The sequence below is a fragment of the Streptomyces sp. NBC_01549 genome, assembly GCF_026339955.1.
Classification (GTDB): Bacteria; Actinomycetota; Actinomycetes; order Streptomycetales; family Streptomycetaceae; genus Streptomyces.
The window spans coordinates 1,934,474-2,049,521 of sequence record NZ_JAPEPW010000002.1 but is presented as its reverse complement, the minus strand read 5'-3'; the positions used below and the strand labels follow the sequence as shown (position 1 = coordinate 2,049,521).

The window sequence follows — 115,048 nt, the reverse complement described above, 5'->3', positions numbered from 1 at the left end:
CGACCGGGATGATCTCCTTGTCCACGAAGTCGCGGACGGTGGAGAGGATCTCCTGCTGGACGTCGGTGAGACCGGCGGTCTGGGCGAGTCGCGCCATGGCTACTTCTCCGTCTTCTTTTCCGCAGGTGCGGTGAGCTCCGGGCGGCCGGGCTGCTCGCCGCCGCGCTCCTTGATGTACGTCTCGGTGGGGACCATGACCTTGCGGCGGAACACGCACACCAGCGTGCCGTCCTGCTTGTAGCCCTTGGTCTCGACGTAGACGATCCCGCGGTCGCTCTTCGACTTCGAGGGCGTCTTGTCGAGGACCGTGGTCTCGCCGTAGATCGTGTCGCCGTGGAAGGTCGGCGCCACGTGCTTCAGCGACTCGACCTCCAGGTTGGCGATGGCCTTCCCCGAGACGTCCGGGACGGACATGCCGAGCAGCAGCGAGTAGATGTAGTTGCCCACGACGACGTTCTTGCCGAAGTCCGTCGTCTTCTCCGCATAGTTCGAGTCCATGTGGAGGGGGTGGTGGTTCATGGTCAGGAGACAGAAGAGGTGGTCGTCGTACTCCGTGACCGTCTTTCCGGGCCAGTGCTTGTAGACCGCGCCGACCTCGAACTCCTCGTACGTGCGTCCGAACTGCATGCCGCTCAGGCCTCCGGGGCTTCGAACTTGCTGGTGCGCTGCATGCCGGCCGCCCGGCCCTTGCCCGAGATGACCAGGGCCATCTTGCGGCTGGCCTCGTCGATCATCTCGTCGCCGAGCATCGCGGAGCCCTTCTTGCCGCCCGCCTCGGACGTGTAGTACTCGTACGCGTCGAGGATGAGCTCCGCGTGGTCGAAGTCCTCCTGGGAGGGCGAGAAGATCTCGTTGGCCGCGGCGACCTGGTCCGGGTGCAGCACCCACTTGCCGTCGAAACCGAGGGCGGCGGCGCGCCGGGCGACCTCGCGGTAGCCCTCCTGGTTGCGGATCTGCAGGTAGGGGCCGTCGATCGCCTGGAGGTCGTGCGTACGGGCGGCCATCAGGATGCGCATCAGGATGTAGTGGTAGGCGTCCGCCGGGTAGCCCGGCGGCTGCTCGCCCACGACCAGCGACTTCATGTTGATGGAGGCCATGAAGTCGGCCGGGCCGAAGATGATGGTCTCTACACGCGGTGAGGCGGCCGCGATCTCGTCGACGTTGACGAGCCCCTTCGCGTTCTCGATCTGCGCCTCGATGCCGATCTTGCCGACCTCGAAGCCCATCGTCTTCTCGATCTGCGTCAGCAGCAGGTCGAGCGCGACGACCTGCTGGGCGTCCTGCACCTTCGGCAGCATGATGCAGTCGAGGTTCTGGCCGGCGCCCTCGACGACCGTGACGACATCGCGGTACGTCCAGTGCGTCGTCCAGTCGTTCACCCGTACGACCCGCGTCTTGCCGGTCCAGTCGCCCTCGTTCAGGAACTTCACGATGGTGTGCCGCGCCTCGGGCTTGGCGAGCGGGGCGCAGGCGTCCTCCAGGTCCAGGAAGACCTGGTCCGCGGGGAGGCCCTGGGCCTTCTCCAGGAAGCGGGGGTTCGAGCCGGGCACGGCCAGGCAGGAACGCCGCGGGCGAAGGCGGTTGACGGGCGTGGTCATGCGGGGACCTCCAGGGGGTCGAGCTTGTTCGCTTTCCGGATCTCGTCGACGATACGACCGATGATTCCGGTGATGTCGAAGTCCTTCGGTGTGAAGACCGCGGCCACTCCCGCGGCCCGCAGCTGTTCGGCGTCGGCGTTCGGGATGATCCCGCCGGCGATCACCGGGATGTCGGCCGCACCGGCCTCGCGCAGCCGTTCCAGCACGTCCGGTACCAACTGGGCGTGCGAGCCGGACAGGATGGACAGGCCGACGCCGTGCACGTCCTCGGCGACGGCCGCGTCCACGATCTGCTCGGGCGTGAGCCGGATGCCCTGGTACACCACCTCGAACCCGGCGTCGCGGGCTCGCACCGCTATCTGCTCGGCGCCGTTGGAGTGCCCGTCCAGGCCCGGCTTGCCCACCAGGAAGCGGAGCTTGCCGACGCCGAGTTCGCGGGCGGTCTCCTCGACCTTGCGGCGGACCAGTGCCAGCGCGGTGCCCTCCTCGGCGGTGACCGCGACGGGCGCGGACGAGACGCCGGTCGGGGCGCGGAACTCGCCGAACACCTCACGCAGGGCCTCGGACCACTCGCCGGTCGTGACCCCGGCGCGGGCGCACTCCAAGGTGGCTTCCATCAGATTGGCGTCGGTGGCGGCTGAGTCTCTCAGCCGCCCCAACGCCCTGCATCGCCGCGAGTGGTTGAACGGCGGCCCTTGCCGATCCCCGAAGGGCGCGGTCTTACACAAGCCTCCACAGGCGTCACTTTCCGCCTGCCCGGCGGTAGGTCCTTCAACTGCGTTGTCGGACAAGGCGAGTTTATCAGCGTTGCGGCGCCAATCATGCAGAGCCTGCACGACACGGGCCTCGACCGCCGGGTCGACGGTCTGGATCGCCGCGTCCAGGTCGGCGGTGAGCGGGTTCGGCTCGGTCGACTCGAAGATGTTGACGCCGACGATCTTCTCGGTGCCACCCTCGATCCGGGCCCGGCGCTCGGCGTGCGAGGAGACCAGCTGCGACTTCAGGTAACCCGACTCGACGGCGGCCATCGCCCCGCCCATCTCGTCGATCCGGTCCATCTCGGCGAGCGACTCCTCGACGAGCGCCGCGACCTTCGCCTCGATGACGTGCGAGCCCTCGAAGATGTCCTCGTACTCGAGCAGGTCGCTCTCGTGCGCCAGCACCTGCTGGATGCGCAACGACCACTGCTGGTCCCAGGGCCGGGGCAGCCCCAGCGCCTCGTTCCAGGCGGGCAGTTGCACGGCACGCGCGCGTGCGTCCTTCGACAGCGTCACGGCCAGCATTTCGAGGACGATCCGCTGGACGTTGTTCTCCGGCTGCGCCTCGGTCAGACCGAGGGAGTTGACCTGGACGCCGTACCGGAAGCGCCGCTGCTTGGCATCCTGGATGCCGTACCGCTCGCGCGTGACCTGGTCCCAGATCCGCCCGAAAGCCCGCATCTTGCACATCTCCTCGATGAACCGGACACCCGCGTTCACGAAGAAGGAGATGCGGGCGACGACGTCACCGAACTTCTCGGCGGGCACCTGCCCCGAGTCGCGGACGGCGTCCAGCACGGCGATGGCCGTCGACATCGCGTACGCGATCTCCTGGACCGGGGTCGCCCCCGCCTCCTGGAGGTGGTACGAGCAGATGTTGATCGGGTTCCACTTGGGGATGTGGGAGACCGTGTACGCGATCATGTCCGTCGTCAGCCGGAGCGAGGGCACTGGCGGGAAGACGTGCGTCCCGCGTGACAGGTACTCCTTGACGATGTCGTTCTGCGTCGTCCCCTGGAGCTTGGTGATGTCGGCGCCCTGCTCCTCGGCGACGACCTGGTAGAGCGCCAGCAGCCACATGGCGGTGGCGTTGATGGTCATCGAGGTGTTCATCTGCTCCAGGGGGATGTCCTGGAACAGCCGGCGCATGTCACCGAGGTGCGAGACCGGCACGCCGACCCGGCCGACCTCGCCGCGGGCGAGGATGTGGTCGGGGTCGTACCCGGTCTGCGTGGGCAGGTCGAAGGCCACGGAGAGGCCCGTCTGCCCCTTGGCGAGGTTGCGCCGGTACAGCTCGTTGGACGCCTCGGCCGTGGAGTGACCGGCGTACGTGCGCATGAGCCACGGCCGGTCCTTCTGACGCTGACGCTCTGTCATCTGGGGACCTCAGACGTTCCGGAAGCGGTTGATGGCGTCGATGTGCTGGGCGCGCTTCTCCTCGTCGCGCACGCCCAGGCCCTCGCGGGGCGCCAGCGCGAGCACGCCGACCTTGCCCTGGTGGAGGTTGCGGTGGACGTCGTATGCGGCCTGCCCGGTCTCCTCCAGGGAGTACACCTTGGAGAGCGTCGGGTGGATCTTGCCCTTGGCGACCAGCCGGTTGGCCTCCCAGGCCTCGCGGTAGTTGGCGAAGTGCGAGCCGATGATGCGCTTCAGGGACATCCACAGGTAGCGGTTGTCGTACTCGTGGTTGTAGCCCGAGGTCGAGGCGCAGGTGACGATGGTGCCGCCCTTGCGGGTGACGTAGACGGAGGCGCCGAAGGTCTCGCGGCCCGGGTGCTCGAAGACGATGTCGACGTCCTCGCCGCCGGTCAGCTCACGGATCCGCTTCCCGAACCGCTTCCACTCCTTCGGGTCCTGGTTGTGCTCGTCCTTCCAGAACTTGAAGTCCTCGGCGTTGCGGTCGATGATCGCCTCGGCGCCCATCGCCCGGCAGATGTCGGCCTTCTGCTCGCTGCTGACGACACAGATGGGGTTGGCGCCACCGGCGAGCGCGAACTGCGTGGCGTACGAGCCGAGTCCGCCGCTCGCGCCCCAGATGAGGACGTTGTCGCCCTGCTTCATGCCGGCGCCGTTCCTCGACACCAGCTGCCGGTACGCGGTGGAGTTCACGAGCCCCGGGGCGGCGGCCTCCTCCCACGACAGGTGGTCGGGCTTGGGCATCAGCTGGTTGGACTTGACGAGGGCTATCTCGGCGAGGCCGCCGAAGTTGGTCTCGAAGCCCCAGATGCGCTGCTCGGGGTCGAGCATCGTGTCGTTGTGTCCGTCGCTGGACTCCAGCTCGACGGACAGGCAGTGCGCGACGACCTCGTCACCGGGCTTCCAGGCGTTGACGCCGGGGCCGGTGCGCAGGACGACGCCCGCGAGGTCGGAACCGATGATGTGGTACGGCAGGTCGTGGCGCTTGGTGAGCTCGCTGAGCTTGCCGTAGCGCTCCAGGAAACCGAAGGTCGACAGCGGCTCGAAGATCGAGGTCCAGACCGAGTTGTAGTTGACGGAGGAGGCCATGACGGCCACCAGGGCCTCGCCCGGGCCGAGCTCCGGCACCGGCACGTCGTCCAGGTGGATCGACTTGCGGGGGTCCTTGTCGCGGGTGGTGAGCCCCGCGAACATCTCCGTCTCGTCCTTGTGCACGGTGATCGCGCGGTACGACTCGGGGAGCGGAAGAGCGGCGAAGTCGGCGGACGTGGCGGTCTGCGACTGAATCGCGTCCAGGATGTCCTTCACGGTATTGCCTCCGGCGATGAGCGTCTCGAGGGAAGACGCTGAGGGTTACGTCGGTGCTGCTGCTGGGAGTGAGGGGTGTGCCGTCGGTTCGGCGGAGGTGGTGGTGCGGTGGCAGCGCCGGGTTGGCGCAAAAGGTTGCCTGTGACGCAGGCGTCCGGGCGCGCTCGCCGTGGCTTGCGGGGACAGCCGGCGTACGAATGGTCTCTGCACGCCGGCCGCCCGGACAACATCAACGTATGGCACGCCGTGTCACCTCGCAAGGCACGGAGTGCCATGAGTTTCGCTCAGGTGAAATCTTTACGTAACACGTGAGCGATGATCGATCAGAACGACCGATGATCGATCAAAAAGCACTGGTCAGAGGCGGTACCGCGGGCCGTTCTGGGGGCCGGGACGGCGGGGTCGCGGGCCGGTGTCGGAGAACGTCCGGTGTCGGTGGCGCGACGTGAGGGTGCCGGTGTGGAGGTGTGGAAGGGGCGGAGAGTGTTCCCGTGTATGGCCGGCCGTCGTGCCGTCGCGATCAACTGCGGCACCCGCCGGCCCCGCGCCGTGCCGCGCGCCGAGAAGATCGGTCAACTCCACGCATCGCGGGAGGAGTTCGGCGGGAACCCGGGGCGCCCCGTGCGGCACCCTCGGAACGGGGCTCGGCCTCTCGGCCGGGAACAGAGGTACGAGGATGAGCGGCGGAGCCGCGGTTCCGTGGCGGAAGGCCCCTGCGGCCCGCGTTCTACGACCGTTCCCGCAGCGCCTGCTCGATGGTCCGCATCACCTGATCCAGGGGCGCGTCGACCCGGGCCACGGTCACCAGGACGTCACCCTCCGTGAAGGCGGACGCGGGCGTCGACCGGGGCGTGGTCTCCCGGCCGGCGCCGATCCCCGTCCCGAAGGTCTTGCGCACGATGGAGAAGGCGTGGTCCAGCTGCGCCTCGACGTCACCCTGACCCCCCGCCCGCAGCCAGCGCCGTAGGACATGGTTGTGCGCCGTGACCACGGCCGATGCGGCGACCTCCGCGAGCAGCGGATCGTCGTTCGCGTCGTCGTCGTGCGCGTGCTCGTCGAAGTGGCCGAGGAGATAGCGGGTGAAGAGCCGCTCGTAGCGGGCCACGGAGGCGATCTCGGCCTCCCGGAGCGTGGGTACCTCGCGGGTCAGCTTGTAGCGCGAGACGGAGATCTCGGGTTGGGCCGCGTACATCGTCATGACTTCCTTGATGCCGCGGCACACCGTGTCGAGCGGGTGCTCGTGCGCCGGCGCCGCGTTGAGGACCGCCTCCGCGCGGATCAGAGTGTCGTCGTGATCGGGGAAGATCGCCTCTTCCTTGGAGCGGAAGTGGCGGAAGAACGTGCGGCGGGCCACCCCGGCCCGGGCCGCGATCTCGTCGACGGTGGTCGCCTCGTACCCCTTGGTCGCGAACAGCTCCATGGCCGCGGCCGCCAGTTCTCGGCGCATCTTGAGCCGTTGGGCGGCGGCACGACTGCCCGCGGCGCTCTCCGGCGCGTCGGGCGTGGCTGGTGTACGTGAGGACTTGGCGGGCTGGGACATGACCCGAACGTACTGCATGTGCGCAGGAGAACGCGCATGTCCGGGGAACCCCCCGCCCTCGACGGGCGGGGGGCCTGCGGCCGGGCCGAGCAGTCCGCCCCAGTCGGCGGTGTCGTGCAGCCGGTCGCCGGGACGCTCAGCGGCGGGCATATTCGCGGAAGCCGCGGCCCGTCTTGCGGCCGAGGCAGCCCGCGGCCACCAGGTGCTCCAGGAGCGGCGCCGGGGCGAGACCCGGGTCGCGGAACTCGCGGTGCAGCACCTTCTCGATGGCGAGCGAGACGTCCAGACCGACGACGTCGAGGAGCTCGAACGGCCCCATCGGGTAGCCGCCGCCCAGCCTCATCGCGGCGTCGATGTCGTCCAGGGAGGCGTAGTGCTCCTGGACCATCTTGATCGCGTTGTTCAGGTACGGGAAGAGCAGCGCGTTCACGATGAAACCGGCCCGGTCCCCGCAGTCCACCGGGTGCTTGCGGATCTTCCCGCACAGCTCGCGGACCGTGGCGTGCACGTCGTCCGCGGTCAGGACGGTCCGGACCACCTCGACCAGCTTCATCGCCGGGGCCGGGTTGAAGAAGTGCATGCCGATCACGTCCTGGGGGCGTGAGGTGGCACGGGCGCAGGCGACGACGGGCAGCGAGGAGGTGGTCGTGGCGAGGATCGCGCCGGGCTTGCAGACCTTGTCGAACACCCCGAACAGCTGCTGCTTGACCTCCAGGTCCTCGGCCACCGCCTCCAGCGCGAGATCGACGTCGGCGAAGGCGTCGTAGGAGCCCGCCGGGACGACCAGGTCCAGGGTGCTCGCGGCGGCCTCGGCGGTCATCCGGCCCTTGTCGACCGAGCGGGCCAGGGACTTGCCGATGCGGGCCTTGGCGGCCTGTGCCTTCTCCTCGGTGCGGGCGGCGAGGACGACCTCGTACCCGGCCTTCGCGAAGACCTCGGCGATGCCGGAGGCCATGGTCCCGGAGCCCGCGACGCCGACGGAGCGGATCGTCCGGCCGGGGGCCTCGGGGCCGCCGGAGAGGGGAGTCAGCGCGTCCCGCACGACCGTCGCGCTGCCGGGCGCTTCGTAGGAGTAGAAGCCGCGCCCCGACTTGCGGCCGGTCAGGCCCGCCTCGCTGAGCTGCTTGAGGATGGGCGCGGGGGCGTGCAGCCGGTCGCGGGACTCGGCGTACATGGCCTCCAGGACCGTACGCGCGGTGTCGACGCCGATCAGGTCGAGCAGCGCGAGCGGGCCCATGGGCAGTCCGCAGCCGAGCTTCATCGCGGCGTCGATGTCCTCGCGGGAGGCGTACTTGGCCTCGTACATCGCGGCGGCCTGGTTGAGGTAGCCGAACAGCAGCCCGTCGGCGACGAAACCGGGCCGGTCGCCGACCGCGACGGGCTCCTTGCCGAGGTCGAGCGCGAGGTTGGTGACCGCGGAGACGGCCGTGGGTGCGGTGAGCACCGAGGAGACGACCTCGACCAGCTTCATCGCGGGCGCCGGGTTGAAGAAGTGCAGGCCGAGGACGCGCTCGGGGCGGGCCGAGTCGGCGGCCAGGCGCGTCACCGAGAGGGCGTTGGTGCCGGTGGCCAGGATGGTGTCCGGGCGCACGATGCCGTCCAGCGCGCGGAAGACCTGCTGCTTGATGTCGTACGACTCCGGGGTCACCTCGATGACCAGATCGGCGTCGGCGGCGGCCGCGAGGTCGGTGAAGGTGCGGAAGCGGGCCAGGGCGTCGGCGCGCTCCTGCTCGCTGAGGCGCTCGCGTCGCACACCGCGGGCGGTGGAGGCTTCGAGGGCGGAGACGGCCTGGGCGGCCGCGGCCTCACTGATGTCGATGCCGATGACCTCGCGGCCGGCCCGGACGAGGACCTCGGCGATGCCGGTGCCCATCGTGCCGAGGCCGACGACGGCAACGGTCTTGAGCGGGGACAGAGGGGTGTCGGACAGGGGAGTTGCCATCGCGGGACTCCAGGAAGAGGGTGACGACTGAGGAGCGCACGCAGGTACGCCCGAGAGGCGCACGGAGTGCGGAGAGTGCGGGTGTTGCCGGGCTGACGAGCGCACAGGCTCGGTGCCGTCCGAAGGGGGGTGCCCGTGAGGGCGCACCCGGGGAACGGTGAAGCCGACCGGCCCTGTCCCGGAGCCGTGTCGTACTGAGGTACCTGAGGTACCGAACCGACTGCTCTCACGGCGGCTGCGTCACCAGGCCACCGCAAGCAAGACACGAGTGGGTAACTCGCTCGTCTGAGCTTAACCCGCGGGTAACGAGCGCGCCAGCCCCCCCCCGACTTTGTGATGTACGTCCCGGACCCATAATGCCGCGCCTAGGCTCGGCGTTATGAACGAAGAGTTGCGATCACTCACGGAGCGTTTACGGAGCGAGGCCGGGGCGTCGTCGACGTACGAGCGGCTCGTGACGGCCGAGGACCCGGATGTGCTGGCGGCCGCGCTGACCGCGCCCGGACAGCCCTTGTGGGCGCGGGAGTTGGTCGCCTTCCGGCTCGGACTCGCCGGGGACCGGCGGGCCTTCGAGGCACTCGTCCTGTTGCTGAACCACCGCGACCCGCAGCGCTGCGCCTCCGCGGCGCACGCGCTCGCCCGGCTCGGCGATCCGCGCACGGCCCGCGCGGCGGCCGCGCTCGCCACCAACGAACTGCGCGTCGCCTACGCGCTCCATCCCGTCCGGCTCCTGGTCGAGCTGCGCGCCCCCGAGGCCGTACCGGCGCTGATCACCACCCTGGGGCGCAGGCTGCGCCCCCATGACCCCTACCGCAGAGTCGCCCTGGCCTGTGTGGAGGGGCTCGGGACCCTGGGCGACGTACGCGCGAGCCCCGTCCTGAACGAGGCGCTCGCCCATCCGGCACTCGCCGAGGCGGCGGTGCACGCGCTGGCCCGACTGCCCGGGTGACACGGCGGGCGGCCGACGGGTCGCCTCCCGCAGCGCCTCGTCGACCGTGCTCACCGTGCCGTCGCGCTCCAGACCGAGCCCTACGAGCCTAGTCCGCGGCGTCCACGCGGGAGCGGTCCGAACCGCAAAGATGTTCCCGCGTTACCGCCGCGCCCCGGTGCCGGGGCCCGGGTACGTGAGGGTGCGGGCGTACCGGACCTCGGGCACCGCGACACCGTCCACCTCGAACGGCTCCTCGGCGCCGTCGGGACCGAACCCGGCCCCTTCGTAGAACCGACGCGCCCTCGTGTTCCCCTTGAGCACCCACAGCAGCATCCGCGCGTGCCCCGTGGCGGTGCAGCGGGCGAGCGATTCCCTGAGGAGCGCGCGGCCCACTCCGGCCCCGACCCGCTCGGGATCGACGTAGATCGCGTACAACTCGGCCGAGCCCACGCCGTCGCCGCGGGCTTCGTCGTCCCGGTACGGGCCGTGACAGGCCCAGCCGACCACCTCGCCGTCCCGCTCCGCGACCAGATTCACGATCACTGCGCCGCCCCGGCCGAAACGCTCGCGCCGCCGGGCCGCGTCCTCAGCCACGCTGAGTGCGGCGAGGTAAGACGCGGGCATCAGCCCCCGGTACGCGGTCTGCCAGCCGCGGACACGGATCTCGGCCACCCGGTCGCAGTCCGAGAGGACCATCTCCCGGATCCGGACCGGGACCGCGCTCACTCGCCCACCACCGCGTACGCCTCGATCTCCATCAGGAACTCGGGGCGGATCAGCGCGGCGACCTGGACCGCCGACGCGGCCGGGAGGTGGTCCGCGCGTATGTGGGCGTCGCGGGCCGCGCGGACGGCCGGCATGTGGGCCATGTCCGTGACGAAGAAGGTGAGTTTGACGACGTCGTCGAAGGTCGCCCCGGCGGCGGCCAGACAGCGGCGCAGGTTCTCGAACACCTGGCGGGCCTGCGCCGCCGGGTCGCCCGCGCCGACGAGCTTGCCGTCCTCGTCCAGGGCGAGCTGCCCGGAGACCGCGACGAAGCGGCCCGTACCGAGGACGACATGCGAGTACGCGGCGGCGGGGGCGACCCCGTCGGGGGCGGGAATGCGGGTCAGCTCACTCATGCGTCCATGGTGGACCATGGGTCCGACAACGCCCCCGACGGGCCGTCAAGGCGTGCTCAGCCGCGGGAGCCGAGCAGCTTGTGCAGCGTCGCGCCTCCCGTGGCCGCACCGTCCGAGGCGGGGGACAACGCCGCCTTCGTGCTCTGCGGCTCCGGGTCCGGCAGCTTCTTGCACACCGCGTCGGCCACACCGCTGCCGTGCGGCACCTTGCCGTTGGTGAGATACGCCGCCAGGTACTTGTCCAGGCAGGCGTTCCCGCTCAGCGTGATGCCGTGGTTCCCGCCGCCCTGCTCGACCACCAGGCTGGAGCCGCGCAGTGCGTGATGGACCGTCACGCCCCCCTGATAGGGAGTGGCCGCGTCGTTCGTGGCCTGGAAGAGCAGCGTCGGCGGCAGCGCCTTGTTGGCGATGTTCACCGGCCGCAGAGTCTTCGTCGGCCAGAACGCGCACGGCGCGTTGTACCAGGCGTTGCTCCAGGCCATGAACGGCGCCTTGTCGTACACCGCCCAGTTGTCCTTGCGCCACTGGTTCCAGTCGCGCGGCCAGGACGCGTCACGGCACTGCACCGCGGTGTAGATGCTGTAGCCGTTGTCGCCGGAGGCGTCGATGGCGCCGAGGTTCTCGTAGGCCGCGACGAGCGGGGCCGTCTTCTTGTCGTTCACGTAGGCCGCGAACGCCTGGGCGAGGGAGGGCCAGTAGCCGTTGTAGTAGCCGCCCGGGATGAAGGTGTCCTCGAGTTCGGAGGCGCCCACCTTCTTGCCCGCGGGGTTCTTGGCGAGCGCCCCCCGCATGGCGTACCACTTGGCCTCGACCTTGGCCGGATCCGTGCCGAGCTTGTAGGTCGCGTCGTGCTTGGCGACCCACGCCATGAACGCCTGGTGGCGGTCGTTGAAGGCGTAGTCCTGGCCGATGTTGTCCTCGTACCAGACACCGCTCGGGTCGACGATGGAGTCGAGGACCAGCCGGCGTACGCGCTGCGGGTAGAGCTTCGCGTACACGGCGCCCAGGTAGGTGCCGTACGAGTAACCGAAGTAGTTGATCTTCTTGGCGCCGAGCGCGGCACGGATCGAGTCCATGTCCCGGACCGCGCTCACCGTGTCGATGTACGGCAGCAGGTCGGCGTACTTCTTGCCGCACGCCTTCACGAAGGACTTGGCGCGGTCGAGGTTGGCCTTCTCGATCGCGGGGGTGCTGGGCACGGAGTCCGGACGCACCGGGTTGAAGTACCCGGGCCTGCAGTCCAGCGCGGGCTTGCTGGCGCCGACACCGCGCGGGTCGAAGCCGATGACGTCGTACTGCGCCGCCACCGCCTTCGGCAGTGAGGAGGCGACGAAACCGGCCAGTGAGAGCCCGCTGCCGCCGGGACCGCCAGGGTTCACCAGCAGCGGTCCCTGGTACGTCTTCGCGGTGTGCGGGACGCGTGAGAGGGCGAGGGTGATCTGCCGGCCGTGGGGCTTGGAGTGGTTCAGCGGCACCTTCAGGGACGCGCATTGGAGCGTCGGATGGCTGCTGGTCCCGCACTTCTTCCAGGTGGGTTTCGCGGTGGTGAGGGTGGTGCGCGGTGCGGTCGCGGAACCGGCGCTCGCGTCGGCGGGGATCGAGGTGATCATCCCGGCCAGTACGGCGGCCGCCCCGCACAGAGCAGCTGCGCGTTTCTTCACAGAGCCTCCCGAGGACGGAGGATTTTGAGCCGTGCACGCCACGGCCTTCGCCGCATCGTCCCGGAAAGGGGCCTCGGAAGAACTCGTTCTGGAAAGTCTTGACCCAATTGAGCCGTGTGATGCGCCCGGATGCCGTCAGGAACGGTCTGGTCGACGGCCGTTCGCCGTGGTCAGAGCAGGGTGAGCTGGGTCGGTTGCGGCATGGCGGGCGCCATGGGCCCGTCGGGCTCGGCAGGTGCGGTGATCCTGCGGGGCATCCCCGCGCGCGTGGGACCGATGCCGTACTCCTGGGCCAGCTCGTGGACCTGACGGGTGATCCGGCGCTGGTACCACTTCGGGGCGTACGCGCCCTCCGCGTACAGCCGCTCGTAACGCCGTACGAGATACGGGTGGTGGTGCTCCAGCCAGGCCATGAACCACTCGCGGGCGCCGGGCCGCAGATGCAGCACGAGCGGGGTCACCGAGGTGGCCCCGGAGGCCGCTATCGCCCGTACGGTGTCCCGCAGTTGGGCCGGGCTGTCGCCGAGGAAGGGGATCACGGGGGCCATCAGGACCCCGCAGTCGATGCCGTGGTCCGTGAGGGTGCGCACGGCGTCGAGGCGGCGCTCCGGGGCCGGGGTGCCCGGCTCGACGGTGCGCCACAGCCGGGAGTCGGTGAAGCCCACGGACACCGAGATCCCGACGTCGGTGACCTCGGAGGCCTGCTTCAGGAGGTCGAGGTCGCGCAGGATCAGCGTGCCCTTCGTCAGGATCGAGAAGGGGTTCGCGTGGTCGCGCAGGGCCGCGATGATGCCGGGCATCAGCCGGTAGCGGCCCTCGGCCCGCTGGTAGCAGTCGACGTTGGTGCCCATCGCGATGTGCTCGCCCTGCCAGCGGCGCGAGCCGAGCTGGCGGCGCAGCAGCTCCGGCGCGTTGACCTTCACCACGATCTGGGAGTCGAAGTCGAGTCCCGTGTCGAGGTCCAGATAGCTGTGGGTCTTGCGCGCGAAGCAGTACACACACGCGTGTGTGCAGCCCCGATAGGGGTTGACCGTCCACTCGAAGGGCATGCGTGAGGCCCCCGGTACCCGGTTCACGATCGAGCGGGCCCGGATCTCGTGGAACGTGACACCACGGAACTCCGGGCTGTCGAACGTACGGGTGGTGACCGCGTCCGCGCCGAACAGCGCGGCGTCCCGGGCGCGGTCCCCGGCGGGGTCCGCTGTGAGGTTGTCCCAGCGCATGACGCCTCCTCGGTAGCACTGACCACAGAATAGAACACATGTTCCCTTGATCGTGCGACCCGGTTTTCCGCGCACGTCGGAGCACCCCTCCCGCGCCTCGGCGGGACCCCTTTCCGTGCCCCGTGGAGGCCCCGATTTGGGGGGTCGGGCCGCCTGGTGGTTGGCTTGCCGCACACCCCGAGTCACCAAGTGCTGGAGGAAGTGCAATGGCGCAGGTCGAGGCCACGACGGAGCGGGTCATCGCGGCGGACGCGGAGGCGGTGTTCGACGCCCTGGCCGACTACAGCGGCACGCGCGCGAAGCTGCTGCCCGAGCACTTCAGCGAGTACGAGGTGCGCGAGGGCGGCGACGGCGAGGGCACCCTCGTCCACTGGAAGCTCCAGGCCACCAGCAAGCGCGTGCGCGACTGCCTGCTCGAGGTCACCGAGCCCACCGACGGTGAGCTCGTCGAGAAGGACCGCAACTCCTCCATGGTCACCACCTGGCGGGTCACCCCGGCCGGCGAGGGCAAGTCCCGCGTCGTCGTCACCACCGTCTGGGACGGCGCGGGCGGCATCGGCGGCTTCTTCGAGAAGACCTTCGCGCCCAAGGGCCTCGGCAGGATCTACGACCTGGTGCTCGACAAGCTCGCCACCGAGACGCAGAAGTAGCCCGGGCACACGCCTCTTTGACGGCCGCTTGGCCCAAGAGGCAACTCTCCGGGGCGCGTTGCCACCCTCACCGGTTCGAGTGGAACTCCTCGCGACGCGGCGGTACGCCGTAACTCGTCGCGCTTGCTCACAGTTGTCGCGATAAGCGGGAATTGTGCGGTGGGCGCGACGAGGGGAGCGGTACGTGGGCGGGATCACTCTGGTGCAGGACGAGCCGGCTGCCGCGCCCCCGCGGCACTCCCCTCCACCCGCCCCCGGGACCGCACGGCTGAGCCCGCGTCGGGTGCGGCTGGTCTTCGTCGGGCTCATGTCCGCGCTGCTGCTCGCCGCCCTCGACCAGATGATCGTGGCCACCGCGCTCCCGAAGATCGTCGGTGAGCTGCACGGCCTGGACAGAATGTCCTGGGCGATCACCGCCTATCTGCTCACCTCCACCGTTGGACTCCCCGTCTACGGCAAGCTCGGCGACCTCTTCGGACGCAAGGGCGTCTTCCAGTTCGCGATCGTCGTCTTCGTGGCCGGTTCGGCATGCTCGGGGCGCGCCCAGAGCATGGACCAGCTGATCGCCTTCCGGGCGATCCAGGGCGTCGGTGCGGGCGGCCTCATGATCGGCGTACAGGCGATCATCGCGGACATCGTGCCGCCCCGCGAGCGCGGCCGCTTCATGGGCCTGATCGGTGCCGCCTTCGGCCTCGCCTCGGTCGCCGGGCCCCTCCTGGGCGGCTACTTCACCGACCACATCTCCTGGCGTTGGTGCTTCTACATCAACGTGCCCTTCGGCCTGCTCACCCTGGCCGTCGTCACCGTCGTGCTGAAGCTGCCCAGGCCGACCGCGCGCGGACGTGTGGACGTACTCGGTGTGCTGCTGCTGGCCGCCGCGTCGACCTGCCTCGTCCTGCTGACCAGCTGGGGCGGCACCGAGTACGCCTGGGGCTCACGGGTCATCATGGGGCTCGGCGCGGGCGCGCTCGTCGCGACCGTCCTCTTCTTCGTCGCCGAGCGCTTCGCCACCGAACCCCTCATCCCGCCACGGCTGTTCAGGGACGGCGTCTTCAACATCACCGCACTGGTGGGGCTCGTCATCGGCGTCGCCCTCTTCGGGGCGGCCAGTTATCTGCCGACCTTCCTGCAGATGGTCGACGGGGCCAGCGCCACCGAGTCCGGACTCCTGATGCTCCCCATGATGGGCGGCATCGTCGGCGCCTCCGTCGTCTGCGGACAGCTCATCAGCCGCACCGGCCGCTACAAGATCTATCCGGTCCTCGGCAGCGCCCTGTCGGCGCTCGGCATGTGGCTGCTGTCCCGGCTCGAAGTCGACACGCCCCGCCTGCAGTACAGCATCTGGATGGCCGTCCTCGGCGCGGGCATCGGCATGGTGATGCCGGTCCTGGTCCTCGCCGTGCAGAACTCCGTGCGCCCCGCCGACCTCGGCACCGCGACCAGCGCCAACAACTACTTCCGGCAGATCGGCGGCAGCGTCGGCGCCGCCATCTTCGGCACGCTGTTCGCCCACCGGCTCTCGGACGCGCTCGCCGACCGCCTGCCCGCGCACACGGGCACCGGCCTGCCGGACCCCGATTCCATCACCCCGCAACTCGTCCACTCCCTGCCCGGGGCCCTGCGCGACGACTACATCCGTGCCTACGCGGACGCCATGCCGCGGATCTTCCTCTACCTCGTCCCCGTGCTCGTCCTGGGCCTACTGATCGCCTGCTTCCTCAAGGAGAAACCGCTGGTGTCCCACAACGCCCCCACCGCCGACCCGGCAACCGCACCGGTGAACGCCCCGATCCCGCAGGCCCGTTCGTCCTACGCCGCGGGAATCCCCGTCTGCGGCACCGTGCAGCACCCCGACGGGACCGTCGTGCCGCGCGCCGCGCTCACCCTCATCGACATCGCCGGACAGCAGATCGGACGGGGCGCCAGCGGCGAGGACGGGCGGTACGCGCTGTCCACGCCCGGATCGGGGTCGTACGTCCTGATCGCCGCGGCCGGCGGCCACCAGCCGCAGGCCGTCTCGGTGACGATCGGCGAGCGCCCTGTGGAACTGGACGTCGTCCTCGGCGGCGCCGGACGCCTCGCCGGCAGCGTGCTGACCGCGGACGGCACTCCCGTGCGCGACGCCACCGTCACGCTCACCAACGTCCACGGGGAGGTCGTGGCCACCACCCGCAGCGGACGCGAAGGCGGCTATGTCATCACGGAGCTGGTGGCGGGCGAGTACACCCTCGCCGCCAGTGCGCCCGCGTTCCGCCCGGCCGCCCTCCCCGTCAGCGTGCAGGCCTCCCGCGAGACCCGCCAGGACGTAGAACTCGCGGGCGGCGCCGTCCTGCGCGGCACCGTGCGGGCAGGCGGCGGCCGACCCGTCGAGGACGCGCGTGTGACGCTCCTGGACGCCGCGGGCAACGTGGTGGACACACTCACCACCCGCGCGGACGGGACGTTCCGGTTCGTCGACCTCTCCTCCGGTGAGTACACCGTCATCGCGGCGGGCTACCCGCCAGTGGCCACCGTGCTCCAAGTGGCCGGTGGGGGGCGCACGGAGCGGGATCTGCAGCTCGGCCACGAAGACTGAACGGCCGCCGCGGGAACCTTCCCGGAGGCGGCCGTGCGCCGGAGCCGCCCCCTGGGAAGGTCAATTCCCGTATTGCCACACATCGCGACGGGCCGCAGCCGTACGGTAGTGAAGGCGGCACAGATCTTGCGGAGCCGTGGGGAGAAGGGGCCTCGGCCATGGAGAGCGGCACAGCAAGCGGCACGGAAAGTGGCACCGAAGTGGGCGCACCTCTCAGCCGCGGAGCTGGGAACGGCGTGGTGGAACACACCGACGCCGGACGTATCCCGCTGGCCGTGGTCGTCGTCGACCGCGACGGACTGGTGTCCCACTGGAGCACGGGCGCCCGGCGACAGTTCGGCGTACCCAAGGAGGACGCGGTGGGCCGCCCCGCCGTCGACCTGCTCCCCGTCGCCGGTGCGCTCCCCGAAGAGGACGAGACCGCGCCCTACGGGGCGTACGCGGCGTACGACGGACTCGGCCCAGGCCTGGAGTCCTCCATCGACGGACGGTTCTCCTACCCGGCCGCCGGGCGCGCCCGGCTCACCGTGCCCGAGCGGGATCGCGTGGACGTCCTGTGGTGGGCGTACCCGCTGATCGGCCCCGGACCGGAGCGGCTGCTCGTGCTCGCCGCCGACGCGGACGCGCTGCGCCACGAGGACGAAGAGCTGGCGATCGAGCGGATCGCGCCCGGCTTCGCGCTGCACACCGACTTCCCCGGCGCCGAGGAACTGGCCCGCAGACTGCCCGAGATCCTGCCCAGCATGAGCGTGGGCGAGGGTGCCCGTATCGTCTCCCAGGTACTCGAACTGGGTTACCCCGTCCTGGAGTTCAGCCAGAGCGACCGGGTCCCGGTGACTCCCGACTGGGGTGTGCCCCGGCGCGCCGAACGCAAGGCACGCCGTGAGCGCGCGGCGCGCGCGACGGCCATGGGCGAGCCCCTGCCGCAGGAGCTCCAGGACGAGGAGGGCGAGGACCTCGAGTACGTCGCCGTCCGCGAACGCCTGGAGTTCCTCAACGAGGTCAGCGGGCGCATAGGCACCTCGCTCGACCTCGCGCAGACGATCCTCGAAGTCAGCCGGGCCGTGGTGCCGCGCTTCACGGACGTGGCGGGCACCTATCTGCGCGAACAGGTCATCGCCGGTGAGGGCTTCCCCGACGGTGTGCCCGACACGACCACCATGTGGCACCGCGTCGCCATCGAGCACACCGACGAGCCGGGCCGCTGGGACGACGTCGTGCCGGTCGGCGAGGCCATGCCGTTCCCCGCGCACACACCGTTCTTCCAGTGCATGACCACCGGCGATCCCGTCCTCGTGCCGCGTATCAGCGAGCAGATGGGGCACATGATCGCCGCGCAGTTCGAGAAGCGCGACATCAGGCCGCTGATCACCAACCGCTCGATGCTGGTCGTGCCCCTGAAGGCCCGCAACGTGGTCCTCGGGTTCATGATCCTGCTGCGTCACCCCGAGCGCGTCGAGTTCAACGACATGGACCGGGTCACCGGCGCCGAACTCGCGGCCCGTGCGGGCCTCGTCCTCGACAACGCGCGCATGTACACCTACCAGGAGAGCGTCGCCGAGACCCTCCAGGACAGCATGCTGCCGCACATCGCGCCCCGCATGGCCGGCTGTGACATCGCCACCCGCTATCTGCCCGGCACCCTGTTGGGACGCGTCGGCGGCGACTGGTTCGACTCGGTGAAGCTGCCCGGCTCCCGCACCGCCCTCGTTGTCGGCGACGTGATGGGCCACGGCCTCAACTCCGCCGCGATGATGGGCCAGTTGCGTACGGCGGTACAGACGATGGCGGCGCTCGACCTGCCGCCCGCCCAACTCCTGCGCAGCCTCGACGATCTGGCCCAGCGGCTCGGCGAGCACTACCTCGCGACCTGTCTGTACGCGGTCTACGACCCCATCGCCGGCGAGCTGCGGATCGCCAACGCGGGCCACATCCCGCCCGTCCTGGTCCGTGCCGCGGACGGCCACAGCGAGCTGCTGGACCTGCCGACCGGCGCGCCCATCGGGGTCGGCGGCGTGCCCTTCGAGGCGGTACGTGTGCCGGTGGCGCCCGGCGACCGGCTCGTGATGTGCACCGACGGACTGGTCGAGGTGCGCGGCGAGGACATCGGCGTCGGCCTCGCCACGCTCTGCGAGTCCGCCGCCCACCCGGCCGCGTCCATGGACGACGCCTGCGACACGATCATCCGTGCCCTCAACACCCGCGGCGGCCGCAAGGACGACGTGGCGCTGCTGATGGCCCGGCTGGGCGGCATCGAACCCGAGGACGTCGCCGAGTGGCGGCTCTCACTCGACCCGGTCGAGGCCGGCCGGGCCCGCGCCGTGGTCCGCGAACAGCTCCACGACTGGGGCCTGGCCCGGCTGGCCGACCCCGCCGAGTCGATGGTCAGCGAGCTGGTGACCAACGCCGTACGGCACGCGCACAGCCGCCACATCGAACTGCGGCTCGTGCGCGGCGACACCCTGATGTGCGAGGTCGCCGACGACGACCACACCCTGCCGACGCTGCTCAGCGCGGGCCCCGACGACGAGTCCGGCCGGGGTCTGCGTGTCGTGAGCACGCTGGCCCGCGAGTGGGGCGCGAGCCGCACCAGCGCCGGCAAGACCGTGTGGTTCGAACTGACCCTGCCGAGGCGCCGACCCGGGGCGCGTATCGGCGTACACGGATCGAAATGAACCGCGCGGGAATGTGCCTCATGCTTGTCGCCGCACGCCGGGCGCGATAGACCGATCTCGCCCGCCACCCTCGGCGGGCCACGGTGGCGACCTGGGGAGCGGGCATGAGCGTGACACGTCGGTACAGGGAGGCCTGGGAGGGCTTCTGGCGCGAGGCTCCCGAGGAGCAGGGAGCCGTCTTCTGGGATGCGGACCCCGCACTGACCGCCGGCGTCCATCTCGCCCTCTTCGAGCCGTACCTGTCGGCTCACGATCTGCCGGTCGTGGACCTGGGCTGCGGCAACGGCACCCAGACCCGCTTTCTGGCCGACCGCTTCCGGCATGTGCTCGGCGCCGACCTCGCGCCCGCCGCGCTCGAGCACGCCCGTCTCGCCGATCCCGCGGGCCAGGCGACGTACCGGCTGCTCGACGCGGCCGAGAAGACCGAGGCACAGACCCTGCACGCGGAGCTGGGTGACGCCAACGTCTATATGCGGGGTGTGCTCCACCAGTGCGAGCCGGACGACCGCCAGCCGCTGGTGGACGGTCTCGCCACCCTGGTGGGGGAGCGCGGCCGGGTCTTTCTCGTGGAACTCTCCGAAGCCGCCCGGCCGGTCCTGATGGGCCTGGCCCAGAGCTCGGACGGACCGCCGGCCAAGCTGGCCCCCGTCTTCCGGCACGGCATCGCGCCCGGTGAGGTGTCCGACGACGCGGTCCCCGACTACCTTCGCGCAGCGGGCCTGACCGTCCTCGCGAGCGGTGAACTGCCGCTGGTGACCACCGAGTTCACGCCCGACGGCGGGCGGATCGAGCTGCCGTCGAAGTGGCTGGTGGCAGGGCGCACGGCCGGCTGAGCCAGGCGCGCGGGTACGGCGTCACCTGCCGGTCGGTGACGCCGTACCCCTTCACGGTGGCCGTTGGGTCAGTGGCCGGGCCAGCCGTCCAGGTGACGGTGGACCGCGACGGCGGGCGCGTCCGGGGCCTTCGGCGCGCCTGCCACCGCGTCGTGCAGGACGTCGGTGACCTCCGCGGCCAGTGAATCGACCTTCGTCTTGAGGTCGGTGGCCGGGATCTTGGACCGGGTCAGGTCGTCCAGCCTGCGGTGGATGTCGGTGAGCTTGCGCTGCGCGGTGGCGTCCAGGGTGAACGGACGGGCGGTGGACACCACGAACTGGTAGGCACCGGCGAGGGTTTGGCAGCCGTCGCAGTGCTCGTTGGCCGCGTCGCTGAGGTTCACCGCGTTCAGGTGGGTGTTCTGGCCCGCCAGCGTGACGATCTGGAAGGACAGCGCGACCGACCGGCAGTGCGCGTCGACCGAGCAGCCGACGGAGGCCGCGTTGGCCTGGTTGCGCACGCCCACGGCTTTCGCCGTGCCGAGCTGCCGCACGGTGAAAGAGTCCTTGACCTGGGTCGGATGCGCCCGGTCGGCGTGACTGAAGGTGTGGTCCTCCGCGACGGCATGCCGGGCGACGGCGCCCGCCGCCGCGGTCGCGGCCTGGGCCGGGACGGCGGTGGCGATACCGGCCGCGCCGGCCGCGAACAGGCCTATGCGCATGGCTCGTTGGGAGAGGCTCCGGCCGACTGGGCGAGGCTTGCGGTGCGTGTTCGGATGGGTACTCACATGGGTCTCCTGCGGTCGTGGTTCGTCGGGACGACGGCCACCGGGCGGTGATCGCCGAGGGCGGTCACGGGGTGGCCGGGCTCGGTGCGCCGGTCGCGCTGACGGATTCGGTCGGCGTCGGCGGATCCGTCGTGGGCGCCGGTGCGGACGACGGGGCGGACGGCGACGATGCGGGCGGCTCGGACGGACCGGCGGGCGGACCGGCCGAGGCGGAACCCGTCGTGCCCGGACCGCCGGCCGGTGTGGTGGGCTTCTTGGACGGGGAGGCGCCGGGTGACGTGGAGGCCGAGGCGTCCGGGCTTGGCGAGGACGACACGCTCGGCGTGGTGGTGGCCGTGGAGCCGGGGGACGCGGCACCGGACGGCTGGGCCGCCGAGGTGTCGGACGGGGACGTGTGCGGCCGGGGCACGCTGGCGTGCCGGGCGGGCGGCTCGGCCGTGGACACGCCGGGCTGGAGGATCGGCGCGATCGGCGGACGCTTCGGCAGCGGCTCCGGTGTCACACCGGACACCCACGCGTAGCTCAGCGTGCCGAGGCCCAGCAGTGCCAGCGCGCACAGCCCCACCCGTAGCGTGGGCTTGTCCGCCGTCGAGCGTTTCGCGGCGCGGAAGACCCGGCCGCCCAGCTTGAGCGACAGATAGATCACGCCGACCATCGGGCACAGCAGCATGAAGCAGCCGATGACGCCCATCAGGGCCGCGGCGACCTGACCGCCCGCGAAGGCGTCCCCGGTTCCCACGACCTGGTCGGTGAGCGAGCGGACCATCGTCGCGACGATCCGCGGCAGGTTCCACAGCGCGTACCCGAGCTCGCCGATCAGCAGCGGGACCATGGTGAGGACCCAGGTGGTGATGATGGTCCGGGACGACTTCTTGAGCCCGACGACCTCGGCGCGCGCCGCCTTGCCGCGCCGGCCCGGCACCGTGCTGAGCAGAATCGGTTTGATCTTGCCGTAGAGGTCCGGGACGCCGGCCAGGTCACCCAGGATGTAGTAGCCGTCCAGCCGGACGGCCGGCATCAGCTGCTCCAGGATCTCGAAGTGCCCGAGATAGACCGCGGCCAGGAAGAACTGCTGCCCGGTGGCGAAGTACGCGCCCGCCATCCCGAGCATGAACACGACGTTGAAGTACACCCCGCCCAGGTCGGTACGGAGCCGTCCGGCCCGGCCGATCCGGTAGATGTCCGTCACGTCGGTGTACATGGACGGCCAGATGAGGAAGAGTCCGCAGCCGATGCAGCCCGGCCGTGCGCCCCCGTATCTGCACGCCGAGGCGTGGCCGAACTCGTGGAAGACCAGCGAGGCCACGGTGAGCGCGAACACGACGAGCATCAGGAGCGGCTGGTCGAGGACCTGGAGCACGGGTTCCACCGCGCCGAAGAAGCCGAACAGCCAGACGTCCATGGCCACGGCCGCCGCCAGCATCAGCACGACCACCGTGGGGCGGTGCAGCCAGGCCAGCGAGCGGGCGATCCGGCCGGCCCTGCGCTCGTTGAAGATGATCCGGTGCCCCTTGAGGGCGAGGAGCAGGTCGGAGCGCGGCGCGGAGACCTCGTCCTCCCCCTTGCCCTCCGGCACGGTGACGCCGAGCGGGTCGAGTTTCTCCTCGACCAGGAAACGCACGTTGTCGGCGCTGAGCTCACGGCCGTAGCGGGCGCTGACCCGGTGCGAGATGGTCTCGATGTCGTTCACGCCGTCGATCGCGGAGGCGACCAGGTACAGCAGCCGTGACAGCTGCACGACCTGGCCGTCTCCGCGGCGCGCGATGTACTTCGGCTCGGTGAAACCCGAACCCTGGTACTCCCCGTGCAGTTTGAGCCCGGAGCTCAGCCGAGGCACCGGCAGCGCCTCGACGCCGGCGCCGAAGACCGGCAGGCTTCCCGTGGCGAACTGCTCGTAGGTGACCGGGATTCCTCCCGGTCCCGGCACCGGCGACCCGGTGTCGTACAGCAACGTGGGCCCGTCCCCCAGCGCCGTCATTTCTGGTCCTTCCCCCCCCAAGGGCGGACCGCGCCCGCCCCCGGGCGCGGTCCGCCGAACTGCCGTTGTGCGCGGCGGGTGTTACTGCGTGACGTTGATCGCCTGGTTGGCGCTGGACTCGGCCACCGACCAGCTGGAGTGGTCGTTCAGGGCGGCCGACTCGTTGTGGGCGCTGATGTTGGCGACGTGCTTGGTCACGTTGGTCGTACGGCCGAAGCTGAACTTCAGGCGGCCCAGGGCCTCGCGGCCGGGGAGCAGCTCGGCGGACTCGGACTGCAGCTCGTTCATGTCCATGCTCATGGGATGTCCTTTCGGGACGTGGTTCGTTGATGCGGGTGTGGTGATGGCACAGAGGCGGATGCGGGCGAGCATCCGGTGACGCGGAGGCGGGCGAGCCTCCGGTGCCGGTTACTGGTGGACGTTGATGGCCTGTGAGGCGCCCGAGGACGCGTCCGACCAGCTGGAGTGGTCGTTCAGGGCGGCCGACTGGTTGGAGGCGTCGATGTTGGCGACGTGCTTGGTCACGTTGACGGTCTTGCCGAAGCTGAACTTCAGCCGACCGAGGGCCTCGCGACCCGGCAGCAGCTCGGCGGTCTCGGTGTCGAGCTCACGGTTGTCCATCATGATCAATTCCCCCTCAGGGATGGGCATTTCCGATCGGACAGAGGCTGGTTCCCCCCAAGCTCTGTCCAATCTGGTCGGACGTGCTGTCCAACGAGATTGGACAGTAGTCGCCTCGAAGCTCGCCGCGCAAGCGGTTCGGGGAAAGACTTCTGGGGCCGGAGCGAAGCCCCCCGTAGAATCGATCCCGCTTGGAAGAGTTCCGCCCGGCGGCGAGCAGGAAGTGACCATCGGTGGCCAACGCACTGCAGCAGATCATCAGAGATCGCCTCGACCGCGAAGGCTGGTCCTACGGCGAGGTGGCACGTCGGGGCGGCATTCCGCGCTCCACGGTCCACCACCTGGCCACGGCCGAGCGGGTGGTGCGCATGCCCCAGCCCAGCACGCTCGAAGGACTGTCCAAGGGGCTTGGACTGTCGTTGGACACCGTGCGGAGGGCCGCCGCGGAGGCGTGCGGGATCCATGTCTACGCGGCCGACGCCCCGCCCGCCGAAGGCAGGCCCGGCACACCCGCCGACCCCGAGGTCGACCTGCTCATCGCCAGCGTCCAGCAACTCTCGGCCGACGACCGCCGCCATGTCGCCGCCCTGGTCGAATCCCTGCTGGGCCGCGACGCGCGACGCGGCTAGGACCTGCCGGGGAGTGATACCGGGTGGCGGTGGACAGTGGCCGTCGGTCCGTCGGTGAGGAGCGCAGGGGTTGCCCGGAGCCGGTGGGCACCGGCGCCGCCCGGCCGGTGCGATGCGTGGCGTGTGTCCGCGTCTACGGCGGTGGCTCGCATTCGGGTGATGGGGGACGGTGTGGTGCCGTAGGGCTGGGTGGACTTGGGTGGCGGTGGTGTTCCGTGGGTGTGCGTCGGATGTCGGATGGCCTCGTCAAGGGGACGCTGACCTCGGTTCGGTCCGTACGGTCGCTTCGCCGAAGGCGCCCTATGGGCTTTGGCCCCGGTCAACGGCCGTACGGCGAAGACGCCCGTCCGAGTGCTCCGGTTCCGCTTTCCGGGGTTCCCGGTAAAAGAATCCAGAACGGCCGAAACCCCCAAGATCCGCAGATAGTCTCTCGTTCTGCTCGGGGCACGTGAGCCGCACGACCCCTGTGTCACCCAGGGGGACATGTGCTGTTCGTGCACGGAGGACCCACCACCGCCGTGGTCCGGGGCAGTACGGGCGAGTCCGTCGTCCTCCTCTCCGGTGAGCTGCCCGACATACTGACCGAGAGTGCACTCGGCGAACTTCTCGACCTCGCGGCGGCCGTCCTCGACGAGGAGGAGCTGAAACTCTTCCGGCGCTGCCTCGACGCCCTCGTCCGGGGCGAGGGCGGTACCCCGCGCCGCATCGAACTCGACGGTGTCGTACTGACCGTTTTCGAGGACTGATCCGGACAGGCCTTGGTTCTCTGAGTCGCATGAGGTTCTGGAACGAGAACGCCACCCCGCGGATCACCGCTCGCGGCCGCGCCAAGACCACCGCCTTCTTCGACGGCCTGGAACCCTGACGAGGCCCGTCGGCGCCGGTCGGGGCGGGTCGGGCTGGTGACGTCCGTGGACGGCCTCCTGGCCCGGCCGTGCGTCGCCACGTAACGTGACACGACATGGAGACAGCCGCTGACCTGTGCCGGAAGGGTGTGTCGTGAAGATCCTCATCAGCGCCGACATGGAGGGCGCCACCGGGGTGACCTGGCCCGCCGACGTGTTGCCGGGGACACCGCAGTGGGAACGCTGCCGGTCGATGTTCACCTCGGACGTCAACGCCGCCGTCCTCGGCTTCTTCGACGGCGGGGCCGACCAGGTGCTGATCAACGAGGCCCACTGGTCCATGCGGAACCTGCTGCTGGAGCGGCTCGACGAGCGGGCCGAGCTGCTCATCGGACGGCACAAGACGCTGTCCATGGTGGAGGGCGTGCAGCACGGCGACATCGACGGGATCGCCTTCGTCGGCTACCACACGGGCGCCGGCACGGAGGGCGTCCTCGCACACACCTACCTCGCCAACTCCATCACCGGCGTGTGGGTGAACGACGTACGCGCCAGCGAGGGACTGCTCAACTCGCATGTCGTCGCCGAGTTCGGGGTACCCGTCGTGCTTGTCACCGGCGACGACCTGACCTGCGAGGACGCGCTCGGCTACGCACCCGAGGCACTCAAGGTCGCCGTCAAGGACCATGTGTCGCGGTACGCGGCGGTCTGCCGTACGCCCGCGAGGACCGCCGCCGACATCCGGGCCGCGGCCAAGGAGGCGGCCGCCCTGGCGGTACGTCAGGAACCGCTCGTGGGAGGCCCGTTCACCGTGGCGCTCGAATTCGACGCCGAGCACCTGTCGATGGCGGCCACCGTCGTGCCGGGCGTGCGGCGCATCGGAGAGCGGAAGGTGGCGTACACCAACGACACCATGTACGAGGGGATTCGCACCTTCAAGGCGGTCACCACGATCGTCTCGGCCGCGGTGGAGGAGCAGTATGGCTGACCAGAGGGTCACGAGCGAGCGGGCTGTGGAAGAACGGGCCATGGAAGAACGGGTCGTGGACGAGCGGGCGTTGCACGAGGTCGTACGGTTCACCTCCGACCTCATCCGTATCGACACCACCAATAGGGGCGGCGGCGACTGCCAGGAGCGCCCCGCCGCCGAGTACGCCGCCGCGCGGCTCGCGGAAGCGGGCCTCGAACCCACGCTGCTGGAGCGCACCAAGGGCCGTACGAACGTCGTCGCCCGGCTCGAAGGCACCGACCCGTCCGCCGACGCGCTGCTCGTCCACGGTCACCTCGACGTGGTGCCCGCGCAGGCCGACGACTGGAGCGTGCACCCGTTCTCCGGGGAGGTCCGCGACGGGGTTGTGTGGGGGCGCGGTGCGGTAGACATGAAGAACATGGACGCGATGATCCTTGCGGTCGTACGCCTGTGGGCGCGCCTCGGCGTCAGGCCCCGGCGCGACCTGGTGATCGCGTTCACGGCCGACGAGGAGGCGAGCGCGGAGGACGGCTCCGGGTTCCTCGCCGACCACCATCCGGGACTGTTCGAGGGCTGCACCGAGGGCATCAGCGAGTCCGGGGCGTTCACCTTCCACGACGGCGCGGGCCGGGAGCTGTACCCGATCGCGGCGGGGGAGCGCGGCACCGGCTGGCTCAAGCTCACCGCGCGCGGGCGGGCGGGCCACGGCTCCAAGGTGAACCGGGCGAACGCGGTGACCCGGCTGGCCGAGGCGATCGCCCGGATCGGCGCGTACGAATGGCCCCTCAGACTCACTCCGACGGTCAGCGCCGCCCTCACCGAACTCGCCACGCTGTACGGCGTCGACGCGGACCTGGACGACGTCGACGGGCTCCTCGACAAGCTCGGGCCCGCCGCGAAGCTCGTCGAGGCGACGGTCCGCAACAGCGCCAACCCGACCATGCTCAGCGCCGGTTACAAGGTCAACGTGATTCCGGGAGAGGCCGTCGCCCATGTGGACGGCCGCTATCTGCCGGGCGGCGAGGAGGAGTTCCGCACCACCCTCGACCGGCTCACCGGACCGGACGTGGAGTGGGAGTTCCACCACCACGAGGTCGCCCTCCAGTCGCCGTTGGACTCGCCGACGTACGCCAGGATGCGCGCCGCCGTCGAGGAGTTCGCGCCGGAGGGGCATGTGGTGCCGTACTGCATGTCGGGCGGCACGGACGCCAAGCAGTTCTCACGCCTCGGCATCACCGGTTACGGCTTCGCCCCGCTCAAGCTCCCCGAGGGCTTCGACTACCAGGCCCTCTTCCACGGTGTCGACGAACGCGTTCCCGTCGAGGCGCTGCACTTCGGCGTCCGCGTCCTCGACCGCTTCCTGCGCACGACCTAGAGAGGACAGGATGCAGAAGCTGCCGTACGGATCGTGGCCCTCGCCCATCAACGCGGCGCTCGCCGCCGCGCACGACGGGCACCCCGAGTTCGTCGGCTTCGTCGGCGACGAGGCGTGGTGGACCGAACCCCGGCCCGCGGAGGGCGGACGGCGCACGCTCGTACGCCGACGCGCCGACGGCACGGAGGAGCCGGTGCTGCCGGCCCCCTGGAACGTGCGCAGCCGGGTGATCGAGTACGGCGGACAGCCCTGGGCCGGCGAGATGCGCCCCGAGGGGCCGTTCGTCGTGTTCGTGAACTTCGCCGACCAGCGACTCTACGCGTACGAGCCCGACGCCCCGGACGCGCGGCCGCGCCCGCTGACCCCCGTGTCCCCGGTGGGCGGCGGACTGCGCTGGGTGGACCCGCGGTTGCGCTCCGAACGGGGCGAAGTGTGGTGCGTGCTGGAGGAGTTCACCGGGGACGGACCCACCGACGTACGACGGGTCGTGGCCGCGGTGCCGCTCGACGGGTCGGCGGCGCAGGACCGCGACGCGGTGCGCGAACTCACCGACGGCAGGCACCGGTTCGTCACCGGCCCCCGGCTCTCGCCCGACGGCGCGCAGGCGGCCTGGCTCGCCTGGGACCACCCGCGCATGCCCTGGGACGGCACCGAACTGATCCTCGCCGACGTCACCGAGCACGGCATCCTGCGCGGCGCGCGGTCCGTCGCGGGCGGACCTGAGGAGTCGATCGCCCAGGCGGACTGGACCTCCGACGGCACCCTCCTGTACGCCAGTGACCGCACCGGCTGGTGGAACCTCTACCGGCTCGGGGAGGACACGCCCGTCTGCCCCCGGGAGGAGGAGTTCGGCGGGCCGCTGTGGAAGATCGGGTACCGCTGGTTCGCGCCGCTGGAGAGCGGACTCGTCGCCGTCGTGCACGGCCGCGGCGCCACCGCCCTCGGGATAGTGGACCCGGAGACCGGCGAGGTCGTCGACGCGGCAGGCCCCTGGACCGAGTTCACCCCGACGCTCGACGCCCACGGCAGCCGGATCGTGGGCGTCGCCGCCAGCCCCCGCAGCGCCCACGAGGTCGTCGAGCTGGACGCCCGCACCGGCCGCGCCCGGGTGATCGGAGCCGGCCACGCCGACCCGGTGGACCCCGCGCACTACCCGGAGCCGCAGATCCGCACCTTCACCGGCCCCGCCGGGCGCGAGGTCCACGCCCACATCTACCCGCCGCACCACCCCGACCACGTGGCACCCGGCGACGAACTGCCGCCCTACGTCGTGTGGGCGCACGGCGGACCCACGGGCCGGGCGCCCCTCGTCCTCGACCTGGAGATCGCCTACTTCACCTCGCGCGGCATCGGCGTCGCCGAGGTCAACTACGGGGGATCGGCGGGACACGGGCGGGAGTACCGCAACCGGCTGCGCGAACAGTGGGGCATCGTCGACGTCGAGGACTGCGCGGCCGTCGCGCTCGCGCTCGCCGAGGAGGGCACCGCCGACCGGCAGCGGCTCGCCATCCGCGGCGGCAGCGCGGGCGGCTGGACCACCGCCGCCTCCCTGACCAGCACCGACGTCTACGCCTGCGGCACGATCCTCTATCCGGTCCTCGACCTCAGCGAATGGGGCTCGGGGGAGACCCACGACTTCGAGTCGCGGTACCTGGAGACGCTGATCGGCCCGCTCGCCGAGGTGCCGGGCCGGTACGTGGAACGCTCGCCCAGCGAGCGCGCCGACCGCATCACCGCGCCCTTCCTGCTCCTGCAGGGCCTGGACGACGTCATCTGTCCGCCCGCACAGTGCGAACGGTTCCTCGCCAGGCTGGCCCGGTCGACCGGGCGACGCGTACCGCACGCCTACCTCACCTTCGAGGGAGAAGGGCACGGATTCCGGCGGGCCGACACCATGGTGCGGGCCCTGGAGGCCGAACTCTCCCTGTACGCCCAGGTCTTCGGTCTGCATCCGCCCGGCGTCCCCACCCTGCACCTCACCGCCCTAGAAGAGCCCGTCACAGCGCCGACGGGATCCGCCCCACCGATCGTGGAGTCCACCCAGTGAAAGCCCTGACCCGTCCCACCCGTCTCGCCCCCGGGGCCCGCGTCGCCGTCGTCGCCCCCAGCGGGCCCGTGCCCGAGGAGCGGCTGGCGGCAGGCCTCGACATCCTGCGCGGCTGGGACCTCGACCCCGTCGTGGCACCGCATGTCCTGGACCGCCACCCCGAGTTCACCTACCTCGCGGGCACCGACGCCGACCGGGCCGCCGACCTCCAGACCGCCTGGTGCGACCCGGACGTGGCCGCGGTGCTGTGCGCCCGCGGCGGCTACGGCGCCCAACGCATGGTCGACCTCCTCGACTGGGACGCGATACGGGCCGCCGGGCCCAAGGTGTTCCTCGGCTTCAGCGACATCACGGCGCTGCACGAGGCGTTCGCGAACCGCGCGGGCCTGGTGACCCTGCACGGGCCCATGGTCGCGGCCGTCGACTTCATCAAGAACACGCGGGCACAGGAGCACCTCCGGGCGACCCTCTTCGAACCGGAGACGGTACGGGTGATCGAGTCCGGCGGGGGCGCGCCGCCTCTCGTACCCGGCCACGCCACGGGAGTTGTGCTCGGCGGCTGCCTGAGCCTGCTCGCAGCCGACCTGGGCACCCCGCACGCCCGGACCTCCGCGCGTGGCGGGCTGCTCTGCCTGGAGGACGTGGGCGAGGAGACGTACCGCCTGGACCGGGCGCTCACCCAACTCCTGCGGGCCGGCTGGCTGGACGGGGTCACCGGGGTCCTGCTCGGCTCCTGGGCGCGCTGCTCGCCGTACGAGCAAGTGCGCACGCTGCTCACCGACCGGCTCGCCAGGCTCGGGGTGCCGGTCGTCGAGGAGTTCGGATTCGGGCACGGTGAAGGTGCGTTGACGATCCCCTTCGGGGTACGGGCCGAACTCGACGCGGACGCCGGGACCCTGACGCTGGAGCAGCCGGCTCTTGTCTAGCGGCGCCGTCGCGTAGTGTGTCGGGATGCCTGAGAACGCCTCCGCCTATCTCGCCGAGGGCCCCCGCGTGGGCATCCGGCACTTCACCTACGAGGACGCCGCCGAGTTCACCGCGCGAGTCCGGGAGAGCAAGGCGCTGCACCAGCCCTGGCTCTTCCCGCCCGGCAGCGTCGACGCGTACGCCGCGTACGCGGGGCGGCTCATCGAGGACCGGACGAAGGCCGGGTTTTTGGTCTGCGAACGGGACAGCGGGGCCATCGCGGGCTTCATCAACATCAACAACATCGTCGAGGGCGGCTTCCTGTGCGGGGCGCTGGGCTACGGCGCCTTCGCACACGCCACGGGGCGCGGGCTCATGGCCGAGGGGCTGGGGCTCGTGGTCCGCCACGCCTTCGGGCCGATGGGGCTGCACCGGCTGGAGATCAACGTCCAGCCCCGGAACTCGGCCTCGATCGCCCTTGCCCGGCGCTGCGGGTTCCGGCTGGAGGGGTTCTCGCCGGACTTCATCTACATCGACGGGGCGTGGCGCGACCACGAGCGATGGGCGATCACCTCGGAGATGCTCCGCGCGAGCTGAACCTCCCTTCGAACACCAGCGTCGTCTTCCACCGATGCCGTCGTCGCCTTTGCGGAATCCTGACCGGATCCTGACGAGCGGACACCCTGGTCAGGTGGTCGATGTCGCTGTTCCATGGTCATCGTGACGACGATCCGACGTGACGTACTGACCCTGCCGGTAGCGGAGTTGGGCCAGGACAACCCGCTGCCACCCCTGCGGCCGCTCGACGAGACACACCGTGTCGACGACCGCGAAGACGCCCACCTGCCGCGCGACATGGCCCGCCAGATCCGCTACGAACCACTGCGCAGCATCCTGCCCGAGCGCATCCGGGACGGGTACGACAGACGGCGCGAGCAGCACGGGATCGACACGATCGTGATCGAGAACGACCGGCTGCGGGCGGTGGTGCTGCCGGGCTACGGCGGCAGGGTGGTCTCGCTGTTCCACAAGCCCTCACAGCGCGAACTCCTCTACCGCAACCCGGTGGTGCAGCCCGCCTGCTTCGCCCTCAACGGAGCCTGGATCTCCGGCGGCATCGAGTGGAACATCGGCGCGACCGGCCACACCACCCTGTCCTGCGCCCCCGTGCACGCCGCCCGCGTCCCCGCCCCCGACGGCTGGGGGCACCGCCCACGCCGTTCAGGCAGTGGGGGAGAGATGCTCCGCCTGTGGGAGTGGGAACGGCTGCGCGACCTGCCCTTCCAGGTCGACCTGTGGCTCCCGGACGGATCCGACTTCCTCCACGTCGGCGTCCGTGTCCGCAATCCGCACGAGAAGCCCGCGCCCCTGTACTGGTGGTCCAACATCGCCGTCCCCGAGGAACGCAGGGTGCTGGCTCCCGCGGACGAGGCCTGGCACTTCGGGTACGAGCGGCGGCTGCGGAAGGTGCCGGTACCCGAGCACGAGGGAGTGGACCGCACATATCCGCCGCGCGGCGTCTTCCCCGCCGACTACTTCTACGAGGTGCCCGACGGGCAGCGCCGCTGGATCGCCGCGCTCGACGACGCGGGCGACGGGCTCGTGCAGACGTCCACCGACGTGCTGCGCGGGCGCAAGCTGTTCGTCTGGGGCTCAGGTCCGGGCGGACGGCGCTGGCAGGAATGGCTCACCGAGCCCGGCACCGGCGGCTACTGCGAGATCCAGGCCGGGCTCGCCCGCACCCAGCTGGAGCACGTCCGGCTGGAGGCGGAGAGCGAGGTGTCCTGGCTGGAGGCGTACGGGCCGCTGGCGACGGATGCGGGGGCGGTGCACGGGGCGGACTGGGCGGTCGCGCGGGCCGAGGTGGAACGCGGGCTGTCGGGCGTTCTGCCTCGGGAGGACGTCGACACGGCGTACGAGGCGTGGTTGCCGCACGCCGACACCGAGCCCGGTGAGGTGCTGGCCGTCGGGTCCGGCTGGGGTGCGCTCGAAGTGCTGCGCACCTCCTACAAGCTGCCCGGGACGCCGTTCGAGGAGTCCACGCTCGGGGAGGCGCAGGCGCCCTGGGTGGAGCTCCTGCGGACCGGCGCCTTCCCGGAGCCGCGGCGGGTCGGGCCACCCGGCGAGAGTCTGGTCGCCCCGCACTGGCGGGACATGCTGGAGACCGCGCCCGCGAAACCGCTCACCGAGTACCACCTCGGCGTCGCGCAGTGGCACGCCGGGGACCTGGCGCAGGCCGTGCGCAGCTGGGAGCGGGCGCTCGAACTCGCCCCGTCGCTGTGGCCGTTGCTGCGGTGCCTGGCCGTCGCCGACCAGGAGGCCGGCAACCGGGAACGGGCCGCCGACCGGTACGCCGAGGCCTTCGACGACCTGTGTCAGGAGCGGCGTGACGACGGTCCGGCCTGGACCGCGGCGACGGCGGCGCTCGGGCGGGAGGCGGTGGGGGCGTTGCTCGCGGTGCGGCGTACCGGGGAGGCGCGGCGGGTCTGGGATCGGTTGCGACCCGGCACGCGTGCGCGTGGGCGGTTCCGTCTGCTTGAGGTGGAGTTGCTTCTCGGGGAGGGGGATCGGGACGGGGCGCGGGCCGTCTTCGACGAGGCGTTCGAAGTCGCTGACCTGCGGGAGGGGGCGGAGACCATCACCGCCCTGTGGGCCCGTCTGACGGACGAGCCACTCCCGCCCCACTACGACTTCCGCATGCGCGAAACCCCCAACTAGCTTTTCCTCGCCCCCGCCGCCCCTACCCGTCCCATCCGCACCTGGGGGCTCCGCCCCCAGCCCCCCTTCAGGGGCGCGGGGAACTGCGCGACAAGCCTCCACCGGCCCGCAGCCGAGCGATTCGGGGCGGGGCTGGTCAGTGTGATGTGGCTCCGCGGTCGACGTACTCGTACACGACCCCGTCCGGATGCATGGCGATCAGATTGCGCCCCGCCGGCGTCCCCACCGGCCCCGCCAGAATCCGCGCCCCCAGCTCAGTGAGCACCCGGTGCGCGTCCTCGACGTCCTTGACGGCGATGGTCGCGGAGACCTTCCGCAGGACCTCCAGATCGGCCTCGGGTCCACTCATGAGCAGGAAACAGCCCACCGCCGCCACCGACACACCGCCGCGCTCGAACCGCAGGGCCTGCCCACCCGCAAGTCTTTCGTAGAAGGGGACCGAAGCCTCCAGGTCGTCGACGCAGATCCGCAACGTGGCTCCCAGAATCTCCATGCGGACGAGCTTAGTTGGGCACGACGGTGGACGAGATCGTTTCGGACGTCTCCTCCGGACAGCCGAGTCACGCCCGGAGACGAGGGTGAAACACCGGAGCCCCGGGGTTTGGGTGCCCCGGCCAGGGGGACGCGGAAAGCCCCGTACGACGTACGAGCGACATCGCCGGAGGCGAACATGAGTCGACCCCGCAGCGTGATCGTCGGTGCCGGCTTCGCCGCGTACCGAACCGCTCGCACGCCGGCGCGGCCGCCCCGGCACGAGGCCGGCATCACCCTTCTCGATCCGACCGACTACTTTCCGTATCCGCCCCTGCTGCCCCAGGTCGCCGTCGGCGTCCTGGAACCACGCCGTGTCACCGTCTCGCTCTCTGGCACGCTGACGTACGATCGTTTCGTGCTGGCCGTCGGCGGCGTGAACAAGCTGCTGCCCGTGCCCGGTGTAGCCGAGTACGCGCACGGCTACCGTGGACTGCCCGAGGCGCTGTACCTCCGGGACCACGTGACCCGGCAGGTGGAGCCGGCCCCCACGTCCGACGACCCGAAGTGCTGGTACGCAAGCAGCCGCCGCGGGAGGGCGTACCGGGCCGTCCCGAGGTGTTCGCAACCGCGTCCGCGCCGCGGCCGACTGGCCGCTGGACACCGCATCGCCGGAACCCGAACGGGTCGCCGGTTCCCCGGTGTCTTCGCGAGCCGTCCGGAAGGAGAGACATGAATACCACCGTGAACCCCATGAAGACCCGTCACCTCACCGAACTGGCCCAGCAGTTGCGGGTCGACAGTGTGCGCGCTGCCGCCGCCGCGGGATCCGGGCACCCCACGTCCTCGATGTCCGCCGCCGACCTGATGGCGGTGCTCCTGGCCAAGCACATGCGCTACGACTTCGAGCGCCCCCAGCATCACGGCAATGACCGTTTCGTCCTCTCCAAGGGGCATGCCTCACCTCTCCTGTACGCCGCGTACCGGGCGGCCGGGGCCATCAGCGAGGCCGAACTGCTCACCTTCCGCAAGCTCGGCAGCCGGCTCGAAGGGCATCCGACACCCCGGCGGCTGCCGTGGGTCGAGACCGCCACCGGCTCGCTCGGCCAGGGGCTGCCCGTGGGGGTCGGTATCGCCCTGGCCGGCAAGCGGCTCGACCACACCGGCTATCGGGTGTGGGTGCTGTGCGGCGACAGCGAACTCGCCGAGGGGTCGGTCTGGGAGGGCGCCGAGTACGCCGGATACGAGCACCTCGACAACCTCGTCGCGATCATCGACGTCAACCGGCTGGGCCAGCGCGGCCCGACCCGGCACGGCCACGACCTGGACGCGTACGCGCGCCGCTTCCAGGCGTTCGGCTGGCACACCGTGGAGATCGACGGACACGACGTCGAGGCGATCGACCGCGCGTACGCCGAGGCCGAGTCCACCGCGGGACAGCCGACCGCGATCATCGCCCGCACCCTCAAGGGCAAGGGCGTCGAGTCCGTCCAGGACCGCGAGGGCCTGCACGGCAAGCCGCTGCCGGACGCCGAGGAGGCGATCACCGAACTCGGCGGAGTACGCAACCTGCACGTGGAGGTCCAACAGCCGCCTCCGGCAAGGGTGTTGCACGCCGTCCGCTCCGGCCACCTCGAACTGCCCCGCTACGACACCGGGGACAAGGCCGCCACCCGCGACGCCTACGGGCAGGCGCTCGCCGCGCTCGGCACCGCCCGCGGTGACGTCGTCGTCCTGGACGGCGAGGTGAGCGACTCCACCCGTGCCGAGTTCTTCGCCAAGGAACACCCCGACCGCTTCTTCGAGTGCTACATCGCCGAACAGCAACTCGTCGCGACCGCCGTCGGCATGGCCGCGCGCGACTGGGTGCCGTACGCCTCCACGTTCGCGGCGTTCCTCACCCGTGCCCACGACTTCATCCGGATGGCCGCGATCAGCGGCTCCGGCATCAACCTCGTCGGCTCGCACGCGGGCGTCTCGATCGGCCAGGACGGCCCCTCGCAGATGGCACTGGAGGATCTGGCGATGTTCCGGGCGCTGTACGGCACGACCGTGCTCTACCCGTGCGACGCCAACCAGACGGCGAAACTCGTCGCCACGATGGCGGACTGCGAGGGCATCCGCTATTTGCGCACCTCGCGCGGGGACACCCCGGTGATCTACAGCCCCACCGAGGAGTTCCCCGTCGGCGGCAGCAAGGTATTGCGCGCCGGTGACGAGGACCGGCTGACGCTCGTCGCCGCGGGCGTCACCGTCCACGAGGCGCTGGCCGCCGCGGAGTCGCTCGACCGCGAGGGCATCCAGGTCCGGGTCATCGACCTCTACTCGGTCAAGCCCGTCGACCTCCGCACCCTGCGTGAGGCCGCCGAACAGACCGGATGCCTCGTGACCGTCGAGGACCACCGTGAGGAGGGCGGCATCGGCGACGCGATCCTCGACGCGTTCCTCGACGGCCGCCCGGTGCCGCGGCTGGTCCGCCTCGCCGTCCGTACGATGCCGGGTTCGGCGACCCCCGCCGAGCAACTGCACGCCGCGGGCATCGACGCGGAGTCGATCGCGGCGGCGGCGCGGCTACTGGTGGAGACGGCGGTCGTGCGCTGAGCCGCACCCGCTGAATCCGATGCCGAATTCGAATGATTCTGAATTCGAAGCTGAATTCGAATTCGGCGTGCCGCGCAATGCTTGTGGTGCCTGTTAAATTCCTGCGGCCCGAGACCTGAAACCAGGTCTCGGGCCGCCTCCGTGAATTGCTTTACGGGAATGGCATCACCAGCGGTACCATCGGCCCCTGCTCCCCGAGGTGCTCGTACCGCGCACCAGGAATCCCAGCAGCCACAGGACAATTACCACCAGCGCCACCCACCAGAGCAGCTTCACTGCGAATCCGGCGCCGAAGAGAACCAGGGCCAGCAGTAGTACCAGAAGAATCGGAACCATAATGTGTACCTCCTGCTGTCCGTGTTTCCCGAAGCGGGCGGATCACGCTTCCTTTCGGCAGAGAATCTCTCCGTGCAGGACGGAGAACCAGCCGTCCTCCTGCCGCGCCCACTCCCGCCACGCCTCCGACACGGCCCGCAGCTGCGCGGCGGTCGCGTGTCCGCCCTCCGTGGCGCGGTCCGCGTACGCCGAGGCCAGCGTGCGGTCGGCCCACAGCCCGCCCCACCACTCCCGCTCGTCCTCGGTGGCGAAGGTCCAGGTGCCGGACGTCGCCGTGATGTCCTTGATCCCGGCCGCCAGTGCCCACGACTTGAGACGGCGGCCCGCCTCCGGTTCGCCCCCGTTGGCGCGGGCGACGCGCAGGTACAGGTCCTGCCAGTCGCGCAGGCCCGGTACCTCGGGATACCAGGGCATCGCCGAGTAGTCCGCGTCGCGGGCGGCGATGAAACCGCCCGGCTTGGTGACCCGGTACATCTCGCGCAGCGCCTGCACCGGGTCGCCCACGTGCTGCAGTACCTGATGGGCGTGGACCACGCAGAAGGTGTCGTCGGGGAAGTCCAGGGCGTGCACGTCCGCGACTCCGAACTCGACGTTGTCCAGGCCGCGTTCGGCGGCCACCGCGCGGGCCTGGTCCAGGATTCCCGGGGCGTGGTCGACGGCGGTGACATGGCCGTCGGGGGCCAGCTCCGCCAGGTCGGCGGTGATGGTGCCCGGTCCGCAGCCGATGTCCAGGATCTTCATGTGGGGCTTCAGCGAGTCGAGGAGGTAGGCGGCCGAGTTGGCGGCCGTGCGCCAGGTGTGCGAGCGCAGCACGGACTCGTGGTGGCCGTGTGTGTAGACGGCGGTCTCCTGCGACTTCGACATGACCGTTTCCCCTTCGCGTCGTCTCGTCGGTTGTGCATCACCGTACGCCCGCATGTCGAATGGTGAGACCCATGTCTTGCCATATGGACGGCCGTTGGGTGTTGAGAGGTGAGGGGTGGGTGTGGGTGTGGGTGTTGGGCGCTGATGGGGGGCGAGGCGTCTGGACGAGTCACGGTCGGTGGCGTGTCAGCAGGCCTCGTACGGCGTAGGCGGCGGCCGTGCCCAGGGCCGCGCCGGCGAGGACGTCGCTCGGGAAGTGGGCGCCGGTGTAGACGCGGGACAGGGCCACGGCGGAGGCGAGCGGTACCACCGCGGCGCCCCAGCCACGCGACTCCAGTGCCACGCCCGTGGCGAAGGCGGCGGCCGACGCGGAGTGGCCCGAGGGGAACGAGGTGGTGATCGGCTGCCGCTTGAGCCGGCGGGTCAGGGGGACCGGGGTGAGGGGTGGGCGGGGGCGGCGCACCGAGCGCTTGCCCACCGTGTTGATCGTGGCGGAGGCGAGGGTGAGCGAGGCGAGGCCGCTCGCGGCGGCTCGGCGGGCGTGGGGGGTGCGGCTCGCGGCCACGGCCGCGGCTGTGGCGAACCACAGGAGGCCGTGGTTCGCGCTGCGGCTCAGTCTGGGCAGGAGGGGGTCGCAGCCAGGCCAGTGGCGGGCCGCGACGGCTTCGAAGAGGCGGGAGTCGGCCGCGAGGAGGCGGTTTCGCAGGGCGTGGTGGTTCGGGAGTCGGGCGGTGAGGTCGATGTCCGGGGTGACGGTGTCCGGGGTGACGGTCATGAGCTCCCCGTACCCGCCGATCCGCCGTTTCCTCGTCCCCGCCGCCCCTACCCGTCCCATCTCGAACCTGGGGGCTCCACCCCCAGGCCCCCGCGTGGGTTTGTCGGCTGCGGGTGGGTGGGGGCTGGTCGCGCAGTTCCCCTCGCCCCTTAAAGGCCTCCACCGCGGCCCGCGTCACTCAGCCCGTCCGGCGTGTGAGGACGAGGCCGGGGGCTTGCTGGGGATATGCGTTTGCTCGTGGAGCCGGGTGGCCGGAGAATGCCTCCCCATGGGACATCTCGAAGCCGCGCATCTTGAGTACTACCTTCCCGACGGGAGGGCGCTGCTCGGCGATGTGTCGTTTCGGGTGGGGGAAGGGGCCGTCGTCGCGCTGGTGGGGCCCAACGGCGCGGGCAAGACCACGCTGCTGCGGCTGATCTCGGGGGAGCTGAAGCCGCACGGCGGCACCGTCACCGTGGGGGGCGGGCTGGGCGTGATGCGGCAGTTCGTGGGGTCCGTGAGAGACGACACGACGGTGCGGGAGCTGCTCGTCTCCGTGGCGCCGCCCCGCATAGAGGAGGCCGCCAAGGCCGTCGACGCGGCCGAGCACGCCATGATGACCGTGGACGACGAGGCCGCCCAGCTCCGCTACGCGCAGGCGCTCTCCGACTGGGCCGAGGTACGCGGCTACGAGTCCGAGACACTCTGGGACATGTGCACGATGGCCGCGCTCGGCGTCCCCTACGAGAAGGCGCAGTGGCGACTGGTGCGCACCCTCTCCGGAGGAGAGCAGAAGCGGCTGGTGCTGGAGGCGCTGCTGCGCGGCACCGACGAGGTCCTGCTCCTCGACGAGCCGGACAACTACCTCGACGTCCCGGGCAAGCGCTGGCTGGAGGAGCGGCTCAAGGAAACCCGCAAGACCGTGCTCTTCGTGTCCCACGACCGGGAGCTGCTGGCCCGCGCCGCCGAGAAGATCGTCAGTGTCGAGCCCAGCCCCACCGGCGCCGACGCATGGGTGCACGGCGGCGGCTTCGCGACCTACCACGAGGCGCGACAGGAGCGGTTCGCCCGGTTCGAGGAACTGCGCAGGCGCTGGGACGAGAAGCACGCCCAGCTGAAGAAACTCGTGCTGAATCTGCGGCAGGCGGCCTCCATCAGCCATGAGTTGGCGTCCCGGTACGCGGCGGCGCAGACCCGGCTGCGGAAGTTCGAGGAGGCCGGCCCGCCGCCGGAGCCGCCGCGCGAGCAGGACATCAAGATGCGTCTGCACGGCGGGCGTACCGGCGTACGGGCCATCACCTGCAAGGGACTTGAGCTCACCGGGCTGATGAACCCGTTCGACCTGGAGGTCTTCTACGGCGAGCGGGTCGCCGTGCTCGGCTCCAACGGCTCCGGCAAGTCGCACTTCCTGCGCCTGCTCGCCGGTGACACCGTCGCGCACACGGGCGAGTGGAAGCTCGGCGCGCGCGTCGTGGCCGGACACTTCGCCCAGACGCACGCCCACCCGGAGCTCCAAGGCCGCACGCTTCTCGACATCCTGTGGAGCGAGCACTCGCAGGACCGGGGCGCCGCCATGTCCCGGCTGCGCCGTTACGAGCTGACCGCCCAGGCCGAGCAGCGCTTCGAGAAGCTCTCCGGCGGCCAGCAGGCACGCTTCCAGATCCTGCTGCTGGAGCTGGAGGGCTCCACGGCCCTGCTGCTGGACGAGCCCACCGACAACCTTGACCTGGAGTCGGCCGAGGCTCTCCAGGAGGGACTGGAGGCGTACGAGGGGACGGTCCTCGCGGTCACCCACGACCGCTGGTTCGCACGCTCCTTCGACCGCTATCTGGTCTTCGGCTCGGACGGCAGGATCCGGGAGACGGCGGAGCCGGTGTGGGACGAGCGGCGCGTGGAGCGGGCCCGGTAGGACTCCGGTCCGGTAGGACTCGGTCCCGGTCCGGCTCCTGGTCCTGCTTGTCCGGTGCTTCCCGGAGGACCGGGGGCCCGGAAGTTCGTAGAGTGGAGGGAGGACGGCGAGATCCATGGCTCCCTCCTGGACGCCGCTCGGGCGCCGCGCACGGCAGCGCCTGCCCGGCGGATACCCGGACCGCGCCGCAGGACACGACGAGCGGGGTACCACCATGACCGGAGTCGACCCGGACCGGCTGGACGACCAGCAGCTGATGAAAGAGCTGCAGACGATCCACCGCACCCGCCACGACACACTGCTGCACGGTTCGAACGACGCTCTGCGGACGCACAACATGCGCATGGCGCAACTGGAGGGCGAGTACCTGCGCCGCCATCCGCGCCGCCCCATCGCCGCGGGCCGTACCCGAGACGGAGCCCGGGAGCGAGGCCTCGCGGCGGAGTGCTGAACGAGCGGCGGAGTGCTGAACGACGGGCCGGGTCGAACTCGCCCGGTCCGCCCACCCGTTGAGGACCACCCCCGCCGTCCCCGGTCCCCGCTGTCGCCGGTGAACCGAGGTGCGCCGGATGGTGCCGCGTCCCGCGAGGGCGGACACTCCGTCAGGCGGCCTGCCGGGCGAACACCTCCAGGAGCGCCTCGTCGAAGGCCTTGAGGTCGCCGGGCTTGCGGCTGGTGACCAGGGTGAGAACCGTCGAAGGACTCGGCCGACACCGAGCGGTGGTGCGCACGGCACGTGCGCTGTTCACGGTGTCCGCCGGGCGCGTACGACCGATTCGGCCAGCTCGTGCACCGTGGCGTAGCGCGCCTTGTGCGGGCGTCGCTGCACGGCCTCGACCAGGGGGTCGGGCGCGTGTTTGTCGCGCAGGGTGTCGGCCAGGTCGCGGGGACCCGCGGGGAAGGCGGTACGGGTCAGGAACCGGGCCAGTTCCAGGCGCACCGTCTTGATGGAGTCGGGCGCGCGGTTCGGCGCCACGGGGCCGCGCGCGATCTCCGGGTCGTCGTCGGCGGTCGGCTCCGGGTCGTGCCACTCCTCGGTGCGGGTGGGGTGACCCGACCTGAGCAGGCCCCGCAGTTCGTGTTTCATCTCTTCGTCCCGGTGGACGCTCAGCCGGTCGCTGCCTCGCTGCATGACTCCCTCCAGGGGATCGGGGATGGTGATCGCGTACCCATGGACCCGGGGTCGACACGTCCGTGGGAAATCGGCACGACGCGATCCACCGCCGGACGGCATGATGACGGCCGGAGAACCGGTTCTCCGAGGTCATGGGGGTGGAAGTGACGGGGATGTCGATCGAGGCGCTGGACGCGGTGCCGTGGGACCGGCTCGAGTCGGCACTGCCCCAGCACCCGGTCGAGGAGGTGCCTCGCGCGCTGCGGCGACTGGCGCTCGCGGGCGGGGCCGCGACGGAGGAGCACTGCTCCCCGCTGTACTGGTGCCTGGCCGCCGGCAACGGCCGGGTGCCCTCCGCGGCGACCGCCGCACTGCCCTTCGTGGTCGCGCTCGCCGCCGATCCGGGGCCGGGCGCGCGTGTCGACCTCGTAGGACTGCTGGTGTCCCTGAAGCGGGCGGCCAAGAGGGCCCGGCCGGACCTGGTGGACGAGGGATGGCACGCGGAGTGGAGACGTCACCGTGACACGGTCCTCGCGCTGCTCGGGGACCCGGACCCTGACGTGCGGCGGGAGGCCGTTCCCCTCGCGGACGGTGTCGTACCGCTCCTGGCGCGTTGGCGGGCCGAGACGGACCCGGCGATGCGGCTGCCGGTGCTGCTCAAGCTGGGCGAGACGGCGGGGGAGGAAGATGCCGGGGCGGTCGAGGAGGTGCGGACGGTGCTCGGCGGCGTCCTGCGTGACGGCGAGCCCGTCATGAAGGTCGCGGCCTTGATCTCCTGGGCACGGCTCGATCCGCAGGAGCCGGTCCGGCGGATCGACCTGCTGGTGGAGACACTCTCCGACCTCGCCGTACGGCCCAGGTTCGAGGAGATCTGGTACGTGTCGGACGTCGAGGAACCCTTCCCCCGCGAAGCGGTCGTCACCTGGGCCGCCGAGCTGTTCGACCACGACGCCCGGACGGCCGCCTCCTTCGTGGTCCGGCTGGCCGACGCGGCGGCCCGCACCGGGGACGCCAAGCTGTCCGAGGCCGTACTGGACGAGGCGTGGCGGCTGCTGGTGCTCAGGCCGTCCGCGGCGCCCGCGCTGCTGCCGGTGGCGGGCCGACTGCTGGACGACCCGGCCGACCCCGTGCGCCTGCGGGCGGCGCACCTCCTGGCGGTGCTCGGTCGAGAGTCGGCCCGGTACGCCGACCGGCTCGCCACGCTGATCGACGACGCGGGCGAAGACTCTTACCTGGAAGGGACCGTCGGTGACTACGCGCGCTGGGCGCTCACCCGGATCGGTGACCCGCGTGCGCTGCCGGGGCTCGTCGAGCGGCTCTACGAGCCCTATCGGGAGCACTACGGACGTGGCTACCGCATCAGCGACCCGCGACTTCCGGACGTCGACGCCGTGCTGGTTCCGCTGCGGGCGCACGCCGACGTCCTGCTGCCCGCACTGCGGGAGGTGATGCGGCACCACGCGGCGCACAACGGCGGCCACGGCCCGCTGACCGGCGCCTTCCTGAAGGTCCTGAAGGCGTGGGGGCCGGACGCGCTGCCCGCGCTGCCGGAGGTCGTGGCGCTGCTGGACGACGCGAGGGGCTCGCTGTCGACCGTCGAGGTGCTGGCGGCGATGGGGCCGGGCGCCGCGTCCGCCGAGCCCGCCCTGCGCGCCTGTAAGCCGCTCAACTGGCCGGGGCACCACTGGAACGCGGCGTGGGCCGCCTCGCACATGGGCGGGGACCGTACGGCGGCGCTGCGGCTCATCGGCGACGCGGTGCTGACCGAGGAGGGCCCTTACTACGGGCCCGTCCACCTGCTGGCCGACTTCGGTACCTCTGCCGCGCCGTACGCCGACCGGGTGCGGCACATCATGGAGGACACCCAGGGCCTTCGCCGGGCAGAGGCCGCGCTCGCCCTGTGGTCGGGCACGGGCGAGCCCAAGCCGAGCATCTCCGTTTTGGAGGAGTTCGTCCTGCCGATCGCCGACGGCGGCGAGGACTATGAGCTCTTCGGAGAGGCACTGCGGGCCCTGGTCCGGATCGGCACACTCACCCCGGCGACACGCGCCGCACTGCGGACGGTACGGGGCTTCGACGGTCGCCTGGCACGGGAACGGAACTACGAGGCCTTCCTCCAGGACGAGGAGCTGCGCGCCGCGATCGAGTACCTGCTCGCCCTTCCCTGAGCCCAACGCACCGACAGGCGCGGGTGGTTGCCCCAGTGTTTGCCTCGCACAGACCGGGGCAGGCGGAATTCAAGTGCTTCGGACAGGAGGCACGTCCGTGGGAGCGGGGAAGTCCTCGCCACGGGTGTGCCGTTCGACGCACCCGTGCGCTCCCTCGGTGACCGTCCAACCCAAGGCACCTGCAAGGGAGTTGCGACGCACCATGCGAAACCAAGTGAGCGCGAAACGCCATCCGCACGACGACGCCCCCGACACCACGGAGGCATTCCGCAGGCTCGCCTCGCTCCCTCCGGGCCGGCCGCACGACTCGCTCCGCGAGCAGATCGTCGAGGCCTGGCTGCCGATGGCCAACCGGCTCGCGGGCCGGTTCCGCAACCGCGGTGAGAGCCTGGAGGACCTGCGCCAGGTCGCGGCGCTCGGTCTGGTCAAGGCCGTGGACCGGTACGACCCCGAGCTCGGCAACGCCTTCGAGAGCTACGCCGTGCCGACCGTCACCGGCGAGATCAAACGGCACTTCCGCGACCACATGTGGACCCTGCACGTGCCGCGCCGCGTCCAGGACCTGCGCAACCGTGTGCGGTTCGCCGTCCAGGAACTCTCGGGGACCATCTCGGGCCGCAGGCCCACCGTCGCCGAGATCGCCGTGCACGCCCGGATGAGCGAGGAGGACGTCCGGGCCGGCCTGGAGGCCCTGGAGAGCTTCACCGCGCTCTCCCTGGACGCCGAGGTCTCCGGCAGCGACGACGGTTACTCGCTCGGCGACGTCCTCGGCTCGGCCGACCCCGCGCTCGACGTCGTCATCGACCGCGAGGCTGTCAAGCCCCGGCTGCGGGCCCTGCCCGAGCGTGAACGCACCATCCTCTACATGCGGTTCTTCGGCGACATGACGCAGAGCCGGATCGCCGACGAACTCGGCATCTCGCAGATGCACGTGTCGCGGCTGATCAGCCGGTGCTGCCACCGGCTGCGCGACCAGGTGATGCGCGACGCGGCGTAGCCCCTACCGGGGCGCGTTCATCGCCAGGGCCACATGGCGGGACATCATGTCCATCGCCTGCGCCTCCGCCAGCGAGAACGCCCGGCGGGCGCCGCTGCGGAACAGGGTCAGCACGCCCTGTACGGGTCCGGGCGCGGCGGTCAGGGGCACACACAGCAGCGATGTCACGTTCGCGCGTACGAGGATCGGGGCGCCCGAGGTGTCACGGCCGAAGGCGTCCGGATCCTCGGGGCGTACCCGCGGCGCCGTGGATCCGCCACGGACCGCCTCGACGACGAGCGGGCACGCGGCAGGGTCCTGCGAGGCCACCTCCCGTGCCGCCTCCGCACTGTCGGAGGGGGCGAGCACCGTCGTACGGGACAGCCGCGCCACCCCCGCCGCGTCGGCCACCACCCAGTCGGCGAACCGCCCGTGCAGCACCCCGGCCGCCCGCTCCAGCACCTCGGACGGATCACCGGCCCGGCCGCTGAGCAGTGCCGTGGTCATCGCGTCCACCAGGTCCATCAAGGCCGCGTGCCGGGTCGTCTCGGTCAGGTTCGGTACCGGGACCGGCACGCGCTCGTCGGACGGCACCCGGCTGCCCGCGGGCTGCAGTACGACGAGGACGGCGGTGCGGGGTTCGCCGCTGGGCCGCAGCGCGGCGAGCGTCGCCCGCACCGGCACCGCGGGCTGCTGCTGGAGGTGCACGGTGAGACTGCGGTCGCCCTCGCCTCGCGCCACCGCCGCCGCCTGGGAGCGGAACGCGGCACGGTCGGCGTGCGCGAGGAATCCGGTGAGCGGCCGGCCCGTCGCGTAGCCGGCCCGGACGCCGGTGAACGAGGTCGCCGCGAAGTTCAGCCTGCGCACCACCGTTTCGCGGTCCACCAGCGCGACGGGCACCGGCACCCGCTGGAAGAGCGCCTTGAGAAGCTGTTGCTCCTGGCGGTCGACCGAGGCGACGCCGGACGGGCCCGTCGAGGACAGACGCTCGTACCAGGGCCACAACTGGCCCGCCACATGGTCGAGTTCGAAGATCGCCGCGTCGAGCACCATCGGCAGGCTGTCGGCCGGTACCGAACGAGCTGCCTTGAGCTCCGCCACGCGGCGTACGAAATCCGCGAGTTCTTCACCGAATTCGTCCGTCTGCGCCATGCGATGAACGTAACCCGAAGGGTTGGTTCCAGGTGTGGCGGGGGTGTAACGCACCGCGCCCGTTTTTCGCGCGGGTGAGCGGGAAGGCGCGGAGGGAGGAGGGGTGAAACATGCCGGATTCGGGGCGACTTGGGCAACGTGGCCAAAACGACGGGCGCGGTCAAGGCGGTCAAGGCGGTCATGGCAGTCATGGCGGCCGAGGCGGCCAAGGCAGGCAAGACAGCCAGCTCGGGCACCTGGGCGCGCGGTCGCCGGAATCCACCCTTCCGGGAAGGCGGCTCTCGGAGCTCGCCGAGCAGGCCGCCCGCTGCACCACCGACTGCTGCGGCGCCAGTTGCATGGTTTCCGAGGGCGGCCCGGAACGCCCCGCCGCGGTGACCCACCCCGACCTCGCCGGACTCGTCTCGGTCCAGCTCCGCTCCGGCGACGGTCCCATCCCCGTCGCGCTGGAACGCGGCGAGCCCGTCGACTCGTCGGACCTGCTGAGCGAGGAGCGCTGGCCGGCGTACCGCGCGATGGCCCTCGACTCGGGAGTCCGCTCCAGCGTCACGATCCCCTTCCGGCGCTCCGGGCTGACCGTGACCCTCAGCCTCTACAGTTTCCGGCCCGGCGCCCTGGAGGACGCCCCGCACGGACCCGCCCGCGCGCTCGGCGACCTCGCCGTCACCTGCCTGGTCCGCGACCGCTCCTACCGGGCCGCGCTCACCGAGCTCGATCAGCTCGGCGCAGCGCTGCGCACCCGGCCCGTCGTCGACCAGGCGTGCGGGATCGTCATGCACGTACTGGGCTGCGACGCGGACGCGGCGTTCGGCGTACTGCGCCGCATCTCGCAGGCGACCCAGCGCAAACTCTCCGACGTCGCCTCGGCGGTCGTGGACAAGCGCGGACGCGGCCTGGAACGAGAGCTCGTCTCCCTGTCGGACTGACCCGGCCGGCCGAGCCCTCGCTGTCACCCGCTCGGGTGCCCGTGTCCCGCGAATGGTGTCCGGCCGCGCGCGCCCTGGGCGGGGGCGGGCTGTGATGAGGCGGGGGCGCGACGGCCGTGCCCCCTTCAGACAGTGTCTGTCCGAAGGAGCCCGTCCCATGCGCCGTACCGCCCCTGTCTTGTCCGCCACCGCCTTGGCCTGTGCCGCCCTGGGTGCGGTCGCTACGGCCGCGTCCGCGGATCCGGGCGCGGAGGTCGATCCCCGTTCCGTGGGCCCCGGCGGTCTGCTCTCCATCTCCGTCACCTGCGACGCGACCGGCGGCACCCCGCCCGAGTCCATCGACGCCCACTCCCAGGGCTTCGAGGGGGGAAAGGTCCAGCTGCACCGGGTCACCGGCGGCGACGCGAAGACGGGCGGCGCCGCCTCGTACCACGGGACGGCCCGGATCCCGTCCGGTGGGACTTCGGACAGTGGATCCGGTGTGGCCGGCGCGGTTGGTGCCGTCGGGGCAGGCGGGCAGTTCAACAGCGGGTCCGACGCCGGGGGCCGTGAGGGCGAATGGGGTGTCAACGGTGTCTGTCCCGTCGAGCCGGGCGGCACTGAGCGGCCCTGGAACGCCTCGTACACCGTGTCCCAGGGCGCCGGCATCGGGACCGGCACCGGCGTCGGGCGCGACACGGGGCGTGAGACGGGTGCGGCTCATGACGGTGGTTCGCCGCGCGAGACCGGCGCGGCTCATGACAGCGGTACGGGGCGCGAGACGGGCGCGGCTCCTGACATGGGCGTGGGTCATGACACGGGTGCGGCTCATGACGGTGGTTCGCCACGCGAGACCGGCGCGGCTCATGACAGCGGTACGGGGCGCGACACAGGTACGACTCACGACACGGCGACTCACGACACCGGCACAGGGCATGACACCGGCGCTGGGCGTGACACTGGCACAGGGCGTGACACCGGCACGGGGCGTGATACCGACGCCGGGCATGACAGCGGCGCCGGGCGTGACACCGGTGCGGACGACGACACCGTGGAGCGCCCCGCCGGTGCCCAGTACGGGGTGCAGGGTGGCGAGGGCGGCGCCTTCACCGACTCCGTCCCGGCCCTGATCATCGGCGGCGTCCTGATCGTGGGCGGGCTGGGCGCGGCCGTCCACCGCCTGCGCCAAAGGGGCTCCTCCGGCCGCTGACGCTGTGACGGGCGCATCCGGCCGGGCGCCCACGGCGGGGCGGGAGCCCGGGTAACGACAGGGCACGGCACTACGGACTGCACGGAGGCACGGATGCGGCGGACGGTACCGGAAGGGCACGGTCCGGTCCGCTACGGCCCGCCCCTTCCCGATCAGGGCCTGCCGGTACTGCCCGAACTGCGCGCCGTACTCGCCGACGCGGCGGGCCACGCCCATGCCGAGCCCTCCGGCGGCGGCCCCGCGCTCCTCGACGCGGCCTGCGGCTACTGGACCCGGCGGGGCCTGGCCGCCGACCGAGACCGGGTGGTCGCCGCCCCCGGCGCCCCCGCACTGCTCCTCGCGCTGACCGGCGCACTCGGCGGCGACGTCCTGGTGCCACGCCCCTGTGCCGCCTGGTGGGCACCACAGGTCCGCCTGCTGGGCCGGTCCGTGTTCCACGCGGCGACGCCCGCGGAGTGCGGCGGCCTGCCGGATCCGTACGCCCTTCTGGAGACCGTCCGCCGGGTCCGAGCCGAGGGCGGCGACCCGCGCCTGCTCGTGCTCTCCGTCGCCGACGATCCCACCGCGACCGTCGCACCCCCCGAGGTGGTGCACGAGACCGTGGAGGCCGCGGTGGGCGAGGGACTGCACGTGGTCAGCGACGAGACCTGGCGCGACACCCTGCACCGGCCGCACGACACCGTGCTGCTCAGCCCCGCCGAAATGCTCCCCGGCGAGGTCACCGTGGTCGCGGACCTCGCGGGTGCCTTCCTGCCGCAGGGCTGGCCGGCCGCTGTCGCCCGCTTCCCGGACACCGACGAGGGCCTTCGGCTGCGCGCCCGCGTCCTCGACGTGCTCACCGTGCTCGGCGCCCGGGTCGCCGAACCGGTCGCCGCGGCGGCCGCGTACGCGCTCGGCGAGCCGGACCCGGTCACCGAGCGGCTGACCGCCGCCGTACGCCTGCACGCGCGCGTGGCTCTCGCCGCGCACCGCGCGGTGGTCGGGTCGGGCGCTCTCGCGCGGCCGCCGCAGGCCGGCCGGCATCTGTACGTGGATCTCGGCCCGTTGAGCTCCGCGCTGACCGCCCTCGGTGTCGGGGACGCACAGGAACTGGAGGACTTCCTCACCGCCCGGCTCGGCATGCCCGCGCCGGGCGGCCACCGCTTCGGGGACGACCTCGAGGCGCTGCGCGTGCGGTTGGAGACCGGACCGCTGCTCGGTGCCACCGACGAGGAGCGGGCGGAATGCCTCAGTTCACCCTCGCCGTTGGAACTGCCGCAGACGCAACGCGCGTTGACCCTCCTGGGGTCGGCGTTCGACGATCTCCGTGACGACGCTCAGCGATGGGAGCCTCCTCGATGACGCAGCAGTCCCAGTCGACCACGAGCACGAGTACGTCCCCGAGCACGTCCATGTCCACGTCCCTGAGCACGTCCACGAGTACGCAGGACGCCGAGGAGCCGGCGTCCTCCATGGCCCCCACGGTGGGCCGTTCCTCACCTGTCGTTCCGCTCCGTCCGCTCGTCGAGCCCCCTCCTCTCGCCGAACCTCGTCCGCTCGGCGAGCGCCGTGTGTGGCCGCGGTCGTTCGTCGACCGGCTGACCGCGCCACTGCCGGGGCTGCGGGCCTTCGCGCGGTTCGCCCGCGAGGGGGCGCTGCGGCCGGGGCCCGAGGGGCTCACCGACATCCCACTGCTGCCCTTCGAACCGGGGCCGCTGCCGCGGGTGGGCGTCCGTACCGTCGCCGTCTCCTGGGCGGGGCACGCGAGTTGGGTGATCCGCATAGGCGGGCTCACCGTCCTCACCGACCCGGTCTGGTCCCGCAAGATCCTCGGCACCCCGGCCCGGATCACCCCCGTCGGCGTGGCCTGGAGCGCGCTGCCGAGCGTCGACGCGGTCGTCATCAGTCACAACCACTACGACCATCTGGACGCGCCGACGCTGCGCAGGCTCCCGCGGGACACACCGGTGTTCGTGCCGGCCGGACTCGGACGCTGGTTCCGGCGCCGCCGGTTCACCCGGGTCACCGAGCTGGACTGGTGGGAGGCGGTCGAACTCGACGGGGTGCGCTTCGACCTCGTCCCCGCCCACCACTGGTCCAAGCGCAGCCTCGCCGACACCTGCCGCACGCTGTGGGGCGGCTGGATGCTGACGGCGCCCGAAGGGCAGCGGGTGTACTTCGCGGGGGACACGGGGTACGGGCACTGGTTCACGGCCATCGGGCAGCGCTACCCGGGGATAGACCTGGCCCTGCTTCCCATCGGTGCGTACGACCCCCGGTGGTGGTTGAGCGACGTCCACTGTGACCCGGAAGAGGCTGTTCGAGCGGCCGTTGACCTGGGGGCTCGTCGAATGGCGCCGATGCACTGGGGGACGTTCGTGCTGTCCGCGGAACCGGTGCTGGAGCCGCTGACCCGGGTGAAGGTGGCCTGGGAGCGGACGGGGTTGGAGCGGGGAGACCTGTGGGATCTGGCGGTGGGGGGTTCTCGGGTTCTGGGGTGAGGGCGTTGGCGGGGTGCCCGCGGGTGGGTCGCGGTGGCTCGCGCCCACGCGGCGGAGCCGCGGATGCCCCCTCCGGGCGTCCCTTCCAGGACCGCTTCTATCGCGGCGCGGTTCTGCGCACCCTCCGCCACACTCCCGGCGCCGCACTGATCGCGAGTGTCAGGACGACCGCCGCCACCACGCCCTCCCACGGCTCGTCGAAGAGGGAGCCGCCGAGGATGCCGATGACCTGGTAGGTGGCCGCCCAGGCGAGGCAGGCGGGGATGTCGCCGCGGGCGAAGGTGCGCAGGGGCATCTTCGCCAGCAGACAGGCGAGCATCACCGGTATGCGGCCCGCCGGGACGAGGCGGGACAGGACGAGGACGGCGACGCCGTGGTCGTCCAGCTTCTCCTGGGCCTGGGCGAGACGGTCCTCTGGGGCGCGCACACGGATCGCCTCCAGCCAGCGCGAGCCGTTCTTGGAGCCCATGCCGCGCCGGCCGAGCCAGTAGAGCGCCACGTCTCCGAGGAACGCCGCGAACGAGCCCACCACGAAGACCAGCAGCAGCGAGAACGGCGCCGTCTGGTGGAAGGCCACCACGGCCGCCGAACTGACCAGCGCGCCGGTCGGCACCACGGGAACCAGCGCGCCGATCAGCACCAGGACGAACAGCGACGGATAGCCGATCGCCTGCTGTGTGCTCTCCGGTGTCACGGCCGCGCCCGCGGCGGCCAGGAACACGGTCGGGGCGCTGCTCTTGGCGGACAGGAATATCGCCGGGGCCGCGCCCATGGCGGTCAGAGGCGTCACCGTGCGACCTCCGGGCGCACGCTCTCGCCGTGCTCGAGCCGGTGCACCGCCACCTGGGGCGCATGCTCCCCAGCCAGGCGCACGAACTCCTCACCCGGCGCATGGAATTCATGGGGGCGCACGCTGTCCATGCCGATGGGCCAGTACGTGCCGTAGTGCACCGGCACCGCGCTCCTCGGCGCCAGCCGGGCCAGCGCCTCGGCGGCCCGCCCCGCGTCCAGATGTCCCTCCCCGAGGAAGGGGCCCCAGCCGCCGACCGGCAGCAGCGCCACGTCGACCGGTCCGACCTCCTCGGCCATCGACTCGAACAGCCCGGTGTCCCCGGCGAAATACGTCCGCGCCTCACCCTCCACCACGAAGCCCAGAGCGGGGGAGCGGTGCGGTCCGACCGGCAGCCGTCGGCCGTCGTGCCGCGCGGACACCGTACGTACCACCAGGTCACCGACCTCGGTCAGGTCCCCGGGCGCCACCTCGACGAACCGCAGATGGTCCAGCCTGCGCAGCGCCGGCACCACGCGGGGCGCGCCCTTCGGCACCAGCACCAGGGTGCCCGGCGCGAGCCTCTGCAACGAGGGCAGATGGAGATGGTCGGCGTGCAGATGCGAGACCAGCGCCACGTCCGCGACCGCCGCCTCGGGAGGGGGCGGCGCCCCGCGCCTGCGCCGCAGGTGCGCGAGCCGGCGCGCGAAGAGCGGATCGGTGAGGACGCGTGTGCCGGAGTCCTCCAGCGTGCAAGTGGCGTGCCCCCACCAGGTGATCTCCACCGGCACTTCTTTGCCTCCTCCGTGCGACTCCCCCCGAGCCTACGTGCAGGAGTAGGGTCGGCGGCGAAACCCGGAGGTGAGGGGGGACGCCATGGGACACGCGCGCAGCGCCTCCGCCGCGGCGACCACAGTCCGCGTCACGGCCATCGCGAGCCTGACGCCCCTGGAGGAGCTCGACGCGGACCCCTTCCTCGTGGACTCCCGCAGCCAGTACGCGATGTGCGCCCGCTGGGCCGCCGAGCGCGGTTACGTCGTCACCCGCGAGCTCCTCGTCCGCGGTCTGCGCCCCGACCACCGCACCTTGTGGGCGGACGTCGAGGCGGGCCTCGTCGACCTGTTCGTCGCGCCGAGCCGTCGTGTCCTGGAGCGCGCCCTCGCCTCCGTGGACGAGTTCACCGCCGAGTGCGCCCGCCGCGGCGTACGGATCGAGACGGTCGGGTGTGCGGAACCGTCGTACGACGCCCAGATGAAGGCCCGGGTCCACCGCCGCCTGTCGATGCCGACCGCCGGCTACGACGGCCGCTGAGGGGGACACCGGGGGCCGCTCGACCGTTGTGACAGGGTGGGAGCAGGCCTCGCGCACCGGGCGGGCCGGGACGTGAGGTGGACGGGGCGTGGGCGGAAGGCGTTGGCGGCGACTTCTCAGCGGAGTGTGGCGGAGTGTCGCGGTGTGGGCCGTGTCCACGGTCACCATGCTCGTCCTCGCCGGTGCGCTGCCCGACTTCCAGCTGGAGTCCAGCAACGGGGACAGTGCCACGCGGATCGCCGTCACCGCCGGGGTGGGCGCGGCCGTCTTCGGTCTGCTCTCCTCGCTCGTGTGGCCACTGCTCGTACGGGCACTGCTCCTGGTGCCCGCCCTCGTGCTCGGTCTGCTCGTCTTCTTCCTGAACGGGTCCCTGCTGCTGATAGCCCTGCGCATCAACCCCTCAGGGCAGGGCGAGGCCGCCCCGGAGACCGCCGTGGTCGTCGCCGCCGTGATGTCCGCGGTCGCCTCGGCCACCGGGGGTGCTCTCGCGGTCCGGGACGACGACGCCTACGGGCGCAGGCTCTACCGGCTCGCCGACCGGCGCCGCAGACGCGGTGACGGGCAGGTGGGGTCCTCGACCCCCGGTACCGTCTTCCTCCAACTCGACGGCGTGGGCCACGACGTGCTGGAGGAGGCGGTCGGCAAGGGGCTGATGCCCACCGTCGCGCGGTGGCTCGGCAGCCCGGTGAGCAGCGGCCGCCCCACCCACCGGCTCACGCCCTGGCGCACCGACTGGTCCAGCCAGACCGGCGCCAGCCAGCTCGGCATCCTGCACGGCAGCAACCACGACGTGCCGGCCTTCCGCTGGTACGAGAAGGACACGCACGAGGTCATGGTGTGCAACCGGCCCTCCAGCGCCGCCGAACTCCAGCGCCGTGCCATCGAGTACACCGGCGACGGGGGCCTGCTCACCGTCGACGGCGCCAGCCGCGGCAACCTCTTCAGCGGCGGCGCCGACCAGCTGGCCCTCGTACTGTCCATCGCCGCGCGAAGGGGTCGGGAGAACCGCTCCCGCTCGGGCTACTTCGCGTACTTCAGCGACCCCGCCAACGCCGTCCGTACGGCCATGTCCTTCGTCGCCGAGGTCCTGCGCGAGATGGGCCAGTCCACGTGGGCCCGGATGGAGAAGCGGCGGCCACGGGTCAAGCGTGGCGGGCTGTACCCCTTCGTACGCGCCTTCGCGACCGTCGTCGAGCGGGACGTCGTCGTCGCCGCGGTGATCGGCGACATGCTCGCCGGGCGCAACGCGGTCTACGCGGACCTGGTGGCGTACGACGAGGTGGCCCACCACTCCGGGCCGCGCAGCCGGGACGCCGAGAAGGTCCTGGAGCGCCTCGACCGCTCCCTCGCCCTGGTGGCCAAGGTCGCCGAGCACGCCCCGCGGCCCTACCGGATCGTGGTGCTGTCGGACCACGGCCAGAGCCCCGGCGAGACCTTCCTGACCCGCTACGGCCTCAGCCTCGGCAACCTGGTCCGGGCCGGCTGCGGCCTGCCCGTGCCGCGCAAGGTACAGCACACGCACAGCGGCACCGAGGCGCGGGCCGCGGTCCGGGCCGCGCTGCGCAGACCCGTCGAGGAGCGCGGCGAGCACCACCGTCCCTCGCGCCGCTCCGAGCCCATCGTGCTGGCCTCCGGCAACCTCGGCCTTGTCTCCTTCCCCGACGTGCCGCACCGGATGAGCCGGGAGGAGATAGACCGCCGTCACCCCGCGCTGCTGTCCACCCTCGCCAACCACCCAGGCGTCGGCTTCGTGCTGGTCCGCAGCGAGGAGTACGGCGGACTCGTGCTGGGTGCGAACGGCGCCGAGGTACCGGTCGACAAGCTCGACGACGCGCGGCCGGGCCCGCTCGCCGACTTCGGTCCCGGCGCCGCCGACGCCGTACGACGAACGCACTCCTTCCCGCACGTCGCCGACATCATGGTCAACTCCTCGTACGACCCGCAGGAGGGCGAAGTCCTCGCCTTCGAGGAGCAGATCGGTTCGCACGGCGGACTCGGCGGGGCCCAGGCACGTCCCTTCCTGCTGTCGCCCGTGGCCCTGTCCGCGCCGGTCGAGGACGACGCGGATCTCGTGGGCGCCGAGCAGGTGCACCGCGTGCTGCGGCGCTGGCTGCGCGAGTGCCACGGCCCGCAAGTACCGCTGGCGGCGCCCGCTGACGAGCGCGCCGCCTGAGCCACGGCCAGGTGGCCGGGCCCGCGCGACGGAAAATGGACCGCGCCCGGCAAGCCCCGCGCACACACAAATCGCATGGAGGACGGGCACCGGCGGGACACTTCCCGAGCCCCTTCGCGGCTGTGGTGCCCGGCCAGGCGGTCCCGGCGGACTGTCATTCTGGGTGAGTTGGGCACGGGTGTGATCGGATGGTGCGTACGGACCCCGAAAACGGGACCTCATCGAAGGGAATCATCGTGGCAACCACGCGCACCGCACACACCGTGTGGGAAGGCAACCTGCTCGAGGGCAGCGGCGTCGTCACCTTCGACTCCTCCGGCATCGGCCAGCAGCCGGTGACGTGGGCGTCGCGGGCGCAGGACGCGAACGGCAAGACCAGCCCCGAGGAGCTGATCGCCGCCGCCCACTCCAGCTGCTTCTCCATGGCGCTGTCGCACGCCCTCGCGGGCGCGGGCACCCCGCCCACCAAGCTCGTCACCAACGCCGACGTCACCTTCCAGCCCGGCGAGGGCATCACCGGAATCCACCTCACGGTGGAGGGCACGGTGCCGGGCCTCGACAACGACGGCTTCGTCGCGGCGGCCGAGGACGCGAAGAAGAACTGCCCGGTCAGCGCGGCGCTGACCGGCACGACGATCACCCTGACGGCCAAGCTGGCCTGACGTCCGGGAGCAGTACGGCGCCGCGGTCCCGCGTAGGGCCCGCGGCGCTGTCATGTCCGGGCCGCCCTGGCCCGGCCGCCCCCTTGGCCAGCGCGCCCCATTGACAAGAAAGCACTCAAGTTTTGTGCTTGAAGGTGGGCAGCGCCCTGGCGGAAGGGGACGGACATGGCACGTGCGGTCGGGATCGACCTCGGTACGACGAACTCGGTGGTGGCCCTCCTCGAAGGCGGCGACCCCACCGTCGTGACCAACGCGGAGGGCGCGCGCACCACCCCCTCCGTGGTGGCCTTCGCCAAGAACGGCGAGGTGCTCGTCGGCGACGTCGCCAAACGTCAGGCCGTGACGAACGTGGAGCGCACCGCGCGCTCGGTCAAACGCCACATGGGCGACGCGAGCTGGCGCTTCCCGGAGAAGGGCTCCGTCGACGGCACCCGCTACCGTGCCCAGGAGCTGTCGGCGCGCGTCCTGCAGAAGCTGAAGCGGGACGCGGAGGCCTACCTCGGCGAGGACGTCACGGACGCCGTGATCACCGTGCCCGCCTACTTCGACGACGCGCAACGCCAGGCCACCAAGGAGGCGGGCGAGATCGCGGGCCTGAAGGTCCTGCGGATCATCAACGAGCCGACGGCCGCCGCCCTCGCCTACGGCCTCGACCGGGGCGAGGAGCAGACCGTCCTCGTCTTCGACCTGGGCGGCGGCACCTTCGACGTCTCGCTCCTGGAGATCGGCGACGGCGTCATCGAGGTCAAGGCGACCAACGGCGACACCCGGCTCGGCGGCGACGACTGGGACCAGCGGATCGTCGAACACCTCGCGCAACGCTTCAAGGCCTCGCACGGCATCGATCTCGGCCACGACAAGATGGCGCTCCAGCGACTGCGCGAGAGCGCCGAGAAGGCCAAGATCGAACTGTCCAGCTCCTCCGAGACCACCGTCAACCTGCCCTACATCACCGCCACCGCCGACGGCCCCCTGCACCTCGAGGAGAAACTGACGCGCGCCCAGTTCCAGGAGCTGACCGCCGATCTGCTCGACCGCTGCAAGACCCCCTTCCACCAGGCGGTCAAGGACGCGGGCGTCAAGCTCGCGGCGATCGACCACGTCATCCTGGTCGGCGGCTCGACCCGGATGCCCGCCGTGACGGACCTGGTCAAGGAACTCACCGGAAAGGACCCGCACAAGGGCGTCAACCCGGACGAGGTCGTGGCGCTCGGCGCGGCCCTCCAGGCGGGTGTCATCCGGGGGGACGTGAAGGACGTCCTGCTCCTCGACGTCACCCCGCTGTCCCTCGGCATCGAGACCAAGGGCGGCATCATGACCAAGCTCATCGAGCGCAACACCACGATCCCGACCCGCCGTTCGGAGATCTTCACCACGGCCGTGGACAACCAGCCCTCGGTGGGCATCCAGGTCTACCAGGGCGAACGCGAGATCGCCGCGTACAACAAGAAGCTCGGCGTCTTCGACCTCACCGGGCTGCCTCCCGCGCCGCGCGGGGTGCCGCAGATCGAGGTCGCCTTCGACATCGACGCCAACGGGATCATGCACGTCTCCGCGAAGGACCTCGCCACCGGGCGCGAACAGAAGATGACCGTCACCGGCGGCTCCGCGCTCCCCAAGAACGACATCGACCGCATGATGCGTGAGGCCGAGCAGTACGCCGAGGAGGACCGCGCGCGCCGCGAGGGCGCCGAGACCCGCAACCAGGCCGAACAACTCGTCTACCAGACCGAGAAGTTCCTCCGCGAGAACGACGAGCGCATCCCCTCCGGGACGAAACCCGAGGTCGAGTCCGCCGTCGCCGACCTCAAGCGCCTCCTGGAGGACTCCGCCACCGACACCACCGCCCTGCGCACCGGCGTCGAGAAACTGGGCTCGGTGAGCCAGAAGATGGGCCAGGCCATGTACGCCCAGGCCCAGCAGACACCCGGCCAGGAGCCGGCCGCCGAGCACACCGCGGCGGAGGAGGACGGTGTGGTGGACGCCGAGATCGTGGACGACGAGAGGGAGACGAGGGGCGGCGCGGCGTAGCGGCCCTGAGCGGGAGCATTCCTGGAGCTCCTCCCTGGAGCCCCTCCCTTGGAGTTCCTGCTTGGGAACCCTCTCCGGGAATCCTCAGTAGGAGTCCCGGATCTCCCGCAGGATCTCCATGGTGCGCGGCACGGAGGCGGCATGGGCCGACATGTGGTCCAGAACCTCCAGGTGCGTGACCACCTCGGAGCGCGAGTCGAGGTAGACGGCACCGGTCAGATACTCGCTGTAGACCATGTCGGGCAGCTCCGGCTCCGCGAAGCGGAACAGCGCGAAGGAGGTGTACGTCCCCGGGTGCGGGCCGCTCGCGTACTCCGCGACCTGGACGGAGATGTCGTCGCTCTCCATCTCGCGCAGCAGCCGGTCGATCTGGTCCCGCATGACCTCGCCGCGTGTGCTCACCGGGCGCCGCAGCGCGGTCTCGTCCATGATCACCCAGAGGTGTGGCCGGTTCTCGCGCCCCAGCAGCAGCTTCTGCCGCGTCATACGCAGCGTCACATGCCGCTCGACGGCTTCGGGCCCCGCCTGGCCCACCGTTCCGGCCTCCAGCACGGCGCGCGCGTACTCCTCGGTCTGCAGCAGCCCGGGCACGAAGTGCGGCTCGTAGGAGCGGATCAGACGGGCGGCGCCCTCCAGGCTGACGTGCATGCTGAACCAGTCCGGCAGCACATCGTGGAACCGCTGCCACCAGCCCGGCTGGTTCGCCTCCTCGGCGAGCGCGACGAACGCGGCCACCTCGTCGTCGGCCACGCCGTACGTCGTCAGCAACACCTGGAGGTACGGGATCTTGAGGGCGACCTCGGCCATCTCCATCCGCCGCACCGTCGCCGGGGCGACACGCAGGACTCGCGCGGCCTCTTCCCGCTTCAGCCCGGTGGCCTCCCGCAATTCCTGCAGCCGCCGCCCGAGCACTACTTGCCCCACGGTGGGCGCAGCCCGCCGCTCACTCACGCCACGCCCTCCCCAAGCGCCGAAGCCCCTACTCAAACGGATCAGCGACGCTCCGTCAAGACACCAGTGACTGAAGGTATTTGACCGTCGCCGGGTCCGCGGGCAGAAACGTCTCGATGGCCAGCTCGGCGACGGTGACGTCCATGGGGGTGTTGAAGGTGGAGATGGAGGAGATGAACGACAGCACGCGCCCGCCGTGCTCGATCTGAAGGGGGAGCGCGAAATAGGGAACGGGCTCGAGTTCCTGGTCCTCGGCCGAGGAGATGGCCTTCGTCTCCGGTTCGGGTACTGGATAGGCCGCGACCTCCTCGTACAGCGCGCGCAGTGGCTCGGAGCGGTCCAGGGCGATCTGTCGTTCCATCTGCGCGAGCAGGTGGTCGCGCCACTCGCGGTGGTTGCGGATCCGAGGCGCCAGGCCCTCCGGGTGGAGGGTCAGCCGCATCGCGTTGAGCGGCGGCGTCAGCAGCGACTCGCCGACGCCCTCCAGGAGCATGGTGATGCCACGGTTGGCGGCGAGCACGGTGTACGTGGCGTCGACCACCAGCGCCGGGTAGGGCTCGTAGCCCTGGATCAGCCGCTCCATGCCCTGGCGCAGGGCGTCCATCGACGGATCGTCGAGCGAGGTCTCCGGGTAGTGGGGCGCGTAGCCGGCGGCCAGGAGCAGCGCGTTGCGTTCCCGTACGGGGACGTCGAGGTGTTCGGCCAGCCGCAGCACCATGTCCTCGCTCGGACGGGAGCGGCCGGTCTCGATGAAGCTGATATGGCGGGCCGAGGAGTCGGCACGCAGCGCCAGTTCCAGCTGGCTGACCCGACGCTGTTCGCGCCAGCCCCGCAGCAGCGGGCCGACGCCCTTGCCGGCAGGGTTGGTTGAGGGCCTGGTCGGACCGGACGCGACGATGGACATACGCCGACCGTAGCCGAGGAACGCCCCGCTTTCAGGGGCGCGGGGAGCCGCGCGGCCGGCCCCCCGCCCACCCGCAGTCGAAGAAACACCCCCGGGGGTCCGGGGGCGGAATCCCCAGGTTGAGGAGGGGGCGGGTAGGGGCGGCGGGGGCGAGGAACCCCTCGGGGCGCCGGAGAGCCCAGGTCGGGGGACTGTGGCAGGCTGAGGAACAGCCCCACGGCACCCCCCCGTACGAATGGAGTGAGGCCATGCCCGTCGAACCCCTGTCGCAGAAGGAGATCGAGGAACGGCTCGCGGAGCTGCCCGGCTGGTCGCTGGACGGCGACCACCTGGCCCGCTCCTATCACCTCCCCTCCCACTTCGCCGCGACCGCGATGGTCGTCCACATCGCCCAGGTACAGGAGGAGCTCGACCACCACTCCGACCTCACCCTCGGCTACAACACGATCTCCCTCACCGTGAACACCCACAGCATCGGCGGCGCCGTCACCGAGCTGGACCTCAAGCTCGCCCGCAGAGTGGAGGCACTCGCTCCGGGACATGGCGCACACTGATCCGCATGCTGGACTACGACAAGGAAGCCGAGGCGTACGACTCCACCAGGGGCGGTGAGCCCAGGGCCACCGCGGCCGCGGGCGCCGTACTCGGCCTCGTCCCCGACGGCGTACAGGACCTGCTCGACGTCGCCTGCGGCACCGGAATCGTCACGCGCCGGCTCACGGCCGCCCGCCCGGCACTCCGGGTGACGGGCGCGGACGCCGCGCACGGCATGGCCCGGATGGCGGCGGCGAGGCTCCCCGGCGCGGTGATCCAAGCCGACAGCCGCCGACTGCCCTTCCCCGATGCCTCGTTCGACGCCGTCACCAGCGTCTGGCTGCTCCATCTGGTCGACGGCGCAGAGGACGTCCGCGCCATCGTCGCCGAGTGCGCGCGGGTCCTGCGCCCTGGCGGGGTGTACGTCACCACCGTGGACAAGGCCGCCGCGCACGACGTGGGCAGTGACATAGACGCCGTACTCGCCGACCGTCCGCGCCGCCCCGCCCAGGACCGCGCCGAGGACGTCGCGGCGTACGCCGTGGAGCACGGGCTCACCCCGGCCGGGCGGGCCCGTTTCCGGGGCCACGGCCAGGGCCGCAGCCCGCGCAGCACGGTGGCGGACCTGCGCCGTGGCTGGTTCACCCGGATCGCCCCGGACGACCCGCTGGCCGAGCGTTTCGTCGCGCTGCTCGAAGCGCTGCCCGATCAGGAAGTCCCGCGCCCCGACCCGCGGTTCGCCCTCCGTGCGTTCAGGAAGATCCCCGCCGCGCGAACTCCATGACCCAGTTGGTCACCCATGTCCTCTCTCCGTCCACGGAGAAGGCCTGCTCCCAGCGGGCGGTGCTCGCGGAGATCCCCGACCACACGAACCGCACCCGCACGTCCTTCCCGTCGTGTGTGTCGTCACCGTGGAACTCACCGCGCCCGTCGGGCCCGAACCGCCCCACCACCGGCGGAAACAGCTTCCCGCTGCGGCTCGACGACCAGTTCAGTGACCACTCCAGGGCCGCGGGGTCGAAGAGCCGCAAGGTGAGGCCCTTCCATCCCTGACCGGGCACGGTCATCTCGTCGAGGTTCGCGGCCCCGTCGAACAGGCTCCAGCAGCGGCTCGTGGCCCCGAACTCCTCCCAGCCGCTGTCGGCGTCGAGGAAGTCGGTCAGACGCCTGTTGCGGACGTCCCACTCCCCGTGGAGGAAGTCGAAGTCGTGCGGGCTGCTCATGAGCGGTCTCCCGTCGTGCCCTCGGGGAGGGAGTCGGCAAGGTAGGCGTCGAGGTCGGGTGCGTCGGGCGTGAGCATGTGCCGCACCCAGGCGTCGCGTTCGTGCAGGATCGGCGGCAGCTCCCAGACGCAGCCGATCCAGGGGAGGTCGGGTGTCATGAAGTGCGTCGGATCCCGGTCCGGGCAGCCCAGGACCGGCTGGCCCGCCGACGCGCCCCGGAAGTGCAGGACGTTGTCCCACACCCAGCTGTACGCGTTGAGGTAGGCGCCGTCGTCGCCGCCTCGGTGCAGTACGACGAAGGTCGCGGGCGGCGTGCCGTCGGGCTCCGGCAGCAGCTTCGGCAGCATCGCGTACGCCGCCGCCTCGACGTCGGGCGCGATACCGGCCGGGTCCGCGGTGACGTGGTAGCGCTTGATCCGTCGCCCCGCCACCTCGATGGGCGGCGGCACGGTCAGCAGTTTCTCCCTGAAGTTGCGGGAGTTCGGGTCGTTCGGGTCGTTCGGGTCGTTCGAGGAGTTTGTGGAGTTCGGGAAGTTCGTCGAAGCCATGACGCGCACGCTAGGCCGACTTCACTGACACCCTATGTCAGTGAAGTCCAGCCGGCTCGTCTCGATCCTCCTGCTGCTCCAGACTCGTGGCCGGATGACCGCCGCCGACCTCGCCGAGGAGCTCGATGTCTCGGTACGCACGGTCTACCGGGACGTCGAGGCGCTGAGCGCGGCGGGCGTCCCGCTGTACGGCGACGCGGGGCACGCCGGCGGCTACCGCCTCCTCGACGGCTACCGCACCCGTCTCACCGGCTTCACGGAGGGGGAGGCCGAGGCCCTCTTCCTCGCCGGTGTCCCCGGCCCCGCCGCCGAGCTGGGCCTCGGCCCGGTCCTGGCCGCCGCGCAGCTGAAGGTGCGCGCCGCCCTCCCGCGCGAGCTGCGCGAGCACGCCGACCGGATCAGCGGCCGCTTCCACCTGGACGCCCCCGGCTGGTACGCGGACGCCGACGACATCCCGTACCTCCCCGCCGTCGCCGACGCCGTCTGGAACGCGCGGGTGCTGCACGTCCTGTACCGCCGCTGGCGCGAGCCCACCGATGTGCGGCGCCGCCTGGAGCCGTACGGTCTGGTTCTCAAGGCGGGCCGCTGGTATGTCGTCGCGGGCCCCGGGCCGCGCACGTTCCGCGTCGACCAGATCCTCGAACTAACCGCCACGGATGAGGAGTTCAGCCCACAGGAGACGTTCGACCTGGCCGCGTACTGGGCGTCGTACCAACGGGACTTCCACGACCGTCTGCACCGTGCCGAGGCCGTGATACGGGTGGCACCGGGAACTCGTCTCACCGGCCCGGCGGCCCAGGCCGCGGAGTCCAACGGTCGTACAGAGCACGACGGTTGGACCCGGGCCATCGTCCCCATCGAGTCCGTCGACCAGGCCCACGACGAGTTCCTGCGCCTGGGCGCGGCGATCGAGGTGCTGGAGCCCGCCGAGCTCCGGGACCGTATCGCGCGCACGGTGGCGGGAATGGCCCGCTTGTACGGGTAGAGAGCGCTTGCGAATGCTTGCCGAGGGACGGCAACCTCCCTGCCCGCGGCGGCAACTGAGGGAACAGAAGCAGTCTGTCCTCTCAGGAGGTAACCATCGTGCAGCACCCGCACAGGCAGCACCGCAGACGCGCCATCGGCTCGGTGCTAGCGGGATCGCGTCGCCCTGCGTGTAGACCGTGCCCGCGGCCGGGCTGGTCAGCACGGTGACCGGCGGCTGATGGGCGCCGGTGCAGGTGGTGCCGTTGATTGCGAAGGAGGCGGGCGCCGTGTTGGTGCCGCTGTAGGTGAACTGCGCGCCGGTGGAGACCGCGGCTCCGTCGCGGTCGTCCCGTTCCAGGAGGCGTTCTTCGCGGTGACCGTCCTGCCGGACTGCGACCAGGTGCCGTTCCAGCCGCTGGTCAGGGTCTGGTTGCCCGTGTGGTCGTACGTCAGGGTCCAGCCGTTGATCGGGTCCGTGCTCCGGTTGGTGAGCGTGAGATCCGTGGTGAAGCCGGAGTCCCAGTCATTGGTCTTGTAGTCGACACTGTACTGAACTCCGGGTACCTGAGCGAGAGTTGAATTATTCGCCAGCATCGTGAGGGGAAGTGCGAGGGCCGCCACCGCGGCGGTCTGCAGTCGCCGGGTGGTCCGGCGTCTCCTTCTGCAACTGGGGTGCATGTGCTGGTTCCTCCTTGCGGCTCGGAGAAGTGAGCGCGGAGCAGCAACAAGCGTCTCTAGAACTCTGTGTGTGCCTGTGGTTTCCGGGCTTTTCAGGCGCGGCGTGGCCGTGTGCGGTCGCTGTCCGGTGGTCCGAACCTCGGGGTGAGGGGGTGGACCTGGGTGGCGTGCAGGTGGTGGAAGCCGGTCCGCTCGGCGGCGCGGGTGCGCCGTCGACAGGTTCTGCGTGAGAGCCGCACCCGGCGGGCCGTGAGAAGGTCTTCCGGCCGGTGGGGTGCGGGTACTCCATGACCTGGCACCGGCCTGGATACGGCGGCTGGTGTCTGGGTGTCATGCCCCGCCGGACGCTGGACTGCCCCCGTGGTGGGGGTGGTGGCGGGGACCGTACGCACATCGGGCATACGGCGGGAAGTCGTGTGGCCCGGGGCTTGTCACGGGGCAGCAGACCGGGCACCTCGGTGCCGGGCGCTGCTCGGCCTGCTGGGGGTGGGGTGCCCCTTGCCCGGGGTGGTCTTCGGTCCACGTGGCCGGGGCGGGGCCTGCTCTGTGTGGCGCTGTCGGCGCAGGCGGCGGGTAGACTTCTTCGGGCGGCGGGCCGAAGCCACTGTGCCCTCCACCGTGGCGCGGATGGTCCGGGCGCCGGTGGCGCGGTCGGTGACGGTGTGGGCCTGGGCGAGCAGGCCGCGGGAGACGATCCGGCGGGCGGCGGCATGATCCCGGTCCATCGACAGCCCGCAGTCCGCGCAGTGTGCCCACTTCCAGCCGCGTTCGGTGAGCCGGTCGGGGGCGGGGTGGTGGGTGAGGGTGTTCAGGCAGCCGGGGCACAGTTTGGAGGTGCCCCGGGCCGGGACGGTGACCACCGCGATCCCCGCCCTCGCTCCCAGGTGCCGGATCGCCTCGGCCACCGTGCCGCGCACCTGCCCGGACAGGCGGGCGTTGCCCTTGCGGTGGCCGCGGGCTTCCAGGGTGGTCAGGTCTTCGAGGTAGATGATGTTCGCGCCGAGTGCTGCGGCCTGGTCGACGGCCCAGCGGGCCGCCGCCCAGGCCAGCGCGGCATTCAGCTGCCGGATCCGGGCACACACCCGCCCGTGCTCGACCTCCAGCACCCGGGCCCGGTCGAGGTGTTCGCCCCAGGCCGGGTGCGGGGAGCCGAGCCCGGCAGCCAGGGCTTGGTAGTGGTCGCGCTTGGCGGCGAGGTGCTCGCGATGGCCGCGCAGCCGGTGCAGGGCGGCACTGACCGTGGCGGCGTCGAAGACGAGGGGACGGCCATCGGTGACCACCCGGCGAGTCGGCCCTCTTCCGGTCAGGCGGCCCAGGGTTCCGGTGAGCAGGGTATTGACACCCCAGTCGAAACCCAGCCCCACCCGATGGCCAGTCGTTTTGGTGGCTGGGGCGGGCCGGGAGTGGGGCAGGTCGACGGCGATCCTTCTGGCCCGGGTGGGGCGCAGGGTCGGGGTGTGCAGCGCCGCGTCCGGCGCGATGGTGCCGGGCAGCCGGATGTCGATCACGTGCCAGGCCCAGTCCCGCCCCGTGGCCGGGGCCGCGCACAGGGGGAGTTTGACCCGCAGCCGGGCGGTGGCCGCATCCACTCGGGCCAGGGTGACCTGCTGGCGGTCCATCGCCGCCAGCAACACCAGCGGGGCCACCTGCGGCGGGCCCTCCAGGACGCACAATCCGGCGGGCACATGCCCGTGCTCGGCCACATACGCACGCACCTGCCGGGTGCGGTTGCGGATCTCCGCACCATTCACCCCGGCGGGCAGCGCCGCTCGCAACGCTGTCCACTCCGCATTGGTGCGCCGCCGCGGATCATCCGGCCAGGTGGCCAGGACGGCGGCTACGATGCTGCGCCGGTGCAGGGCCAGCCGCAGGGTGCGGGCCGCGTACTCCTCCACGCCCCGGCGCACCCGGTCCGGGACATACACTCCCGCCGGGGGCGTGACAGCCTGCGACCAGTTCAGGCGCCGCATCGCCATCCACCCCTTGGACGGCAACGCCTTGCCCCGCTCGTCCACCCCGGCAGCCAGCATGTCCAGCCAGCCCTCATCCCACCGGGAAGCCACCAGAGCACCCGTCAGCTCCCGGCACAACTCCGTCAGAAAGCCCACCCGTTCCAGCAGGACACGCTGTCCGACCTGCTCACCGGTGTCCTCCAGCTTGCCGGAGAAGGCGGTGCACGTGGCCGTCGCCATCAGCCTGGCCACGACCACCACCCCGCTTTCTGGCACGTGTCCGGTCATCTTCACAAGCGGCCGCATCCCGGCACTCTGATCGGCCTAACGACTGACATCACACAAGGACACGGCCTTCCCGTACCCCGACGGTGCGGGAAGGTCGGGGAAAGTACGGAAAGAGCACAACCGTCGGCATCCGACGAGGACGAGACGGGGAACACCCGCGTCTCTCAAAGCCGACAGAAACCATAATCAACCAGGATGAAAGCAGTGGTGGATCCCGAGGATCCGCACCGATGACACGAAGCAGCATCAATCAACCTGCTCAAGCCAAACACTCAACAGTTGAAGACCCTTGAACCAGTGGGAGCGCTCCCATATTGGAGAGGGGGGTCGAAGGGGTCAAGGTGCTTGAAGAGTCGAAATTGTTCGATTGATCAACAGTGCGACGCCTCTGTCCTTTACCGACACTTGGCGCTAACTTCATTCGCACCAGTGGGAGCGGTTCCATCAGTCGACGCGTCCGTCACGACGCGCCCGAGCTGCAAGGAGTCGCTCATGCGACACCCTCCGCGTTCAGGACTTTTAGTGGTCGGCGCCGCGGTCGCCCTCGTGGGAACCGCGATCGCGCCGGTCGTCACGGCTTCAGGAGCCACACCCGCGTGCACGGTGGACTACTCCGTCACGAGCCAGTGGGACACCGGCTTCCAGGGCGGCGTGAAGATCACCAACAACAGAGCCGCGCTCAGTGGTTGGAGTCTCACCTTCGACTTCGCGGGCGGTCAGAAGGTCAGCCAGGGCTGGAACGCCAAGTGGTCCCAGTCCGCCACGACGGTCACCGCGGCCAACGAGAGCTGGAACGGTTCGCTCGGCTCAGGGGCCAGTGTCAGCGCCGGGTTCCTCGCCTCGTGGTCGGGGAGCAACGCCGTACCGACGTCGTTCAAGCTCAACGGGACGACATGCAATGTGGACACGGAGCCGTCGCCGACCCCGACGGATCCGCCGCCCACGACCGGCACCGCGCCCAAGCTGCACGTCTCCGGGAACAAGCTCGTCGACGCCGACGGCACGACGCGGCGGCTGCTCGGCGTCAACCGCTCCGGCGGCGAGTTCATGTGCGTCCAGGGCTACGGCATCTTCGACGGCCCGGTCGACGACGCCTCGGTCAAGGCGATCGCCGACTGGAAGGCCAACACGGTCCGCATTCCGCTCAACGAGGAGTGCTGGCTCGGCCTGTCCAACATCAAACCGGAGTACGCCGGCGCCAACTACATCGCCGCCGTCAAGGACCTGGTCGCCAAGGTCGAGGCGCACGGGATGACCCCGCTCGTCGAACTGCACTGGAACTACGGCCAGTACACCGGAAACTCGGCGGGCTGCTCGGACGTCCACGCCACCTGCCAGAAGCCGATGCCGGACGCGCAGTACAGCCCGGCGTTCTGGTCCTCGGTCGCCAGCACGTTCAAGGACGACCAGGCCGTCGCCTTCGACTTGTTCAACGAGCCCTATCCGGACCGCGCGACCTCCACCACCGCCCAGGCGTGGGCCTGCTGGAAGGACGGCGGCACCTGCCCGGGCATCGGCTACGAGGTCGCCGGTATGCAGGACCTGGTCGACGCGGTTCGCGGCACCGGCGCCAAGAACCTGATCCTGGCCGGCGGGCTGGCGTACTCCAACGACCTGAGCCAGTGGCTGATGTACAAGCCGAGCGATCCGACGGGCAACCTCGTCGCCGCCTTCCACACCTACAACTTCAACACCTGCGCCGGCGAGAGCTGCTGGAACTCGACGCTCGCCCCGGTGGCGGCCCAAGTCCCGCTCGTGGCGGGCGAGATCGGTGAGAACACCTGCTCCCACGGCTTCGTCGACACCGCGATGAAGTGGTTCGACGACCGGGGGCTGTCCTACCTCGGCTGGACCTGGAACACCTGGGACTGCTCCTCAGGTCCCTCCCTGATCTCCGACTACGACGGCACTCCCACGTCGTACGGAGTCGGGCTGCGTGATCATCTGCGCGCCCTCAACGGATAGCCGGCGCAGGAATCAGACGCACACCCGCGCAGGAATCAGACGCACACCCGCGCCGGAATCAGACGCACACCCGCGCCGGAATCAGACGCACACCCGCGCCGGAATCAGACGCACACCCGCGCCGGAATCAGACGCACGCCCGCGCCGGAGTCAAGCGCACACCCGCGCAGGAATCAGTCATGCACCCGCGCGAGAAGTCAACGGACACCCGCACAAGAAGAGATGGGAACCCGCACTCATGAGTCGTGCCAAATCCGCGCTCTTAGGAGCGCTCGTCCTGCTCGCCGGCGCCTCGGGAACCGCCGTGGCGGCCGTTCCCGCGGACCCCGCCGGGATCGCCGCCATCCCCTGCACCGTCGACTACAAGGTGCAGAACCAGTGGGACACCGGCTTCACCGCCGCCGTCACGGTCACCAACAACAGTGCCGCCAAGACCTCCTGGGCGGTGAAGTGGGCGTACGCCGGAAACCAGAAGGTGACCTCGGGCTGGAACGCGAAGATCAGCCAGAGCGGCACCGCCGTCACCGCGGCCAACGAGACCTACAACGGGACGCTGGCGACCGGCGGTTCGGTCAGCTTCGGCTTCAACGCCTCCTACAGCGGCACCAACGCGTTGCCCACGGCCTTCACCCTCGACGGGGTGACCTGCAACGTCGACGACGGAAGCGGTGGCGGAGGCGGCGGAGGGGGCAGTGACCCCTCCGGGAGAGTCGACAACCCGTACGCCGGAGCCAAGGTGTACGTGAACCCGGAGTGGTCCGCGAAGGCGGCAGCGGAGACCGGCGGCAGCCGGATCTCCAACCAGCCCACCGGTGTCTGGCTCGATCGGATCGCCGCGATCAACGGGGCGAGCGGCAGCATGGGCCTGCGCGCCCACCTTGATGCGGCGCTCGCGCAGAAGGGCAGCGGCGAGGAGGTCGTCCAGCTGGTCGTCTACGATCTGCCCGGACGTGACTGCGCGGCCCTCGCCTCCAACGGAGAGCTCGGCCCGACGGAGATCGACAAGTACAAGACGCAGTTCATCGACCCGATCGCGGCGATCCTCGCGGACAGCAAGTACGCCTCGCTGCGGATCGTCACGACCATCGAGATCGACTCGCTGCCGAACCTCGTCACCAACACCGGCAGCCGGGCCACCGCCACCCCGCAGTGCGACACCATGCTCGCCAACGGCAACTACGTGAAGGGCGTGGGCTACGCGCTCGCCAAGCTCGGCGCGATCCCGAACGTCTACAACTACCTGGACGCCGGCCATCACGGCTGGATCGGCTGGGACGACAACTTCGCCCCGTCCGCCACCCTGTTCAAGCAGGCGGCCACCAGCGAGGGCGCCACGGTCGACGACGTCGCCGGGTTCATCACCAACACGGCGAACTACAGTGCCCTGAAGGAGAACAACTTCACCATCAACGACACGGTGAACGGCACCTCCGTCCGCCAGTCCAAGTGGGTCGACTGGAACCGCTATGTCGACGAGCTGTCCTTCGCCCAGGCCTTCCGCAACCAGCTCGTGTCGGTCGGCTTCAACTCCGGCATCGGCATGCTGATCGACACCTCCAGGAACGGCTGGGGCGGCACCGCACGGCCCACCGGCCCCGGCGCGACGACCAGCGTCGACACCTACGTCGACGGCGGGCGCTACGACCGCCGTATCCACGTCGGGAACTGGTGCAACCAGGCCGGTGCCGGTCTTGGCGAGCGCCCGCAGGCCTCCCCGGCCACCGGGATCGACGCCTATGTGTGGATGAAGCCCCCGGGTGAGTCCGACGGCTCCAGCTCCGCCATCGCCAACGACGAGGGCAAGGGCTTCGACCGGATGTGCGACCCGACCTACACGGGCAACCCCCGGAACAACAACAACATGTCCGGCGCGCTGCCGAACGCCCCCCTGTCGGGGCACTGGTTCTCGGCGCAGTTCCAGCAGCTGATGACGAACGCGTATCCGCCGCTGTAGGGTGCCCGACCTGGCGATCCGCCGGGGGTCAGGCCTCCTGGGCCAGCCCCCGGCGGATCGCGAACTCCACCGCCGAGTAGTCGCCGTCCGCCCGCTCCAGCTCGTAGGGCACCGCCGGATACAGCGGCGGCTGCGCCATGAAACGCGGACGCGTGCCGTGGTGCGGCTGCGCCGCGTGCACCAGGAACGGGTGGCAGAGATACACGTCTCCGGGCCGGCCGGTGGCGTAGGTGAGCGGGCGGTGCGCGGAGGCCGGGGCCACCTTCGGACCGAGTTCGAGGAACGAGGCACCCGCCTCGCCGTATGGCTCCAGGACCGGCGGCACATCGAGGTGCGAGCCCACCCTGATACGGGTCGGGGCGTCGGCCTCCGTCACCTCGCTGAACAGGAAGAGCATCAGCAGCGCCCGGCCCCGCGAGCGGAGATTGGAGTGGTACAGCGACTCACCGTCGGGGAGGTAGCTCCCTTCGATGTGCCAGCCCGCGTCGTCCGGCTCCTCCGTGTGCGGGAACCGCAGCGGGAAGCTGCCCAGCGCGTAACGCGGCTCCCAGCGTCTCTCGCCGACCAGCAGATCGAAGGCCTGGTGAAGAGCGGGGGAGTTGGCCGCGGCGGCGAACGGGCCCTGGGCCATGGCGCTCACCCAGTGCACGGGGTCCTTCCAGGTGCCGGGGTCGTCCGGGTCGTACCCCGTCTCCTTCCACAGCAGCCAGGCGCAGCTCTCGGCGACGCGCGGCGGGAACGCGCCCTCGATCTTCACGAACCCGTCCTCGAGGAACCGCTCCACCATCTCGTCGTCCATGGGGCCATGCTCGGGGACGGACCGCTTCGGACGCATCAGATTTTCCGACCGCCGTTTTTGCTGTTCGCGCAACATCGTTGGCCGTTTCCGGGAGCTGAGGAGCACGCTGTGAACGCACCCGGACGAGAGGCTGACCACCATGGCACACGACCACCACCACAACCACGACAGTACCCGGCACGCCCACGACCACACCCACATGGACTTCGGCCAGATGATCCCCATGCTGGAGCAGGAGGCGGAGCTCTTCAGCCCCCAGTACACCGAGGCGGCGGGCTGGCTGCGGGACCAGCGGTCCGGGACCGGGCTGATCGTGGACGCGGGCAGTGGCCCCGGTGTCATCTCCTGTCTCCTCGCGGACGTCTTCCCCGCGGCGCGGGTGGTCGCCGTGGACGAGGTGGAACCCCTGCTGGAGCGGGCCCGCGCCCGCGCCGACCGGCTCGGCGTCGGCGACCGCTTCAGCACCCTGCGCGCCGAACTCGGGAGCGGGCTAGGCGACTTGGAGTATCCGGCCGACCTGCTGTGGGCGAGCAGGTCCCTGCACCACGTCGGCGACCAGCGCGCCGCGCTCACCGGTTTCGTACGCGCCCTCGCGCCCGGTGGCACGCTCGCCCTCATGGAAGGCGGCCTGCCCATGCGCTACTTCCCGCGCGAGATCGGCATCGGCCGCCCCGGCCTTCAGTCCCGGATCGACGCGGTCCACGACGAATGGTTCGGCCGGATGCGGGACGAGTTGCCCGGAGCGGTGGCGGAGACGGAGGACTGGCCCGCCCTGCTGAGCGCCGTCGGCCTGCGCCACACCGCGACCCGCACCTTCCTCGTCGACCTCCCCGCCCCGGTCTCGGACGAGACGCGCGCCTTCGTCGTCACCTCCCTCACCCACCGCCGCGACGCCCTCGCCCCCGGCCTCGACGCCGACGACCTCGCCACCCTCGACCGTCTCCTCGACCCGGACGACAAGGCGAGCGTGTACCACCGGCCGGACGTCTTCCTGCTGACGGCGCACACCATGCACGTCGCGGTGAAGCCGGAGTAGTTCCGGCCGGTCAGCACGTGCCCGGGCGCGCGTACACGGTGACCCGGGCGCCCTGGACCCGGCGCGTGCCGCACTCCTCGAAGTACGTGGCCAGGACCCGCCGTTTGACGATCTCCCCCTGAGTCGCGTCGAGCGGCTGCCCCGCGGGATCGCTCACCGCGACGATACGGGCCGCCGTGATCATGCGGGAGCGGATGACCGGCGCCGGAACCTCGGTGCCGTACAAGGTGTGCGAGGCGGCCGGCGCACGGTCGAGGGCCAGATCGCGCAGCCCGCGCACGGAGCCGGGGTCGGGCAGGGACCACACCCGGCGCCGCGCCGGGAGATACAGGACCCCGTCACCCGGCGCACCGGCCTGGGCCACGGCGCGGGCGATCGCGCTCACGTCGTCGACCCGGCTCTGCGTCGTACGCAGGTGCCGGGTGACGGGGAGCAGCGCGAGGACCGCTGCGCCCGCGCAGGCCAGCGCCGCCGTGCGGGTCCGCCTGGCCCGGGCGAGCCGGTCCAGCGCCGCGCCGATCAGCAGGGCGGTGCCGCTCTGCCCGTAGAGCACATAGCGGTCCACGTACAAAGGTGCCGGCAGGCTCCGGGCCCGCCTGACCTCCATGGCCGACACCACCGGCATCACCATCATCGCCGTGGACCCGGCCTACACCTCCCGATGGGGCGCCCAGCACTGGCAAAAGCCCCTCACCTCGAAGAACCGCACCATCACCCGGCACGATGCGGCAAGCATCGCGATCGGAAGGCGCGCCCAAGGACATCCGGTCCGGCTGGGGTACCCCCAGGCCCTTAAGGCACTGGGGGAGGACGGCACCGCCCCACACCCACCAGAGCGATGGCTGTGGGCATCGGACCGTCCAGGCCCGACCGGATGCCCTTGGGCGTGAGGAACCCCGCCCCCGCATTCCCGGACCACGCACACGATGCGCGCCGCCCGGACACGGAGCGAACGCGGGCAACCAGCACGCCCAACACCGTTCGGGACGTGCGGCTGAGCATGAGTTCTGGCGACAGGACTCACTCCCGCTCAGTCTTTAGAAACGGTTCGAGGGTGAGGATCTCCTGCGCACCGCTGCCTTCAGCCCTGACGGACGCTTCCTGGCCGCCGCCGACATCCAGGGGCGCCTCACCCTGTGGGACGCGGACGGGCAGCACCAGATCGCCGTCCTGGCAGCCGCCGACTCCACCGTGGAGCGACCCGCCCTGGCTTTCTCGGCCGACGGGTCGCTGCTGGCCGCGAGCCGGGCCGACGGCTCGGTCCGCGTGTGGGAGACGGCGTCCCCGCGGCTGCCGGGAGCGACCGTGCCGGCCGGTGACGGACCCGTCCTCGCGATCGGATTCACCTCCGACGATGGCGAGTTGCGCATCGCGACTTCTCATCTGGCCGTGCGTTCAGCGCGGTTGGCGCCGGACCGTGCGGCGACCGAAGTGTGCGCCCGGGCGGGGGGCAGGGCGACCCGGGCCGAGTGGCGCAGATATCTGGCCGACGTGCCCTACCGGCTTACGTGTTGAGGGAGTTCGGCGGGGCCGGCCTTGACTTCGAGAGCGCTTCAAATGATGTACTCCCGCGAGTCATCGCAGAAATACGGGGGTTTCCATGACCGACTCACCTGTCGCACTCATCACCGGCGGCGGAAGCGGTATCGGCGCCGCGGTCGCGCGGCGACTGCTCGACTCCGGGCACCGGGTCACCGTCACCGGGCGCGGTGAGGAGCGGTTGCGCGCCTTCGCCGAGGAACTCGGCAGTCCGGAGGGGCTGTTGACCGTCGTCGGACACGCCGCCGAGTACGACGAGGTGCGGTCCGCGGTCGAGGCGACGCTCAAGGAGTTCGGTCGCCTCGACACCGTCGTCGCCAACGCCGGCTTCGCCACGCACGACACCGTCGCCGGCGGTGACCCGGCCGGCTGGTCCGAGATGGTGCTGACCAATGTGCTCGGTCCCGCGCTGCTGATCAGGGCCTCCATCGACGCCTTGAAGGAGACGCGGGGCCGGATCGTGCTGGTCGGGAGTGTGGCGGGCCACGTCCACACCCCCGGCAACATTTACGGCGCCACCAAGTGGGCCGTGACCGGGCTCGCCGAGAACGCCCGCCGCGAGGTGACCGAGTTCGGTGTCGGCGTCACCCTGATCTCGCCGGGCCGGGTGGAGACCCCGTTCTGGGACAGCAACGGGAGCCTGCCACCCGGTCAGCTGCTGACGGCGGATCAGCTCGCCGAGTCGATCGTCTGGGCCATCGGACAGCCGGCGGGCGTCGATGTGAACACCGTGGTGGTACGTCCGATCGGCCAGCCCAACTGACGTCGGATCCGGGGGGCCTCAGTTGTTCTGCAGGAACTGCTGTGCCAGCGAGTCCCCGAGCGACACCGCCGCACTGTGACTCTCGATCGGCGACACCTGGGAGTTCTTGAACAGGATGTACGTCACCCCGGAGTCGGCTCCGCCCGTGGCAGGGTCGGGGTCGATGCCGAGGGCCTTCGCCGTGGCGTACGACGCCTCACCGATGATCTGCGTGGGCCCGGTGTCGCCGACCACCGCGTACTCGACCTTGTTGTTGTAGATCACGGCGACGACACCGCCGCCCTTGATGCCGTAGCTCGTGTACTTCCAGATGCTGCTGGTGCTGGGCACGACCACATACGGCAGTGACTCGGCGCGCAGCGGCTTCCCGTCGGACTGGTGGAACGCCGTGTCGTCCTGGAACCAGGGGTCGGCGTCGCCGTTGCACTTGCTGGTGACCTGACCGTCGCAGTCGATGTCCATGTCGGCCTTCCAGAACACCGCGCCGTTCTTGCCGCACACGGGGATGGTGGCCGAGGTCTCGTCGTCGGTCTTGTACTTGCCGCTCGATATCTGCGAACAGGATGTCACCTTGGCGAGCAGGGCGGCCGCGCTGACCGAACCCTCCTGGGCGGAACGGGGGGTGGCGGTGCCCGACGCGCTGGCCGGGAGTGCGGCGGTGGCGAGGAGCGCGGCACCGGCGACGGCCGCGAGGGTCAGTGTTCGAGAGCGCACTGTGGGGGACCCTTCTGTTAGGAAAGTTTCCTTACCGGGTTGCCGTACAAGGTGGCCCTGCTTGCATGACCGCGTCAAGCCCTCCAGCGGAGTTGGTCCGGTCCAGGAGCTGAAACCGGCGGGGAAACGTCGCCGGCCCGGACACGCGGTGCGCGTCCGGGCCGGCGGTGGGGGCGGGGCGGGTCAGCCCATGGGGATCAGGCTCAGCCCATGTCGAACGTCGCCGGGTCGGGCCCCAGGCGACGGTCCTCGTTCAGCGCGCTGATCGCCGCGATGTCCTCGGCGTCGAGCGAGAAGTCGAAGACGTCGATGTTCTCCCTGATCCGGGACGGGGTCACGGACTTGGGGATCACGACGTTGCCCTGCTGGATGTGCCAGCGCAGCACGATCTGGGCCGGAGTGCGGTTGTGCTTCTGGGCGATGGCGACGATCGCCGGAACCTCCAGCAGACCCTTGCCCGAGCCGAGCGGGGACCAGGCCTCGGTGGCGATGCCCTGCTGTGCGTGGTACTCGCGCGCCGCGTGCTGCTGAAGCTGCGGGTGCAGCTCGATCTGGTTGACGGCCGGGATGACGGACGTCGCCTCGATCAGCTTCTCCAGGTACTCCGGGTAGAAGTTGGAGACACCGATGGCCTTGACCCGGCCGTCCGAGTAGAGCTTCTCGAAGGCCTTGTACGTGTCGATGTACTTGCCCCGGGACGGCAGGGGCCAGTGGATCAGATACAGGTCGAGGTAGTCCAGGCCGAGCTTCTCCAGGGAGGTGTCGAACGCGCGGAGCGTCGAGTCGTATCCCTGGTCGCTGTTCCAGAGCTTGGTGGTGACGAAGAGGTCCTCGCGGGGGATGCCGGAGGTGGCGATGGCCTTGCCGGTGCCCTCCTCGTTGCCGTAGATCGCCGCGGTGTCGATGCTGCGGTATCCGGACTCCAGCGCCGTGGCGACGGCCTGCTCCGCCTCGTCGTCCGGGACCTGCCAGACACCGAAGCCCAGCTGCGGCATCTCGATGCCGTTGTTCAGGATGATCGGGGGGACCTTGCTCACGAGCTCTCGATCCTTCAGTCGTCGGTTGGTACTCCCATCGTCAACGATCACCGGCCGTTATGCATTCCTGACCGGTGGATTCGCTGTGGATTCCCGGTGAGGGTCGGAGATTGGCCGGAAATGGATCCGACCTTATGGGTCCGGACCATTGACCGAGTGCCGTCATCCGACCACTCTGTAGGGCGTCACCGAACGGGTTCATGAACTCGGTGCATCCATGTGAACACCAGCACCTGTCTGGGCTCTACACCCCCCACCCATCAGGAAAGCAGGTACGCGCACATGAACAAGAGCGTCTTCGAAGGTCGCCGCGCGGAGCAGGTCATTCGGGAAACATCGGAGGAAAGGGTCTGGGAGACCCCTGGATATCTGGTCGTCGAAACCGCCCTCGAGGTCACCGCGTACGCCCTCGGCGAGCGCCTGGGCGCGGAGGCCGAACGGGCACCCGCCGGGCAACGCCTGGCACGTACCGCCTAGCCCCGCGGTCGTCGAACCGTGACCGCGACACCGGTACCCGACGACGGTGCCGCGGCCCCTTGGGGAACCGCCGAGTTCACCGAGCGGCTGCGCGCCGTCGCCGAGGACCGCTACCACGACCGTCATCCCTTCAACGTCCGTATGCACGAGGGTGAGTTGACCCCGTCTGAGCTGCGCCGCTGGATCGCCAACCGCTTCCACTACCAGCGCCACATCCCCGTCAAGGACGCCCTGATCCTCGCCAAGTTCGACGAACCCGCACTGCGGCGGGTCTGGGTCCGCAGGATCCAGGACCACGACGGCACGGCGGTCGGGCAGGGCGGCATCGAACGCTGGCTGCGGCTGGGCGAGGCCGCCGGCCTCGAACGGCCGAGGCTGTGGGACGCCTCCCGGGTGCTGCCCGGCGTCCGGCTCGCGGTCGAGGGTTACGTCAATTTCTGCCGCCTGCGGCCGGTGCTCGACGCGGTCGCCGCCTCCCTCACGGAGCTGTCCGCACCGGGGCTGATGCGCACGCGGATCGCCGCGTTCGAGCGGTACTACCCGTGGATCGAGACCGAGGGCCTCGCGTACTTCCGTACCCGCATCGGGCAGGGCGGCCGCGACAGCGCGGAGGCACTCGCCCTGGTCCAGGGCTGGGCCCGCACCCGTGAGCAGCAGGAACGGGCCGTGGCGGCGCTGACGTTCAAGTGCGAGGTGCTGTGGGCGCTCCTGGACGCGGTGGACCGGGCGAGCGACACCGTACCGACGGGCGCAAGCGCGTCGGCCGGTGTGTCGGGCGCCGCCGCCGGAGTCGGCGCCCTGCCGCGCGCGCCGGGCACGTCGTCTGCCGTACCGGGAGATGCCTCGGCCTTGGTGTCAGGGCAGGCGTCGGGGGACGCGTTGTCCCTCGCGTCCGAGTGGGCGTCAGGAGATGCCTCACCCGGAGCCGTCCCGCCGGGGCCGTCGGATCATTCGGCGGCCCCGCGTGTGCCCGGCCCCGCGGGAGGCCCGCCATGACCTGGCGCCCCGCCCTCACCCGTCCTGTGATGTTCCGTCATGATCCCGTCCGCCAGGCCGACTTGCTGCTCGTGCCCGAACGGGTCGTGGTCCTGCGCGGCCACGCCGGGAGTGTCGTCCGGCTCTGCGACGGCCACCGCGAGGTGTCCGAGATCGTCGCCACGCTCGCCGAACGGTTCCCCGGCGCGCCCGTCGCCGACGAAGTACCCCGCTTCCTCGCGGCGTTGCGCAAGGAGGGCTGGCTCCGATGACCGCGACCGTCGATCCCCCCTGGGCTCTGCTGGCCGAACTCACCCACGGCTGCCCGCTGCGCTGCGCGTATTGCTCCAATCCCGTCGAACTGATCAGTCGGTCAAGAGAGCTGACCGCAGGGCAATGGGCCGACGTGTTATGTCAGGCCGCTGACCTGGGCGTTGTCCAGATCCATCTGTCCGGCGGCGAACCCCTTCTCAGGCGCGATCTCGTTCGGATCGTCGCCGCCGCCGACGCCGCGGGCCTCTACACCCAGCTCGTCACCAGCGGTGTGGGCCTGCACGAGCGAAGGCTCGCGGAGCTGGTGGACGCGGGACTGCGCAGCGTCCAGCTCTCCGTGCAGCACACCGATCCCCGGGTTGCCGAACTCATCGCGGGGGCCCGCGCGTTCACCGCCAAGGAGCGCGCCGCACGGTTGGTGCGGGCGGCCGGGCTGCCACTCGGCCTGAACGCCGTCCTGCACCGGGCCAACATCGACGCCGTCGACGACCTGATCACACTCGCCCTCTCCTGGGGTGCCGACCGGATCGAGCTCGCCAACACGCAGTACTACGGTTGGGCCGCCCGCAACCGCACCGCTCTCCTGCCGACCCGGGACCAGGTCGAACGGGCCCGCGTCACGGTGCGCCGACGGCGCGAACAACTCACCGGCTCCCTCGAACTGGTCTGGGTCGCCCCCGACCTTCTCGACGCCATCGCGAAACCTTGCATGGGCGGCTGGGGTGCCGTCTCCCTCACCGTCGCCCCGGACGGCACCGCGCTCCCGTGCCCCTCCGCCGCGACGCTCCCCGCACTCGACGCGCCGAACGTGCGCGCACACCGGCTCGACTGGATCTGGCGCGATTCCAAGGCCTTCAACGCCTACCGGGGCGAGGCCTGGATGCCGGACCCCTGCCGCGGCTGCGCCCTGCGCACGACGGACTTCGGTGGCTGTCGCTGCCAGGCGTACGCGCTCACCGGCGACGCCTCCCGCACCGACCCGGCCTGCCGCCACGCACCCGACCACCACCTCGTCCGCGCGCTCGTCGACGAGGCCCCGCTCAGGAACTCCGCCTACGCCTACCGAGAGGGAGGAACATGAGACGACGACTGCGGGCAGCGCTGATGGCGGGCGTGCTCACCACCGCCGGCCTGACCACGGTGGCCGCCACCGCACCCCCGACACCTTTGTCCCAAGCGCCTGCGGGAAGGCCCGCCGCCGCCCAGGACTGGTCCGTCGCCCTGATCGACTCGACCATGGCCCGCTACACCCCGAGCACGATCGGCGGCTGGTCGTACCCGGTCGGGCTGTATCTCTACGGCCAGTACCTCACGTACCAGCGCACGCACGACGCCCGCTATCTCACCTACATCAAGAGCTACGTCGACCGCTTCGTGTCGAGCGACGGTTCGATCGGCCAGAGCTTCAACAGCCTCGACAGCATGCAGGCGGGCCGGCTGCTGACGATCCTGCACCACGAGACGGGCCAGGACCGCTACCGCAAGGCGGCCCTGAAGATCCGAAGCCGTCTGAACACCTACCCACGCACCTCCGACGGCGGTTTCTGGCATGCCGACACCAGCAGCCGGGCCCACCAACTCTGGTCGGACGGCGTCTACATGGTGAACCCGTTCCTGGTCGAGTACGGCAAGGAGTTCGGGGACACGACCTACGCGAACGACGAGGCCGCCAAGCAGCTCTATGTCTACGGCAACCATCTCCAGGTGACGAACGGCCTGCTGAAGCACGCCTACGACGAGTCGAAGACGGCGAGCTGGGCCGACCCGGCTACCGGTCTCGCCCCGGAACACTGGTGCCGGGCGGTCGGCTGGTACGCGATGGCGATCGTCAACGTGCTCGACGCGATCCCGGTCGACCACCCACGACGACCCCAACTGGTCGGCATTTTCCGAAGGTTGGCGGCAGGTCTGGATAAGACCCAGGACCCGGCCACCGGCCGCTGGTTCCAGGTGATCGACAAGGGTGGCCGCAGCGACAACTGGACCGAGACGTCCTGCTCCAGCATGTTCACCTACGCCCTCTCGCGTGGCGCCCAGCAGGGCTACCTCGACCCGCACTACGCGTCCGTCGCGCAGCGCGGTTACCAGGGCGTCCTCGCCAGGATCTCGGTCGGCTCCGACGGCCGCACCAACCTCACCGACATCTCCATCGGCACCAACGTCGGCGACTACGCGTACTACATCGCCCGTGACCGGGCCACGAACGACTTCCACGGCCTCGGCGCCTTCCTGATCATGAACGAACAGCTCACAGCCCACCCACTCAGGACGAGGTGAGTCAGCCATGAGCACCACGAGAAGGACCCTGCTCGGCGCGGCGCTCGGCGGCGCCGCCGGGGCCGCGGTCGGCATCCCGGCGACGGGCACCGCCGCGCACGCCGCCTCCTGGCAGCTGAAGTGGTCCCCGTCGGCGAGCGGTGACAAGCTCGGCGCCTTCGAGACGATCGAGGACGACCGTGCCGACTCGCATCCCGCGGGCCAGCCGCACATCTTCGCCACCGGCGACAACTGGCGCTTCAACATGCACACCGTCGACCGCGACACCTCGACGGACCGCCAGCGCCAGGAAGTCACGGGCCTGCGTAACGGCAGCGGCAGTGACTACCTCAAGTGGACCGTCGGCCAGACCTGGCGGGTCACGTACTCGATGTACATCCCGAGCTCGCTGAAGGCGACCACCACCTTCACCCACATCATGCAGATGAAGCAGCCCGGCACCGGCACCTCGCCGATCGTCGTGCAGTCACTGCGCCGGGTGAACGGGGTGCAGACCATCGAGCTGAAGCTCGCGATCGACGACATCCTCGTCGGCCGCACCGATCTGGAGCCGCTGCAGAACAAATGGATCGACGTCGACTTCCAGATCAAGGTCGGCAACGGCTCCGCGGGTACCCTCCGCTGGATCCTCAAGAACGGTTCCACCACCGTCATCGACGCGTCCAAGTCGGGCGTCGACACCTTCCTCGCCGACCGGGTGCGCCCCAAGTGGGGCATCTACCGGTCCCTCGGCGACACCTCCGGGTCCCTGCAGGACTGCTACCTGCTGCTGACCAACCTGCGCGGCTACCAACTGGTGTGAGGAGCCGTTCCATGAAACCACCCATGAGAAAACGGAGTTGGGCGGCGAGTGTCTTCTTCGCCTTCGCCGTCGTACTGGGCCTGACCCACCCCGCGGCCCTCGCCGCTCCCCGGAGCGCCACCGCTCCCACGTCCACCACCGCGCCCCACGCCGCCGCCGTGTTCGACGTCCACGACTACGGAGCCAAGGGCGACGGCTCCACCAATGACAGCCCGGCCATCAACAAGGCCATCACCGCTGCGAACGCGGCGGGCGGCGGTACCGTCCGCTTCTCCGCCGGCCAGTACAAGTCCAAGAACACCATCCACTTGAAGAGCGAGGTCACTCTTCAAGTGGACAAGGGCGCCACGGTCCAGGGTTCCAGTGCGGACACCTACGACCCGCCCGAGACCAACCCCAACGACGCCTACCAGGACTACGGGCACAGTCACTTCCACAACGCGATGATCTACGGCGACAAGCTGAAGAACATCGGCTTCGTGGGCGAGGGTGTCATCGACGGACTCGGCAACCTCATCACCGGCAACCCCAAGTCCGGCGAGGCCGACAAGATCCTCTCCCTGACCCGCTGCGACGGTCTGCGCCTCGGTGACGGCCTCACCCTGCGGCGCGGCGGGCACTTCGCGGCCCTCATCAACGGCTGTACGAACGTCACCTCGGACCACCTGACCATCGACACGGCCGGCGACCGCGACGGCTGGAACATCATCAGCACCACCAATGTCACGGTCACCAATGCCAACATCAAGGCCAACGACGACGCCCTCGTCTTCAAGAGCGACTACGCGCTCGGGGCCAAGCTCCATAACGGCCATGTGCGGGTGAGCGACTCGTATCTGTCGGCGGCGTGCTGCAACGCCCTGATGTTCGGCTCCGAGACCTGTGGCGACTTCTCCGACTACCAGTTCGCCAAGATCCGCATCGAGGGCGCGGACAAGTCCGGGCTCGGCATGGTCTCCATGGACGGTGCGAAGATCTCCGACGTCCACTACCGCGACATCACCATGACCGGCGTCCACTCGCCGATCATGCAGAAGATCGGTACCCGGAAGCGCTGCGGCAACAGTCCCGGCGTCGGCTCGATCAGCGACGTCACGTACGACAACATCACGGCGACCGGGGTGAGTCCGTCCTTCAGCCCGACGCTGTGGGGCGAGAACGGCCACCGGATCAGCGGGGTCACCTTCACCAACGTCAACATCACCGTCCCCGGCGGCAACGGCACCATGTCCACCGCCGTGCCGAGCAACGACCCGGGCGACTACAACCCCAAGGCCATCGGCACGCGGCCCGCGTACGGCTGGTACCTCCACAACGCCGACAACATCACCTTCACGGACAGCTCGGTGAAGTACGCGGCCGACGACGGACGCCCGGCCGTCATCGCGAACGCCGCGAACGGGATCAGGTTCACCCGGTTCACGGCCCAGCGGGGGAGCGACTCACCCCACGACATGGGCTTCCAGAACGTCACCGGCTACTGCCTGACGGACAGTCACAACACCACGGGCGGCACGCTGCGGGTCTCCAGCAGCGGCTCCAGCGAGAACTGCGGTACGCCGGCCGAGAGCACGGCGGTGACGACCCGAGCTGCGCGGCGGCCGCACACAGGTGTGAAGCCGCTCGACCTCGAAAACCCCCGCCAGGCGTTCCTGCGTGGCTCCGTCGGCGGACTCTTCCTGCACTGGGGCGAACGCACCGCCCCCGCCCACACCAGCTGCACCGCCTGGGAGAACGACGTCACCAACGGCGGCTGGACCCCCGACTACTGGGTGAACGAGGCCCAGAAGCTGCACACCCAGTACCTCGTCCTCGCCAGCTTCCACAGCCGCCTCGGCTACGCCCGGCCCTGGCCCTCGAAGATCCCCGGCAGCTGCTCCACCAAGCGGGACTTCCTCGGTGAGCTGATCACGGCAGCCAAGGCCAAGGGGCTCAAGGTCATCCTCTATATGACCGACGACCCCCAGTGGCACGACGAGGGCGGTCACGAGTGGCTCGACTCGGCCGCGTACTCCGCCTACAAGGGTGCTGACGTCGACCTCACCACCCGCGACGGCTTCGGCCGCTTCAGCTACGACAACTTCTTCGAGGTCATGGACCGCTATCCGGACCTCGGCGGCTTCTGGATCGACAACGACAACGCGTACTGGGAGAGCCACGACCTCTACGCGCAGATCCAGCAGAAGCGCCCGAGTTACACGCTCAGCAACAACAACGAAGACACGTCGATCATGGACATGATCAGCAACGAGCAGAAGACGGGCATGACCCCGTCCTACGACTACCCCCAGGCCGTCTACACGGCCGGGCCCCGCCTCACCGAGGCCGACTTCAAGCTGCCGTCGAGCGGGGCGTGGTGGTACGACGGCTCCAACCCCTCCGTCGACAAGACGCTCACCCTCGGCCGCCTGATCACTAACGCGGGCTCGTCCGTGAAGGCGCTGATGGCCGAGACCGCGCAGGTCAACGGCAGGTTCCCGGCGAACCAGGAGGCCTTCAACAACTTCGCCGACTCCTACCTCGGCCCCATCTGGCAGTCACTGCACGGAACCGAGGGCGGCGGCTACATGTACGGCGGCCTGAAGCCCGGCTTCTGGAACGACGGGGCCCACGGCGTCACCACGGTCAGCAAGACCGACCCCAACCTCCAGTACGTCCATGTGCTGACCCCGCCCAGCACCAGCACCCTGCGCATCCGTGACAACGGCTACCGCATCGCTTCCGTCACCAACCTCCGTACGGGCGCGGCCGTTTCGTGGACGCAGTCAGGTGGCGTGCTCACTCTCAACGACCTGGCGAACTGGGACCCGTACGACACCGTCTTCAAGGTCACCACGGCCGGCCGCCAGGGCATCGCCTCCGGCGTCACGATGTCCGCGAGCGCCTCGGCGAGCGGTCACGGCGCGGCCGCCGCGGGCGACGGCGACTACCTCACCTACTGGGACAGCAACAAGACGCTGCCCGTCAACCTCACCTTCGACCTCGGCAGCGCCAAGAAGGTGCAGTACATCGGCCTCAACCAGCGCGAGGACTCCGTCGCCTACGCACGCTCCGACACCGAGCAGTCCGCCCGCATCAAGGACTACAAGGTGTTCCTCAGCAACGACGGGTCCACCTGGGGCAGCGCGGTCAAGACCGGACAGCTCCCCAGCCGACGCGGCATCCAGGGAATCGACCTGACCGCCGCCAACGCCCGGTACGTACGCCTCGAAGTCGACTCCACCTGGGCCGCGTCCACCGACACCACCCGCTACAAGCGGCTGCGGATCGACGAGGCCTGGATCGGCACGTCGTACGCCACCCCCACGGCCACCTCGGGAACCTACTCGGACAACGGTCAGTCGCTGCGCCCCGCCATGGGCTGGAGCAGCTGGAGCTTCGTGCGCCGGTGGCCGACCGAGGCGAAGATCAAGGCGCAGGCCGACGCGCTCATCGCGGGCGGACTCAAGGACCACGGCTTCGTGTACGTCAACCTCGACGACTTCTGGCAGAAGTGCGACGCGAACGGATTCGTCGTCGACTCCTACGGGCGCTGGACCGTCGACACCGCCAAGTTCCCCGCCGGGATCAAGGCGTTGGCCGACTACATCCACTCCAAGGGGCTCAAGTTCGGCTTCTATGTGACGCCGGGCATCGCCAAGAACGCCGTCACCAAGAACACACCGATCGAGGGGACCTCTTACCACGCGGCCGACATCGCGGACACCTCGAAGACCGAGAAGAACTACAACTGCAAGAACATGTACTACATCGACTACGGGAAGCCCGGCGCCCAGGAGTTCGTGAACTCATGGGCCAAGCAGTTCGCCTCCTGGGGAGTCGACTACCTGAAGATCGACGGCGTGGGCAGCGCCGACATCCCCGACGTCCAGGCCTGGGACAAGGCGCTGCGGGCCACCGGCCGGCCCATCACCTTCGCCCTCTCCAACAACCTTCCGATCGCCAATGCCTCCACCTGGAAGTCACTGGCGAACAGCTGGCGCACCCAGGGCGACGTCGAGTGCTACTGCGGCTCCGGCGACAACGGCAGCGGCTATCCGCTGACCGACTGGTCGCACGTCTCCGCCCGCTTCACCTCGGCGGCCAACTGGCAGCAGTACGCGGGCCCGGGCGGCTGGAACGACCTGGACTCACTGGAGATCGGCAACGGCGACCAGGCGGGTCTCACCGCCGACCAGCGCCGCTCGCACCTCACCCTGTGGGCGATGGCGGGCGCACCCCTGCTGCTCGGCACGGACCTGACGAACCTCGACTCCGTCGACAAACCGATGCTGACCAACGACCGGCTCATCGGTGTCGACCAGGACGGCGTCGCCGCGAAGCGGATCGTGAGCAGTGGCGTCAAGCAGGTCTGGAGCAAGAAGGAGAGCGACGGCCAGTATGTCGTCGCCCTCTTCAACACCGGCACGTCCGGCAACTCCACGGTCAGCGTGAACTGGTCGCAGGTCGGCTTCACCGGCTCCGGTGATGTCACCGACCTGTGGTCGGGCTCTCACAAGGGCACGATCGCGGACTCGTACAGCGCGACCCTGCGCCCGGGCGAGACGCGTCTGATCCGTGTGAAGCCGGTGAGCACCGCCCTGAAGACCGCCGCGGCCTCACCGGGCATGGCGGTGGCGCCCTATGAGTACCTCGGCTGGGGCAGCCCGCAGAACCCGACGTCGGTCATGTCGGCGACCGGGGTGAAGTGGTTCACGCTCGCGTTCGTTCTCTCCGACGGCTCCTGCAACCCGAAGTGGGACGGCTCCCGCCCGCTGACCGGCGGCAACGACCAGTCGAAGATCAACGCGATCCGCGCGGCCGGCGGCGATGTCGTGGTCTCCGTCGGCGGCTGGAGCGGCGCCAAGCTCGGCGAGAAGTGTTCCAGCGCCTCGGCGCTCGCGGGCGCCTACCAGAAGATCATCAACGCCTATGGCCTCAAGGTCATCGACATCGACATCGAGAACACGGAGTGGAGCAACGCCACCGTCCGGCAACGCGTGATCGACGCGCTGAAGATCGTGAAGGCCGGCAACTCCGGCCTCAAGACGATCATCACCTTCGGCACGACGACCGGTGGCCCGGACTCCACCGGGGTCGACATGATCAAGCGGGCCGCCACCTCGGGGCTCGCCAATGACATCTGGTGCATCATGCCGTTCGACTTCGGCGGCGGCACCACCAACATGGGCACCCTCACCACCCAGGCCATGGAGGGCCTCAAGGCGCGGGTCAAGTCGGCCTATGGATACAGCGACGCGACGGCGTACGCGCACATCGGCCTGTCGTCCATGAACGGCAAGACCGACGACTCCGGCGAACTGGTCCGCGTCGCCGACTTCAAGACCATGCTCGCCTACGCCCAACAGCACCACATCGGGCGCCTCACCTACTGGTCCGTGAACCGCGACCGGGCCTGCGGCTCCGGATCCGACGGTGACTCCTGCAGCGGCGTGTCGCAGCAGCCGTACGACTACCTCAAGGTCTTCGCCCAGTACACGGGCTGAGGGGACGAACCCATGAAACTCAACAGAGCGCTGCCCTGGTGCCTCTCGCTCGCCCTGGCCGTGCCGCTCGTCGCGCTGACCGGCACGGCGGCGCAGGCGGCCACCGACTACCAGGCCGAGGACGCCACGATCTCGCAGGGCGCCGTCGCCACCAACCACACCGGCTACACAGGCACCGGCTTCGTCGACTACACCAACATCACCGGCTCGTACGTGGAGTTCACAGTGAGCGCGGTCACGGCCGGCACCTCCTCGCTGGCTCTGCGCTACGCCAACGGAACGAGCGTCGACCGCCCGATGGACCTCTCCGTCAACGGCACGGTCGTCGCCTCCGGGGTCTCCTTCCCGGCCACCACCGACTGGAACACCTGGGCGACGAAGAGTCTGAACGTCCAGCTCAATGCGGGCTCCAACAAGATCCGCGCGACCGCCACCACGGCGAACGGCGGCCCCAACCTCGACCGCGTCAGCGTCGGCGCCGCCGCCGACACCCAGGCACCGTCGCGGCCGGGCCAGCCGAGTTGCTCAGCCATCGGCGAGGACGGCCTCACCCTCTCCTGGGGCGCGTCGACCGACAACGTCGGCGTGGCCGCGTACGACCTCTACGAGCACGGCAACAAGCTCGGCGAGGCGGCGGGCGACGCGACCTCCAAGGTGCTCACCGGACTGAGTCCGAACACCACCTACAACCTCACCGTCATCGCGCGCGACGCGGCCGGCAACGCCTCCCAGGCCAGCCCGGTCGTCGACTGCACGACCCGGCCCAGCTCCGACACCACCCCACCCACCAAACCCGGCACCCTCACCTCGTCGAACGTCACGGCCACCAGCGCCGACCTGAGCTGGGGTGCCTCGACCGACGACAAGGCGGTCGCCGGCTACGACGTGCGCAGCGACACCACGGTGTACAAGAGCGTCACCGGCACGTCGACCACGCTCACCGGGCTCGCCTGCAACAGCCCGTACACCCTGAACGTGGTGGCGCGGGACGCGGCCGGCAACGTGTCTGCGCAGAGCGACACGGTCACCTTCACGACGAAGGCGTGTGCCACCGACGGCGGGGTCCCCTCGTCCATCGGGACCGTCTCCAGCGGCTGGACGATCCCGTGGGGCACGTACTGGATGCCCGACGGACAGACGGCGCTGGTCACCGAGCGGGACGACTTCCGTGTCTGGAAGGTCACCAAGGGCGGCACGAAGACCCAGGTCGGAACCGTACCGAACGCCGTCACCACGAACGGCGAGGGCGGACTGCTGGGCGTGGCCGTCGACCCGAAGTGGGCGACCAACCACTACGTGTACTTCATGCACACGGCCTCCGAGGGCAACCGCGTCGTCCGCATGACCTACGACGGCAGCTCCCTCACCAACTACACGATCCTCCTCCAGGGCATCAAGAAGAACCGCTACCACAACGGCGGACGGCTGCTCTTCGGCCCCGACGGCTATCTGTACGTCTCCACCGGCGAGGCCCAGACACCCGAACTGGCCCAGGACAAGACGTCGCTGAACGGCAAGATCCTGCGGATGACGACGGACGGAAAGGCCGCCCCCGGCAACCCGTTCGGCAACTACGTCTACAGCTACGGGCACCGCAATCCGCAGGGCCTCGCCTTCGACCGCAACGGCCGCCTGTGGGAGGCCGAGTTCGGCAACAGCTCCAAGGACGAACTCAACCTCATCAAGCCGGGTGCCAACTACGGCTGGCCGACCTGCGAGGGCAGCTGCGGCGTCTCCGGGATGACCAACCCGAAGGCGACCTGGAACGTCTCCGAGGCGTCCCCCAGCGGCATCGCGATCGTGCGCAACGTCGTCTACATGGCGTCCCTGCGCGGTGAACGCCTGTGGCGGATCCCCATCACCGGCGACACGGAGAACGTCGGCACGCCGACGGCGTACTACGTCGGCACCTACGGCCGTCTGCGCACGGTCACCAAGGTGCCCGGCGCCGACCAGCTCTGGCTCTCCACCACCAACTGCGACAACAACGGAGGAGCGGCGGACGGCTCGGACAAGATCTTCAAGGTGAGCATCGACTAGGCCGACGACCAGGCCGACCGAGGCGTTGTACCGGGGAGCGGGCTCACGCCCGGTACAACGCCTCCACCTCGGTCTCGTACGCGCTCTCGATGGCCTTCCGCTTCAACTTCAGCGAAGGCGTCAGCAACCCGTGCTCCTCGGTGAACTGGTTCGCCAGTATCCGGAACGTACGGATCGACTCGGCCTGTGAGACCAGGGTGTTCGCGGCTACCACCGCCCGCCGCACCTCGGTCTCCAGGTCCGGGTCGCGCACCAGGTCGGAGGAGGACAGCCGCGGCTTGCCCCGCATCTGGAGCCAGTGGTCGACGGCCTCGGAGTCGAGGGTGACGAGCGCCGCGATGTACGGCCGGTCGTTGCCGACCACGATGCACTGCGCGACCAGCGGATGGTCGCGCACACGCTCCTCCAGGACACCCGGCGAGACGCTCTTGCCGCCGGAGGTCACCAGGATCTCCTTCTTGCGCCCGGTGATGGTGAGAAAGCCGTCCTCATCGAGGGTGCCGAGGTCGCCGGTGGCGAGCCAGCCGTCGTGCAGTGCGGCGTCGGTGGCCTTGGGGTCGTTCAGATAGCCCTGGAAGATGTTGTCGCCGTGCAGCCAGATCTCGCCGTCGTCCGCGATGTGCACGGTCATGCCCGGGATGGCCTGGCCGACCGTCCCGTACCGGGTCCGCTCGGGCGGAGTGACGACCGCGGCGGCGGTGGTCTCGGTGAGCCCGTATCCCTCGTAGATCTGGATGCCCGCGCCGGCGAAGAACAGCCCGAGCCGACGGTCCATCGCGGAGCCGCCCGACACCGCGTGTCTGACCCGGCCGCCCATGGCGGCGCGCATCTTGGTGTAGACGACCTTGTCGAAGAACTGGTGCTGCATCCGCAGGCTCGCCGACGGCCCGGCGCCGATCCCCCACGCCTTCGCCTCGATCGCGTCCGCGTAGCGGACCGCGACCTCCACGGCCTTCTCGAAGGCACCGGACTTTCCGTCCTTCTCGGCCTTGCGGCGGGCCGCGTTGAAGACCTTCTCGAAGATGTACGGCACCGCCAGGATGAACGTCGGCTGGAACGCGGCCAGGTCGGGCAGCAGCACGGCGGCGTGCATCTGCGGCTGATGGCCCAGCTTGACCTTCCCGAGGACGCCCGCGACCTGGACCATCCGCCCGAAGACATGCGCGAGCGGCAGGAACAGCAGCGTGGACGCCCCGTTGTCGCGCTTGGAGGTGAAGATCGGTTCCATGAGCCCGATGACCGTGCTCGCCTCGGCCATGAAGTTGGCGTGCGAGATGACGCAGCCCTTGGGGCGGCCCGTGGTGCCCGAGGTGTAGATGATCGTCGCGATCGACTCGGGGGTGACGGCGCGCCGGTGCCGGTGCACCACCTCGTCGTCGATGCCCGCGCCCGCCTCGTAGAGCTCTTGCACCGCGCCCGAGTCCAGTTGCCAGAGCTTGTGCAGCTGGGGCAGCCGGTCGATCACCGTGGCGATGGTCATCGCGTGGTCCTCGTGCTCGACCACCGCGGCCGACACCTGCGCGTCGTGCAGCATCCAGAAGACCTGCTCGGCCGAGGACGTCGAGTACATGGGGACGACGTGGGCGCCGATCGTCCACAATGCGTAGTCGAAGAGTGTCCATTCGTAGCGGGTGCGGGACATGATCGCGACCCGGTCGCCGAATCGGATTCCCTGGGCGAGCAGTCCCTTGGCAAGTGCGAGGACCTCGTCACGGAACTCGGCGGCCGTCACATCGCGCCACTGTTCGTTGTCGTCCTTGCGGCCGAACGCGGCCCGCAGCGGGTCTTCCTGGGCATGGTCGAACACGACGTCGGCCAGGCCGCCCACCGGCGGCGCCGACGCCAACGGAGGGTTGGTGAACTCGCGCAATCCCGCTCCTAGTGGCGCTCCGCACAGCGCCGTGAAAGCTACCCCACCGCGCCGTCGGGCGGGAGGGGTGCCGGAGCCGGGGTGTGTGCGGCATATGCACAGGTCAGCCGAGAAAATGCCCGCACATGGGGAAGGGTCGGACAGAATCCCTTACGGTTGCGTAGGTTTCGATCCCGTAATCTCCACGGAATCTGTACGACCCTGCTACTGGGCTCGGGACGCCGAATACCGGACATGGAGGTTCCGATTCCGTGCCGCGCGGCTACCGCCGGAGCCGGTCCCGGTGGTTTCGGGACCGGCTCCGCCGGTGTCATGACCGGGCCCTCACCGGTGTCATGCGCGGGACGCCGCCGCCCGCTTCGCCGGTGCCTGGGCCGTGTCCGTCACAGCGCGCGGCGTCCGCACCAACACCAGTACCAGCGCACCGGCGACCATCCCCGTCACGCCCGCCGCCACCGACGCCGAGTCGAGTCCCGAGGCGAACGCGCCCCGCAGGGTGTGCTCGGAGAGGGGACCGCGCAGTGCCCCGGCGCCACCGCCGGCCAGGGTGTGGGCCGCGTCGTGCGAGAGCGTGTCCTGCATGCGGGAGGTCAGCATCAATCACCGCGGCCCCGGCGGCCCTGCACTCCGTCGGAGAGGCCCTCGCCACCCACGACGAGATCGCCTTCGCCGCGGCGACGGCCGGCCCCTCCAACATCGTCGTCACCGCCGTCGTCCGTGACACGGCGGGCCTCTACGCCTACCTCAGCGGCCGCCTCGGCACCCTCGAAGGGGTCCAGCACGTCGAGACGACACCGTTCCTGCGCAGGGTCAAGCAACTCACGTACGCGAGACCGACCCGCTAGTCCCGCCACCCCGGAGCAGCCGGTCCCCGCCGCTCAGGATCGCGGCTGCGAGCGCCTCCGCCGCCCCTTGCGCGGGCGTACGCCGTTGCGCGTGCACCAGGACGAAGTCGACCTCGCCGAGTTCCGGGAGGCCCGCCCGGTCCGGGACGCGGACGAGGCCCGGGGGGATCAGTCCGCGTGAGTGGGCCATCACACCGAGGCCCGCGCGGGCCGCCGCGACGAGGGCGTTCAGGCTGCCGCTGGTGCAGGCGATGCGCCATGCGCGGCCCTGTCGTTCCAGGGCTTCGAAGGCGAGGGCGCGGGTGATGCCCGGGGGCGGGTAGACGATCAGGGGGACGGGGCGGTCGGGGTCGAGCCGCAGGCGTTCCGCGCCGATCCACACCAGGCGGTCGTGCCAGACCAGCTCGCCGCGCGGGTCCTCGGGCCGGCGTTTCGCCAGCACCAGGTCCAGCTTGCCCGCCGCGAGCTGTTCGTGCAGCGTGCCGGACAGCTCGACCGTGAGCTCCAGGTCCACCTCCGGATGGTCGTACCGGAAGCCTTCCAGGATCTCCGGGAGCCGGGTCAGCACGAAGTCCTCGGAGGCGCCGAAGCGCAGCCGGCCGCGCAGGCGGGTGCCCGCGAAGAAGGCGGTCGCCTGTTCGTGCACCGCCAGGATGCGGCGCGCGAAGCCGAGCATCGCCTCGCCGTCCTCGGTGAGCTCCACGGAGTGCGTGTCCCGCGAGAACAGCTGCCGTCCCGCCGCGTCCTCGAGGCGGCGTACGTGCTGGCTGACGGTGGACTGGCGCAGCCCGAGCCGCCGGGCGGCCTGGGTGAAGCTCAGAGTCTGGGCCACCGCCAGGAAGGTACGCAGTTGGGAGGGGTCGTACACACCCTCACGTTATCGCGGAACGTGATGACAGTCAGAACGGTATGACGGATTCCCGATCGCGGGCCGGAAGAGGACGATGGAGAGGGCACGAACCGCCCCGAGGCCGCCCCTCTCCTCGGGACCGCCCCGTACGACGTCTGAGCAGTGGAGCACCGTGAAACGCCTGCAGTGGCCGAGTTGGATGCCGATCGACCCCTACATCCTGCTGTTGCTCGGGACGGTGGGCCTCGCGGCCCTGCTCCCGGCGCGGGGTACGGGCGCCGACATCGCGTCGGGCGCGTCCACGGCCGCCATCGCCTTTCTCTTCTTCCTGTACGGGGCCCGGCTCTCCACCCGTGAGGCGGTCGAGGGGTTCAAGCACTGGCGGCTCCACATCACCGTCCTGGCCTGCACCTTCGTCGTCTTCCCGTTGCTGGGCCTGGCCGCTCGCGGCCTCGAACCGGTGCTCCTGACCCACAACCTCTACACCGGTCTGCTCTTCCTCACGCTCGTCCCGTCGACCATCCAGTCGTCGATCGCGTTCACCTCCATGGCCCGCGGCAACGTGCCCGCCGCGATCTGCGCCGGATCCTTCTCCTCGCTCGCGGGCATCGTCGTCACCCCGCTGCTCGCCGCGGCGCTGCTGGGCAACAGCGGCGGCGGATTCTCCGCGGACTCGCTGGTCAAGATCGTGCTGCAACTGCTGGTGCCGTTCCTGGCCGGGCAGGTGCTGCGCCGCTGGATCGGGGGGTTCATCACGCGCCACAAGAAGGTCCTCGGATATGTCGACCGCGGCTCGATCCTGCTCGTCGTCTACACGGCGTTCAGCGAGGGCATGGTGCGGGGCATCTGGCACCAGGTGAGCGCCGTGCGACTGGCGGGACTGCTCGCGGTCGAGGCCGTGCTGCTCGCGGTGATGCTGACGCTCACCTGGTACGGGGGGAAGGCGCTGGGCTTCCACCGCGAGGACCGCATCGCGATCCAGTTCGCCGGGTCGAAGAAGTCCCTCGCCTCGGGGCTTCCCATGGCCAGCGTGCTGTTCGGCGCGCACGCCTCGCTCGCCGTACTGCCGCTGATGCTCTTCCACCAGATGCAGCTGATGGTGTGCGCGGTGATCGCCAAGCGCCGCGCCCGCGACCCCGAGGTGGCTACGGCCCCGGTTTCCCCAGTCGCAGCGTCACGAATCGCGGTCGGTACAGCGCCACGTTCCGACTGAGGTTCGCCTGCGCGGCGACACCACCCGTCGTGTCCAGCCAGTTCACGTCGTAGCTGAGGACGAGCCGGTCGCCGTCGCTCAGCGCCGCGTGCACCTGCGGGTTGTAGGCGGCCACCTGCCCCTGTGGCAGGGACGGACTGAAGCTCCGGGTCGGCCCGTGCCAAGGACCGGTCGGCGCGCACGCCCAGTAGGAGGTGATCGTCGTCAGGCCCGCGGTGCCCGCCGCCATCGTGAACAGGACGTACGTCCCGCCGTCCCGCACCACCGTGTACGCGCTGCCGACCCCCGTCCGCCGCCCGTCCCCGAGCACCGGGCTCGGCCGCGTCCGCACCCCCCATCCGGTGCCGTCCCAGTACTCCCAGGCCGCCGGCTGCCCGAGCCGGCCGCGCGGCACCCGCGCCAGGTACGCCTGCGAGGCGGGGCGCGAGGCGGCCTGGCCGTCGTCGCCGCCGAAGACGTACGTCCACGCGCCCGCGTCGACCGTCGAGGTGCCGAACAGCACCCGCCGGGAGGGGTCCGTCACGGAACTCTGGTCCAAGGCCGTGGTGATGCCTTCGAGCCGCAGGTCGGGCAGCGAGAGCGTGGCGACCTCGGTGGACGTGGGCACGCCGTAGATCCAGGGAGCCTGGCCGGCGGTACGGGTCCACAGCAGGACACGGACGACCTGCTCCGAGGAGCCGGGGGAGCGGGGTTCGACACGGGCCGCGACCGGCCACCGCCACCGCCCCGGCCCCGGGTCGGGGAACACCGGCGTCGGCAGCGTCGTCTCCAGCCGCCTGTCCCTCGACATCACCACGGCCGAGTTCCGCACCAGGGGCGCGCTCGTGTCGCGCCACGCGTACGACTCGCCGACCGGGTTCGGCGGTCCGTGCACCTGGCCCAGATACGTGTCCGAGAACAGCCACAGCACCCGCCCGTCCGGCAGCCGCACCGAGTGCGTTCCGTCGCCGCCGGTCCAGTCGTCGACACGGCTCGCGTCGTCCCCGTATCGCGCGAACTCACCCGTGAGCCGAGCGTCCGCGCTCCAGGACCGCAGCGTGCGGGCCGTGCACGCGCCGCCGCCGTCCCGGTCGTGGTCGGGGAGGGCGGTGAGCAGCACGGCCGCGCAGACCAGGGCGAGCAGGACACCGAGGCCGGCCCCGGCCCGCCGTCGTCGTGCTCGTGTGTCGTCGGGCACGGACGGGACGTTAGTGTCCACCGCGCACTTGGTCCATGGGCAGATACAGGACGGTGTCCCGGGTCACTTCCCGGGAGGGCGGCGTGTTCACGCCGAATGCGGGCTCGGCTGTCAGGGGCGCAGCACCACTTTCCCCAGGTTGCTCCGCGACTCGATCGCCGTGTGCGCCTTCGCCGCGTCCTGCAGTGCGAACTCCCCGTGCACGGCGGGCCGCAACGCGCCCTCCGTGAACAGGTGCCACAGCTCCTCGCGCCACCGCTCGTGCAACCGCGGCTCGTTCCGGGCGATCCGTGCCATCTGGAAGCCGATCACGGACTTGGCGCCCATCAGGAGGTCGTGCGCCCGCACGGTCCCGCCGCCCGAGCTGTAGGCGACGAGCCGCCCGCCCGGGGTGAGGGCGGCGACGGCGGGAGTGAGCAGGTCACCGCCGACCGCGTCGAGGGCGTAGTCGACCGGCTCGCCCCAGTGCTCGGAGTCGTACGCGACGACCTCGTCGGCGCCGAGTCCGCGCACGAACTCCGCCTTTCCGAGACCGAGGGTGGACACGGCTGCGACCACACGTGACGCGCCCCGCGACCGGGCGAGTTGGACGGCGAGATGGCCGACCCCGCTCGCCGCGCCGGTGATCAGCGCCGCCTCGCCGGGAGTGGGGCGCGCCGCCTCCAGGGCGCCGAGCGCGACCAGTCCGCTGCGGACGAGGGCGACGGCGTCGACCGCGCTCGCGCCCGCTGGGACGGGGGAGGCCATGGTCTCGTTCAGGAGGGCGTAGTCGGCGTACCCGTGCCCGAAGCAGAGTCCGGTGACGCGATCGCCCTCCCTGAAGCGGGTGACGCCCGCGCCGACGGCGACGACCTCGCCGGCGGTCTCGCCGCCGAGCGGGATCGGCTCCGCGGCCTCGATGACCTTGCGGACGACGGGAAGGGTGACGCCGACCGCCTCGGTGCGCACCAGCAGCTCGCCGGGCCCGGCGACGGGTACGGGAACGTCCTCCAGGAACAGGGGGCCGCCGGTGTGCTCGTATCGGACGCGACGCATCGCACCTCCAGGGGTGAGGGGGGAGACCCTCAGGTCGTTGGGGGTTCCAACGGTATCCTGGATTCATTGGGATACCCAATGGTTATTCGCTACGCTGGCCCCATGTCCGCCCCCCTTCCCGCCATCCGCTCCCTCCCCAGCTGGCTCCTCGGTCGTGCCGCTGCCCGCGGCCGATCCCTCGTCGCGGAGGCGCTGGCCGCCGAAGGCATGAAGATGTGGCATCACGTGGTGCTCTCCGCCGTCTCCGATCTCGGACCCGTCGCCCAGGCCGAACTGGGCCGCAGCATCCAGCTCGACCCCAAGGACATGGTCGGTGTCCTCAACGACCTCCAGGGCGCCGGCCTGGTCCTGCGCGAACCCGACCCCAAGGACCGTCGCAAGAACGCGGTGTCCATCACCGAGGAGGGCGCACACCTCCTCGAGCGCTGCGAACAGGTGGCGCGCGAGGCCAATGACGCGCTCCTCTCACCACTCTCGGAGGCCGAGCGGGAGCAGTTCATGGGCCTGTTGATCCGGATTTCCGGTACGGACGGCTAGGGCGGGCTAACGTTCCGTCATGACCGCACCCGAAACCGAACCCCGACTCGCCCTCGACCCCGCGCGCACCGCCCTGGTGCTCGTGGATCTGATGGAGCGCATCGTGGGGCTGCCCGTGGAACCCCGCAAGGGCACCGAAGTCCTCGCCGCCGCCGAGGAGCTGGCGGCCGCCTTCCGCAAGGCGGGCGCGCTCGTCGTGCTCGTCAGGGGCGAACGGCCCGGGCTGCCCGAGCAGCCGCCCGGCAGCGGACTCGTCGCCGGGCTCGCGGCGGAGGGAGACCTCGAGATCGTGAAGCGGACCATCGGTGGGTTCCAGGGCAGCGGTCTCGACGAGCGGCTGCGGGAACACGGCATCTCCACACTGGTGTTCGGCGGGATCGCCACCAACCTCGGCGTCGAGTCCACCGCCCGCGCCGCCGGCGACCTCGGCTACGACCTCGTCTTCGCCGAGGACGCGATGGCCGCCCTCACCGCACCCGAACACGAGGCCTCCGTCCGCCTCGACTTCCCACGCCTGGGTACGGTCGTGACCGCCGCGCAGGTGCACTTCAGCGCAGCCTGATCCCCCCGGCGAGTGAGCCGAAGGGGCGCGCCTGTGTCGAGAGGTCATGGGGGTCCCCCCGCTCGAGCGGAGCCGAGAGCGGGGGAGCGCGGAGGCCCGACGAAGGAGGGTCGAGCACGGTCGCGCTCTCGACACAGGCTTTGCCGCCCCGGAAACGAACCGAGCCCTAAAAAAAGGGGGGTCGGGGCCCCTACGGCGCAGGGGGCGCTCCCCGCCGGTCGGGGCCCCGCCGCCGTGTCGCGGGGAGCCGGTCAGCCCTGGGCGGCCGCGGCCCGCAGGGCGATGCGGTGCTCGCCCGCGTACACGTTCATGGAGGGGCCGCGCAGGAAGCCCACCAGGGTCAGCCCGGTCTCGGCGGCCAGGTCCACCGCCAGCGAGGACGGTGCCGAGACGGCCGCCAGTACGGGGATGCCCGCCATGACCGCCTTCTGCGCCAGCTCGAAGGAGGCACGGCCCGACACCAGCAGGATCGTGCGGGAGAGCGGGAGGTCGCCGCGTTGCAGGGCACGCCCGACCAGCTTGTCGACCGCGTTGTGCCGGCCCACGTCCTCCCGCACGTCGAGCAGCTCCCCGTCCTCGGTGAACAGGGCCGCCGCGTGCAGACCCCCGGTCCGGTCGAAGACCCGCTGGGCCGCGCGCAGCCGGTCGGGGAGGCCGGCGAGGAGAGCCGGCTCCAGCCGGACCGGGGGAGCCTCGGCGCCGTCGTCGATGGCCCAGCGGGCCGTCGTGCGGACCGCGTCCAGGCTCGCCTTGCCGCACAGGCCGCAGGAGGAGGTCGTGTAGACGTTGCGCTCCAGGGTGATGTCGGGCATCACGACGCCCGGCGCGGTCCGGACGTCCACGATGTTGTACGTGTTCGACCCGTCCACCGTGGCGCCCGCACAGTAGACGATGTTCTGCAGCTCGTCGGCCCTGCCGAACACCCCCTCGCTGACGAGGAAGCCCGCCGCGAGCGCGAAGTCGTCGCCCGGGGTCCGCATGGTGATCGCGAGCGGTTTCCCGTTGAGGCGGATCTCCAGTGGCTCCTCGGCGACGAGCGTGTCCGGGCGGGTGGAGACCGCCCCGTCCCGGATGCGGATCACCTTGCGTCGTTCCGTGACTCGTCCCATGTCCTGATCAGTCCCGGTTCTGTACGTGCTGGTAGCCGAAGCGGCCCTTGATGCAGAGATTGCCGTGGGTCACCGGGTTGTCGTGCGGGGAGGTGACCTTGACGATCTCATTGTCCTGCACGTGCAGGGTGAGGTTGCAGCCCACACCGCAGTACGCGCACACCGTCGTCGTCTCGGTCTGCGCCGACTCGTCCCATGTACCCGCGGCCCGCATGTCGAACTCCGACTTGAACGACAGCGCCCCCGTCGGGCACACCTCGATGCAGTTGCCGCAGTACACGCACGCCGAGTCGGTCAGCGGGGCGTCGTGCTCGACGGCGATCCGGGCGTCGAAACCGCGCCCCGCGACCGAGATCGCGAAGGTGTTCTGCCACTGGTCGCCACACGCGTCGACGCACTTGTAGCAGAGGATGCACTTGTCGTAGTCGCGGACGTAGAGGTCGTTGTCGATCTTCGGTTCCTCGTCGAGGCGCGCCGCGTCGGGGCCGAAACGGTCCGGTTTGGCCTCGTACTCCTTGATCCACCCGGCCACCTTCGGGGTGGTCGACAGGTCGACCGAGGAGGCGAGGAGCTCGATGACGATCTTGCGGCTGTGGCGGGCCCGCTCGGTGTCCGTCCGCACTTCCATGCCCGGCTCCGCCTTGCGGGAGCAGGCCGGGACGAGGGTCCGGGCGCCCTCGAGCTCGACGACACAGACCCGGCAGGCGTTCTTGGGGGTGAGCGTGTCGCCCTGGCAGAGGGTGGGGACGTCCTTGCCCGCCGCCCGGCAGGCGTCCAGGATCGTCGAGCCCTCGGGAACCCTGGTCTCCTGCCCGTCGAGGGTGAACTCGACGAGCCGACGCGGCACTCCCAGCGGTATCGCGGTCATTCGTAGGCCCCCAAGCGGTCGATCGCGGACTCCACGGCGTTCCACGCGGTCTGCCCGAGACCGCAGATCGAGGCGTCCCGCATCGCGCGGCCGACCTCTCTGAGCAGGGCGATGTCGTCAGCGGCCGCCGCGCCGGTCCGCTCGGCGATCCGGTGCAGCGCCTCCTCCTGCCGTACGGTCCCGACCCGGCACGGCACGCACTGCCCGCACGACTCGTCGCGGAAGAACTCGGCGATGCGCAGCAGGAGGCGGGGGAGCGGGACCGTGTCGTCGAAGGCCATGACCACGCCCGAGCCGAGGGTCGTGCCCGCCGCCCGGGTGCCCTCGAAGGTGAGCGGGATGTCCAGCTCGTCGGGGCGTACGAAGCCGCCCGCCGCGCCGCCGAGCAGCACCGCGCGCAGCCGCTCACGTACGCCCGCCAGTGCGAGCAGCTCGCCCAGGGTCGATCCGAACGGCAGTTCGTAGATCCCAGGCCGGTCCACGGTGCCCGACACGCAGTACAGCTTCGGACCGGTGGAGCCCGGGGTGCCGATCGCCGCGTACGCCTCGGCCCCCCTCGTCAGGATCGGCAGGACGTTCACCAGGGTCTCGACGTTGTTCTCGGCAGTGGGTTTGCCGAACAAACCCTTCTCCACAGGGAAGGGCGGTTTGGAACGCGGCTCTCCTCTGTACCCCTCGATCGAGTTGAACAGGGCGGTCTCCTCGCCGCAGATGTACGCACCCGCGCCCCGCCGGATCTCGATGTCGAAGGCGTACCCGTGGCCGAGGACGTCGTCGCCGAGCAGGCCACGCGCGCGTGCCTGCCCGATGGCGTGCTCCATGCGGTGCAGGGCGCGCGGGTACTCGCCGCGCAGATAGAGGTAACCCTTGTGCGCGCCGATCGCGTACGCCGCGACCGTCATCGCCTCGACGAGCGCGTACGGGTCGCCCTCCATGACGACCCGGTCCTTGAAGGTGCCCGGCTCGGACTCGTCGGCATTGCACACCAGGTAGTGCGGACGGTCGGGCTGGGACGCCGTGGCCTGCCATTTGCGGCCGGTGGGGAAGGCAGCGCCGCCACGTCCGACCAGGCCCGCGTCGGTGACCTCGCGGATGACCCCGGCCGGCCCGAGTGCGAAGGCCCGCCGCAGCGCCGCGTACCCGCCGTGCGCCCGGTAGTCGTCGAGCGAGGCGGGGTCGACCACGCCGACACGGCTCAGCAGCACGAGGGAGGGATCGCCCGCCTGGGGCACCGCGAAGGCCGCGGGGGGCTCCTCGGGCGCCGAGTCGGGGGCGCTCGCCGCCTCCGTCGCCCACGCGACGGTGGTGGGCGCCGAGACGGCCGTACGCACCGGATCGCCCGCCCTGACCGCGAGAGCCGCCGGAGCGCGCTCGCACAGACCCAGGCAGGGGCTGCGTTCGACGCCGACGCCGCTGCCGGGCCCGAGGCGGGCCTCGACCCCGGCGCACAGCTCCGCCGCTCCCGCCGCCGCGCACGCGAGGTCCGTGCACACGTGGAGCACGGTCGCGGGGCGCGGCTTCACCGAGAACATCGCGTAGAAGGTCGCGACCCCGTACGCCTCCGCCGGCGGCACGGTCAGCCGGCGGCACAGATAGTCGAGCGCACCCTCGCTGATCCAGCCGATCCGGTCGTTGACGGCGTGCAGCCCCGGCAACAGCAGGTCGCGGCGCTCCCGTGCCTCCCGGCCGCCGCGCGCCCACCTGAGGTCGGCGGCCCTCATCTCATCGCGGGCGGCGCCCTCCCACGAGGACTGCGGAGGGCCGAGCAGAGCGTCGACCGCCGCCCGCTCCTCGTCCGTCGGCTTGCTGTCACCGAAGTGCAGATCCACCACATCACCTCACTTGAATCGCGACCGGCAGCTTCTCGATCCGGATGGCCGACGCCTTGAACTCCGCCGTCCCCGCGATCGGGCAGTTCGCCTCGATCGTCAGCTGGTTGGTGTCCACCTCGTCGGGAAAGTGCATGGTCATGAACGCGAGTCCGGGCCGCAGCGCCGTGTCGATCCACACGGGTGCCACGACCGATCCCCGGCGCGAGGAGACCTGGACCTTCTCGCCCACCACGACCCCGTAGCGCTCCGCGTCCTCCGGGCAGAGCTCGACGTATTCGCCGCGCCGCAGCGGCGAGGCGAAACCGCCGCTCTGCACCCCGGTGTTGTACGAGTCGAGCCGCCGCCCGGTGGTGAGCCGGATCGGGTACCGCTCGTCCGTCAGGTCGACGGGCGGGTCGTGCTGGACCAGCCCGAAGGGTGCGGGCCGTCCGCGCTCGGCGGGGTCGGACGCCCACAACCGGCCGTGCAGGTAGGTGGGTTCGAGGCGCGCGGTGTCGGGGCAGGGCCACTGGATGCCCTGGTGCTTTGCCAGGCGTTCGTACGTCATCCCGTAGTGGTCCGGCGACACCGACCGCAGCTCGTTCCAGACGGCCTCGGCGTCGGCGTACTTCCAGTCGTGGCCGAGGCGCGCGGCGAGGTCACAGAGGATGTCGATGTCCTCACGGGCCTCACCGGGCGGAGTCACCGCGGCGCGTACGCGCTGCACGCGCCGTTCGCTGTTGGTGGTCGTACCCTCCGTCTCCGCCCATCCGGCGGTCGCGGGCAGCACGACGTCCGCCAACTGGGCTGTCTTCGTGAGGAATATGTCCTGCACGACGAGGAAGTCGAGGGCACCGAGCCGCCGTACCGCCTGCTCGCTGTCCGCCTCCGACTGCGCCGGGTTCTCACCGATGCAGTAGACGGCCTTGAGCGTGCCCTCCTCCATGGCGTCGAACATCTCCGTCAGGTTCAGCCCGTAGTGCGGCTGGATGACGGTGTCCCAGGCGGACTCGAACTTCATCCGCGCCCCGGGGTCGAGGATGTCCTGGAAGCCGGGGAGGCGGTTGGGGATGGCGCCCATGTCGCCGCCGCCCTGCACGTTGTTCTGCCCGCGCAGGGGCTGGAGTCCGGAGCCGTGGCGGCCGACATGCCCCGTCAGCAGGGACAGGTTGATCAGCGCGCGGACGTTGTCGGTGCCGTTGTGATGCTCGGTGATGCCGAGGGTCCAGCACAGCTGGGCGCGCTCGGCCCGTGCGTAGGCGTGCGCCAACTGCCGTATCGCCGCCGCCGGTACGCCCGTCACCTTCTCGGCCAGCGACAGCGTCCAGGGCTCGACGAGCGCCTTGTACTCCTCGAAGCCGCTGGTGGCCCGCTCGATGAAGGCGTGGTTGGCGAGGCCCGCGTGGATGATCTCGCGGCCGATCGCGTGCGCCATCGGGATGTCGGTGCCGACGTTCAGCCCGAGCCAGCTCTCCGCCCACTCGGCCGTGGACGTACGGCGCGGGTCGACCGCGTACATCCGGGCGCCGTTCCTGATCCCCTTCAGCACGTGCTGGAAGAAGATCGGGTGCGCGAAGCGGGCGTTGGAGCCCCACATCACGATGAGGTCGGTCTCCTCCGCCTCCGCGTACGAGGAGGTGCCGCCGCCGGAGCCGAAGGCGGCGGAGAGGCCGGCGACGCTCGGGGCGTGGCAGGTGCGGTTGCAGGAGTCGACGTTGTTCGTGCCCATCACGACCCGGGCGAACTTCTGGGCCACGTAGTTCATCTCGTTGGTCGCGCGGGCGCACGAGAACAGGCCGAAGGCGCCCCGGGCGGCACTCAGCCCCGCCGCCGCGCGGGTCAGGGCCTCGTCCCAGGTGGCCCGCCGGAAGGGCTCGTCGCGCGCGTCACGCACCAGGGGGTGCGTGAGCCGGGTGTAGATCTTCGATTCACGTTTCCTCATGCGGCGCTCCTCAGCGCGAGCAGGTCCGAGATGGCGTGGACGGTGCGCAGGGTGGGCACCTCGACGCCGGTGATGTCCGCCAGCTCGACGACCGCCGCCAGCAGTACGTCCAGTTCGAGCGGCTTGCCGCGCTCCAGGTCCTGGAGCGTGGAGGTGCGGTGGTCACCGACGCGCTCGGCGCCGGCCAGCCGCCGTTCGATGGAGACGCCCACCTCACAACCGAGCGCCTCGGCGACCGCGAGCGTCTCGGTCATCATGATCTCGATGACCTTGCGGGTGCCGCCGTGCAGACACATCTGCCGCATCGTCGCGCGGGCCAGCGCGCTGATCGGGTTGAAGGAGATGTTGCCGAGCAGCTTGAGCCAGATGTCGTTGCGCAGGTCCCGTTCGACGGGGCACTTGAGGCCCCCGGCCGTCATGGCCTCGCTGAACGCCGTGCACCGCTCGGACAGGGAACGGTCGGGCTCACCGACGGAGAACCTGGTGCCCTCCAAGTGCCGTACGACTCCCGGTCCTTCCAGCTCGGTCGCGGCGTACACGACGCACCCGATGGCCCGTTCGGGCGCGAGCACCGCACTGACCGCGCCGTCCGGGTCCACGCTCTCCACACGGTGGCCGTCGTGCGGGCCGCCGTGCCGGTGGAAGTACCACCAGGGGATGCCGTTCTGGGCGGCGATCACCGCCGTGGTGTCGTGCAGCAGAGGCTCGATCAGCGGCCCGCACGCCGCGTACGAGTTGGCCTTGAGGCCGAGCAGGACGTAGTCGACCGGGCCGACCTCGGCCGGGTCGTCGGTGGCATGGGCGCGCGCGGCGAAGTCGCCGCGCGGGCTGAGGACTTGGACTCCGTGCTGCCTCATGGCCGCAAGATGCGGTCCACGGGCGATGAGGTGCACATCGGCGCCGGCGCGGTGCAGCGCGGCGCCGACGTAGGCGCCGATCGCACCGGCGCCGAGAACGGCGACTTTCACTGTGGCTCGCTCCGTTCGGTCGAGGGTACCGAGGAACTGCCGAACTCTGTCGACGAAATATTGTCTACAGTATGTGACTTGGGGCAGCAAGACTTCGCGCAGCACCTTGGCAGGCCTCCGTGAGGACCGACCGACCGTTCGTCGCGCGATGGATACCGCTCACCGCATACCGTCGACGAGTTGGTGTCGAACGGCTTCACAACCGGGCAACCGCTTCCTATCGTCCGGGATCATGAGTCCCCCTGTCGCGCCACCCGGCTGGAGCCGCTGGCTCGTCCCGCCCGCCGCGCTGTCCGTCCACCTCTCCATCGGCCAGGCCTACGCCTGGAGCGTCTTCAAGCCGCCGCTCGAATCCGCGCTCGGCCTCAGCGGGACCCAGAGCGCGCTGCCCTTCCAGCTCGGCATCGTCATGCTCGGACTGTCCGCCGCGTTCGGCGGCACCCTCGTCGAGCGCAACGGACCGCGCTGGGCGATGACCGTCGCCCTGGTCTGCTTCTCCACCGGCTTCCTGATCGCCTCGCTCGGCGCCGCCACCGAGCAGTACTGGCTGATCGTCTTCGGCTACGGCTTCGTCGGCGGGATCGGCCTCGGCATCGGCTACATCTCCCCCGTCTCGACCCTGATCAAGTGGTTCCCGGACCGGCCCGGCATGGCCACCGGCATCGCGATCATGGGCTTCGGCGGAGGTGCGCTCATCGCCTCGCCGTGGTCCGCGCAGATGCTCAAGTCCTTCGGCTCCGACTCCTCCGGCATCGCGCTCGCCTTCCTCGTGCACGGGCTGTCGTACGCCGTCTTCATGACGCTCGGCGTCCTGCTGGTACGGGTACCGCGCGGCGACAAGGCGCCGGTGAAGGCCGCGCCCGGGCCCCTGGACGGGGTGCAGGTGTCCGCCAACAGCGCCGTGCGGACCCCGCAGTTCTGGTACCTGTGGGTCGTGCTCTGCATGAACGTGACCGCGGGCATCGGCATCCTGGAGAAGGCCGCCCCGATGATCACGGACTTCTTCGCGGACACCTCCACCCCGGTGTCGGTCTCCGCCGCCGCGGGCTTCGTGGCGCTGCTCTCGGCCGCGAACATGGCGGGCCGGATCGGCTGGTCCTCGACCTCCGACCTGATCGGCCGCAAGAACATCTACCGCGTCTACCTCGGCGTGGGCGCGATCATGTATCTGCTGATCTCCCAGTTCGGGGACTCCTCCAAGCCCCTGTTCATCATCTGCGCCCTGGTGATCCTCTCTTTCTACGGCGGCGGCTTCGCGACCGTCCCCGCCTACCTGAAGGACCTCTTCGGCACCTACCAGGTCGGCGCCATCCACGGCCGACTGCTCACCGCCTGGTCCACGGCCGGCGTCCTCGGTCCGCTGATCGTCAACTGGATCGCGGACCGGCAGAAGGAGGCGGGCAAGCACGGCGCGGCGCTCTACGACACCTCGTTCCTGATCATGATCGGGCTGCTGGTCGTCGGGTTCGTCGCCAACGAGCTGGTGCGACCCGTCGATGCCCGCCACCACATCCCCGCCCCGAGGGAGGCCGCCGATGACGACTCCGTCCAGCCCCAGCAGTCCGCCTGACCGCCGTCCACTCATCGCCTTCGCCTGGCTGTGGGTGGGGGCGCCCCTGTGCTACGGCCTGTATGAGCTCGTACTCAAGGCGAAGCAGCTGTTCACGGGGTGAGGGGCGTACGCGTGCGGACGGTGTTCGGGCGTCCGAGGGTCTGACAGAAGCCGACAAGCCTGATGCCGCTTTCCTGTGGCAACACCTGCCGTCGTACCCGTGAGTCACTGATCAGACTGGAGGATCCCCCTACCCAAGGCATCGAGGGAGACCCCCCAATGAACGGCTCACGCATCGCGGCCGTCGGCCACTACCAGCCCGCCAAGGTACTCACCAACGAGGACCTGGCGGGCCTGGTCGACACCAGTGACGAGTGGATCACCAGCCGGGTGGGCATCCGCACGCGCCACATCGCCGGTCCCGACGAGCCCGTCGACGAGCTGGCCACGCACGCCGCGGCCAAGGCGCTCGCGGCGGCGGGTCTGACCGCGGGTGACATCGACCTGGTGCTGGTCGCCACGTCCACGGCGATCGACCGCTCCCCGAACATGGCCGCCCGGGTCGCCGCCCGCCTCGGCGTGCCCTCCCCGGCCGCCATGGACGTCAACGTGGTCTGCGCGGGCTTCACGCACGCGCTCGCCACCGCCGACCACGCCGTGCGCGCGGGGGCGGCGACCCGTGCCCTCGTCATCGGCGCGGACAAGATGTCCGAGGTCACGGACTGGAGCGACCGTACGACCTGTGTCCTGGTCGGGGACGGGGCGGGAGCCGCGGTGGTCGAGGCCGCCGCCCCGGGCACCGAGCCGGGGATCGGGCCGGTGCTGTGGGGATCGGTGCCCGAGATGGGGCGCGCCGTGCGCATCGAGGGCACGCCCCCGCGGTTCGCGCAGGAGGGGCAGAGCGTCTACCGCTGGGCGACGACACGGCTCCCGGTGATCGCCCGGCAGGCCTGCGAGCGGGGCGGGCTCGCGCCGGAGGACCTCGCCGCGGTCGTGCTGCACCAGGCGAACCTGCGCATCATCGAACCCCTCGCCGCGAAGATCGGCGCCGTGAACGCCGTCGTCGCGCGCGATGTCGTCGACTCCGGCAACACCTCCGCCGCCAGCATCCCGCTCGCCTTCTCCAAGCTCGTCGAACGCGGCGAGATCAGCACCGGCGACCCGGTGCTCCTCTTCGGCTTCGGCGGCAACCTCTCGTACGCGGGACAGGTCGTCCGCTGCCCCTGACGTGCACTGACAACCCGGTGTGACGAGTCCGACTCTCCCTGGGCCTGGCCACGGTGCGCCGTAGACTGTAGACGAAAGACAATCGATACTGTCTTTTGACACGTGCTTTCCGGCGACAGCGACGGTGACGGTGGCAGTGGCAGTGGCGGGATGGCTCGGCAGGAGGGGACCATGATGTTGTCGACAGGACTGCCGCCGGGGGCGGTGCCCAAGCTCGAACGGCCCGGCCCGCTGCGCGACCGCGTCTATGAGGCGTTGCTCGAACTCATCACGACCCGCGCCCTCCAGCCGGGCCAGCACCTGGTCGAGAGCGAGCTCGCCGGGCACCTCGGGGTCTCCCGGCAGCCGGTCCGCGAGGCGCTGCAGCGGCTGAACACGGAGGGGTGGGTCGATCTTCGGCCCGCCCAGGGCGCCTTCGTGCACGAGCCGACCGAGGAGGAGGCCGACCAGCTCCTCACGGTCCGTACGCTGCTCGAGGCCGAGGCCGCCCGGCTCGCCGCCGCCAACGCGGGCACCGCCGGCATCACCGCCCTCGAGGAGCTCTGCGCCGAGGGTGAGCGCGCGGTCGCCGCCGACGACGTGGACGGCGCGGTCGCGTTGAACGCCCGCTTCCACGCGAAGGTCATGGAGCTCGCCGGCAACACCGTCCTTGCCGAGCTGGCCCACCAGGTCGACCGCCGGGTCCGCTGGTACTACACCCCGGTCGCCCGGCAGCGCGGCCACCAGTCCTGGATCGAGCACCGCGACCTCATCGCGGCCATCGCCGCCCGTGACGAACCCCGAGCCACCCAGGTGATGCGCGCCCACACGGAGCACACGCGCAAGACGTACCACGAGCGCGAGAAGTAGCCCACCCGAGAAGTAGCCCCCAAGAAGTAACCCACCTCATTCGGGTGTCCGCCCTGTGAGCCGGCCTCGTCGTGTCCCGGACCCCGCTTTGTCCACTCAGTGGAGAAAGTTGAGGGCAATCTCTGCGTGACTTCTTCCCACTCCCGGCAGCCGCTGCTACGTTCCCATCGAAAGCAAGCCACAGTGATGTGGCCAAAATCCGTTGGACGCTGGCCGATTGAGGCGGGGAGGGGCTCGTGAGACGCATGACGGCACGACCCGCGAACGCGCACCAGGCGCGACTGCTGCGCCTGCTGCGCGACGGCGGACCCAACTCCCGTGCCCAGCTCGGCGATCAGGTCGACCTCTCCCGGTCGAAGCTGGCCGTCGAGGTGGAACGGCTCCTGGAGACCGGGCTCGTGGTCGCCGACGGCCTCGCCGCATCCCGCGGCGGCCGCCGCTCCCACAACATCCGGCTCGCCCCGGCGCTGCGCTTCCTCGGCGTCGACATCGGGGCGACCTCGATCGACGTGGCCGTCACCAACGCGGAACTGGAGGTCCTGGGGCACATCAACCAGCCCATGGACGTACGCGAGGGCCCGGTCGCCGTCTTCGAGCAAGTCCTGGCCATGGCGGCCAAGTTGAGGTCATCGGGGCTCGCGGAGGGATTCGACGGCGCCGGGATCGGTGTCCCGGGCCCGGTCCGCTTCCCCGAGGGAGTTCCCGTCGCACCGCCGATCATGCCCGGCTGGGACGGCTTCCCCGTCCGTGAGGCGCTCAGCCAGGACCTGGGCTGCCCCGTCATGGTCGACAACGACGTGAACCTGATGGCGATGGGGGAGCAGCACGCGGGCGTCGCCCGTTCCGTGGGCGACTTCCTCTGCGTCAAGATCGGTACCGGCATCGGCTGCGGCATCGTCGTCGGCGGTGAGGTCTACCGCGGTACGACGGGCAGCGCCGGCGACATCGGACACATCCAGGCCGTGCCCGACGGGCGTCCGTGCGCCTGCGGCAACCGGGGTTGCCTGGAGGCCCACTTCAGCGGGGCCGCGCTCGCCCGAGACGCCACGGAGGCCGCCCAGCAGGGGCTTTCGGCGGAGCTCGCCGCGCGGCTGGAGGCGGCGGGCACACTGAGCGCCGTCGACGTCGCCGCCGCGGCCGCCGCGGGCGACGCCACCGCCCTCGGGCTGATCCGCGAGGGCGGCAACCGCACGGGGCAGGTCATCGCCGGCCTCGTCTCGTTCTTCAACCCGGGTCTGGTGGTGATCGGCGGCGGCGTCACCGGCCTCGGCCATACGCTGCTCGCCGCGATCCGCACGCAGGTGTACCGCCAGTCGCTGCCACTGGCGACCGGCAACCTTCCCATCGTGCTGGGGGAGTTGGGGCCGGCCGCCGGGGTCATCGGCGCGGCCCGGCTCATCAGCGACCACTTGTTCTCGCCCGCGTAACCCTGCCGGAGCCACACGAAGCACTCCTGCCAGAGCCGCACCAAAAGTCGCTTGACCAAAGGTCACCACACCAGAAGTCACCTCACCAAAGTCGCCCCAGCTGTACAGCGCCCTGCTCTGCCCTGCCCGAAAACGCCCGCTCCGCGGGCGCATCACCCTGAAACCGGCCCGCACGCCCGCCAAGGGGAACCGTCATGGCACCAGAACCACCGCTGCTCACCATGTCCGGCATCACCAAGTCGTTCCCCGGAGTCCGGGCCCTCGACGGCGTCGACCTCGACGTCCAGGCCGGCGAGGTCCACTGTCTGCTCGGCCAGAACGGGGCCGGGAAGTCCACCCTCATCAAGGTCCTGGCCGGCGCCCACCAGCCCGACGGCGGCACCATCGGCTGGCGCGGCGAACCCGTCACGCTGCGCTCCCCGATCGCCGCCATGCGCCTCGGCATTGCCACCATCTACCAGGAACTGGACCTGGTGGAGGGCCTGTCGGTGGCCGAGAACGTCCACCTCGGCCATGAACCCACCGCGGCCGGTTTCGTCGTACGGGGAAAGGCGGCCAAGGCGTCAACGGCGCAGCTGCTACGCCGACTCGGCCACCCGGAGATCGACCCGGCGCGCCTCGTCGGTGAGCTGTCGGCCGCCCAGCAGCAGATCGTCTCCATGGCACGGGCACTCTCCCACGACGTACGCCTCATCGTCATGGACGAGCCGTCCGCGGCCCTCGACCCCGACGAGGTCGACAACCTCTTCCGTATCGTCGGCGACCTCACCGCGGACGGCGTCGCCGTCGTCTACATCTCGCACCGGCTGGAGGAGATCCGCCGCATCGGCGACCGGGTGACCGTACTGAAGGACGGCCGCGCGGTGGCCGGCGGGCTGCCCGCGAAGTCCACCCCCACCCGCGAGGTGGTGGCGCTCATGACGGGCCGCAACGTCGAGTACCTCTTCCCGCAGCGGCCCACGCGAGGGCCCACGTCCGAGCCGGTGCTTACGGTCCAAGGACTGAGACGGGCGGGCGAGTTCGAGCCCCTCGACCTCGAACTGCGCCCCGGCGAGATCGTCGGCCTGGCCGGGCTCGTCGGCTCCGGGCGCTCCGAGATCCTGGAGACGATCTACGGGGCCCGAAAGTCGACGGCCGGTCGAGTCAGCGTCGATGGCAGGGTGTTGCGGCCCGGAAGTGTACGCGCCGCCGTCCGCGCCGGACTCGGACTCGCCCCCGAGGAGCGCAAGGCACAGGGCCTGCTCATGCTGGAGTCCGTCACCCGCAATGTGTCCGTGTCCTCCATGTCGCGCTTCTCACGTGGGGGTTGGATCGACCGGAGCGCAGAGCGAGGCGCCGCCCGTGCCGCGACACGCGAGCTGTCGCTGCGCCCCAACAACCCGTCCGTCCCGATCCGGACGCTGTCCGGCGGCAACCAGCAGAAGGCCGTCCTGGCCCGCTGGCTGCTGCGTGGCTGCCGCGTCCTGCTGCTCGACGAACCGACCCGCGGTGTCGACGTCGGCGCCCGCGCCGAGCTGTACGCGGTCATCCGCCGCCTCGCCGACGAAGGCCTCGCCGTGCTGCTCGTGTCGAGCGAGGTGCCCGAGGTGCTGGGGCTCGCCGACCGCGTGCTGGTGCTCAGGGAGGGCCGCGTCGTGCACACGGCGCCCGCCCAGGAGCTCGACGAACACCGCGTACTCGACCTTGTCATGGAAGGAAGCCCGGCGTCATGACGCAGCCCGTGTCCCCGCCCCGGGGCAGCACCGACAAGATGTCGCCGATGGGCGAACTCCCCGCGTGGCGCTCCCTCGCGGCCCGCGCCGACGTCCGCACCCTCTCACTTCTCGGAGTGCTCGTCGCCCTGATCGTCATCGGAGGCATCACCAAGCCCGACGAGTTCCTCGACACCCGCAACCTCCAACTCGTCCTCACCCAGGCCTCGGTGATCGGCGTGGTCACTGTCGGCATGACCTTCGTCATCACCTCCGGAGGCATCGACCTGTCGGTCGGCGCGATCGTCGCGCTGTCCTCGGTGTGGGCCACGACGGTCGCCACCCAGGAGTACGGCTTCGCGGGCGTCCTCTTCACCGCGGTACTCGTCGGTGTGGGGTGCGGCCTGGTCAACGGCCTGCTCATCGCATACGGCGGGATGGTCCCGTTCATCGCGACGCTCGCCATGCTCGCCTCCGCCCGCGGCCTCGCCCTGCAGATCACCGACGGCAAGACCCAGATCGTCAGCATCGACGGGATCCTGAAGCTCGGCGAACGTGACTCGTACATTCTCGGTATCCCACCGCTGGTACTGGTCTTCGCCGTCGTCACGATCATCGGCTGGCTGATTCTCAACCGCACCACCTTCGGCCGCCGCACGGTCGCGGTCGGCGGCAACGCGGAGGCGGCCCGGCTCGCCGGCATCGACGTACGACGCCAGCGGCTGTACCTCTACCTGCTCTCCGGACTGTGCTGCGGCATCGCCGCCTTCCTGCTGATCATCCTGTCCGGCTCCGGCCAGAACACCAACGGCAACCTGTACGAACTCGACGCCATCGCCGCCGCGATCATCGGCGGGACCCTGCTCAGCGGGGGCCGCGGCACCATCACCGGCTCGGTGCTCGGTGTCCTGATCTTCACCACGATCACCGACATCTTCGCGCTGAACAACCTGCAGAGCGACGTCCAGCAGATCGCCAAGGGAGCGATCATCGTCGCCGCGGTCCTGGTCCAGCGGCGCACGGCAGCAAGCACCACCTGACACGGGAAGGGCCCACCGCCATGCCAGAATCCACGAGCTCCACCAGCTTCACGAGCCGCAGAGGACTCCTCTTCACAACCGCCGCCGCCTCGGCCGGCGCCCTCCTGGTCGGCTGCACCAGCAACGACACCAAGGACGAGAAGCCGGCCGCGGACAGTCGGCCGGCCGCCGACGACAAGCCCGGCAAGCACGTCACCATCGGCTTCGCGGGCCCGCAGGCCGACCACGGCTGGCTCAACGCGATCAACGACAACGCCAAGAGCCGCGCCAAGAAGTACTCGGACGTGACGCTGGAGATCACCGAGGGTTCCAACGACACGGCCGCGCAGATCGGCCAGATCGAGACACTGATCAACAAGAAGGTCGACGTGCTGGTGGTACTGCCCGCCGACGGCAAGGCCCTCACCCAGGTCGGTCTGAAGGCGATGCGCGCGGGCATCCCGGTCGTCAACCTCGACCGCATCTTCAACACCCCGCAGGCGTACCGCTGTTGGATCGGCGGCGACAACTACGGCATGGGCCTCAGCGCCGGCCACTACATCGGTGAGAAGCTGAAGGACAAGCAGGACGCCAAGGTCATCGAACTCGCCGGGCTCGACAACCTGGAACTCACCAAGCAGCGCACCCAGGGCTTCGACGCGGCCCTGAAGAACTATCCCAACATCAAGAAGGTCGCCCGTCAGGCAGCCGACTTCACCGTCGAGTCCGGACAGGCCAAGATGGCTCAACTCCTGCAGGCGCAGTCGAAGTTCGACGCCCTGTGGAACCACGACGACGACCAGGGCGTGGGCGCGCTGCGTGCCATCAAGCAGGCCGGGCGCGACGACTTCCTGATGGTCGGCGGGGCGGGCGCGCTCTCCGCCTTCCAGGCCATCGACGCCGACAACAGCGTCCTGAAGGCCACCGTCCTCTACCCGCCGACGATGGCCGCCTCCGCGATCGACCTCGCTCGCGCGCTGGGCCAGGGCAAGGGGATCGGCGGTCTCGCCGAGTTCGAGATCCCGGCCTCGCTCACGCTCTACTCGGCCGTCGTCGACAAGGACAACGTCGGCCAGTACATGTCCACCGGCTTCAGGTGATCCGTCCCGCTCACACCCCCCACAGCGTCACGACGACGAGGAGGACATCCGTATGGGACAGCCGCACCAGGGCGAGGCAGCCGGGGTGGAGGCGGGGCTCGCACCCGGGGCCGAGGCGGCCGGGTCGAACGCGGGCAAGCCGACGCTCGGCGTGGGCATGGTCGGTTACGCCTTCATGGGCGCCGCCCACTCCCAGGGCTGGCGCACCGTGGGCCGCGTCTTCGACCTGCCGCGCCGCCCGGTCCTCGCCGCCGTCTGCGGCCGGGACGCGAGCGCGGTGCGGGCCATGGCCGACCGGCACGGCTGGGCGGCGGCCGAGACCGACTGGCGGGCCCTGATCGCCCGGGACGACGTCGACCTCGTCGACATCTGCACCCCTGGTGACAGCCATGCCGAGATCGCCCTCGCCGCCCTGGCCGCCGGCAAACACGTACTGTGCGAGAAGCCCCTCGCGAACACGGTCGAGGAGGCGCGGGCGATGACGGAGGCCGCAGAGGCGGCCTTCGCCCGCGGCCAGATGTCCATGGTCGGCTTCAACTACCGCCGACTCCCCGCGACTTCACTCGCCCGGAAGATGGTCGCCGAGGGGCGGCTCGGAGACCTGCGGCACGTACGGGTGACGTACCTTCAGGACTGGCTGGTGGACCGGGAGTTCCCGCTCACCTGGCGGTTGCGCAAGGAGCTCGCGGGATCGGGTGCGCTCGGCGACCTCGGGGCCCACATCGTCGACCTCGCCCAGTATCTGGCGGGCGAGCCGGTCGTCGGGGTCTCGGCGCTCACCGAGACGTTCGTACGGGAGCGCCCGCGGCCCGCCGGAGCGTCGAGCGGTCTGTCCGCGGTGTCGGAGACGAGCCCGCGGGCGGGCGGAGTCGGCACGGTCACCGTCGATGACGCCGCCCTGTTCACCGGCCGCTTCGCCTCCGGTGCCCTCGCCTCCTTCGAGGCGTCCCGCTTCGCGACCGGGCGCAAGAACTCGCTGCGCATCGAACTCAACGGCGAGCGCGGCTCGCTCGCCTTCGACCTGGAACGGCTCAACGAACTCTCGTACCACGACCACACCGAGCCCGGCACACACGCGGGCTTCCGCCGCATCCTCGTCACCGAGCCCGACCACCCCTACCTGGACGCCTGGTGGCCGCCGGGCCACGGACTCGGCTACGAGCACACCTTCACCCACCAGGCCCGCGACCTGGTGCGGGCCATCGGCGAGGGCCGGCGACCCGAACCGTCCTTCGCCGACGGGCTGCGGGTGCAGCGCGTCCTCGCGGCGGTGGAGGAGAGCGCCGAGAAGAACTCCGTCTACACACCCATCGCGGTCTGAGGAGGCCCCGGACATGCCGCGCACCTTCACACTCTTCACCGGCCAGTGGGCCGACCTGCCCCTCGAGGACGTCTGCCACCTCGCCCGTGACTTCGGCTATGACGGGCTCGAACTCGCGTGCTGGGGCGACCACTTCGAGGTCGACAAGGCGCTCGCGGACCCCTCGTACATCCACTCCCGGCACGCGCTCCTAGACAAGTACGGCCTCAAGTGCTGGGCGATCTCCAACCATCTGGTCGGCCAGGCCGTCTGCGACGCCATCATCGACGAGCGGCACCAGGCGATCCTGCCCGCCCGGATCTGGGGCGACGGCGAGCCCGAAGGCGTACGGCAGCGGGCCGCCGCCGAGATCGCCGACACCGCGCGCGCCGCGGCGGCCTTCGGCGTCGACACCGTCATCGGCTTCACCGGCTCGGCGATCTGGCACCTGGTCGCGATGTTCCCGCCCGCCCCCGAGTCGATGATCGCGCGCGGCTACGAGGACTTCGCGACGCGCTGGAACCCCATCCTGGACGTCTTCGACGCGCAGGGCGTCCGGTTCGCGCACGAGGTCCACCCGAGCGAGATCGCCTACGACTACTGGACGACGCAGCTCGCCCTGAAGGCAGTTGACCACCGTCCGGCGTTCGGTCTGAACTTCGACCCCTCGCACTTCGTGTGGCAGGACCTGGACCCGGTCGGCTTCCTCTACGACTTCCGCGACCGCATCTACCACGTCGACTGCAAGGAAGCCCGCAAGCGTCTCGACGGCCGCAACGGGCGCCTCGGCTCGCACCTGCCCTGGGGCGACCCCCGGCGCGGCTGGGACTTCGTGTCGGCGGGACACGGCGACGTCCCCTGGGAGGACGTCTTCCGCATGCTCCGCTCCATCGACTACACCGGCCCCGTCTCCGTCGAGTGGGAGGACGCCGGCATGGACCGGCTCCAGGGCGCACCCGAGGCCCTGACCCGCCTCAAGGCGTACGACTTCGAGCCGCCGTCGGCATCCTTCGACGCGGCGTTCGGCGGCAACGACTGACTTCTCCTGTGTCTCCGGGGTGACGGCGCACCCCGGCGCAAGCACCCGCTCGTACAACCAGCCCCTTTCTGGAGGCATTCGTGCACGGGAAAGACCGCGCCACCCGCACCGACAGAACCGAGACCCACAGACGACGCTCCGTATTCCGCCGAGCGCTCGCCCTGCTGAGCGGCGCGCTGCTCGCGGCCGCCTCGCTCACCCTCACCGCACCCCCGGCCGGCGCAGCCGTCGCCGACCCGGGGAACGCGGCGGCGGCAGAGGACTTCCAGCAGGTCACGCTCGCCAAGGGCGAGCCCGAGGTCGGCGAGCCCATGTCGCTCGCCGTGCTCCCCGACCGCTCGGTCCTGCACACCTCGCGCGACGGCGAACTCCGCCTCACCGACGCGGCCGGAAACACCAGGCTCGCCGGCAAGCTCGACGTCTACACGCACGACGAGGAAGGTCTGCAGGGCGTCGGCATAGACCCGGGGTTCGCCAGTAACCGCTTCATCTACCTCTACTACGCGCCGCCCCTGAACACCCCGGCGGGCGACGCCCCCGAGACGGGCACGGCGGCCGACTTCGCGCCCTTCGACGGCGTCAACCGTCTCTCCCGCTTCGTCCTCAAGACGGACGGCACCCTCGACACCGCCAGTGAGAAGAAGATCCTCGACGTCCAGGCCACCCGCGGCATCTGCTGCCACGTCGGCGGCGACATCGACTTCGACGCGGCGGGCAACCTGTACCTGTCGACCGGGGACGACTCCAACCCCTTCCAGTCCGACGGCTTCACACCCATCGACGAGCGCCCCGACCGCAACCCGGTCTTCGACGCCCAGCGCTCGGCCGGCAACACCAACGACCTGCGCGGCAAGATCCTGCGCATCAAGGTGAACACCGACGGGTCGTACTCCATCCCCGACGGAAACCTCTTCCCGCCCGGCACGGACGATACGAATAAGACACGGCCCGAGATCTACGCGATGGGCTTCCGCAACCCGTTCCGCTTCAGCGTCGACAAGGCGACGGGCATCGTCTACGTCGGTGACTACGGCCCCGACGCGGGCGCGGCCGACCCGGCGCGCGGCCCCGGCGGCCAGGTCGAGTTCGCCCGCGTCACCGGCCCCGGCAACTTCGGCTGGCCGTACTGCACGGGCAAGAACGACGCCTACGTGGACTACGACTTCGCGACGAAGACCTCCGGCGCCGCCTTCGACTGCGACGCCCCGAAGAACACCTCCCCGCACAACACGGGGCTGACGGACCTGCCCCCGGCCCAGCCCGCGTGGATCCCCTACGACGGCGCCTCCGTCCCGGAGTTCGGCAGCGGCTCGGAGTCCCCGATGGGCGGCCCGGTCTACCACTACGACGCCACGCTCGACTCGCCCGTGAAGTTCCCACAGGCGTACGACGGGAACTTCTTCGCCGGAGAGTTCGGCCGCCGCTGGATCAAGCGCATCGCGAGCGATTCCACCGGCACGGTGCAGTCCATCAACTCCGTACCGTGGACCGGCACGCAGGTGATGGACATGGCGTTCGGCCCGGACGGCGCCCTGTACGTCCTCGACTACGGCACCGCCTGGTTCGGCGGCGACGAGAACTCGGGCCTTTACCGCATCGAGAACGCCACCGACGGCCACTCGCCCGTCGCACAGGCCGCGGCCGACCGAACCTCGGGGCAGGCCGCTCTCAAGGTCAGCTTCTCCTCGGCCGGTTCGTCCGACGCGGACGGCGACGCCCTCACCTACACCTGGGACTTCGGCGACGGCGGCACGTCGACGGCGGCGAACCCGTCCCACAAGTACAGGACGAACGGCACCTACACGGCGACGGTGACCGCCAAGGACGTGACCGGTCGCACCGGCAGCGCGAGCGTGCAGATCGTGGTCGGCAACACCGCGCCCAAGGTCGTGATCGAACAACC

94 protein-coding genes and 11 pseudogenes (2 of these 105 cut by a window edge) are annotated in these 115,048 nt (G+C 70.6%); 60 read left to right on the top strand and 45 right to left on the bottom strand.

The features are described from left to right. The 8 genes and pseudogenes from OG819_RS44490 to OG819_RS44460 form a co-directional block, all read right to left on the bottom strand. A protein-coding gene (locus tag OG819_RS44490; protein ID WP_266428568.1) for an acyl-CoA dehydrogenase family protein crosses the window boundary here: on the bottom strand, window positions 1–97 show its 5' end (the start). 1,109 nt of this gene lie to the left of the window's left edge; only the first 97 of its 1,206 coding nucleotides appear in the window; it begins with the start codon at window positions 95–97; its stop codon lies beyond the left edge, outside the window. Window positions 98–99: 2 nt separating this feature from the next. Next, complete coding sequence (locus OG819_RS44485) at window positions 100–627, bottom strand: MaoC family dehydratase (RefSeq protein ID WP_266428565.1); 528 nt, start codon at window positions 625–627, stop codon at window positions 100–102. A gap of 5 nt (window positions 628–632) precedes the next feature. Continuing rightward, the gene (locus OG819_RS44480) at window positions 633–1,598 is read right to left on the bottom strand and encodes a CoA ester lyase (RefSeq protein ID WP_075029694.1); all 966 of its coding nucleotides are present in this window, start codon (window positions 1,596–1,598) and stop codon (window positions 633–635) included. Beyond that, window positions 1,595–2,290 (bottom strand): annotated as a pseudogene (locus OG819_RS58835) (cobalamin-dependent protein); the annotation flags it as partial. The pseudogene OG819_RS58835 and the gene OG819_RS44480, both read right to left, overlap by 4 nt. A 111-nt stretch (window positions 2,291–2,401) precedes the next feature. Beyond that, window positions 2,402–3,733: pseudogene (locus tag OG819_RS58830) on the bottom strand (methylmalonyl-CoA mutase family protein); the annotation flags it as partial. A 9-nt stretch (window positions 3,734–3,742) separates the two neighbouring features. Then, window positions 3,743–5,080 (bottom strand): crotonyl-CoA carboxylase/reductase, encoded by a 1,338-nt coding sequence (ccrA, locus tag OG819_RS44470; RefSeq protein WP_266428557.1) that lies wholly within the window; start codon window positions 5,078–5,080, stop codon window positions 3,743–3,745. Window positions 5,081–5,807: 727 nt separating this feature from the next. Next, window positions 5,808–6,620, bottom strand: coding sequence for a TetR family transcriptional regulator (locus tag OG819_RS44465; protein ID WP_266428555.1), 813 nt, complete (start codon window positions 6,618–6,620; stop codon window positions 5,808–5,810). A 136-nt stretch (window positions 6,621–6,756) separates the two neighbouring features. Continuing rightward, window positions 6,757–8,562: a 3-hydroxyacyl-CoA dehydrogenase family protein gene (locus OG819_RS44460; protein ID WP_266655087.1), complete on the bottom strand. Its 1,806-nt coding sequence runs from the start codon at window positions 8,560–8,562 to the stop codon at window positions 6,757–6,759. A gap of 379 nt (window positions 8,563–8,941) precedes the next feature. On the opposite strand from OG819_RS44460, the gene OG819_RS44455 reads away from it, so the two are divergent. Continuing rightward, entirely contained in the window at window positions 8,942–9,511 is a 570-nt protein-coding gene (locus OG819_RS44455) for an adenylosuccinate lyase (RefSeq protein WP_266655085.1), read from the top strand. A gap of 141 nt (window positions 9,512–9,652) precedes the next feature. On the opposite strand, the gene OG819_RS44450 is transcribed toward OG819_RS44455, so the two are convergent. From OG819_RS44450 to OG819_RS44435, 4 genes are all read right to left on the bottom strand, one after another. Continuing rightward, window positions 9,653–10,189 (bottom strand): GNAT family N-acetyltransferase, encoded by a 537-nt coding sequence (locus OG819_RS44450; RefSeq protein WP_266655573.1) that lies wholly within the window; start codon window positions 10,187–10,189, stop codon window positions 9,653–9,655. A 26-nt stretch (window positions 10,190–10,215) separates the two neighbouring features. Next, window positions 10,216–10,614, bottom strand: a complete 399-nt coding sequence (locus OG819_RS44445) for a RidA family protein (RefSeq protein ID WP_266655083.1) — start codon at window positions 10,612–10,614, stop codon at window positions 10,216–10,218. A gap of 56 nt (window positions 10,615–10,670) precedes the next feature. After that, window positions 10,671–12,275 carry an alpha/beta hydrolase gene (locus OG819_RS44440; RefSeq protein ID WP_266655081.1) on the bottom strand — a complete coding sequence of 535 codons (1,605 nt, stop codon included), beginning with the start codon at window positions 12,273–12,275 and terminating at the stop codon, window positions 10,671–10,673. Window positions 12,276–12,445: 170 nt separating this feature from the next. Continuing rightward, window positions 12,446–13,498: an Rv2578c family radical SAM protein gene (locus OG819_RS44435; protein ID WP_266655079.1), complete on the bottom strand. Its 1,053-nt coding sequence runs from the start codon at window positions 13,496–13,498 to the stop codon at window positions 12,446–12,448. 206 nt (window positions 13,499–13,704) lie between these two features. On the opposite strand from OG819_RS44435, the gene OG819_RS44430 reads away from it, so the two are divergent. The 4 genes from OG819_RS44430 (at window position 13,705) to OG819_RS44415 (ending at window position 20,231) form a co-directional block, all read left to right on the top strand. Beyond that, window positions 13,705–14,148, top strand: coding sequence for an SRPBCC family protein (locus OG819_RS44430; protein ID WP_054230290.1), 444 nt, complete (start codon window positions 13,705–13,707; stop codon window positions 14,146–14,148). Between the two features lie 184 nt (window positions 14,149–14,332). Next, window positions 14,333–16,723 (top strand): MFS transporter, encoded by a 2,391-nt coding sequence (locus tag OG819_RS44425; RefSeq protein WP_266655076.1) that lies wholly within the window; start codon window positions 14,333–14,335, stop codon window positions 16,721–16,723. A gap of 158 nt (window positions 16,724–16,881) precedes the next feature. Continuing rightward, complete coding sequence (locus OG819_RS44420; RefSeq protein ID WP_266655070.1) at window positions 16,882–19,398, top strand: SpoIIE family protein phosphatase; 2,517 nt, start codon at window positions 16,882–16,884, stop codon at window positions 19,396–19,398. 104 nt (window positions 19,399–19,502) lie between these two features. After that, window positions 19,503–20,231, top strand: coding sequence for a class I SAM-dependent methyltransferase (locus OG819_RS44415; RefSeq protein ID WP_266655068.1), 729 nt, complete (start codon window positions 19,503–19,505; stop codon window positions 20,229–20,231). Between the two features lie 68 nt (window positions 20,232–20,299). Here OG819_RS44415 and OG819_RS44410 read toward each other — a convergent pair whose 3' ends face one another. From OG819_RS44410 to OG819_RS44395, 4 genes are all read right to left on the bottom strand, one after another. Then, complete coding sequence (locus tag OG819_RS44410; RefSeq protein ID WP_266655066.1) at window positions 20,300–20,998, bottom strand: hypothetical protein; 699 nt, start codon at window positions 20,996–20,998, stop codon at window positions 20,300–20,302. A gap of 64 nt (window positions 20,999–21,062) precedes the next feature. After that, complete coding sequence (locus OG819_RS44405; protein ID WP_266655064.1) at window positions 21,063–22,976, bottom strand: hypothetical protein; 1,914 nt, start codon at window positions 22,974–22,976, stop codon at window positions 21,063–21,065. An 81-nt stretch (window positions 22,977–23,057) separates the two neighbouring features. After that, window positions 23,058–23,276, bottom strand: a complete 219-nt coding sequence (locus OG819_RS44400) for a hypothetical protein (protein WP_054230284.1) — start codon at window positions 23,274–23,276, stop codon at window positions 23,058–23,060. Between the two features lie 108 nt (window positions 23,277–23,384). Beyond that, window positions 23,385–23,603 carry a hypothetical protein gene (locus OG819_RS44395; RefSeq protein WP_067362861.1) on the bottom strand — a complete coding sequence of 73 codons (219 nt, stop codon included), beginning with the start codon at window positions 23,601–23,603 and terminating at the stop codon, window positions 23,385–23,387. A gap of 227 nt (window positions 23,604–23,830) precedes the next feature. On the opposite strand from OG819_RS44395, the gene OG819_RS44390 reads away from it, so the two are divergent. From OG819_RS44390 to OG819_RS44350, 8 genes are all read left to right on the top strand, one after another. Then, window positions 23,831–24,226, top strand: coding sequence for a helix-turn-helix transcriptional regulator (locus OG819_RS44390; RefSeq protein WP_266630784.1), 396 nt, complete (start codon window positions 23,831–23,833; stop codon window positions 24,224–24,226). A gap of 485 nt (window positions 24,227–24,711) precedes the next feature. Next, a complete protein-coding gene (locus OG819_RS44385) occupies window positions 24,712–24,972 on the top strand; it encodes a hypothetical protein (RefSeq protein WP_266428462.1) in 261 nt (86 codons plus the stop codon). A 253-nt stretch (window positions 24,973–25,225) separates the two neighbouring features. Continuing rightward, the gene (locus OG819_RS44375; protein WP_266630786.1) at window positions 25,226–26,059 is read left to right on the top strand and encodes a M55 family metallopeptidase; all 834 of its coding nucleotides are present in this window, start codon (window positions 25,226–25,228) and stop codon (window positions 26,057–26,059) included. A 40-nt stretch (window positions 26,060–26,099) separates the two neighbouring features. Further along, window positions 26,100–27,416: a M20/M25/M40 family metallo-hydrolase gene (locus OG819_RS44370; protein ID WP_266634844.1), complete on the top strand. Its 1,317-nt coding sequence runs from the start codon at window positions 26,100–26,102 to the stop codon at window positions 27,414–27,416. Window positions 27,417–27,426: 10 nt separating this feature from the next. Then, the gene (locus OG819_RS44365) at window positions 27,427–29,463 is read left to right on the top strand and encodes a prolyl oligopeptidase family serine peptidase (RefSeq protein WP_266655062.1); all 2,037 of its coding nucleotides are present in this window, start codon (window positions 27,427–27,429) and stop codon (window positions 29,461–29,463) included. Then, on the top strand, window positions 29,460–30,389 hold the full coding sequence (locus tag OG819_RS44360) for an LD-carboxypeptidase (RefSeq protein WP_266655060.1): 930 nt from the start codon (window positions 29,460–29,462) through the stop codon (window positions 30,387–30,389). The genes OG819_RS44365 and OG819_RS44360 overlap by 4 nt, the downstream gene beginning before the upstream one ends. 25 nt (window positions 30,390–30,414) lie before the next feature. Beyond that, window positions 30,415–30,966 carry a GNAT family N-acetyltransferase gene (locus OG819_RS44355; RefSeq protein WP_266630793.1) on the top strand — a complete coding sequence of 184 codons (552 nt, stop codon included), beginning with the start codon at window positions 30,415–30,417 and terminating at the stop codon, window positions 30,964–30,966. A gap of 114 nt (window positions 30,967–31,080) precedes the next feature. After that, window positions 31,081–33,087 carry a DUF5107 domain-containing protein gene (locus OG819_RS44350; RefSeq protein WP_266655058.1) on the top strand — a complete coding sequence of 669 codons (2,007 nt, stop codon included), beginning with the start codon at window positions 31,081–31,083 and terminating at the stop codon, window positions 33,085–33,087. Between the two features lie 136 nt (window positions 33,088–33,223). On the opposite strand, the gene OG819_RS44345 is transcribed toward OG819_RS44350, so the two are convergent. Then, entirely contained in the window at window positions 33,224–33,580 is a 357-nt protein-coding gene (locus OG819_RS44345; RefSeq protein ID WP_266630796.1) for a VOC family protein, read from the bottom strand. Between the two features lie 177 nt (window positions 33,581–33,757). Between OG819_RS44345 and OG819_RS44340 the strand changes: the two are divergent. Together OG819_RS44340 and OG819_RS44335 are read left to right on the top strand one after the other, a co-directional pair. After that, window positions 33,758–34,126, top strand: a pseudogene (locus OG819_RS44340) (hypothetical protein); the annotation flags it as partial. A gap of 179 nt (window positions 34,127–34,305) precedes the next feature. Beyond that, a pseudogene (locus tag OG819_RS44335) lies at window positions 34,306–36,159 on the top strand (transketolase); the annotation flags it as partial. 165 nt (window positions 36,160–36,324) lie between these two features. Here the strand turns inward: OG819_RS44335 and OG819_RS44330 are convergent. The 3 genes and pseudogenes from OG819_RS44330 to OG819_RS44320 all read right to left on the bottom strand — a co-directional run. Continuing rightward, entirely contained in the window at window positions 36,325–36,495 is a 171-nt protein-coding gene (locus OG819_RS44330; RefSeq protein WP_266428439.1) for a hydrophobic protein, read from the bottom strand. Window positions 36,496–36,537: 42 nt separating this feature from the next. After that, window positions 36,538–37,359 carry a class I SAM-dependent methyltransferase gene (locus OG819_RS44325; protein WP_266655056.1) on the bottom strand — a complete coding sequence of 274 codons (822 nt, stop codon included), beginning with the start codon at window positions 37,357–37,359 and terminating at the stop codon, window positions 36,538–36,540. 187 nt (window positions 37,360–37,546) lie between these two features. Next, a pseudogene (locus OG819_RS44320) lies at window positions 37,547–38,134 on the bottom strand (phosphatase PAP2 family protein); the annotation flags it as partial. Window positions 38,135–38,402: 268 nt separating this feature from the next. On the opposite strand from OG819_RS44320, the gene OG819_RS44315 reads away from it, so the two are divergent. Next, a complete protein-coding gene (locus OG819_RS44315) occupies window positions 38,403–40,022 on the top strand; it encodes an ATP-binding cassette domain-containing protein (protein ID WP_266655054.1) in 1,620 nt (539 codons plus the stop codon). 214 nt (window positions 40,023–40,236) lie between these two features. Continuing rightward, on the top strand, window positions 40,237–40,473 hold the full coding sequence (locus OG819_RS44310; protein WP_266634846.1) for a DUF6158 family protein: 237 nt from the start codon (window positions 40,237–40,239) through the stop codon (window positions 40,471–40,473). Window positions 40,474–40,624: 151 nt separating this feature from the next. Here the strand turns inward: OG819_RS44310 and OG819_RS44305 are convergent, their stop codons facing one another. Together OG819_RS44305 and OG819_RS44300 are read right to left on the bottom strand one after the other, a co-directional pair. After that, entirely contained in the window at window positions 40,625–40,771 is a 147-nt protein-coding gene (locus OG819_RS44305; protein ID WP_266655052.1) for a hypothetical protein, read from the bottom strand. Further along, entirely contained in the window at window positions 40,768–41,154 is a 387-nt protein-coding gene (locus OG819_RS44300) for a DUF2795 domain-containing protein (protein WP_266655050.1), read from the bottom strand. Before OG819_RS44300 ends, OG819_RS44305 begins: the two co-directional genes overlap by 4 nt. A 134-nt stretch (window positions 41,155–41,288) precedes the next feature. Between OG819_RS44300 and OG819_RS44295 the strand changes: the two genes are divergently transcribed. Both OG819_RS44295 and OG819_RS44290 read left to right on the top strand, forming a co-directional pair. Next, window positions 41,289–43,304, top strand: a complete 2,016-nt coding sequence (locus OG819_RS44295) for a hypothetical protein (RefSeq protein ID WP_266655048.1) — start codon at window positions 41,289–41,291, stop codon at window positions 43,302–43,304. Window positions 43,305–43,506: 202 nt separating this feature from the next. After that, window positions 43,507–44,301 carry an RNA polymerase sigma factor SigF gene (locus OG819_RS44290; protein WP_266630812.1) on the top strand — a complete coding sequence of 265 codons (795 nt, stop codon included), beginning with the start codon at window positions 43,507–43,509 and terminating at the stop codon, window positions 44,299–44,301. Window positions 44,302–44,304: 3 nt separating this feature from the next. Here the strand turns inward: OG819_RS44290 and OG819_RS44285 are convergent, their stop codons facing one another. Beyond that, complete coding sequence (locus OG819_RS44285) at window positions 44,305–45,432, bottom strand: PAS domain-containing protein (protein WP_266655042.1); 1,128 nt, start codon at window positions 45,430–45,432, stop codon at window positions 44,305–44,307. A gap of 338 nt (window positions 45,433–45,770) precedes the next feature. On the opposite strand from OG819_RS44285, the gene OG819_RS44280 reads away from it, so the two are divergent. The 4 genes from OG819_RS44280 (at window position 45,771) to OG819_RS44265 (ending at window position 50,027) form a co-directional block, all read left to right on the top strand. Then, window positions 45,771–46,358 (top strand): ANTAR domain-containing protein, encoded by a 588-nt coding sequence (locus OG819_RS44280; RefSeq protein WP_323138182.1) that lies wholly within the window; start codon window positions 45,771–45,773, stop codon window positions 46,356–46,358. A gap of 157 nt (window positions 46,359–46,515) precedes the next feature. Further along, window positions 46,516–47,547 carry a hypothetical protein gene (locus tag OG819_RS44275; protein WP_266655040.1) on the top strand — a complete coding sequence of 344 codons (1,032 nt, stop codon included), beginning with the start codon at window positions 46,516–46,518 and terminating at the stop codon, window positions 47,545–47,547. A gap of 93 nt (window positions 47,548–47,640) precedes the next feature. Continuing rightward, window positions 47,641–48,888 carry an aminotransferase class I/II-fold pyridoxal phosphate-dependent enzyme gene (locus OG819_RS44270; protein WP_266630816.1) on the top strand — a complete coding sequence of 416 codons (1,248 nt, stop codon included), beginning with the start codon at window positions 47,641–47,643 and terminating at the stop codon, window positions 48,886–48,888. Beyond that, window positions 48,885–50,027, top strand: coding sequence for an MBL fold metallo-hydrolase (locus OG819_RS44265; protein ID WP_266655038.1), 1,143 nt, complete (start codon window positions 48,885–48,887; stop codon window positions 50,025–50,027). The genes OG819_RS44270 and OG819_RS44265 overlap by 4 nt, the downstream gene beginning before the upstream one ends. Window positions 50,028–50,124: 97 nt before the next feature. On the opposite strand, the gene OG819_RS44260 is transcribed toward OG819_RS44265, so the two are convergent. After that, window positions 50,125–50,817, bottom strand: coding sequence for a DedA family protein (locus tag OG819_RS44260; RefSeq protein WP_266630820.1), 693 nt, complete (start codon window positions 50,815–50,817; stop codon window positions 50,125–50,127). Further along, window positions 50,814–51,587 carry an MBL fold metallo-hydrolase gene (locus OG819_RS44255; RefSeq protein ID WP_266630822.1) on the bottom strand — a complete coding sequence of 258 codons (774 nt, stop codon included), beginning with the start codon at window positions 51,585–51,587 and terminating at the stop codon, window positions 50,814–50,816. Before OG819_RS44255 ends, OG819_RS44260 begins: the two co-directional genes overlap by 4 nt. A gap of 85 nt (window positions 51,588–51,672) precedes the next feature. Here OG819_RS44255 and OG819_RS44250 point away from each other — a divergent pair, with 85 nt between their 5' ends. From OG819_RS44250 to dnaK, 4 genes are all read left to right on the top strand, one after another. Next, entirely contained in the window at window positions 51,673–52,107 is a 435-nt protein-coding gene (locus tag OG819_RS44250; protein ID WP_266630824.1) for a hypothetical protein, read from the top strand. A gap of 88 nt (window positions 52,108–52,195) precedes the next feature. Next, complete coding sequence (locus tag OG819_RS44245; RefSeq protein WP_266630825.1) at window positions 52,196–54,280, top strand: phage holin family protein; 2,085 nt, start codon at window positions 52,196–52,198, stop codon at window positions 54,278–54,280. A gap of 236 nt (window positions 54,281–54,516) precedes the next feature. Next, window positions 54,517–54,942 carry an OsmC family protein gene (locus tag OG819_RS44240; RefSeq protein ID WP_060901013.1) on the top strand — a complete coding sequence of 142 codons (426 nt, stop codon included), beginning with the start codon at window positions 54,517–54,519 and terminating at the stop codon, window positions 54,940–54,942. A 165-nt stretch (window positions 54,943–55,107) separates the two neighbouring features. Further along, entirely contained in the window at window positions 55,108–56,973 is a 1,866-nt protein-coding gene (dnaK, locus tag OG819_RS44235) for a molecular chaperone DnaK (RefSeq protein ID WP_266630827.1), read from the top strand. An 84-nt stretch (window positions 56,974–57,057) separates the two neighbouring features. On the opposite strand, the gene OG819_RS44230 is transcribed toward dnaK, so the two are convergent. Further along, window positions 57,058–57,924 carry a helix-turn-helix transcriptional regulator gene (locus OG819_RS44230; RefSeq protein ID WP_266630829.1) on the bottom strand — a complete coding sequence of 289 codons (867 nt, stop codon included), beginning with the start codon at window positions 57,922–57,924 and terminating at the stop codon, window positions 57,058–57,060. Between the two features lie 55 nt (window positions 57,925–57,979). Next, window positions 57,980–58,828: a helix-turn-helix domain-containing protein gene (locus tag OG819_RS44225; protein WP_266630831.1), complete on the bottom strand. Its 849-nt coding sequence runs from the start codon at window positions 58,826–58,828 to the stop codon at window positions 57,980–57,982. A 248-nt stretch (window positions 58,829–59,076) separates the two neighbouring features. Here OG819_RS44225 and OG819_RS44220 point away from each other — a divergent pair, with 248 nt between their 5' ends. Together OG819_RS44220 and OG819_RS44215 are read left to right on the top strand one after the other, a co-directional pair. Then, window positions 59,077–59,382: a 4a-hydroxytetrahydrobiopterin dehydratase gene (locus tag OG819_RS44220; protein ID WP_266630833.1), complete on the top strand. Its 306-nt coding sequence runs from the start codon at window positions 59,077–59,079 to the stop codon at window positions 59,380–59,382. A 5-nt stretch (window positions 59,383–59,387) separates the two neighbouring features. Further along, on the top strand, window positions 59,388–60,146 hold the full coding sequence (locus OG819_RS44215; protein WP_266630839.1) for a class I SAM-dependent methyltransferase: 759 nt from the start codon (window positions 59,388–59,390) through the stop codon (window positions 60,144–60,146). On the opposite strand, the gene OG819_RS44210 is transcribed toward OG819_RS44215, so the two are convergent. Continuing rightward, entirely contained in the window at window positions 60,115–60,585 is a 471-nt protein-coding gene (locus OG819_RS44210; RefSeq protein ID WP_266630842.1) for a hypothetical protein, read from the bottom strand. The two genes, OG819_RS44215 and OG819_RS44210, sit on opposite strands and share 32 nt — an antisense overlap. Further along, complete coding sequence (locus tag OG819_RS44205; RefSeq protein WP_266655571.1) at window positions 60,582–61,034, bottom strand: hypothetical protein; 453 nt, start codon at window positions 61,032–61,034, stop codon at window positions 60,582–60,584. The genes OG819_RS44210 and OG819_RS44205 overlap by 4 nt, the downstream gene beginning before the upstream one ends. A 139-nt stretch (window positions 61,035–61,173) precedes the next feature. On the opposite strand from OG819_RS44205, the gene OG819_RS44200 reads away from it, so the two are divergent. Continuing rightward, window positions 61,174–62,118 (top strand): YafY family protein, encoded by a 945-nt coding sequence (locus tag OG819_RS44200; protein WP_266655035.1) that lies wholly within the window; start codon window positions 61,174–61,176, stop codon window positions 62,116–62,118. Between the two features lie 144 nt (window positions 62,119–62,262). Here OG819_RS44200 and OG819_RS44195 read toward each other — a convergent pair. Further along, window positions 62,263–62,777, bottom strand: a pseudogene (locus OG819_RS44195) (cellulose binding domain-containing protein); the annotation flags it as partial. A 431-nt stretch (window positions 62,778–63,208) separates the two neighbouring features. Continuing rightward, window positions 63,209–65,005, bottom strand: a complete 1,797-nt coding sequence (locus OG819_RS44190) for a zinc ribbon domain-containing protein (RefSeq protein ID WP_266655033.1) — start codon at window positions 65,003–65,005, stop codon at window positions 63,209–63,211. 504 nt (window positions 65,006–65,509) lie between these two features. Between OG819_RS44190 and OG819_RS44185 the strand changes: the two genes are divergently transcribed. Continuing rightward, window positions 65,510–66,982, top strand: a complete 1,473-nt coding sequence (locus OG819_RS44185; RefSeq protein ID WP_266655031.1) for a cellulase family glycosylhydrolase — start codon at window positions 65,510–65,512, stop codon at window positions 66,980–66,982. Between the two features lie 238 nt (window positions 66,983–67,220). Next, entirely contained in the window at window positions 67,221–68,936 is a 1,716-nt protein-coding gene (locus tag OG819_RS44180; RefSeq protein ID WP_266655029.1) for a glycoside hydrolase family 6 protein, read from the top strand. A 28-nt stretch (window positions 68,937–68,964) separates the two neighbouring features. On the opposite strand, the gene OG819_RS44175 is transcribed toward OG819_RS44180, so the two are convergent. Then, the gene (locus OG819_RS44175) at window positions 68,965–69,735 is read right to left on the bottom strand and encodes a phytanoyl-CoA dioxygenase family protein (protein ID WP_266655027.1); all 771 of its coding nucleotides are present in this window, start codon (window positions 69,733–69,735) and stop codon (window positions 68,965–68,967) included. Window positions 69,736–69,874: 139 nt separating this feature from the next. Between OG819_RS44175 and OG819_RS44170 the strand changes: the two genes are divergently transcribed. Then, entirely contained in the window at window positions 69,875–70,771 is an 897-nt protein-coding gene (locus OG819_RS44170) for a class I SAM-dependent methyltransferase (protein WP_266655025.1), read from the top strand. Between the two features lie 10 nt (window positions 70,772–70,781). Here the strand turns inward: OG819_RS44170 and OG819_RS44165 are convergent, their stop codons facing one another. Then, a complete protein-coding gene (locus OG819_RS44165) occupies window positions 70,782–71,396 on the bottom strand; it encodes a hypothetical protein (RefSeq protein ID WP_266655023.1) in 615 nt (204 codons plus the stop codon). Here OG819_RS44165 and OG819_RS44160 point away from each other — a divergent pair. The 4 genes and pseudogenes from OG819_RS44160 to OG819_RS44150 form a co-directional block, all read left to right on the top strand. Next, window positions 71,350–71,812 (top strand): annotated as a pseudogene (locus OG819_RS44160) (IS200/IS605 family accessory protein TnpB-related protein); the annotation flags it as partial. The gene OG819_RS44165 and the pseudogene OG819_RS44160 overlap by 47 nt on opposite strands. 24 nt (window positions 71,813–71,836) lie before the next feature. After that, window positions 71,837–71,902: pseudogene (locus tag OG819_RS59245) on the top strand (hypothetical protein); the annotation flags it as partial. A 60-nt stretch (window positions 71,903–71,962) separates the two neighbouring features. Further along, window positions 71,963–72,286: a hypothetical protein gene (locus tag OG819_RS44155; RefSeq protein ID WP_266630858.1), complete on the top strand. Its 324-nt coding sequence runs from the start codon at window positions 71,963–71,965 to the stop codon at window positions 72,284–72,286. Window positions 72,287–72,371: 85 nt separating this feature from the next. Further along, window positions 72,372–73,073, top strand: a complete 702-nt coding sequence (locus tag OG819_RS44150) for an SDR family oxidoreductase (protein ID WP_266655021.1) — start codon at window positions 72,372–72,374, stop codon at window positions 73,071–73,073. An 18-nt stretch (window positions 73,074–73,091) separates the two neighbouring features. Here OG819_RS44150 and OG819_RS44145 read toward each other — a convergent pair whose 3' ends face one another. Together OG819_RS44145 and OG819_RS44140 are read right to left on the bottom strand one after the other, a co-directional pair. Then, window positions 73,092–73,787, bottom strand: coding sequence for a glycoside hydrolase family 75 protein (locus OG819_RS44145; RefSeq protein WP_266630862.1), 696 nt, complete (start codon window positions 73,785–73,787; stop codon window positions 73,092–73,094). A gap of 203 nt (window positions 73,788–73,990) precedes the next feature. Then, on the bottom strand, window positions 73,991–74,782 hold the full coding sequence (locus OG819_RS44140) for an aldo/keto reductase (RefSeq protein WP_266431833.1): 792 nt from the start codon (window positions 74,780–74,782) through the stop codon (window positions 73,991–73,993). A gap of 324 nt (window positions 74,783–75,106) precedes the next feature. Between OG819_RS44140 and OG819_RS44135 the strand changes: the two genes are divergently transcribed. The 8 genes and pseudogenes from OG819_RS44135 to OG819_RS44100 all read left to right on the top strand — a co-directional run bounded on the left by OG819_RS44135 (window position 75,107) and on the right by OG819_RS44100 (window position 87,154). Further along, window positions 75,107–75,301 (top strand): hypothetical protein, encoded by a 195-nt coding sequence (locus OG819_RS44135; protein ID WP_266630864.1) that lies wholly within the window; start codon window positions 75,107–75,109, stop codon window positions 75,299–75,301. A gap of 18 nt (window positions 75,302–75,319) precedes the next feature. Further along, window positions 75,320–76,030 (top strand): annotated as a pseudogene (gene pqqC, locus OG819_RS44130) (pyrroloquinoline-quinone synthase PqqC); the annotation flags it as partial. Window positions 76,031–76,293: 263 nt separating this feature from the next. After that, window positions 76,294–76,548: a pyrroloquinoline quinone biosynthesis peptide chaperone PqqD gene (pqqD, locus tag OG819_RS44125; RefSeq protein ID WP_266655019.1), complete on the top strand. Its 255-nt coding sequence runs from the start codon at window positions 76,294–76,296 to the stop codon at window positions 76,546–76,548. Then, window positions 76,545–77,630, top strand: a complete 1,086-nt coding sequence (gene pqqE / locus OG819_RS44120; protein ID WP_266655017.1) for a pyrroloquinoline quinone biosynthesis protein PqqE — start codon at window positions 76,545–76,547, stop codon at window positions 77,628–77,630. The genes pqqD and pqqE overlap by 4 nt, the downstream gene beginning before the upstream one ends. After that, window positions 77,627–78,826: a glycoside hydrolase family 88 protein gene (locus OG819_RS44115; RefSeq protein WP_266655015.1), complete on the top strand. Its 1,200-nt coding sequence runs from the start codon at window positions 77,627–77,629 to the stop codon at window positions 78,824–78,826. Before pqqE ends, OG819_RS44115 begins: the two co-directional genes overlap by 4 nt. Window positions 78,827–78,833: 7 nt before the next feature. Beyond that, the gene (locus tag OG819_RS44110) at window positions 78,834–79,628 is read left to right on the top strand and encodes a Tat pathway signal sequence domain protein (protein WP_266655013.1); all 795 of its coding nucleotides are present in this window, start codon (window positions 78,834–78,836) and stop codon (window positions 79,626–79,628) included. A 23-nt stretch (window positions 79,629–79,651) separates the two neighbouring features. Further along, the gene (locus tag OG819_RS44105; protein ID WP_266655011.1) at window positions 79,652–85,114 is read left to right on the top strand and encodes a glycosyl hydrolase family 28 protein; all 5,463 of its coding nucleotides are present in this window, start codon (window positions 79,652–79,654) and stop codon (window positions 85,112–85,114) included. Window positions 85,115–85,126: 12 nt separating this feature from the next. Continuing rightward, on the top strand, window positions 85,127–87,154 hold the full coding sequence (locus tag OG819_RS44100) for a PQQ-dependent sugar dehydrogenase (protein ID WP_266655009.1): 2,028 nt from the start codon (window positions 85,127–85,129) through the stop codon (window positions 87,152–87,154). Window positions 87,155–87,197: 43 nt separating this feature from the next. Here the strand turns inward: OG819_RS44100 and OG819_RS44095 are convergent, their stop codons facing one another. Together OG819_RS44095 and OG819_RS44090 are read right to left on the bottom strand one after the other, a co-directional pair. Next, complete coding sequence (locus OG819_RS44095; protein ID WP_266630876.1) at window positions 87,198–89,024, bottom strand: long-chain fatty acid--CoA ligase; 1,827 nt, start codon at window positions 89,022–89,024, stop codon at window positions 87,198–87,200. Between the two features lie 333 nt (window positions 89,025–89,357). Continuing rightward, a pseudogene (locus OG819_RS44090) lies at window positions 89,358–89,621 on the bottom strand (MFS transporter); the annotation flags it as partial. A 2-nt stretch (window positions 89,622–89,623) separates the two neighbouring features. Between OG819_RS44090 and OG819_RS44085 the strand changes: the two are divergent. Then, window positions 89,624–89,869, top strand: a pseudogene (locus tag OG819_RS44085) (Lrp/AsnC family transcriptional regulator); the annotation flags it as partial. On the opposite strand, the gene OG819_RS44080 reads toward OG819_RS44085, so the two are convergent. Further along, window positions 89,844–90,737, bottom strand: coding sequence for a LysR substrate-binding domain-containing protein (locus OG819_RS44080; RefSeq protein WP_266655007.1), 894 nt, complete (start codon window positions 90,735–90,737; stop codon window positions 89,844–89,846). The pseudogene OG819_RS44085 and the gene OG819_RS44080 sit on opposite strands and share 26 nt — an antisense overlap. Window positions 90,738–90,918: 181 nt before the next feature. Here OG819_RS44080 and OG819_RS44075 point away from each other — a divergent pair, with 181 nt between their 5' ends. Next, window positions 90,919–91,932: a bile acid:sodium symporter family protein gene (locus OG819_RS44075; protein ID WP_266655569.1), complete on the top strand. Its 1,014-nt coding sequence runs from the start codon at window positions 90,919–90,921 to the stop codon at window positions 91,930–91,932. Here the strand turns inward: OG819_RS44075 and OG819_RS44070 are convergent. Together OG819_RS44070 and OG819_RS44065 are read right to left on the bottom strand one after the other, a co-directional pair. Beyond that, on the bottom strand, window positions 91,865–93,109 hold the full coding sequence (locus tag OG819_RS44070) for a DUF4185 domain-containing protein (protein WP_266655005.1): 1,245 nt from the start codon (window positions 93,107–93,109) through the stop codon (window positions 91,865–91,867). The genes OG819_RS44075 and OG819_RS44070 overlap by 68 nt on opposite strands. A 111-nt stretch (window positions 93,110–93,220) precedes the next feature. Next, window positions 93,221–94,144: an NADP-dependent oxidoreductase gene (locus OG819_RS44065; protein ID WP_266655003.1), complete on the bottom strand. Its 924-nt coding sequence runs from the start codon at window positions 94,142–94,144 to the stop codon at window positions 93,221–93,223. A 102-nt stretch (window positions 94,145–94,246) separates the two neighbouring features. On the opposite strand from OG819_RS44065, the gene OG819_RS44060 reads away from it, so the two are divergent. Both OG819_RS44060 and OG819_RS44055 read left to right on the top strand, forming a co-directional pair. Next, complete coding sequence (locus OG819_RS44060) at window positions 94,247–94,681, top strand: MarR family transcriptional regulator (protein ID WP_266655001.1); 435 nt, start codon at window positions 94,247–94,249, stop codon at window positions 94,679–94,681. Window positions 94,682–94,700: 19 nt separating this feature from the next. Continuing rightward, window positions 94,701–95,243 carry an isochorismatase family protein gene (locus OG819_RS44055; RefSeq protein ID WP_266630886.1) on the top strand — a complete coding sequence of 181 codons (543 nt, stop codon included), beginning with the start codon at window positions 94,701–94,703 and terminating at the stop codon, window positions 95,241–95,243. Window positions 95,244–95,494: 251 nt separating this feature from the next. Here OG819_RS44055 and fdhD read toward each other — a convergent pair whose 3' ends face one another. Genes fdhD through OG819_RS44030 form a run of 5 tightly spaced genes read right to left on the bottom strand, consistent with a single transcriptional unit; the run spans window position 95,495 to window position 101,941 of the window. Continuing rightward, window positions 95,495–96,352, bottom strand: a complete 858-nt coding sequence (gene fdhD, locus OG819_RS44050) for a formate dehydrogenase accessory sulfurtransferase FdhD (RefSeq protein ID WP_266630888.1) — start codon at window positions 96,350–96,352, stop codon at window positions 95,495–95,497. A gap of 7 nt (window positions 96,353–96,359) precedes the next feature. Next, complete coding sequence (locus OG819_RS44045; RefSeq protein WP_266630890.1) at window positions 96,360–97,220, bottom strand: 2Fe-2S iron-sulfur cluster-binding protein; 861 nt, start codon at window positions 97,218–97,220, stop codon at window positions 96,360–96,362. Beyond that, complete coding sequence (locus OG819_RS44040; RefSeq protein WP_266654999.1) at window positions 97,217–99,049, bottom strand: NADH-ubiquinone oxidoreductase-F iron-sulfur binding region domain-containing protein; 1,833 nt, start codon at window positions 99,047–99,049, stop codon at window positions 97,217–97,219. Before OG819_RS44040 ends, OG819_RS44045 begins: the two co-directional genes overlap by 4 nt. A 4-nt stretch (window positions 99,050–99,053) precedes the next feature. Next, complete coding sequence (locus tag OG819_RS44035; protein ID WP_266630894.1) at window positions 99,054–100,973, bottom strand: molybdopterin oxidoreductase family protein; 1,920 nt, start codon at window positions 100,971–100,973, stop codon at window positions 99,054–99,056. Continuing rightward, complete coding sequence (locus OG819_RS44030) at window positions 100,970–101,941, bottom strand: 2-dehydropantoate 2-reductase (protein ID WP_266654997.1); 972 nt, start codon at window positions 101,939–101,941, stop codon at window positions 100,970–100,972. Before OG819_RS44030 ends, OG819_RS44035 begins: the two co-directional genes overlap by 4 nt. A gap of 232 nt (window positions 101,942–102,173) precedes the next feature. On the opposite strand from OG819_RS44030, the gene OG819_RS44025 reads away from it, so the two are divergent. The 11 genes from OG819_RS44025 to OG819_RS43975 all read left to right on the top strand — a co-directional run. Beyond that, on the top strand, window positions 102,174–103,511 hold the full coding sequence (locus OG819_RS44025) for an OFA family MFS transporter (protein ID WP_266654995.1): 1,338 nt from the start codon (window positions 102,174–102,176) through the stop codon (window positions 103,509–103,511). Then, complete coding sequence (locus OG819_RS44020; RefSeq protein WP_165853968.1) at window positions 103,477–103,614, top strand: hypothetical protein; 138 nt, start codon at window positions 103,477–103,479, stop codon at window positions 103,612–103,614. The genes OG819_RS44025 and OG819_RS44020 overlap by 35 nt, the downstream gene beginning before the upstream one ends. Window positions 103,615–103,772: 158 nt before the next feature. Then, on the top strand, window positions 103,773–104,720 hold the full coding sequence (locus tag OG819_RS44015; protein ID WP_266630899.1) for a beta-ketoacyl-ACP synthase III: 948 nt from the start codon (window positions 103,773–103,775) through the stop codon (window positions 104,718–104,720). Window positions 104,721–104,894: 174 nt separating this feature from the next. Continuing rightward, window positions 104,895–105,569 carry a GntR family transcriptional regulator gene (locus tag OG819_RS44010; RefSeq protein ID WP_266634855.1) on the top strand — a complete coding sequence of 225 codons (675 nt, stop codon included), beginning with the start codon at window positions 104,895–104,897 and terminating at the stop codon, window positions 105,567–105,569. Between the two features lie 245 nt (window positions 105,570–105,814). Then, entirely contained in the window at window positions 105,815–106,996 is a 1,182-nt protein-coding gene (locus tag OG819_RS44005) for an ROK family transcriptional regulator (RefSeq protein ID WP_266428252.1), read from the top strand. Between the two features lie 194 nt (window positions 106,997–107,190). Then, window positions 107,191–108,708, top strand: a complete 1,518-nt coding sequence (locus OG819_RS44000) for a sugar ABC transporter ATP-binding protein (protein ID WP_266654993.1) — start codon at window positions 107,191–107,193, stop codon at window positions 108,706–108,708. Beyond that, window positions 108,705–109,727 carry an ABC transporter permease gene (locus OG819_RS43995; RefSeq protein ID WP_266654991.1) on the top strand — a complete coding sequence of 341 codons (1,023 nt, stop codon included), beginning with the start codon at window positions 108,705–108,707 and terminating at the stop codon, window positions 109,725–109,727. Before OG819_RS44000 ends, OG819_RS43995 begins: the two co-directional genes overlap by 4 nt. Before the next feature lie 20 nt (window positions 109,728–109,747). Next, on the top strand, window positions 109,748–110,806 hold the full coding sequence (locus OG819_RS43990) for a substrate-binding domain-containing protein (RefSeq protein ID WP_266654988.1): 1,059 nt from the start codon (window positions 109,748–109,750) through the stop codon (window positions 110,804–110,806). A 52-nt stretch (window positions 110,807–110,858) separates the two neighbouring features. Continuing rightward, window positions 110,859–112,127, top strand: a complete 1,269-nt coding sequence (locus tag OG819_RS43985) for a Gfo/Idh/MocA family protein (RefSeq protein ID WP_266654986.1) — start codon at window positions 110,859–110,861, stop codon at window positions 112,125–112,127. 13 nt (window positions 112,128–112,140) lie between these two features. Then, window positions 112,141–113,145: a sugar phosphate isomerase/epimerase gene (locus OG819_RS43980; protein WP_266630913.1), complete on the top strand. Its 1,005-nt coding sequence runs from the start codon at window positions 112,141–112,143 to the stop codon at window positions 113,143–113,145. A gap of 80 nt (window positions 113,146–113,225) precedes the next feature. Beyond that, on the top strand, window positions 113,226–115,048 hold the 5' portion of the coding sequence (locus OG819_RS43975; protein ID WP_266654984.1) for a PQQ-dependent sugar dehydrogenase. It continues 691 nt past the right edge of the window; 1,823 of the gene's 2,514 nt are visible here — the first part of the coding sequence; its start codon is at window positions 113,226–113,228; its stop codon lies off the right edge, out of view.

What these genes read in the sequence shown, in the direction of transcription:
- OG819_RS44020 (WP_165853968.1), top strand. Translation starts at nt 103,477, where the DNA reads ATGACGACTCCGTCCAGCCCCAGCAGTCCGCCTGACCGCCGTCCACTC.
- OG819_RS44270 (WP_266630816.1), top strand. Translation starts at nt 47,641, where the DNA reads ATGCGGCGGACGGTACCGGAAGGGCACGGTCCGGTCCGCTACGGCCCG.
- OG819_RS44005 (WP_266428252.1), top strand. Translation starts at nt 105,815, where the DNA reads ATGACGGCACGACCCGCGAACGCGCACCAGGCGCGACTGCTGCGCCTG.
- OG819_RS44150 (WP_266655021.1), top strand. Translation starts at nt 72,372, where the DNA reads ATGACCGACTCACCTGTCGCACTCATCACCGGCGGCGGAAGCGGTATC.
- OG819_RS44045 (WP_266630890.1), bottom strand. Translation starts at nt 97,220, where the DNA reads ATGACCGCGATACCGCTGGGAGTGCCGCGTCGGCTCGTCGAGTTCACC.
- OG819_RS44110 (WP_266655013.1), top strand. Translation starts at nt 78,834, where the DNA reads ATGAGCACCACGAGAAGGACCCTGCTCGGCGCGGCGCTCGGCGGCGCC.
- OG819_RS44455 (WP_266655085.1), top strand. Translation starts at nt 8,942, where the DNA reads ATGAACGAAGAGTTGCGATCACTCACGGAGCGTTTACGGAGCGAGGCC.
- OG819_RS44430 (WP_054230290.1), top strand. Translation starts at nt 13,705, where the DNA reads ATGGCGCAGGTCGAGGCCACGACGGAGCGGGTCATCGCGGCGGACGCG.
- OG819_RS44135 (WP_266630864.1), top strand. Translation starts at nt 75,107, where the DNA reads ATGAACAAGAGCGTCTTCGAAGGTCGCCGCGCGGAGCAGGTCATTCGG.
- OG819_RS44100 (WP_266655009.1), top strand. Translation starts at nt 85,127, where the DNA reads ATGAAACTCAACAGAGCGCTGCCCTGGTGCCTCTCGCTCGCCCTGGCC.
- OG819_RS44435 (WP_266655079.1), bottom strand. Translation starts at nt 13,498, where the DNA reads ATGCGCTGGGACAACCTCACAGCGGACCCCGCCGGGGACCGCGCCCGG.
- OG819_RS44290 (WP_266630812.1), top strand. Translation starts at nt 43,507, where the DNA reads ATGCGAAACCAAGTGAGCGCGAAACGCCATCCGCACGACGACGCCCCC.
- OG819_RS44010 (WP_266634855.1), top strand. Translation starts at nt 104,895, where the DNA reads ATGTTGTCGACAGGACTGCCGCCGGGGGCGGTGCCCAAGCTCGAACGG.
- OG819_RS44325 (WP_266655056.1), bottom strand. Translation starts at nt 37,359, where the DNA reads ATGTCGAAGTCGCAGGAGACCGCCGTCTACACACACGGCCACCACGAG.
- OG819_RS44400 (WP_054230284.1), bottom strand. Translation starts at nt 23,276, where the DNA reads ATGAGCATGGACATGAACGAGCTGCAGTCCGAGTCCGCCGAGCTGCTC.
- OG819_RS44460 (WP_266655087.1), bottom strand. Translation starts at nt 8,562, where the DNA reads ATGGCAACTCCCCTGTCCGACACCCCTCTGTCCCCGCTCAAGACCGTT.
- OG819_RS44115 (WP_266655015.1), top strand. Translation starts at nt 77,627, where the DNA reads ATGAGACGACGACTGCGGGCAGCGCTGATGGCGGGCGTGCTCACCACC.
- OG819_RS44275 (WP_266655040.1), top strand. Translation starts at nt 46,516, where the DNA reads ATGCGCCGTACCGCCCCTGTCTTGTCCGCCACCGCCTTGGCCTGTGCC.
- OG819_RS44215 (WP_266630839.1), top strand. Translation starts at nt 59,388, where the DNA reads ATGCTGGACTACGACAAGGAAGCCGAGGCGTACGACTCCACCAGGGGC.
- OG819_RS44295 (WP_266655048.1), top strand. Translation starts at nt 41,289, where the DNA reads ATGGGGGTGGAAGTGACGGGGATGTCGATCGAGGCGCTGGACGCGGTG.
- OG819_RS43995 (WP_266654991.1), top strand. Translation starts at nt 108,705, where the DNA reads ATGACGCAGCCCGTGTCCCCGCCCCGGGGCAGCACCGACAAGATGTCG.
- OG819_RS44055 (WP_266630886.1), top strand. Translation starts at nt 94,701, where the DNA reads ATGACCGCACCCGAAACCGAACCCCGACTCGCCCTCGACCCCGCGCGC.
- OG819_RS44075 (WP_266655569.1), top strand. Translation starts at nt 90,919, where the DNA reads ATGCCGATCGACCCCTACATCCTGCTGTTGCTCGGGACGGTGGGCCTC.
- OG819_RS44170 (WP_266655025.1), top strand. Translation starts at nt 69,875, where the DNA reads ATGGCACACGACCACCACCACAACCACGACAGTACCCGGCACGCCCAC.
- OG819_RS43990 (WP_266654988.1), top strand. Translation starts at nt 109,748, where the DNA reads ATGCCAGAATCCACGAGCTCCACCAGCTTCACGAGCCGCAGAGGACTC.
- OG819_RS44330 (WP_266428439.1), bottom strand. Translation starts at nt 36,495, where the DNA reads ATGGTTCCGATTCTTCTGGTACTACTGCTGGCCCTGGTTCTCTTCGGC.
- OG819_RS44420 (WP_266655070.1), top strand. Translation starts at nt 16,882, where the DNA reads ATGGAGAGCGGCACAGCAAGCGGCACGGAAAGTGGCACCGAAGTGGGC.
- OG819_RS43980 (WP_266630913.1), top strand. Translation starts at nt 112,141, where the DNA reads ATGCCGCGCACCTTCACACTCTTCACCGGCCAGTGGGCCGACCTGCCC.
- dnaK (WP_266630827.1), top strand. Translation starts at nt 55,108, where the DNA reads ATGGCACGTGCGGTCGGGATCGACCTCGGTACGACGAACTCGGTGGTG.
- OG819_RS43985 (WP_266654986.1), top strand. Translation starts at nt 110,859, where the DNA reads ATGGGACAGCCGCACCAGGGCGAGGCAGCCGGGGTGGAGGCGGGGCTC.
- OG819_RS44140 (WP_266431833.1), bottom strand. Translation starts at nt 74,782, where the DNA reads ATGCCGCAGCTGGGCTTCGGTGTCTGGCAGGTCCCGGACGACGAGGCG.
- OG819_RS44415 (WP_266655068.1), top strand. Translation starts at nt 19,503, where the DNA reads ATGAGCGTGACACGTCGGTACAGGGAGGCCTGGGAGGGCTTCTGGCGC.
- OG819_RS44025 (WP_266654995.1), top strand. Translation starts at nt 102,174, where the DNA reads ATGAGTCCCCCTGTCGCGCCACCCGGCTGGAGCCGCTGGCTCGTCCCG.
- OG819_RS44220 (WP_266630833.1), top strand. Translation starts at nt 59,077, where the DNA reads ATGCCCGTCGAACCCCTGTCGCAGAAGGAGATCGAGGAACGGCTCGCG.
- OG819_RS44300 (WP_266655050.1), bottom strand. Translation starts at nt 41,154, where the DNA reads ATGCAGCGAGGCAGCGACCGGCTGAGCGTCCACCGGGACGAAGAGATG.
- OG819_RS44485 (WP_266428565.1), bottom strand. Translation starts at nt 627, where the DNA reads ATGCAGTTCGGACGCACGTACGAGGAGTTCGAGGTCGGCGCGGTCTAC.
- OG819_RS44185 (WP_266655031.1), top strand. Translation starts at nt 65,510, where the DNA reads ATGCGACACCCTCCGCGTTCAGGACTTTTAGTGGTCGGCGCCGCGGTC.
- OG819_RS44065 (WP_266655003.1), bottom strand. Translation starts at nt 94,144, where the DNA reads ATGCGTCGCGTCCGATACGAGCACACCGGCGGCCCCCTGTTCCTGGAG.
- fdhD (WP_266630888.1), bottom strand. Translation starts at nt 96,352, where the DNA reads ATGGGACGAGTCACGGAACGACGCAAGGTGATCCGCATCCGGGACGGG.
- OG819_RS44480 (WP_075029694.1), bottom strand. Translation starts at nt 1,598, where the DNA reads ATGACCACGCCCGTCAACCGCCTTCGCCCGCGGCGTTCCTGCCTGGCC.
- OG819_RS44225 (WP_266630831.1), bottom strand. Translation starts at nt 58,828, where the DNA reads ATGTCCATCGTCGCGTCCGGTCCGACCAGGCCCTCAACCAACCCTGCC.
- OG819_RS44355 (WP_266630793.1), top strand. Translation starts at nt 30,415, where the DNA reads ATGCCTGAGAACGCCTCCGCCTATCTCGCCGAGGGCCCCCGCGTGGGC.
- OG819_RS44265 (WP_266655038.1), top strand. Translation starts at nt 48,885, where the DNA reads ATGACGCAGCAGTCCCAGTCGACCACGAGCACGAGTACGTCCCCGAGC.
- OG819_RS44350 (WP_266655058.1), top strand. Translation starts at nt 31,081, where the DNA reads ATGGTCATCGTGACGACGATCCGACGTGACGTACTGACCCTGCCGGTA.
- OG819_RS44465 (WP_266428555.1), bottom strand. Translation starts at nt 6,620, where the DNA reads ATGTCCCAGCCCGCCAAGTCCTCACGTACACCAGCCACGCCCGACGCG.
- OG819_RS44310 (WP_266634846.1), top strand. Translation starts at nt 40,237, where the DNA reads ATGACCGGAGTCGACCCGGACCGGCTGGACGACCAGCAGCTGATGAAA.
- OG819_RS44280 (WP_323138182.1), top strand. Translation starts at nt 45,771, where the DNA reads ATGGTTTCCGAGGGCGGCCCGGAACGCCCCGCCGCGGTGACCCACCCC.
- OG819_RS44315 (WP_266655054.1), top strand. Translation starts at nt 38,403, where the DNA reads ATGGGACATCTCGAAGCCGCGCATCTTGAGTACTACCTTCCCGACGGG.
- OG819_RS44105 (WP_266655011.1), top strand. Translation starts at nt 79,652, where the DNA reads ATGAGAAAACGGAGTTGGGCGGCGAGTGTCTTCTTCGCCTTCGCCGTC.
- pqqE (WP_266655017.1), top strand. Translation starts at nt 76,545, where the DNA reads ATGACCGCGACCGTCGATCCCCCCTGGGCTCTGCTGGCCGAACTCACC.
- OG819_RS44000 (WP_266654993.1), top strand. Translation starts at nt 107,191, where the DNA reads ATGGCACCAGAACCACCGCTGCTCACCATGTCCGGCATCACCAAGTCG.
- OG819_RS44370 (WP_266634844.1), top strand. Translation starts at nt 26,100, where the DNA reads ATGGAAGAACGGGTCGTGGACGAGCGGGCGTTGCACGAGGTCGTACGG.
- pqqD (WP_266655019.1), top strand. Translation starts at nt 76,294, where the DNA reads ATGACCTGGCGCCCCGCCCTCACCCGTCCTGTGATGTTCCGTCATGAT.
- OG819_RS44060 (WP_266655001.1), top strand. Translation starts at nt 94,247, where the DNA reads ATGTCCGCCCCCCTTCCCGCCATCCGCTCCCTCCCCAGCTGGCTCCTC.
- OG819_RS44165 (WP_266655023.1), bottom strand. Translation starts at nt 71,396, where the DNA reads ATGCCGGTGGTGTCGGCCATGGAGGTCAGGCGGGCCCGGAGCCTGCCG.
- OG819_RS44210 (WP_266630842.1), bottom strand. Translation starts at nt 60,585, where the DNA reads ATGAGCAGCCCGCACGACTTCGACTTCCTCCACGGGGAGTGGGACGTC.
- OG819_RS44250 (WP_266630824.1), top strand. Translation starts at nt 51,673, where the DNA reads ATGGGACACGCGCGCAGCGCCTCCGCCGCGGCGACCACAGTCCGCGTC.
- OG819_RS44450 (WP_266655573.1), bottom strand. Translation starts at nt 10,189, where the DNA reads ATGGTCCTCTCGGACTGCGACCGGGTGGCCGAGATCCGTGTCCGCGGC.
- OG819_RS44405 (WP_266655064.1), bottom strand. Translation starts at nt 22,976, where the DNA reads ATGACGGCGCTGGGGGACGGGCCCACGTTGCTGTACGACACCGGGTCG.
- OG819_RS44445 (WP_266655083.1), bottom strand. Translation starts at nt 10,614, where the DNA reads ATGAGTGAGCTGACCCGCATTCCCGCCCCCGACGGGGTCGCCCCCGCC.
- OG819_RS44345 (WP_266630796.1), bottom strand. Translation starts at nt 33,580, where the DNA reads ATGGAGATTCTGGGAGCCACGTTGCGGATCTGCGTCGACGACCTGGAG.
- OG819_RS44015 (WP_266630899.1), top strand. Translation starts at nt 103,773, where the DNA reads ATGAACGGCTCACGCATCGCGGCCGTCGGCCACTACCAGCCCGCCAAG.
- OG819_RS44175 (WP_266655027.1), bottom strand. Translation starts at nt 69,735, where the DNA reads ATGGACGACGAGATGGTGGAGCGGTTCCTCGAGGACGGGTTCGTGAAG.
- OG819_RS44285 (WP_266655042.1), bottom strand. Translation starts at nt 45,432, where the DNA reads ATGGCGCAGACGGACGAATTCGGTGAAGAACTCGCGGATTTCGTACGC.
- OG819_RS44365 (WP_266655062.1), top strand. Translation starts at nt 27,427, where the DNA reads ATGCAGAAGCTGCCGTACGGATCGTGGCCCTCGCCCATCAACGCGGCG.
- OG819_RS44035 (WP_266630894.1), bottom strand. Translation starts at nt 100,973, where the DNA reads ATGAGGAAACGTGAATCGAAGATCTACACCCGGCTCACGCACCCCCTG.
- OG819_RS44180 (WP_266655029.1), top strand. Translation starts at nt 67,221, where the DNA reads ATGAGTCGTGCCAAATCCGCGCTCTTAGGAGCGCTCGTCCTGCTCGCC.